We start from the raw sequence: 113548 nt of genomic DNA on the forward strand, positions 1-113548 counted from the left end.
GGTGCCGGAATCGGCGCCGCCATTGCCCGGGCATTCGGGGCGGAGGGCGCGAGGGTCGTGGTCTCCGACATCAACGGTGGCGGAGCACAGGCAGTGGCGGACTCGATCGACGGAGCTATCGCTGTCACCACTGATGTCACCGACGAACAGCAGGTCAAGGATCTCGTCGCCAGAGCGGTCGAAGAGTTCGGCGGACTGAACGTCGTAGTACCCAACGCCGGTATCGCCACCACGACCCCGCTGATCGAGACCTCGTTCGAGGACTGGCGGAAAGTGATGTCGGTCAACCTCGATGGAGTGTTCTTGACAGTGCGTCATTCGCTGCCCGCTCTCGTCGCATCCGGTGGCGGTTCGATCGTGAACATCTCGTCGATCTCGTCGACCACCGGCTCGCCTTTGATCGGCAGCTATGCCGCAGCCAAAGCAGCAGTTCGCAATCTCACCGAAACCCTGTCAGCCGAACTTCGCTTCCACGGAATCCGCGCGAATGCATTGCTGCCCGGATTCATCGATACCGACCTGGTCAAGAGTCACCAGCAGGATTTCGAGAATGCCCTCGGCCTCGAGTCCGGGGGATTCGACGACTTGATGGTCACGAAGCAGACGCGCTATGGCCGGACCGAGGAAGTTGCCGCCGCCGCAGTGTTCTTTGCGAGCGACCAGTCGTCGTGGTGCAACGGCAGCAGCCTGGTTCTCGACGGAGGGTTCACCGCTTCTCTCCTCTGAGCAGCAGAACCCTTTCCGAACGTCACCCGATCACCATTCGTGCGAGGATCCACACCATGACCAACCGCGCCGTGTACGTACTCCCGCCTGGAGGATTGAACAACCTCGAATCGAGGACGATCGAGACCCCGGGCCCGGGTGCGGGTGAGGTGACGATCGCGATCCACGCGAATTCGCTCAACCACCATGACTACCTCGTGGCGACCGGAGAGATAGCAACCGACGGTCCGCGGATCCTGTTGTCCGATGCTGCCGGGGAGGTCGTTGCGGTCGGAGACGGCGTAACGCAGTTCAGCGTCGGAGATCGCGTGATGAGCACCTATTTGCCGCATTGGCGGAGCGGCACACCGGATTTCGACGGATTCGGAAATTCGCCGGGTGACGGTGTCGACGGGTTCGCCCGCGACACCGTCACCGTGCCGGTATCTGCTGTGACAGTGATGCCGCGAAACTACACCTACGAGGAAGCCGCTACCTTGCCCACCGCGGGATTGTCAGCGTGGCGCGCACTATTTGCCGGAGTCCCGATCATCCCAGGGTCGTCGGTGTTGATCCCTGGGACCAGCACGGTAGCGTTGTTTGCCGTCCAGCTGGCCAAAGCTGTTGGAGCCCAGGTGATCGCAACCTCGTCGGCCCCCGACAAGATGGCTCGATTGACCGAACTCGGTGCCGATCACGTGGTCAACTACCGCGAGCGCCCGGACTGGGGATCGGAGGCGATGCGGCTCAGCGGCGGAATCGATCTCGTCCTCGACGTCGGCGGGCCTTCCACGCTCGGTCAATCTCTCGCTGCAGTCCGACCCGGCGGGCGGATCTGTGCGCTGGGAATCATGAACGGCCCGTCGTCGTCGATCGACCTGACTTCGCTACTGACCAAACAGGTCACCATCGAAGGTGTTCTGGTGGGCAGTCGTGCACATCAGGAGGAGATGGTCGCCGGGCTGGAGAGCCTGGCGCTTCGTCCCGTCATAGATTCTTCCTACAGCCTCGACCACCTCGCTGATGCTTTCGAGCAGCAGAAATCCGGGCAGGCCTACGGCAAGATCGTCATCACAAACCCTTGATCGCTTGCCGGTCCCAACGGGGATCGGTGAGGATTTCCGCCGAGTCGCCGACAAATGCACGTGCGGCAGTCTGGTCGCCGCTGAGGGTGAATCTCAGCCACGCGGTGAGGTAGCCCCGGAATCCTTCGCCATCTGCGGCCCAATTGTGGCCGACGCCAAGCAGTCTGCCGCGGACCGCCGGTCCGGCGGTTTTGTCGAAGTACTCAGCTTGCGGATCGGCGGTGGAGACCGGGTCGTCGGCGCCGGTCATGAAGAACGTCGGTCCGGTCAACTGGGCCACGTCGATCACGTCGACAGGTCGCGAGGCCCACCACGGGTCAGGCAAATCGAGTACCGCCGTGGCGGTGATCAGATTCGCGGACTGGGTTGCCGCGTTGATCGCGCCACCGGCGCCCTGGGAGTGTCCGACCGAGGCAATGTTGTCGGTGTCGATCCGCTGGTGAAAAATGCTCTCAGCGTTGGTGTTCTGATCGACGACGTACTGGGCAGCCCCCAAGATCTCCGTCCCGTCGCCGGTGACGCTGCTGTCGGCCACCACAACGACAAAACCCCAAGAAGCGAGATGCTGCAGGAGCGCTTCGTACTCTTCGTAAGTCGCGTAGCTGCCGTTGCCGAAGGTGATGACGGGATGCCGATTGCCATCAGACGACAAGTCGGCTGGGTAGAACAGTTGGTACCCGGGAACTGAATCGGAAGCCACTTCATGCGCACCCTTGGCTGCATACAGATCGCTGATCGATTCCGACGCGATGGATTCGGTGGTCGCGACTTCGGGAGTTGTCGGAACCCCCGCGGTGGCATGAGTGACGGCACCGGAGAGTGCCAGCACACACGCCCCCGCGGTGGCATGAGTGACGGCACCGGAGAGTGCCAGCACACACGATGCAGTCACGACGGCGAACGAGAACTTGGTTCGAGAAGGCATGGGCACAAGTATGTCTTGTACGGTCGCGGTCGGTCAGGCCGAGACGGGTGTGTGCCGTTCTTCGCCGATTCGATCTCGGATGAGGAAGACGGCGATCACCCCGAAGACGACCAAGAGGACGGTCAGTAGAGAGGTGATGGCGGCGGCGCCGCTCACTTCCGTGGTCACCGAAGTGTCCAGCCCGCCGGTCGAGAGAATTGTGGTGGGGTCGGTGAGGCCGTGTAACACGATTGCGGCCCAGATCGTGCCCGTCACGCGCATTGTCAGGTACATGCACATACCGAAACCGAAGGTGTAGACAACGGTGACCAGAACGGTTGACGCCTTCATCCCGGCGATGAGGTTGACGGTGTGCATGAGTGCAAACACCAGTGAAGACACGACGGCGACAAAGCGCTCCCGGTGGCCGGCGTCGCGCAACATCTTCACTGCCAGGCCACGGGTGGCCAATTCCTCGGTCAGGCCGACGCACACACCGAGCACCAGCAGGGCGATTACCTCGCCGGTGGTCCAGGCGCTCCAATCGGTTCCCGCCAGATGCGCAACAATGGCGGCGACCACGATGATCGGACCGATCCACATCCAACCGCGCCCACGAATGGGTTGTGGGCCGAAGATGCCGCGCAGCCAGCCGACCTTTGTCGTGAAAACCAGCAGGGCGATCCCGCCGATCGCGATGGGCAATGCGACGCCGAGGAGGATGCTGGAGGCGCTTGCCACGACGTTGTCCGTGTCGATCTGGTCTGCAAAAACCCGAGAGGTAACCTGCCCGACAGCAAGATAGAACGCCAGGTAGACGACGATCAGCAGGAGCACTTTCCACACGGTGGGGCGACTCCAAAAACCGGACTTTTCGGGAACCGTATTGGTCATTGTCAGATCGTAAAGGGAGCTGCACGAAAACGCGCGGGTACCGTCTATTCGGACAGCAGCGAACACGAAGGCAGGCGCAGAAGAAATGTTGGAAGTCGATTTGAATGCACTGGACACGGCTTTGGCAGCGGGTGAGCCGTTGATCGACGTCCGTGAGGCCGACGAGTTCGCTCAGGTCCGAGTTCCCGGTGCGACGCTCATTCCGCTCAGCGAATTCGTCTCTCGCGTGGGTGAAATTCCGGACGCGGAAACGGTGTACATCATCTGCGCCGTCGGTGGTCGGAGCTTGCAAGCCGCTGAGTATCTGCAGGCTCGCGGCATCAATGCCGTTTCGGTGGCCGGTGGAACGATGGCGTGGTACCAGTCGGGGCGCCAGGTCGAGACCGGCGAATAGTGCGTAACTGTTGGGGCAGCTCCCGTTTACGGAGCTGCCCCAACACGTCACTTCCGCCAGAACAGGTGGTGCGTCACGCCGCTCGGGCTCGGCACAACGTCGAGGTTGAAGCGGTCGAGTAACTCGTCAGGTGTCTCCCACAGTCGTAGACCGGATCCGAATTCGATCGGGGAGACAGCGATGTGCATCGTGTCGACCAGATCGGCGTCGAGGAATTCACGGATAGTGCTGACTCCGCCGCCGAGTCGAACGTCCTTGCCCTGCGCTGCCTCACGTGCCTGCGCGAGGGCCGTCGCGGGGTCGGCGTCGACGAAGTGGAATGTCGTGTCCGATAGCGTGAACGACGGCCGCACGTGGTGGGTCAAGACAAAAACCGGGGTGTGGAACGGTGGCTCGTCGCCCCACCAGCCCTGCCACTCGAGATTCTCCCAAGGGCCGCGGTAGGGTGAGAATTTGTTGCGGCCCATGATTTCGGCGCCGATGTTGTTGGAGAAGTCCCGCGTGAAATAGTCGTCGAGGCCTCGGCTGCCGCCGGGATCGGTGCGATTGGGCCAGCTGGCCGTAGCTCCTGCCCACGCAAACATTTCACCGTGGTCCAGGCCGAACGGGCTCTCGAAGCTCTGGTCCGGACCGCAGGCTATTCCGTCACTCGAAACGCCGAAATTCTGCACTCGCAATAACTGACTCACCGTGTACTCCTGCTCTCGACAATGGTCTACGTGAGTACAGACCGTACGGCGAGCCAAAACTCATCGGTGCGAATTCATGCAGCCGCCGGTAGAACTCCACTGCGGATCGACCGGACGGTCCTGACCGCGACGGTTGCCCAGATGGGGATCAGTACGGTCAGCAGGGCAAGTGCGATTCCCAGGATCAGGGTGGAACCGGTGGCGACTCCGAAGGCATTCGCTCCGACGGCACATGCTCCGATGGGGAAGGTGAAGCTCCACCAGCCGAGCGAGAAGTCCAAGCCGCGGCGCAGTGCGTGGATGGTGACGACGGTGACGGTGACAAACGCGATCACGCCGATGATTCCGACGACGGTTCCGTAGGCGATCCCGAATTCGTGCAGGGTGTCGGCATGCTCGGGGCTGAGTGCATGCCGTGAGGCGGCGGCCAACAGGTTGGATGCCGCGATCGACTGTCCGATCACGCCCAACGGAATCCACAGTGAGGGAATGGCATTGAACGGGATCACGTCGACGCCGGCCGAACGGTTGCGTGCGAACTGCCTGGCGACGGCTACCAGAATGCCGATGGCGGCGGTCAGCGCCAGAGCGAACAGGATGTAGCAGAAAACCAGTACCGCGATGCGTGGAGCGCCTTCGGGCATGTGGGTGCTGACCGCTGCGCCGGTGGTGGCCGAGACCATCGGAGGTACGACGGGCATGAGCCAGAACGGCATTGCCGTCGCCATCCCGGCATCTCGAACGAGTCGAATCATCATCACGACGTAGGTGACCAGGCCGAGTGCCGTGCCGAGTGTCCACAGTGTCAGCGACACGGTGATCGCCACGTCGTGGCCGAGGAAGTCCGGGCCGGTGATGCCGGTTGCGGATCCCACGGTCAGCAGTGCCATTGCGACGGCGCCGTAGAAGGGGAACATCGCGGGGCTGTGCAGGTAGGCGAGGGCCTGACATCGATGTTGTGACCAATGGGTGGCAAATGCTCCGATCAAGGCGCACAGTACGAGAACCGCCAGAACCCAGAAGATCTCGGAGACCAGTTTCAAGCCCTCGATCTCCGGTTCGAGCGAAGCGGCGGCCACCGACACGATTCCCGTTCCCATCGCTGCCGCGAACCAGTTCGGAGTGATGTGGGCGAAGGTGGAACTCGTTGTGGTGGTCATGTATTTCACTGTCGTCTCATCCGGTCCGTACCGGTAGACCGGTTGTTCTTGAATGCCCACAAACTCGCCTTGTGGGTCTAATCTTGGGACTATGTCGTTGTCTCCTCGGGTGCCGGAACTCAGTGCCCTCGACGTCCTCCTTTCCGTAGGGCGTCTGGGCAGCATGGGTGCTGCCGGCCGGGAGCACGGACTCAGTCAGCAGGCGGTCAGCGCCCGGGTGCGTTCGGTCGAACGCCAACTCGGAATCAAGGTGTTCGATCGAGCGGCGACCGGTGTTCGTCCCACCGCCGAGGGCGGTCTGATTCTCGAGTGGGCAAGTCACATCCTCGTCAGTGCCGAGGAAATGGCATCGGGAGTTGCCGCACTTCGCGGTGAACGCGATGCTGCCGTCACGGTTGCCGCCAGCATGACCATCGCCGAGTATCTGGTTCCCGGATGGACGGTCGCGATGCGGCACAAGTTCCCCAACGTCGTGGCGTCGGTGAGCTTGCACAATTCCTCGGACGTCTCTGCTCAAGTTCAGGCCGGCCAGGCCGATATCGGATTTGTCGAAGGGCCGGATGTGCCGTCGGCGCTTGCGTCGTGCGAAGTAGCGCGTGATCACCTCGTCGTGGTTGTGCCGCCGGGACACGACTGGGCGAATGGTGTGCCCGTTCCGGTCGAGGAACTCGCACGCACACCGCTGATTCAGCGAGAATCAGGGTCCGGTACGCGCCTGACGCTCGAGAATGCTGTTCCCGATTGTGTGCCGCCGCTGCTCGAGCTCACCTCGTGTACCGCTGTCAAGGCTGCGGTGGTGGCAGGCAACGCCCCGGCTGTTCTGTCGTCGCTGGCAGTTGCCGCCGACCTGACGGACGGCCGACTGGTCGCGGTCAACGTCGACGGCTTGCGGATGCCGCGTCGACTCCAAGCCGTCTGGGATCCCGATCGCGGATTGCGCGGTGCGGCAAGAGATTTCCTCGACATAGCGCTCGGATCCAACACCGCTGTTCATTCACGCTGACGGCTACGGCCGCTATCGGACGGTGTCGATCCCCGCGAGGATGAGGTTGATGCCTGCCAGAAACTGTTCTCGGTCGTCGTGGTCGCGCAACTGCGCCGTCACCTGATTGAGGAACGGGTACTTCGCAGAGTCGAGTTCTTCCCATCGCGTGGCGACGCCCGCGAGGAAAGCGGACCGATCTGTCTCACGGGGGAGCAGACGGGCGCCCGCGGCGTACTGTCCGGCGAGACCGAGCACGTAGTTCAGGAGCGCGGACGCGCAGTCGAACTGTGCCGATTCGGGAACGCCGAGCGCCTGGAGTTGCTCGCCGAGACTTTCGAAGATCTGCATCGCCGCTGATTGCCACGGTTCACGTGAGAGTTGGGTGCCGACCCAGGGGTGGGCGTCGATCGCGTCGAACACGCCGAGGGTGATGGTCCGGATCGCCTCCCGTGGGGCTGCGCCTTCGGTTGCACCGGTTGTCACGCGGGCGATGACGTCGTCGGTCGCCGCGGCGAGCAGTTCGCTCTTGTTGGCAACGTGCCAGTAAATCGCCCCGCTACCTGTTGTCAGGCGTGCGGAGAGCGCGCGAAATGTCAGCGCGGCTTCGCCCTCGTCGTCGAGGATCTCGATCGCAGCCTCGACGATTCGCTCCTTCGAGAGCGCATCCGTACGTCGTTCGGTCCGCTGATTCCTGGTCGCCATGCGAACCATCTTGACATATCTGGAACGCCGTTCCAAGATGTCATTGGAACGACGTTCCAATCGAAGCCTGAAAGGAAACAACATGAGCAACTCGATAACGATCATCGGGGCGGGCCTCGGCGGTCTGACCCTCGCGCGTGTCCTCCACGTTCATGGAATTCCGTCGAAGATCTACGAGGCGGAACTGTCGGCAGAAGCTCGCACGCAGGGCGGCCAACTCGACATCCACGAACACAACGGTCAGGCCGCGCTCGACGCCGCCGGCCTCACCGACGAGTTCCGCGCGATCATCCACGCGGGCGGCGCCGCGTCGCGCGTACTCGATCAACACGCCGCCGTGCTCCTCGACGAACCCGACGACGGCACGGGAGCACGTCCCGAGGTGCTGCGCGGCGACCTCCGTCGAATCCTGATTGACTCCCTTCCGGACTACACGATCGAATGGGGACGCAAAGTCGACACTGTGCGCTCGCTCGGAGATGATCGCCACGAGTTGACCTTCGTCGACGGTTCGACAGTGACCACCGACTTTCTCGTCGGTGCAGACGGTGCCTGGTCGAAGATCCGGCCGCTGCTCTCCGATGCGAAGCCGGAATACGTCGGCACCACGTTCGTCGAGACCTACCTCTACGACGTCGACGAGAAGCATTCGGCTGCAGCCGAAGCCGTCGGGGACGGGGCGATGTACGCGCCCGCACCAGGAAAAGCGATCGCCGCGCATCGAGAGGCGGGAGACATCGTGCACACCTACGTTCAGCTGAACCGTCCGGCGGAGTGGTTTGCCGGTGTCGATTTCACCGACGCCGCCGCTGCGACAGCGCGGGTCGCCGCCGAGTTCGACGGTTGGGCACCGGAACTCACGGCGCTGATCACCGATGGCGAAACCGCTCCGATTCCGCGCGCGATCCATGCACTTCCCGACGAGCACCGATGGGATCGCGTGCCTGGGGTGACGCTCCTCGGTGACGCGGCGCACCTGATGGCCCCGTCCGGTGAGGGTGCGAACTTGGCCATGTTCGACGGCGCCGAACTGGGAAGGCGATCGCCGCGCACCCCGACGACATCGAAGGGGCACTCGCCGAGTACGAAGAAGCGATGTTCGTGCGCAGCGCATCCGAGGCCGCGGACTCGCACGTGATCCTTGATCTCTGCCTCGGTGAAGGCGCACCGTATTCAATGGTCGATTTCTTCACCGGCGCTGCTTCCATATCCGGATAATGGGCGAATGTCTGTTGATTCCACTCCTTGGTCTGCCGCGATTGCGCACGTGAGCGGTCTCTCGAAGGGCGGCCCGTTGGATCGAAATCACCGGGTGACGTTGCACTTTCATCCGGACCTCCCGTCTGAACGTGGTCTGACATTGGCCTCGATCGCACGTCAAGGCACCTATGTGACCCAGTTCGAGACTCGAACGAGCAACGGCGGACTGACGGCGCATCACGGCGGCGATCGTTGGCGTTGGGAGAGTCGGATATTCGGCGGAGCTTACGACGAGCGAGAGCCCTCGGAACGGCCGAAGTACGGATCGTTGAACTTCTCCGCCGATCCCTACGGGGCATCCCCTCGGTTCGGCTCGTCCTACTTCCGGCTTGCCGAGCACACGCTCGACCGCACCACTTTCTGCTTTCCCGACAGCGTCTTCGAGCCTGATCATTTCGGAACGGCCGAAGCGATGAGCTTGGTCGGCGCCGCACGGGCTGCCGAGCTCGACGATCCGCTCGACCACTACATCGAGGCGCACGTTCACGGCGTCGTCGACATCGGAACGGACGTCGAGGCGCTCGTTCTGGATCCGAGTTACCGGGGCACACTGATCGAAGAGATCGCCCACTCGCTCACGTGCCCGGTGCTGTGGCACGAGGGATACGCGGTCGATGTCGACGAGATAGCCGAACATCCCGAATACCGGGGAGCGGCCGTGATCGACCTTGCCCGAGAAATTGCGCACGGCAGGCGGCTGACGCCTGCCGTACTGGGGCTCGCACGGGGTGCATCCTTCGATCCGCAGGACGTCAAGAAGGTTTGGCACTACATCGCTCGATTCGGCGGCAGAGCGTAGAACTGGGCATTCGCGTACAGCTGCCCGTCGACGACCGCCGGTCCCGGGACCGCACATCGGTCCGAAGGGCGCGGTGAGGAAAGAGTGATTGATACGCAACATCGAGCATGAACTCCCGAAACAACTGCATCCGAAGATAGAAGTCGACCTTGATCCTCGGTCGAAGGGATGCATGAATCGATGGGCGCTCAACTCACCACCACCAGTGTCGACACACTCTGCGCGTACTGCGGGGTCGGCTGTGGTCTTGTCCTCGACATCATCACCGATCCGGAGACGGGACGTCGGAAGGCTGCGAAGTCTTCCGGTCTGAAGACACATCCCACCAACTTCGGGCGTCTGTGTACCAAAGGCACCACGACCGCAGACATGCTCGCAGGCCCGGGGCGCATGGAATCTGCATATCGCCGTCCGCGCCGAGGTGATGCGATCGAAGCGGCGGACATGGCCGCAGTCATCACTGACACCGCCCAGCGCCTGCGGGCAATCATCGACGAGCACGGTCCCGACGCGTTTGCGTTGTACGTGTCCGGGCAGATGTCACTCGAAGCTCAGTACCTGTCGAACAAACTGGCCAAGGGCTTCATCGGGACCAATCAGATCGAATCGAATTCCCGACTGTGCATGGCAAGTGCCGGCACCGGATACAAGCAATCGCTCGGGGCCGACGGACCGCCCGGTTCCTATCAGGACTTCGAACATGCCGACGTGTTCTTCGTGACCGGCGCGAACATGGCGGACTGCCATCCGATCCTCTTCCTTCGAATGCAGGAGCGGGTCAAGGCGGGCGCGAAGTTGATCGTCGTCGATCCTCGACGCACCGCCACCGCCGACAAGGCGAACTTGTTCCTGCAGATCGCTCCCGGCACCGATCTCGCGCTACTCAACGGACTACTCCACCTGCTCGTCGTAAACGGCCACACCGATCCGGACTTCATCGCCGACTTCACCGAAGGCTGGGAGGTCATGCCCAGTTTCCTCGCGGAGTACACGCCTGCGAAGGTCAGCGAGATCACCGGTATCTCCGAAGCCGACATCCACACGGCAGCGCAGTGGATCGGTGAGGCCGCCAACTGGATGAGCTGTTGGACAATGGGTTTGAACCAGAGCACCCACGGCACGTGGAACACCAACGCCATCTGCAACCTTCACCTTGCGACCGGTGCGATCTGCAAGCCCGGCAGCGGTCCGTTCTCGTTGACCGGTCAGCCGAACGCCATGGGTGGGCGTGAAATGGGCTACATGGGGCCAGGTTTGCCCGGCCAGCGCGCCGTGATGGTCGACGCCGATCGCGACTTCGTCGAGGAGCGATGGGGGATCCCGCAGGGCTCGCTGCGCACCGACATCGGCGGTGGCACCATCGACATGTTCTCCCGAATGGCGGCGGGTGACATCAAAGCGTGCTGGATCATCTGCACCAATCCCGTTGCGACGGTAGCCAACCGCAAGACCGTCATCGACGGCTTGGAGAAGGCCCACCTCGTCATCACCCAGGATGCTTTCCTGGGCACCGAGACCAACGAATACGCCGATGTTCTGCTGCCTGCTTCGCTGTGGACAGAGTCCGACGGAGTGATGATCAATTCCGAACGCAACCTGACGCTCTTTCAGCAGGCACTGGATCCGGTTGGGCAGGCGCTGCCTGATTGGCAGATCATCGCCCGGATCGCCTGCGAGATGGGGTACGCCGAAGCGTTCACCTACACCTGTGCCGAAGAGGTGTTCGAAGAGATCAAGCAGTTCTGGAATCCGAAGACCGGCTACGACTTACGCGGCGTCACCTACGAGCGCCTCCGCAAGACATCGATCCAGTGGCCATGCCCGCCAGACAGTGATCAGGACCGTCATCCCATCCGATACGTCAATGACGGTGTCAGTCAAAGGCTCCTGATCCGCGATGACGGCAGCACTCCGCGGCTCGCATTTCCCACCGCTACTGGCCGTGCGATGTTCTTCGCACGGCCGCACATGCTTCCCGCCGAAATGCCCGACGACGACTACCCCTTCCTGCTCAACACCGGTCGTCTCGCGCACCAGTGGCACACCATGACCAAGACCGGCAAGGTGGCCAAGTTGAACAAGCTCAACCCAGGTCCCTTCGTCGAGATCCATCCCGACGACGCCGCCAGGCTCGGCATCGTCGACCAGGATGCGATCGAGGTTGCCTCACGTCGCGGTCGCGCTGTGCTTCCGGCTGTTGTCACCGACCGAGTGCGTCCGGGGAATTGCTTTGCCCCATTTCACTGGAACGACGCCTTCGGTGAATATCTGTCCATCAACGCCGTCACCAACGACGCCATCGACCCTGCCTCGCAGCAACCGGAGTTCAAAGCCTGCGCTGTCACTATGACGAAGGTCGCCGTGAACACACCTGAAACAGTGCTCGCCGAGGCGGCGCTGGTGGCTCCCGCGCCAGCTGATCGGGCTTTGTCGCGAACCGATGTCCTCGCGGGCGTCCTCGGTCAAACAGGAACACCTGCAGTGGTATTCGATCCGCTCCAACAGAGCTACCTGGCCGGCCTTCTCGCTGCGTTGCGTGCGGACGCCGATCGCACTGCCGGGGTACCTACCTTGCCGTCGACGGCACCCTTCGATGCCGAAAAGCGGATGTGGGTCGACGGTGTTCTGGCCGGCCTGTACTCGCGGATCTCACTTCCTGACACCGACGGGCTTGCGTTGTCATCGAGTCCGAGTATTGGATCCGAGCGCGCGCCGATCGTGGTGCTCTGGGCATCCCAGACCGGAAACGCGGAAGAATTCGCTGCTGAGTGCGCCACTCGTCTCGGGGGAATCGGCTTGCCCGTGGTGATGCACGCGATGGACGAGTTCCCCGCCGCCGACCTGGCAACTACCAGAGAGGTCCTGCTGATCACCAGTACCTCCGGTGACGGCGAATCCCCGGACAACGGCAGCGGTTTCTGGGATGCGTTGTCTGCTGACACGGCGCCCCGCATGTCCGAGACACGTTATGCAGTCATCGCTTTCGGCGACTCGAACTATGCCGACTTCTGTGGACACGGACGAAAGCTCGACGCCCGCCTTGCCGAACTGGGAGCCAGTCGTATCGTCGATCGCGCCGACTGCGAGCCCGATTTCGAGGACACCGCTGCTGGATGGCTGGAGGCGGTCACGGCTGAGCTTCGGAGCTCGGTGGCCGGCGAGACGACCGACGTCCTCGTTGCAAAGAAGAATTCTGGGACAACCGTTGCAGCCGCGCCGATTTCACCGGCGATGTCGCCGCCGCTGCGATACAACAAGAAGGCGCCGCTGACCACAGCCTTGACGCGCAATGTCGTGCTCAACCGTCCGGGTTCTTCCAAAGACGTGCGGCAGTTGGGCTTTCACCTTCCAGGTGACACGGTCAGTTACGAAGCCGGCGACGCTCTCGGAGTCTGGCCCCGAAACAGCTCTCCGTTTGTCGACGAGTGGCTCACCCTTACCGGCCTCGACGGTGACGAGACCGTCGAACTGGGGCAGTACGGGGAAATGACGCTGCGTACCGCGCTCACCGAGCGCTTGGAGATCACTCGAATCTCGACCGACATGATTCGATTCGTGCATCAACGAACCCGCGATTCGGACCTGGCCGAGTTGTTGAAGCCGGAGAATGTCTCCACGTTCAAAGACTGGTCGTGGGGACGACAGTCCGTCGACATTCTCGCGCAGTCGCCCGTTCGTGCCTCGACAGACGAATGGCTCTCGCTGCTCAAACCGATTCAGCCGCGGCTGTATTCGATATCTTCCAGTCCGAAGGAGAACCCACGCGAAGTGCAGTTGACGGTGTCCGCGGTGCGATACAACGTTGCGGGTGTCCCACGGCGTGGAGTGTGCTCGACTTACCTCGCCGACCACGCTCACGATGACGACATCGGTATCTACGTGCAGAAGTCGACCCACTTCCGGCCACCTTCCGATCCCGAGACCCCGATGATCATGGTCGGTCCGGGGACCGGCATTGCACCGTTCCGTGCCTTCCTGCATGAGCGGCGGGCATTGGGGCACACGGGCCCGAACTGGCTGTTCTTCGGAGAACAGCACGCCGCGACCGACTTCTACTACCGCGAAGAAATCGAAGAATTGCGGAAAGACGGATTCCTCACCGAACTCGACCTCGCGTTTTCCCGGGATCAAGCCGACAAGGTCTACGTGCAGGACCGGATGCGTGAGCGGGGTGCGCTGCTGTGGGAGTGGTTGCAGAAGGGAGCGCACTTCTACGTCTGCGGCGATGCCAACCGGATGGCCAAGGACGTCGACAGTGCCCTCAACGGGGTGGTCGCTCAACACGGGAAACTGGCTCCTCGCAGTGCCGAGGCATACGTGAAGGCTCTTTCGGCGGAGAAGCGCTATGTCCGGGACGTCTACTGACGTCGATCAGACAGCGCCCTTGAACCCGTGCTGACGCCAGGCCTCGTACGTCACGAGGGCGGCAGCGTTGGACAGGTTGAGGGACCGGCGTCCGGGCAGCATCGGGATACGCAGGCGCTCGGTGACGTGTTCGTCCGCCAATACTTCTTCGGACAGTCCGGTGGGTTCGGGCCCGAACAGCAGGACGTCGCCGGGTTGGTAGGCGATATCGGCATACGACGTGGTCGCGTGCGCGGTGAAGGCGAACACGCGAGCGGGGGTGACGGCTTCCCAGGCAGCGGTCAGGTTTTCGTGGACCGTGACAGTCGCCAGGTCGTGGTAGTCCAAGCCTGCGCGCTTGAGCTTCGGCTCCGACAAGTCGAACCCGAGAGGGCCGACCAGGTGGAGTTCGCAACCGGTGCCCGCGACCATGCGGATCGCGTTTCCGGTGTTGGGTGGGATGCGGGGCTCGTGGAACATCACTCGGAACACTCGAGGAACTGTACCGGGCGGCATATCGGTGCCCGCGTCTGCGAGAAGAGCGGTGGAGAAGTGTGGGCGAATTGGTAACAAACCGGCCAGTCCGTGCGAATCTATTTCCGGCACTCTTCGCAGAACGGACATTTTGATGAACCCTCCCGCCGGTTGGAACCCCGACCCCTTCGACCCCACGATCGACCGTTACTGGGACGGTCAGCAGTGGACCGCGCAGACACGGCCCAAGGGCGTCGACGCACCCACTCAGGCTTTCGGCACTCCCACGCAGGTCTTCGGCGCACCCGGATCGGCGGTGCCGGACACTAACGCCGAGGAAGGCAAGACGCGGCGTAAGTGGCCGTGGATCGCCGGCGCGGCAGTCGTGGGGCTGGTTGCCATCGCCGCGGCGACGGGAGCGGGCAAGTCGGAAGAATCGACGACGCCTGCTGCGACCTCTTCGACGACAGCTGCAGCGACGACAACCAAAAGCACGGTCCCGTCGACGACGAAGACCACGACTTCGTCCCTCTTGCCGACGACGACAACGATCGTGCCGCCACCGACGACAACCACCGTGGCAATAGTGCCGCTGGTTCCGCAGGTCCCGGAGACCACGACTACGCCGTATGTTCCGCCCGCTCCTGCGTACACACCGCCGAAGACAACAGAACCCGCCTACGTCCCCCCGAAACCGTCGGGAGGAACGGTGAATCCGGGATCATTCTGCTCGTCACCTGGAGCGACAGGCGTGACAAAGAAGGGCACTCCCATGGTGTGTGGGATTGGTAGCGACGGACGAGATCGCTGGGTGTCGGCTGGCTGATTGTCCGCCGCCATCAGGGGCGCTGAACCGGTGTCGGTGCGGCGGGGCAGTATGGACGGCATGCTCCCCGAAGAATCCGACGATGTCGTCGGCGAAGACTATTCAGACGCGCGGCTGGCCGGGCAGAAGTGGCGTCAGCGCACTTTCACCAACTGCAATTTCCGAGACGCCGACCTCACCGGACTCACGACGGAGTCGGTGGTGTTCACGGATTGTGATTTCACCGGCACCGATCTGGGGGAGTCCGTGCACACGGGAACTGCGTTCCGCTCGTGCAATTTTGCCCGGACCAGCCTGTGGCACAGCACGTTCCGAAACTGCAGTCTGCTCGGGTCGACGTTCGACGGTTGCCGCATCCGGCCGTTGACGCTCGACGAAGTCGACTTCTCGCTGACCTCACTCGGCGGGGCGGACCTGAGAAAGATCGACTTCACCTCATGCCGCTTCCGTGAAGCGAACCTGGTTCGGGCCGACATGCGGGGCGCGGTGCTGGCGTCGGCGGATCTGTCCGGTGCTCGTACGGGTGGACTCAAACTCGAAGGTGCAGACCTGCGCGGTGCACGGATCGATCCGAGCCTGTGGACGTCCGCGTCCGTCGGAAACGCGCAGATCGAGTTGATGCAGGCGGTGGCGTACGCGTCGGCGCACGGTCTTGTCGTCGACATGAAGTAGCAGCGCCTAGCTCTCCAAGCGCTCCTCGAGGCGCACCGTCACCAGCTCGCCGGTCTCCTTGCCGATGGCTTTGCGAAGATCGGCTTTGACCGGCAGCTTGTGGTTACCGTCTCCCAACGCCATGAACGAACTCTGGAACGGATGTCCGTCGATCGTCCCGCGTACCTTGACCAGGCCGCGGGTGCCGAAGAACTCGGCGGACTCCGGCCAGATCACATAAGTCCACCCTCCCTTGGCGTCGCTCTTCTGCAGGGTGGCCGTGAATTCCTTGTCCAGCAACATGATGTCGGTCCTTTCGAACTCGTACCAGTCGATCAGCGGATGAATTCCCGTGCGAGCAGATCCATCAACAGTCCGTCCTTCCACACACCGTGGCGATCTCGCGAATACTCGCGCATCACCCCGACGTCTTTGAACCCCACCGATCGGTAGCACGCGATGGCGACGGAGTTGTCGACTTCCGGGTCGATGACCAGACGGTGGAATGCGAGGTCGTCGATCAGGTGGGCACACAGCACGCGAATCGATTCGCGACCGAACCCTCGGCCGTGGAAGTCGGGATCGAGGAACAAGTCGAGCCCGGCGTGGCGGAAGTCGGGGTTGTCCTCCGCCTCATACCACTGGATGAAGCCGATCATGTGGTCGCCGTGGAAGATGCTGTAGCGCGTGGTGCCAGCCTCCGGCGCTGCAGGCCAGTCGTCGTCGGGATTTTGCCACCAGTGCACGACGTCCGGGTGCAGGTGAATTGCCCGCAGACGGGCGTGATGATCGGGCGCGACGGGGGAGAGGAGCACCCTCGGGCCGCGTAGTTCCGGAGCCGTTGTCACTCATCGACCCTAACCTGGAACAATGGTCGCCGTGACTGCAACGATCCTCGACGGCAAAGCTACCCGCGACGAAATCTTCGAAGACCTGAAGGTGCGGGTGAGCGCTCTGAAGGCAGAGGGCATCACACCCGGCTTGGGCACCATCCTGGTGGGCGACGACCCCGGATCCGCGGCTTACGTGCGCGGCAAGCACAACGACTGCGCCAAGGTCGGTATCAATTCTTTGCGACGCGACCTGCCTGCCGACATCACGCAGGAGCAGCTCAACGCGACGATCGACGAGCTCAATGCCAATCCCGAGTGCACCGGCTACATCGTGCAGTTGCCGCTTCCCAAGCACCTTGACGAGAACGCAGCCCTCGAGCGCATCGACCCCGACAAGGACGCCGACGGCTTGCACCCGGTCAACCTCGGTCGACTGGTGTTGGGCAAGGAAGCCCCGCTGCCGTGCACCCCGCGTGGAATCCTGCATCTCCTGCGCCGCTACGAGGTCCCTATTGCAGGCGCACACGTGGTGGTAGTCGGACGAGGCGTCACAGTCGGTCGCCCGATCGGATTGCTGCTGACGCGTCGTAGCGAGAACGCGACGGTCACGCTCTGCCACACCGGTACCCGCGATCTCGCGGCCGAGGTTCGCCGCGCCGACATCATCGTCGCTGCCGCAGGCGTTCCCGGCCTCATCACCGCAGACATGGTCAAGCCCGGGGCAGCGGTCCTCGACGTCGGCGTCAGTCGCACCGACGACGGCCTGCGCGGCGACGTCGCAGCCGACGTCAACGAGGTCGCCGGCTTCGTCTCACCCAATCCCGGTGGTGTCGGACCGCTGACCCGCGCGTTCCTGATCACCAACGTGGTCGAGCGCGCCGAGCGGGTTCTGGCCGGAGTCTGAGTCCGATGTCCTCACTGGTCGGCCTCGCGAAGAAGAATCTGCCCATGCTCGCGGTCCTCGCCGTGATTGCGGCGGCCGTGGTTCTCGTGCTGGCCGACCGGTGGCGTCGCGGCGCCCTCGTCTTCGGTGTTGCCGTCATCATCGGAGCTGCCGCTCGGTGGTTCGTTCCCGAGAACCGTGTGGGGTTGCTCGCGGTGCGTGGAAGGGTCTTCGACACTGCGGCGATGGGCGTTATGGGTGTGCTGATCGCGACGCTCGCCCTGACCATCGATCCGCTCGGTACCGACTGAGAAGATCAGCCCCCGTAGAACGAGCGAATATCGATATCACTCAAAGGGATCCACTCCGGTGAATGTGCGGATGCCGACTTCTTTCCGGCCTTGTCCGGTGCACTTCGCAGCGTCACTGCGAGGACCGGTTCCTCGTCGATTCGCCCGGCCAGGGCGTAGATTGCGGCGAGATGGTGAACGCACGGCGAGCGTCGGCCTGAGCAGTCGCAGCTGGCAGTACACTCCGAAAGATCAACGGCTACTGCGATATTTCGAGCCTGCAGTTCGGTGACGACGCTGTCCGGTAGTTCGCCGGTGGAGACGGATCTGTTGGCCTTGCCAGCCGAGCGGAGAAGGCTCTTCACTGCAGCGATTTCGGATTTGGTCCACAGTGGGACACCAATCGTCACCGACGAGGTTTTTGCTTTGGTGCTCACCTCGGCGACGACGGTCCCCGATGAGACCGCGGTGAATTCCACCGACCCGTTGCGTGCGAGGGTTCGAGCTGTCGGCAGGGACGGGTTCGGACCGGATGCCGCTGTCCGCTCCACTGTGCGCAGCCACGCCCGACCCCAAGCGGTGACGCCGAATTCGTTGGCCATCAGATGATCACCGCGCCGTCGAGTTCGAGAAGTTCACGCAGTTCGGTGTCGGGAAGATCTGCCAGGGCGGCCTCGACGTTCCCGGAGACAGCATCGGCCACAGCTCGTTTGGACTCGTGCATCGCTGCGATGTGATCCTCCACGGTACCGCCCGTCACCAAGGTGTGGACGTTGACGGTGCGTTTCTGGCCGATGCGGTGTGCCCGGTCGGTTGCTTGATCCTCGACGGCTGGGTTCCACCACCGGTCGAAGTGCACGACATGACTTGCGCGCGTGAGGTTGAGGCCGAAGCCTGCGGCGCGCAAGCTCAGAATCAGAACCGGTGGTGAATCCGTCTCGTTCTGGAACGCGTCGACCATCGCGTCTCGTTTGTCGGTGCTCAGGCCGCCGTGGAGGAAAGGCACGGCACCGATACCCAGTTCGGCTCCCAGGTGTCGCGAGAGCATCTCGCCCATCGTCCGGTACTGCGTGAATATCAGCGCGTGATCGCCGTCGTCGACGATCTCGGCGATCATTTCCGTTGCGCGGTCGAGCTTTCCGGATCTTCCGTAGAGGTCGTCCGTATCGCCGGTGACCTGCGCCGGGTGATTGCATACCTGCTTGAGAGTGGTCAGAAGCGCAAGGATGTTGCCACGCCGGGCAATTCCCGTGCCCAATCCGGAGTCGAAAGCATCGGCAACTGCCGACCGGTAGATGCGCGCCTGTTCAGACGTCAGAGTGCACGAGACCGTGGAGAACTGCTTGGGCGGAAGATCCTTGGCCACTGTGTCTTTGGTTCTGCGCAGAATGAAGGGATCGATGACCGCGGCAAGCCTGGTCGCCGCGGTGGCCGATCGACCGGATTCGATCGGTACGGCAAAGCGTTGACGAAACCGTGCGCGAGTTCCGAGGACGTCGGGATTGGCGACGCGAAAGAGCGACCACAATTCTTCGAGACGGTTCTCCACCGGCGTGCCGGTCATCGCTACCTTGACGTCCGCCGACAACTGCATTGCTGCTTTCGCGGCGAGGGAAGCGGGGTTCTTGATCTGTTGCGCCTCGTCGAAGACCACTGAACTCCAATGGACCGGGGCCAATTGGGCTGCGTCGGAACGCAAGACGCTGTAGCTGGTCAGAACCGTAGTGCCGGCGGGGATACGAGTGGGAAGTGCACGGGCGGCCCCGTGATGAACGCGCAGTGGCAGATGCGGAGCGAATCGCTCGATCTCGCGGCGCCAGTTTCCTATCACCGAGGTGGGACACACAACCAGATGCGGACCGTCGCCGGCGCGGATCGCGATCATCGAAATCGCTTGCAGTGTCTTACCCAAACCCATCTCGTCGGCCAAGATCCCACCGCCCGAACCCGACAGAGCCGTCAGCCAGGCAACTCCCTGCATTTGATACGGGCGCAGAGTCGCCTGAATCTTTGCTCGGCGAAGACTCTCGATGGCCGCGCGCGCTTCCGTGAACAACCGCACCGTGGACGCGGCGCTTCGGATCTTCGTGTCGTCGCGCTCGATAGCGGCATGCGCTGCGGTCGGAATGTCATGTGCGCCGGTGTCGATGACGCGCTTCCACGCGAGCAGCGACGATCCGAGGTCGCCGCGACCAGCATCGAGGTTGTGGAACGCGTCGATCGCGGTGGTGAGGTCGAGCAGTTGCGCTCCGACGTCGGTTGCTGTGATCGACTCGTCGACCGGGATCGCAAGCCTGCACACGCCCGGCGACCCGGTCGGCATCCCCAGTGCCGACAGCCGCGTTGCCGGGTCTGCGTCACCCCAGAACGCGAAGGACATGTGCTCGGGAATGTACGTAGCCTGCAGGCGCGTCGAGCATGGCTGATTCACGTTCGCCGATGCTAGCCGCGCCGGCTCACGTTCGCCAATGAGAATGTCGGGAAAACACGCAGATCAGCTGTGGTTTTCCCGACATTGACGAATCCTGAAAACGTGGCTCTGTGCCGAATCAGCGAGCCGTACGCGCGAACTCCATCGTTCGGCGAAGCAGTCCGGCGACGGCGTCCGCCTCCGTCAGGAAGCCGTCGTGGCCGTCCTTGGACTTGAGAATCTCGAGGCCGCTGCACGTGGAAATTCCGTCGGCGATCTCCTCCTGCAAGCGAAGGGGATACAGCCGATCCGAGTCGACGCCGCCCACCACGACCGGTGCCGTGATCGATGCCAACGCCGCCGCAACACCGCCGCGTCCACGACCGATGTCGTGCCGGTTCATGGCCTCGGTCAGGAGGACGTACGTGCTCGGGTCGAAGCGGTCGACCAGCTTGTCTGCCTGATGTTCCAGGTAACTCTGTACGGCGTATCGTCCACCGTTCCAAGGATTTTCGTCGTTCTGAGCGGAGTTCTCGAAGCGCGCGTCCAGTTCGGACTCGGTGCGGTACGTCAGGTGCGCGATGCGACGAGCGATGCCGAGCCCGGCGCGAGGTGCCCGCCCCGTTCCGTGGTAGTCACCGCCCTGCCAATCCGGATCGGAGACGATGGCCGCGATCTGCGTCGTCTGGGTGCCGATCTGATCTGCAGTGGCCCGTGAACCGGTTGCGAGAACCAACGCGGAGCGAATGCTGTCCGGGTAGGTAACTGCCCATTCGAGGGTGCGCATGCCCCCCATGGATCCGCCGACTACCGAGGCCAACTGGTCGATCCCGAGGAGATCGACGAGCTTCTTCTCCGCCGCGATCTGATCCCGGATGGAGATCTCCGGGAACCTGCTGCCCCACGGCTTGCCGTCGTCGGCCGGCGAACTGGGACCGGTCGTGCCGCGACAACCACCGAGGACATTGGTTGCGATGACGCACCATTCGCCGGTGTCGATCGGTTCGCCGGGGCCGACCATCCCGTTCCACCAGCCGGGGGAGGGCTGATTCGCGGAGATCGGTCCGGTGACGTGTGAGTCTCCGGTCAGTGCGTGCTCGACGAGTACTACGTTGTCGCGGTTCGGGGAAAGCTCACCCCACCGCTGAACGGCGAGCGAAACCGATGGGAGCACCGCGCCGCTTTCGAGTTCCAAGGCACCGATGTCGACGAACCCCACCTGGCCGTCGGGTGGGGGCAGGAGGTCGATCCTGGGCTCCAATTCGTTCACGGTCACGAGTTTGCCACCGCTGCCAGGCCGACGGTGAGATCGGCGAGGATGTCGTCGATTCCTTCGATGCCGACCGCGAGGCGAACGAGCCCGGGGGTGACACCGGAGGCGAGCTGCTCTTCGGGGGTGAGCTGCGAGTGTGTCGTCGAGGCGGGGTGGATCACGAGTGAGCGAACGTCACCGATGTTGGCGACGTGGCTGTGCAGCGTCAGGGCGTTGACGAACGTCTTGCCCGCATCGATACCGCCGGGCAGCTCGAAGGTGACGATGGCGCCGGTTCCCTTGGGCGTCAGCTGCTTTCCGCGTTCGAACCATGGCGAGGAGGGGAGTCCCGCGTAGGAAACGGAGGCGACCTCGACGTGACCGTCGAGGAATTCGGCGACCTTCTGTGCATTGGATACGTGGCGCTCGATGCGCAGGCTCAAGGTTTCGATACCCTGCGCGATGAGGAACGCGTTGAACGGCGCCACGGCGGAACCGAGATCGCGCAGCAGTTGGACGCGGGCCTTGAGTGCGAACGCCGGCGCGCCGAGGTCCGCGAAGGTGACGCCGTGGTAGCTGGGATCAGGCGTCGTGAAGTTCGTGTGGCGACCCTGCGTCCAGTCGAAAGTGCCACCGTCGACGATGACGCCGGCGATCGCGGTGCCGTGTCCACCAAGGTATTTGGTGGCGGAGTGAACGACGATGTCGGCGCCGTGTTCGAGTGGGCGAAGCAGGTACGGCGTCGCGACTGTGTTGTCCACGATCAACGGAAGACCGTTCTCGTGGGCCAGTGACGAGATACCGGGTAGGTCGAGGATGTGGTTCTTCGGATTGGCGATCGTTTCGCCGTAGAACGCCTTCGTGTTCGGGCGAATGGCTTCGCGCCACTGCTCGAGATTGTCGGGATCCTCGACGAACGTGACTTCGATGCCCAGCTTACGAAGGGTGTAATGCAGGAGGTTGTACGTGCCGCCGTACAGGTACGGGCTGGAGACGATGTGGTCGCCGGCCTCGGCGATGTTGAGGATCGCGATGGTCTCGGCGGCCTGACCCGAGGAGAGGAGGAGTGCGGCGACCCCGCCTTCGAGGGCAGCGATGCGCTGCTCGACGGCGTCCTGTGTGGGATTCATGATCCGCGTGTAGATGTTGCCCGGCTCGGCGAGGCCGAACAGTGCCGCAGCGTGATCGGTGCTGTCGAAGACGTAGCTGGTGGTCTGGTAGATCGGCAGAGCGCGCGCATTTGTGGCGGTGTCCGCTGTTTGTCCGGCGTGCACCTGCTTGGTCTCGAACGACCAGTTCGCGGTCGGATCCGAAGTTGCTGCGGCGTCGGCTGTGTTGTCGGTCATGATTTGTTCACTCCAGTGGTCTGACGGATAGATGTCGGACGGGGGCGAATGATCGCCGCCCCGTGCTGGGGTCTATCTACAAGTGCGACACATACTGAAATACCTCCGTGGGGCTCGGCCCGGTCTGGGGTCCGTCCCTGTCGGACCCGCGCTTGTCACCCGAATTGCGGTGGAACTGCGCGAGCAGATCCACGTCGGGAAACCTGGTCATCACCCGGGGCACCCCACCGCGGTTGGAGGGTTGCCGTCCAGCGAGCCGGGGCTTGACGCTGGCACTCATGACCAAGTCGGATTCTACCGGGAAGTGAGCGCAGTCCTGACACGGGGCGAAATGTGAGCCGCAACCGCACGCGAGGCAGAGCGACGCAGCCCACTAGCAGGCAAAAGTTACTCGCGAGTAGAGACCGATGAGTGGACCTGCCGGTTGCGGCCTCATGGGTTAGCAGTACGCTTGTCTTGTTTGGGACTCATCTCCCGAGATCAGTCCACACCGTCTAGGTTTGATAATCGAACCGTTCGCGGACCCACTCACAAAGTGTGACCGCAACCGTGTAACCAGGGAAACTTCCTAGGAGGACGCGAAGCACCCATGTCCAAAATCAAGGTTGAGGGCACCGTCGTCGAACTCGACGGCGATGAGATGACGCGCATTATCTGGCAGTTCATCAAAGACAAGTTGATCCATCCGTATCTCGATGTGAACCTCGAGTACTACGACCTCGGTATCGAGTACCGCGACGAGACCGACGACCAGGTCACCATCGACGCAGCGCACGCGATCCAGAAGCACGGCGTCGGCGTCAAATGCGCCACGATCACGCCGGACGAGGCACGTGTCGAGGAATTCGGTCTCAAGAAGATGTGGCGTTCCCCGAACGGAACGATCCGCAACATTCTCGGCGGCACGATCTTCCGCGCACCGATCATCATCTCCAACGTTCCGCGACTCGTTCCGGGCTGGACCAAGCCGATCATCATCGGCCGTCACGCATTCGGCGACCAGTACCGCGCCACAGACTTCAAGGTCCCCGGCCCCGGCAAGGTGATGATCACCTACACGCCTGAGGACGGCAGCGCACCGATCGAGCACGAACTGGTCAACTTCCCCGAAGAGGGCGGCGTCGTCCAGGGGCAGTACAACTTCACCACGTCCATCCGTGACTTCGCTCGCGCGTCGCTCACCTACGGACTGCAGCAGAACTACCCGGTGTACCTGTCCACCAAGAACACCATTCTCAAGGCGTACGACGGTGCCTTCAAGGACATCTTCCAGCACGTCTACGAGACCGAGTTCAAGGCTGAGTTCGATGCTGCAGGTCTGACCTACGAGCACCGCCTCATCGACGACATGGTCGCTTCCGCTCTCAAGTGGGAGGGCGGATACGTCTGGGCATGCAAGAACTACGACGGCGACGTCCAGTCCGACACCGTGGCCCAGGGCTTCGGCTCGCTCGGCCTCATGACGTCGGTTCTGCTGACACCGGACGGAAAGACCTGTGAGGCAGAGGCTGCTCACGGCACCGTGACGCGTCACTACCGTCAGCACCAGCAGGGCAAGCCCACCTCGACCAACCCGATCGCGTCCATCTTCGCGTGGACCCGCGGGCTCGAGCATCGTGGCAAGCTCGACAGCACCCCTGAGGTCATCGGCTTCGCGCAGGCGCTCGAAGACGTTGTCATCAAGACCGTCGAAAGCGGCCAGATGACCAAGGACCTCTCGATGCTGGTCGGCGGCGATCAGGGCTACCTGACCACCGAGGAGTTCCTCGGCGCGCTCGACGTGAACCTGCAGAAGGCCATGGCCGCGAAGTAGATTCACCGCTTCACCTGTCAAATGGGACGTCTGGGAAACCGGGCGTCCCATTTGTGTTCGCGGTCTCACGTGAGTGAACTCACCCGCTCTCACTTGGAAGTTCAACCAGGTGTGAGACCACAATTGATCAGTGACTTCGTCTACCCTCTCCCGTTCTGACACCTCGACACCCGGGGTTCGTTCCGCCAGAGGTCCGGCGATGCTCGCTCTCGCTCTCGGCGGTTTCGGTATCGGCACAACCGAGTTCGTCGCCATGGGGTTGCTCCCGGAAATGGCATCCGGACTCGGCGTCTCGGAACCCGTCGCGGGTCACGTGATCTCGGCGTACGCGCTCGGGGTTGTCGTCGGCGCTCCGCTGATCGCTGCACTCACCGCACGAGTACCGCGCCGCACCCTGTTGATCGCACTCATGGTCGCGTTCACCGTCGGCAATGCCGCCTCGGTTTTCGCGCCCTCGTACACGACGCTGATGATGGCCCGCTTCGTCGCCGGATTGCCGCACGGCGCGTATTTCGGAGTCGCCGCACTGGTCGCAGCTCACCTGGCCGAACCGGGAAAACGCGCGAAGGCCGTCGCCATGGTGATGATGGGTCTTTCCGTGGCCAACGTGATCGGTGTGCCGGTCGCGGCCTGGATCGGCCAGGCACTCGGCTGGCGCAGCGCCTTCGCCTTGGTTGCGGTGATCGGAGTGGCAACGGTTGCTTCGCTGTTCGTCTGGATTCCGCGGTTGGACGGTATGCCGGTGACGAATCCGATCACCGAACTCGGGGCACTGGGCCGCGTTCAGGTGTGGATGACCTTGATCGTGGGCATGGTCGGATTCGGCGGGATGTTTTGCCGTCTACACCTACATCAGTACGACTCTCACCGACGTGTCCGGGCTTGGCGCTTCGTTCATTCCCCTCGCACTCATGCTGTACGGACTGGGCATGGTGGCCGGCAACTTCGTCGGTGGATACCTCGCGGATCGCGCACTGATGAAGGGCTTGTTCCTGTCGATGGGATCCCTCGTTGTGATCCTCGCGGTCTTCGTGATCGCCGTGCGCAATCCGTACACGGCACTGATCTTCGTCTTCCTCATCGGGCTCGCCGGGTCGTCGATGGTGCCTGGCCTCCAGACACGGTTGATGGATGTCGCCGAGGATGCTCAGACCTTGGCCGCGTCTCTCAATCACGCCGCACTCAACATCGCCAACGCCTTCGGAGCGTGGATCGGCGGCGTCGTCATCGCAGCCGGTTACGGGTACACCGCGCCGGCAGCGGTGGGGTCGTTGCTGGCCGTCGCGGGTCTCGTCGTGCTGGCGGTAGCGGTGATTCTGCAGCGTAGGGCCGCGCGCTGACCTGGGCGCCCATCCGCGTCGGTGGAATCGGCTACGGTGCTTGCCGTGCCACAAACTGCTGACTCCCACATTCTTGCGCCCCACACCATCACGTCCGTGAACGTCAACGGCGTTCGAGCAGCTGCCCGCAAGGGCATGCTCGACTGGCTGGAGAAGACGTCGGCGGATTTCATCTGCCTTCAGGAAACGCGTGCGTCGGACGATCAGCTTCGCGAGACTCTCGAACCAGCGCTCGGCAACGGATGGTTCCTCGTCTCCGCCGAGCCGTCCGCGAAGGGACGCAACGGAGTCGCGGTGCTCTCACGCACGGAACCTGACGCGGTGCGGATCGGTCACGGGGACGACGAGTTTCTCGACGCCGGTCGATACATCGAAGCCGACTTCGCGGATCTGACCGTCGCGAGCCTGTACCTGCCCTCCGGTGAGGCGCTCACGCCGAAGCAGGAGGAGAAGGAGCGGTTCATGGCGTCCTTCGCAGTTCACCTCGCTACCACCGCTGCGGCGGCCGAGGCTGCCGATCGTCACGTGGTGGTCAGCGGCGATTGGAACATCGCGCACACCGAACTCGACCTCAAGAACTGGAAGACCAACAAGAAGTCTTCGGGATTCCTCCCCGAGGAGCGCGCCTGGATGGATCTGCTGTTCGCCGAAGATTCCGCGTGGGTGGACGTCTTCCGCACCCTCCATCCGGGTGTCGACGGCCCGTACTCGTGGTGGTCGTACCGCGGAAAGGCATTCGACAACGATTCGGGTTGGCGTATCGATTACCAGGTTGCCACTCGCGGATACGCCGAGCGGGCCAAGGTCGCGCTCGTGGAACGCGCTGAGTCCTACGACCTCCGTTGGTCGGATCATGCGCCTGTCACCGTCTCGTACCGATAGAGACGCGTATGTCTGAAGGTCTGAAAATGCCGAGCGCAAAGACGCGCAACGCCATCATCACCGTCGTGGTGGCGGTGGTTGCGCTCGTACTGGCGGTCACCCTTTCTTCACGTGACTCCGACAGTTCGGCGTCGTCGGGTACGAAGTCCTCGAGCGTTCAGTCCTCGAGTGTTCAAGCCAAGCCCGGCGCCACCACCAAGGCTGCGCCGTCGAGTTCCGCGCCCTCGAATTCCGCTGCCAAGCCAACGCAGCAGACAAGCACCGATGCGCCGGCGCGAGTGCTCGCCACGCTGGTCGAGATCGACGCCGGGAGGTGGCCGGATTCCGCCAATGCGCCGGGCACCAAGGGCGGCATCACCTTCCGCAACAGCGAAGGCCGTCTGCCCGCTGTCGGTGCCGGTGGCGGACGTGTCGTCTATCAGGAATGGGACGTCAACGCGAAGAAGAACGGCCAAGGACGCGACGCCGAGCGAATCGTCACCGGCAACGACGGTTCGGCGTGGTACACCCTCGATCACTACGACACGTTTGTGAGGATTCGCTGATGTCCGATTCGTCTACGGTCAGCGTGGCGCAGTGGCTGGATCCGTCTTCGGATGTGGTTTCGGTGGCGCTGCAGAGCGACCCGGCCGTTGCAGATGATCTTGCACGTCAACTCCGTGCCGAGAATTTTATCGTTCGGGTGGTTCGCGGAGAGAACATGCGGACAACGGCGCAGGTCTTCGACGAGTTTGCGGCAGCCTTCCAGTTTCCGTCCCACTTCGGGCGAAACAAAGACGCTTTCGACGATGTCATGCGCGATCTCGACGACGTCCTCGGACTCGGCGCCGGATATGTAGTTGTGGTCCGAGGTGCGGGTTCTCTACTGTCCGAGCAACAGGATCAGTTGGAGTGGTTCCGCGAAACGATGGACTTCTACGCCGAAGAATGGGAACCCGTCGTTTTCCGGACCGTCTACCAGTTCGGTGCGGAGGACCTCACCGCCCACGGTGAAGACCTCGTCGAACTCGACTACCCGGGCACCACGCCACTGCACTGATTTCCACTCGTGAAAAGATCGGAACCATGTCGACCCCTGCAGAACAGAAGCCCACCGCAAAGCCTCGCGTGCTTTCCGGAATCCAGCCGACGTCGGATTCTTTCCACCTCGGCAACTACCTGGGTGCGCTGCAGCAGTGGGTTCCGTTGCAGGACGATTTCGACGCTTTCTACTTCATTCCGGATCTTCACGCCATCACGGTGACGCAGGACCCGAAGGAATTGCGTCGTCGCACCAAGGTTGCGGTGGCTCAGCTCCTTGCGGTGGGGATCGATCCGGATCGGGCGACGCTGTTCGTACAGAGTCAGGTTCCCGAGCACGCACAGTTGGCGTGGGTCCTGAACTGCATCACCGGTTTCGGTGAAGCCAGCCGTATGACGCAGTTCAAGGACAAGTCCGCCAAGCAAGGCAGCGACAACGCCAGTGTCGGTTTGTTCACGTATCCGGTTCTGATGGCCGCGGACATCCTTCTGTACCGCCCGCAGCGCGTCCCCGTGGGTGAGGATCAGCGTCAGCACCTCGAACTCGCACGCGATCTGGCCGGCCGGTTCAACACCCGCTACGGCAAGGCGTTCGTCGTTCCCGAGCCGCAGATCATCAAGGGCACGGCAAAGATCTACGACCTGCAGGATCCGACCGCCAAGATGAGCAAGTCCGCCGCCAGTGCGGCCGGACTGATCAATCTGCTCGACGATCCGAAGGTGTCGGCAAAAAAGATCAAGTCGGCCGTCACCGACAACGAGCGCGAGATTCGTTTCGACCCGCAGGCCAAGCCGGGCGTCAGCAACCTGCTCACCATTCAGTCGGCTCTCTCGGGAGTACCGATCGAGACTCTGGTGGCCGGTTACGAGGGCAAGGGGTACGGCGACCTCAAGACCGATACCGCTGACGTGCTGACCGAGTTCGTCACCCCACTCAAGGCGAAGGTCGACGGTTACCTTGCCGACGAGGCAGAGCTGGATCGCATCATCGCGGCTGGAGCGCACCGCGCCCGTGAGGTGTCTTCACGCACTCTCGCCGCTGTCTATGACAAGGTCGGATTCCTGGCACCGAAGGGCTGACTTACGCGAATTCGGACTCACGACGCCTGACCGAACATGAGGGGGACGGCAATGGCTGACACGGACGACGACGCACCGAGCTTCCTCGAGAAGCAAAGGGCAGCGCGACCCTGGCTCGATCATCTGGTTCGCGCGGCCGGACGGTTTCAAGAGCAAAAAGGCGACTATTACGCTGCTGGTATCACGTACTTCAGCGTTCTCGCGTTGATTCCGATCATGATGGTCGCGTTTGCAGTGGCCGGTTTCGTATTGGCCGGGCATCCCGAGTACCTGGAGTCGATTCAGGAGCAGATCACCAAGAGCATTCCGGGCAGCTTGGGTGACACCATCAACACGCTGATCGATTCGGCCATCGACTCGCGCGCGAGCGTCGGAATCTTCGGCCTCCTGGGTGCTGCGTACGCGGGTCTCGGTTGGATGGCAAACGTTCGAGACGCGCTGACGGCGATGTGGGAGAGCAAGCGCGAGCCGAAGGGTTTCGTACGTACCAAACTTGGTGACGCAGGGGCCCTCGTCGGTCTGGCTCTCGCCATGGTCGTCTCACTGGGAATGTCGGCGCTGAGCAGTGGGCCGGTTGCGACTCAGATCGTGAAATGGCTCAACCTCGAGAACATCACCGGTGTCGGCGTGGGGCTCAGAGTTGCTTCACTGTTGCTCTCACTCCTGGCGACGTGGGCGGTGTTCCTGTGGGTGATCGCCCGGCTGCCGCGCGAGCCTGTCACGCTGCGTAGCGCTGCGCAGGCAGCGGTTATCGCCGCGATTGTGTTCGAGATCTTCAAGCAGGTGGGTGCGATCTACCTCGCTGCCGTCACCAACGGACCAGCGGGCGTGGCATTCGGTCCGATCATCGGTTTGCTCGTGTTCGTGTTCACGGCGTCACGGATGCTGCTGTTCTGCACGGCGTGGGCGGCGACGACCAAGGAAAGTATGGCCCTGGCGTTCGTTCCGCCGCCGGATCCCGCAGTGATCTCGCCGCGAATCGTTGTCAGTGACGGTGCTTCACCGTCTCGCGTGGCTGCGCTGATCGCCACGGGTGCGGTTGCCGGCCTGGGTCTTTCGGGCTTCATGCGTCGTCGGCCGCGCTAGCGCCTCCGACGGTTGAGGGCAACGGCTCCCGCCACCAGCGCGATCACCACTACTCCACCGACAGCACCGATGAGGATGCGGTCAGTGGTGTCGGATTCGGCGTCGGTAGCGGTGGGTGCAGCCGAGATCGAGCCTGGTGCAGCGGCAGACGGTGTGCGAGTGACATCGGGCGAGGCATCGTCGGTGGATCGGTCCGTCAACGAGCCGACGGTTGTGCTCGCGGGGAGTGCATATCCGTAGTCGAGTAGACGGGCAGCTTGTTCCCACGGACGGATCGGCTTGGCTTCGCCGCCCATCAATGTCACCAGTAGTTTCCGGCCGTTACGCTCCGCGCCACCCACATACGTGTGGCGGGCGTCGTCGGTGAAGCCGGTCTTGCCGCCCAGCGCACCGTCGTAGTTGTAGAGCAGCTGATTGTCGTTGGCGAGAGTGAATCCGGGGCGGTCCTGATCGTCGGGAATCGTCGGATCCTTGGGGAAGCCGGGAAATTCGACGGTCTCGGTATGGATCAGACCGGCAAACGTCGGATTCTGCAGGGCGGTATGGAAAATCACGGCCAGGTCGTACGGCGAGCTGCTCATCCCCGGGCCGTCGAGTCCGGATGGAGTTGCCGTGCGGGTGTCGAGGGCGCCGAGTTCGGCCGCGAGCGCGTTCATTTTCGACACGGCTGCAGCGTCACCGCCGAGTTGGCGGGCAAGAGCGTGCGCGGCATCATTTCCCGATGCCATGACCAGGCCCTGCATCAGTTGCCGGTTGGTGTACTTGCCGCCCTTGCCGATGCCGACGGCGCTACCTTCAGCGTCCGCGTCTTCGGCCGTTGCGGTGATTTCGGTGTCGAGATCGAGTTCGTCGAGCGCGACAAGAGCCAAGAGCATCTTGATGGTGCTGGCCGGTCTGTAGCGACCGTGCGGATCTTTCGCGGCGAGGACCTCACCGGTTTCGGCGTCCGCGAGTACCCATCCGGATGCCGCGATATCCGCCGGGAGCGGGGGAGCGCCGTCAGGGAGTACAACACCGCACTCGCCGAGCTTGTCTCCACCGACAGGGCTTTCCGGAATCGGGACAGCAGTCGGGGCCGTAGATCCGGGCGCGGGTGCTTCGGAGAGATCGATCGCCGGTGCCGGGCTACTCGTGAAAGGGCAGCTGTCGGTGTTGGGTGTTGTGAACGGCGCTTCGGTGGTGGTGGGCGGCGGCGGGGCCGGTTGGGCGCCGGCCACTCCCGAGGTCCCGACGACACCGGTAAACGCAATGCTCCCTGAGAGCACTGTTCCGGCAACTGCCACTGCACACTTTCGACGCCACATCATCGATATACGAGGGTATGCGAACGTGAGGGAACGTCCGAATCGCCACGCAAGCAGAGGGATCGAAAACAGGCGATTCGGTTTGTACATCGGTCATAGTGGATGGATGAACTTCGCAGGCACGCGTGGACGCCAGACGCTCGCGGCAATGACGCTCGTTGGAGCATTGACCGCTGTCGTCGGATGTTCCGGCGATTCGGATCCGTCGGCCGAGAGCCAAATCTCTGCGGTCGTCGGTCAGAGTTTCGAATTCATGGCCGAAAGGGACTGGGAGGCAGTGGACAGCACTCAATGCAGTTCGATGCGCAGCGAGAGTCCGCGAGTCGAAGAGTCGCCGTTCGACGACGCACTTGCCAGTCTGAGGCTGGACGGAGTGGAGAACATCGTCGTGAACGGGGATTCGGCGACAGCCAACACCCGCCATTACAGCACCGAGGATCCGTCCGAGATGATGCGCGAAGACATCACGTTGATCAAGGAGAACGGTGCCTGGGTTGTGTGCTGACGTCTTTATGTGGTGACAATCGGAGATCGCCGCCGATGAGTTCCACCACCACGCAGAGTCTGTAACAGTGGGGTAGTCGGCTACTCGAATGGCGCACACGCACTGACGACAGGGGATCGGTATGGGCAAGATCGTGGTGACAGAATTCGTGTCCTTGGACATGGTGATGGAAGCTCCCGGTGGCGAACCGGGTTATGCGCACACTGGATGGGTCTTTCCGTACCAGGAGGGCGATCAGATGAAGTTCAAACTCGACGAAACCCTCGCCGCGGACGTCCTTCTGCTCGGGCGGCGGACCTACGAGAGCTTCGCCGGTGCCTGGCCTGAGCGCGAGGACGACCAAGGCTTTGCGGACAAGATGAACGAGATGCCCAAGTACGTCGTCACGAGTTCGACCGAACCGCTCGAATGGAACAACTCGACGGCGCTCGACGGTCCCATCGAGGAATCTGTCCCGAAGCTCAAGGAGCAGATCGACGGCGAGATCCTGGTCGCGGGAAGTCGGACGCTCGTCCACGCGTTGTTGCTGGCCGGTCTGGTCGACGAGTTGCGCCTGATGGTCTTCCCGGTCATTCTCGGGTCCGGCGGGAGAGTGTTCCCCGAATCGGCCGACAAGATCGTCCTCGAGTTGAAGGACGATCGTCGGTACGAATCCGGAGTTCAAGTACTGACGTACCACCCCACGGTCACGTAGACCTCTCGAAAACATCTGTGGCCGAGACTCTTCGAGAGTCTCGGCCACAGATGTCTTGCCGGCTAACTGTTCTCGGGGAAGCCGAGGTTGATTCCGCCGTGGCTGGGGTCGAGCCAGCGACTGGTGACGGCTTTACCTCGCGTGAAGAAATGAACACCTTCTGTCCCGTGAGCGTGGGTGTCACCGAAGAGGCTGTTCTTCCAGCCGCCGAAGCTGTAGTAGGCCATGGGAACCGGGATGGGGACGTTGATACCGATCATTCCGACCTCCACCTCGTTCTGGAAGCGTCGGGCAGCGCCGCCGTCGTTGGTGAAGATGGCGGTGCCGTTTCCGTACGGGTTGTTGTTGATCAGTTCGAGGGCTTGGTCGTAGGTATCGACACGCACGACGGACAGGACAGGTCCGAAGATTTCGTCGGTGTAGATCGACATGTCGGTGGTGACGTGGTCGATGAGGGTGGGCCCGAGCCAGAAGCCGTCCGGTCCACCATCGGCCTGAACTGTGCGTCCGTCGACCACGATCGTGGCACCGTCCTTCTCGCCGGCATCGACATAGGACGCGACCTTGTCGCGATGGGCCTTGGTGACGAGCGGACCCATGTCGGAGTTCTTGGTGCCGTCACCGGTGACGAGGGGAGTGGTGCGTTCGACGATCTTGGCAACCAGTTCGTCGGCGATGTCGCCGACTGCGACCAGAGCGGAGATCGCCATGCATCGTTCACCCGCGGAGCCGAATCCCGCGTTGACCATTGCGTCGGCGGCGAGGTCGAGGTCGGCGTCCGGCAGAACGATGGCGTGGTTCTTGGCGCCGCCGAGTGCTTGCACGCGTTTGCCGTTGGCGGTGCCGGTGGCATAGACGTATTGGGCGATGGGGGTGGATCCGACAAACGAAATCGCTTTGACTGCTTTGTTTTCCAGGAGTTCGTCGACGGCGAGCTTGTCACCTTGGAGGACGTTGAAGACACCAGGAGGCAGACCGGCTTCGGCCCAGAGTTCGGCGAGCCAGATCGCGGCGGTGGGGTCCTTCTCCGAGGGCTTGAGAATCACGGTGTTCCCGGCGGCAATGGCGACCGGGAAGAACCACATCGGGACCATCGCGGGAAAGTTGAAGGGGGAGATGATGCCTACGGGGCCGAGGGGTTGGCGGATGGAGTAGACGTCGACCTTGGTCGATGCATTCTCGGTGTATCCGCCCTTGAGGAGATGCGGTATTCCGCAGGCGAATTCGACTACTTCCTGCCCGCGGCTGATTTCGCCGAGGGCGTCGGAGAGAACCTTGCCGTGCTCGGCTGTGATGATCTCGGCGAGTTCACCTTTGCGAGCATTGAGGAGTTCGCGGAAGCTGAACAGTACCTGTGTGCGCCGGGCCAGTGAGGTGTCACGCCAGGCGGGGAAGGCCGCCGCAGCCGCGTCGATGACAGCGCGGGCGTCCTCGAGGTTCGCCAGGGCCAGTCGGCCGGTGATCTGTCCGGTGGCGGGGTTGGTGACGGTGGCGGTGTCCTCGGACGTTCCGGCGAACGGCTTGCCGTCCAACCAGTGCGCGATGACACGAGTATCAGTGCTGGTCATGGTATTTCCTAGTGGTCTGGTGACTCAGGAGTTCGGGGAGGTGTACTTGGCGACGTAGTCGTTCATCGTCTCGCGCTGGTACCGGGAAACCTCGTGCGCGTTTTCGTTCTCGGCGAAGACGCTCGACACCATCACGGTGTTCTCACGTTCGTAGAAGCCGAGTTTGCCGAGACCGCCGAAGAATTCGTCCCAGTTGACGTCTCCGTCACCGATTTTGAGATGCTGATGCACTCGAACGGCATTGCCTGGCGGGTTGGTGATGTAGCGCAGTCCGTGGGAACGGTGATGATCCATGGTGTCCGCCACGTGAACGAGTCGGACCATGTCGCCGGCGGCCTCCATGATGGCGGGAAGGTCCCCACCCATGTGGAATTGGTGGCACGCCACGATCACCATGCCGAGGTTCTTGGAGTTCACACCACGGATCGTGCGGATCGCGGCTAGTCCGTCTTCGACAAAATCGTCCGGGTGGGGGTCGATCAGGACGTCGATTCCCTCGCGTTCGATGATCGGAACCAGTTCCTCCATCGAACGATAGAACGCACGCTCGGACTCTTCGGCCTTTTCGGGGCGGCCGGAGAATTCGGTGTTCATGACGTTGACACCGAGATCGACCGTGATCTGGATGGCCCGCTTCCAGTAGCGCACTGCTGCTTCGCGAGCGTCCTCGTCCGGGCCGGACCACCGAAGGACCGGGAGCACCGACGCGATGCCGACTCCCGCACTCGCGCAGGCCTTCCGGAACTCGGCGACGAGCGCGTCGTCGGCTTTCGGGTGATTGAAGAACGGGATCATGTCGACGTGCGGTGTGAGCTGCAGGTACTCGTACCCGAGATCGGCAACAACCTGAGGTAGCTCGAGTAGTGAGTAATCGTGATGGAAAGGTGTGGGGTCGAGTGCGACCTTCATCGCTAAGCTCCGGCCACAGAGTCGCGCGCAACCATGTCCACGACGACGCGCTGACCCGTCTCCAGAGACTTCACACCGGCGGCGCAGACAGCGGCCGCGGCGTACCCGTCCCAGGCACCTGGTCCGTCGATGTAGTTGCCGGTGCCGGCGCCCGTCTTCACTGCCTTGATCCACCGGGCGAACTCGGTGTCGTAGGCCTGCCCGAAGCGTTCGCGGAATCCTGGGGTGATCTGCCCACCCCAGTTGCCGGGCTTGGTCTTTCGGATCAGTCCCACGTCGAGTCCGATCATCGCGCTTCCGAGTTCGCCGACAACTTCGGTGCGCACCTCGTAGGCAACTCCGGTGGTGACAAACACCTCGGCGTCGACGTGTCTACCGGACTCGGTCTCGAATATCGCGATCTGTGGGTCTTGAATGCCCTCGGGAGCAAACGAATTCGCGGCCGGTCGGATGATCTGCACCGAGGTGATCTCTTCGTCGAGCAGGAATCGTGTCACGTCGACCTCATGGACGAGTGAGTCCTTGACGATCATCGCGCTGTCGAAGCCGTTCGGAACCGCAGGATTGCGGTGCGCGCAGTGCACAACGAGAGGGCGACCGAGATCGCCGCTGTCGATCAAATCCTTGAGCTGGGTGTATTCGTGGTCGAACCGGCGCATGAAACCAACCTGGATCAGTCTTTTTCCCAGCGCTGCTTCGGCTTTGACGATCGTGAGCGAACTGTCCGCGTCGGTGGTCAGCGGCTTTTCGCAGAGAACAGGCTTGCCCGCTTCGAGGCAGGCAAGAACCTGCTTCTCATGGGTCGGGCCCGGGGTTGCGAGAACAACGGCGTCGACGTCCTCGGCTGCGATGGCATCGAACGGATCGACGACGACGCGCGCCCCTGGCGTCAGTGCTGCGATTTCCTCGGCGCGGGCGAGAGAGTAGTCGTTGACGACGGTGACGCGGGCACCGCCGATTTTGTTGGTGATGCGGTCGACGTGATCGGCCCCCATGATGCCGACGCCGAGCACTGCGATCCGGAGATCCTGGTTGTCAGACATGCGGTGGTACTCCTCGATTGTGTTGCTCAGTTGAAACGGACGGCGGGGACGCCACAGGTGGACAGGTATTTCTGAGTGCGCGCTGCGATGGGCAGCGGTGTGTCGGGATGGCAGGGATACATGTCCTGCTCGACGATCGCGAACACGTCGATGCCGAGCTTCTCGATGGCCTCCAGAAGCGGCGGCATGTCGGGGATTCCGCGCGGCGGTTCGATCATGGCACCGAGTTTGACGGCCTCACCGAACGGCAGGTCCTCCGCCTCAACCTTGGCGACTATCGCCGGATCCACCTGTTTGAGGTGTAGGTACCCGATGCGCTCCGGATGTTTGTTGATAATTGCGAGATTGTCGCCGCCGCAGTAGCTGATGTGGCCGGTGTCGAGACACAGATTCACGAAACGCTCGTCGGTCCCTTCGAGGAACTTGTAGACGTTGTCTTCGATGTCGACGTGACTGTCGGCATGAGGATGGTACTGCGCCATGACGCCGTACTCCTCGAGCATTGCCTTCCCGAGAGCGTTCATGCCGTCGGTTTTCTTACGCCACTGCTCGGGCGTCAGATTGCGGTCTTCGAGTACCGCTCCGGTGGAAGGGTCGCGCCACATCTCAGGGATGACCACCACGTGCTTGCCGCCGACGGCTGCGGTCAACTTGGCGACGTCCTTGATCTGATTCCAGACGGCATCCCAGGAATCGTCCTGGTGCAGGTGTTCGAAAACGGTACCGGCCGAAAGCTTCAGGCCGCGTGCTCCAAGTTCGTCCGTCAACTTGGCTGGATCGGTCGGAAGGTATCCGAACGGGCCGAGTTCGATCCATTCGTATCCCGACGCGGATACCTCGTCGAGGAATCGTGTGTAAGGGGTCTGCTGTGGATCGTCCGGAAACCACACGCCCCAGGAGTCGGGGGCTGATCCGACGCGAATCGCGCTCATGTCTAGATTCCTTTCGCGGGCAAGCTTTATGGGGTGTGGTTGTGCGGAATTTTCATTCGGATGGACGGAGGTACGGTCGCTGGATCTTCTTCCAGGACTCGTAAGTTGTCCGTGCCTTCTTGGTGGACTCCAGTTCGGAGGTGGCCGATACCGGTACATCCCACCAGGATTCGCTGTCCGGGGCGCCGATCAGCGGATCGGTTTCGACGTGGATGACGGTGCTGGTGTCGCTTGCTTTGGCAACCTTGATCGCGTCGGCGAACTCGGCAGCGGTGTTGGCGCGGATGACGTCGACACCGAGGCTGGCAGCGTTCGCGGCCAGATCGACCGGGAGAACCCCTCCGTCGAGACGTCCGTCATTCGAGCGGTAGCGGTACTGCGTGCCGAAGCGCTGGGAACCCAGCGACTCGGACAGTGAACCGATGGAGGCAAATCCGTGATTCTGCACCAGGACGACGATGACCTTGAGGCGTTCCTGTACGGCGGTGACCAATTCGGTGGCCATCATCAGATAGGAACCGTCTCCGACCATCACGAACACGTCGCGATCGGGGCACGCCATGCGGACGCCTAGACCGCCGGCAACTTCGTATCCCATGCACGAGTACCCGTATTCGACGTGATACCCCTTGGAATCACGGGTTCGCCACAGCTTGTGGAGGTCACCCGGCATGGACCCGGCAGCGCACACCACGACGTCACGTGGATCGGACAGTGTGTTGACCAGGCCGATCACCTGATTCTGATTCAGTGACCCGTCGGCAGCGGGTTCAGCTGGGTTGTAGACGGATTCGACGATCGCATCCCAATCGCGAGCGAGGTCACCGATCCTGGACGCGTATTCGTCGTCCACCCGGTAGTCGTTCAGTGCAAGTGCCAGCGCGTCGAGTGCCTCACGTGCGTCGGCGACAACGCTGACTCCGCCCTGCTTCACGGAGTCCAGTGATGCGACGTTGATGTTGACGAAGCGAACGTCGGGATTGGTGAACGCGGTGCGGGACGCGCTCGTGAAATCGCTGTACCGCGTGCCGATTCCGATGACGACGTCAGCCTCGGTGGCCAGTGCGTTTGCAGCCGTAGTGCCGGTGGACCCCACCGCCCCGACGGATTGTGGATGGTCGAAGACCAATGAACCCTTCCCCGCCTGGCTCTGCCCCACGGGGATTCCGGTTTGCGCACAGAACGCTGATAGAGAGTCGCTGGCCTGGCTGTAGATCACGCCGCCGCCGGCCACGATCAGTGGCTTGCGAGCCGAGCGGATGATCGCGGCGGCGCGTTCGATCACCGATCGTTCGGGGAGCGGGCGGGCCACGTGCCAGACTCGCTCGGCGAAGAAGGACTCGGGCCAGTCGAAAGCCTCGGCCTGCACGTCCTGCGGGATGGCGATGGTGACCGCGCCGGTCTCGACGGGATCAGTGAGAACGCGCATCCCGGCGAGCAGAGCGCTCGGCAACTGCTCCGGGCGCCATACCCGATCGAAGTATCGTGAGACCGGTTTGAAAGCGTCGTTGACTGTGACGTCGCCGCTCGACGGGAGTTCGAGTTCCTGCAAGACGGGGGCACTGGCGCGGGTCGCGAAAGTGTCTGCGGGAAGGAGTAATACAGGTAGACGGTTGATGGTGGCCAGTGCCGCGCCGGTGATCATATTGGTGGCACCGGGGCCGACGCTGGACGAGACTGCCCACGTCTGCAGGCGGTCCTTCATGCGGGCGTGCGCGACAGCCGAGTGCACCATCGCCTGTTCATTGCGGCCGAGCACGTAGGGGAGTGTCGGCTCACGGCCGGCGTCGAGATCCTGGATCTCGGCCTGCAAGAGTGCCTGTCCCAGTCCGGCGACGTTGCCGTGCCCGAAGATTCCGAAGCAGCCGGCGAACAGCTTGGTGCGCTGGCCGTCGCGTTCGGTGTACTGGTTGGCGAGGAAGCGGACGACAGCTTGAGAAACAGTGAGGTATACGGTCGGCTCGTCGCGAGGTGGACGATTGCCGGTTGCGTTGTTGGTGGGTGCCACAGCTTTCACTTCCGTCAGTTGTGGGACTGCAACGGCAGTCGAGGGTCGATGTCCTGGTGATCCCAGCTTCCACGTAGCCAGGTGTGTTGCGGATCGTCACAGATGTTCCACGCCCGGATCTCGCCCGAACCTGCCATGACATTGAGGTAGTACATGTGGTGGCCCGGCGCTGCGATGGACGGGCCGTGATAGCCGTGCGGCACGAGGACGACGTCGCCCGAGCGGACTTCCTCGAGCACCTCGATAGGTCTCTCGGCGGTTCCGTACACGCGGTGGTAGCCGAAACCTTCGGTCCCGGTGGGGCTTCTGTCGATCTCGAAGTAGTAGATCTCTTCCAGGGCCGATTCGACGTCGCTGTTCTCGTCGTGTTTGTGGCTGGGATACGACGACCAGTTCCCGCCGGGGGTGATGACCTCACACGCGATGATGGAGTCGGCCTCGAAAGTGTCTGCGGTGGCGAAGTTGTGAACCTGTCGGCTGCAGTTCCCGGCACCGCGGAGCTCGACCGCAACTCCTGAAGCCGGACCGTAGCGATGGGGGAGCTTTGCGCCGGCGCGCGCTCCGCACAGAGCGAAGCGGCCCCCGTCAGCGCTGCTGACCGAGTAGTCGGCGTCGCGTCCTACGTACGCGAAATCGCTCGGGCCGTCGAAAACCGATGCGCGGCCAGTGAGGGGAATCTCCGTCCCCTCGGCAACAACCACGGCCGAACCCGCAAGTGGAACGACGATGATTTCGTTCTCGCCGGACCGCAGGTGGACGTTCGCACCCGGGGCGAGTTCGAGTATCCACAAGCTGGATTCGGTCCACCCGGCAGACTCCGGCGTGACCACTGTCGTGAAATCACCGTCGGCGGACGATCCGGCGGGGACGTAGTACTTGCTGAACATCTTGCTCCTGCCAGGTCGGTTCTAGTGGACGAGCTTGACTGCGGTGTCGACGGCCGCGGTCACGTCGCCGTCGGGTGGGTATAGCAGCGCGCGTCCGACGATCAGTCCGCGCACGGACGGCAGCTGAAGTGCAGCGTCCCACTTTGCGTACGTTTCTTCCGGCGCGATCTGCGGATCGCCGCCCAACAGGAGCGTCGGGAGGGTGGTCGCATCCATGACGCGTTCCATCTCGTCGACGACCGGCAGTTTCATCCACGTGTACGCCGAGGTGGAGCCGAGACCTTGGGAGATGTGGATGGATTTGATGACGGCGTCGGGGCTGAGATCGTTGACGACCTTGCCGTTCACGCGGCTGGAGAGAAACGGCTCGAGCATCGCGATCAGTCCGGCCGCGGCCAGTTCGTCCACGGCTTCGGCACATGCCGTCATGGTGGGCAGTGTGCCCGCGTCGTCGAGTGCGATGCGTAGCAGCATCTTTCCGCCGTTCATTCCGAACTTCGCGGTGCCCGCCGCGGTGTATCCCGTCATGCGGTCGTCGAGTTCGAAGCTCGCGCCTGCCAGGCCGCCGCGGTTCATCGACGAGAAGACGACCTTGTCGTCGAGGGCGCCGAGGAGGAGCAGATCGTCGAGAATGTCCGCAGTACCGAGAACGCCGTCGACTCCAGGATTGTCGAGAGCAGTGCGCAACCGGTCCAGCAGATCGGTACGACTGTTCATCGCTGTCGGCTTGCCGCCGACAGACAGCGCCCCACGCGCCGGATGATCGGCCGCGACGATCATGAGCCGGCCATTGCCTCGAACAGTGGCGCGAGGAGTTCGCGCTGCCCAGGCCTTTTCGATGATCTGCGGATCGCTCGCACGCAGTTCCGTCACTTCGGCGTAGGTGGTGGCGAGGGGGCGGGCGGCGAGCTTGTCAGACATTGACTGCCTCCGTGGCTGTGGCTTCGGCGAGATCGTGGACTTCTTCGGCGGTCGGCATCGCAGTGGAGCATTCGAGCCGAGATGCGACTATCGCGCCGGCCGCGTTGGCGTACCGCAGTACCTTCTCCAGCGGCCACCCGGCCAACAGTCCGTGGCACAGTGATCCGCCGAAGCTGTCGCCTGCTCCCAGCCCGTTGACCACGTCGACGGCGTTGGGCGGCACGGTGATCGACTGCTTTCGCGTTTTTCCGAGAACGCCCTTCGGGCCCTGCTTCACGATGGCCAGTTCGACGCCGAGGTCGAGAAGTGCGTCGGCCGCCTTGTTCGGGTTGGTCTCACCGACCGCGATCTCGCACTCTTCACGGTTTCCCACGGCCACAGTCACGTGCGCCAGAGCGCGCTGCACCTGATTGGTTGCTTCCTGGGGCGTCGACCAGAACATCGGACGGTAGTCCAGATCCAGAACCGTCAGCGGGCGTCGTTCGCGGGCTTCCCAGGCCGCGAAGTGTGCACTGCGACTCGGTTCTTCGGACAGCCCCGTCACAGTCGACCAGTAGAGGGACGCCGTTCGAACGGCGTCGAGGTCGATGTCTTCCGGGGTGATCCGAAGATCGGGCGCATGCGGCTTGCGGTAGAAGTACAGCGGAAAGTCGTCAGGAGGGAAGATCTCGCAGAACGTCACCGGTGTCGGGTACTCGGAATTGGTGACGACAAACCTGTTGTCGACGCCCAGACGTGCCAACTCGCGTGTGACGAACTTCCCGAAAGGATCGCTGCCTACGCCGGAGATCAGTGCTGCTCGCCGGCCGAGGCGCGCGGCCGCCACCGAGACATTGGCTGCGCTGCCGCCGAGGAACTTGCCGAACGTCTCGACGTCCTCGAGTCCGACACCGGTCTGAAGTGGGTAGATGTCCACACCCGATCGGCCGATGGCAAGCACGTCGAAGGGTGTGTCAGGGATGTGTGACCCGCTCTGGTGAGTGTTGATGCTTGTCAAAACTGACTCCCGAGAGTTCGTGGTGGGTTGCCCACGCAGGGCACCGATGTATGACTGAAACTGTGCGCCGCGACACAGCGATTGTCAATAGTTTGTCTGGACATTATGACTTGCGGTCAAGTGAATGTTAGTGTTCGCATACACTGCCGAGAGAAGTAGCGTCGATACGGCGCCTTCCCAAGACAGATCGGAGTTGGCCGTGGTCGCAGCACTCGCCGTCGAGTTGGACCGCTCGAGCCCGGTGCCGCTGTATTTTCAGCTGGCACAGGCAATCGAGGGCGCTATTCTCGGTGGCGAACTTGCCCCAGGTGATCGCTTCGAGAATGAACTGGCGTTGGCCAAACGGCTCAATCTCTCACGTCCGACCACTCGACGCGCGATCCAGGAACTGGTGGACAAGGGACTACTTGTTCGTAAGCGGGGAGTCGGAACTCAGGTGGTGCAAAGTCCGGTGCACCGCCCGGTCGAGCTCACCAGCCTGTTCGACGACCTTGCGAGGGCCGGCCAGGCGCCGACGACCAAGCTGCTCGAGTTCACGGTGGGAGTTCCCGCCGAGGACGTTGCCGCGGAACTCAACCTCGAACCTGACGCAGAAGTGGCCACCATCAGGCGTCTGCGAAGCACCAACGGCGAACCGCTTGCAGTGATGACCAATTACATTCCGGTGGACATCGCACCCGATCCCGAGGAGTTGGAGACGCAGGGGCTGTACCAAACCTTGCGAACTCGCGGCGTTCACATCCGTGTCGCGCGGCAGCGAATCGGCGCTCGGGCGGCGACTCGCGAAGAAGCAGGATTGCTCGACGAGAAAGTGGGTGCTGCCCTCTTGACCATGAGCCGCACTGCATTTGACGATTCAGGTAGCGCCGTCGAGTACGGCAGCCACTGCTACCGAGCGTCGCGTTACTACTTCGACACCACCGTGGTCGACCGCTAGATCTCGATCCCGGTGACACGAGTACCCGCCTGACCGAGTCAGTGGGGGTGATTTGTGATCCCAGCATTTCTGCGATCCTTCGATCATTTGACCCGAACGGAGCCTCATGACAGGCATTTCAGTAGCAGTTGCCGGATTCGGATGGATGGGCCGCGTCCACACGCAGGCGTATCTGCGTCTGCGGCAGCACTATCCGCAGCTTCCCGTGATCCGCCTGGCCGCCGTCGCCGACGAGGTGCCTGGCAGAGGGGAGGAAGCAGCGGACCAGTTCGGTTTCGAAGCTTTCACCCAGGATTGGCGCGATATCGCAGCCGATCCGGCCATCGACGCGGTGAGCATCACGGCCCCGAACTTCTTGCACCGTGAAATCGGCGTCGCAATGGCAGAGGCCGGCAAACACATCTGGATCGAGAAGCCCGTCGGCTTGTCCACGGAAGACGCCAAAGCTGTTGCCGTAGCAGTCTCGAAGGCCGGTGTGCAGTCGACCGTCGGCTTCAACTACCGAAACGCGCCGGCTGTGGCCCTGGCAAAGAGCCTGATCGACTCAGGGGAGTTGGGCACGATCACGCACTCGCGTTTTCGTTTCCTCAGCGACTATGCGGCCCACCCTGAAGGTGCTTTGAGTTGGCGATACGAGCGGGAGCGCGGCGGCGCCGGCGTCCTGGGCGACTTGGCTTCGCACGGCATCGATCTGATTCGTCATCTTCTCGGTGACGTCGACGCTCTCGTTGCGGATACTGCGATCTTCATCCCGGAGCGTGCGCGTCCGTCCGCCGCTACCAGTGGACATGCGCGGGCCAGCGGTGGGGAGATGGGGGCTGTCGAGAACGAAGACTTCGTCAGCGCACTGCTGCGCCTCGGGTCGGGTGGCCGGTGCACCCTCGAAGCATGCCGCGTCGCCGTGGGAGAGCAGAACAATTACGGATTCGAGATTCACGGCACGAAAGGTGCCGTGTTCTGGGACTACCGCCGGATGGGTGAACTGGGCACCAGCCTCGGCTCGAAGTACCAGGACCAATCCGTCACGACGGTTCTGGTCGGCCCCGAGTCCGGTGAGTTCGGCCGCTTCCAGCCTGGCGCGGCCAACGCGATGGGCTACGACGACCTGAAAGTGATCGAGGCTCGCAATTTCATCGCCTCGATCGTGGACGGAGCGCCGCAGGGCGCGACCATCGCTGATGCAGTCGCGTCCGCACAGGCTCTGGACGCGATGGTCGCCTCGGTGACCTCCGGCAGCTGGATTTCTCTCGGCTGATCGACAGCTCCTCCGAAAGGCTCTGGTGCAGTGACATTTCCCCGCGGACTGGCGCTGCTCGTGGCAGCAGCGCTGTTCATGGAGATGCTGGACGCGACGATTCTCGCAACGGCACTGCCGTCGATCGCCCAATCTTTCGGAGTTGATGCCGTCGACGTCAATGTCGCCGTTTCTTCGTACCTCCTGGTGTTGGCCGTCCTGATCCCGGCGAGCGGATGGATGGCCGACAGATTCGGAACGCGACGTGTCTTCATCTCTGCCATAGCCGTTTTCACGGTGGCGTCGGTGGGATGTGCACTGAGCACCTCCCTCCCGATGCTGGTGGGAATGCGTGCTTTACAAGGGGTAGGCGGCGCCATGATGGTGCCGGTGGGGCGGCTCGCAGTATTGCGGGTGACGTCGAAGGCGGAACTCGTACGGGCTATCGCCTACTTGACGTGGCCGGCGCTCACAGCGCCGGTTCTTGCGCCCGCTGTGGGTGGAGCCATCGTGTCGATCGCTTCGTGGCGCTGGATCTTTCTGATCAACGTTCCGATCGGGATCGTCGGGTTTCTGCTGGCGTTGCGCATGGTGCCCGACATTCGGGAGGCGCAGAAACGGAGCCTCGACTGGCTGGGATTGGTGGTGATCGGAGCAGGCGTCGCAGTGCTTGTCGTGGCGCTCGATAACGTGCACAGTGCCGGAACCGACTGGCTACGAGTGGGCCTCGGGATCGTTGCGGCTCTGATCTTGTTGAGCTTGGCCGTCATTCACCTCGTCCGGTCGGATCATCCGCTCATCGCGCTCGGCGTCCTCCGACTTCGATCGTTTCGGCTCGTCGCGTCGAGCGGCTCGCTGTACCGGCTCGTGATCATGGGCGTGCCGTTTGTGCTGCCGTTGTTGTTCCAAGTGGGATTCGAAATGTCGGCGTTCAAGGCCGGTCTGCTGGTGATGGCTCTGTTCGCGGGGAATATCGCGATCAAACCGCTCACCACTCCGCTCATGCGCAGGTTCGGGATCAGACTAGTTCTGGTGGGAAACGGAGTTCTGTCGGTGGTGTGCTTCGGTGCGCTGGTACTGATCTCGTCGACGACACCGGACGTCGTAATCGCTGTCGCACTGTTTGTCAGTGGCGCGTTGCGATCCATCGGGTTCACCGCGTACAACAGCTTGGCGTTCGCCGACGTCGACTCGGGTGAGCTGACCGATGCCAATACTCTGCATGCAACGCTGCAAGAGTTGGCGTCCGGTCTGGGTATTGCACTGTCCGCTTTGGTGATCACGCTCTGTACACCGTTGGCGGAGTCGGAGGATCTGAGCGGCGGAGTGCCGTTTTCTCTGACGCTGGGTGTTCTCGGGGCCATGCTGGTGCCGACGGTGATCGAGAGTTGGCGGCTCCCACGCGATACGGGTGCTGTGGTGTTGGTGCGCTGATGAAGCGTCTTCCGCCACTTTCATCATAACGCGGGACCCGGGGCTTGCGGCAAGGCCCCGGTGATGGTGCACACTCGTCTGCTGCGAGCAAGCAAAAGCCTTGCCCGAAGGAGGGGATCGCATGAGTGATGTCATCATTGTCGGTGCTGGACCAACTGGATTGATGCTGGCAGGTGAGCTCCGGCTGCAGGGCGTCGATGTCGTCGTCGTGGACAAGGACGAGGAGCCGACTCAGTTCGTCCGTGCCCTCGGTATCCATGTGCGCAGCATCGAAATCATGGAGCAGCGCGGGTTGCTGGACAAGTTCCTCGCGCACGGCCGCAAATATCCGCTCGGTGGATTCTTCGCGGGGATCAGCAAACCGGCACCGGCGCACCTCGATACTGCGCACGGGTACGTACTGGGCATTCCTCAGCCCGAGATCGACAGGATTCTTGCCGAACATGCCACCGAAGTCGGTGCGGACATTCAGCGAGGAAAGCGCGTCGTCGCGATCCGTCAAGATACCGATAGCGTCACAGCGGAATTGTCCGACGGCACAACACTTCACGCGCGTTATCTCGTGGGCTGCGACGGCGGCCGCAGCACTGTTCGGAAGCTGATCGACGTCGGGTTTCCCGGCGAGCCGTCGAGCGCCGACACGTTGATCGGCGAAATGGACGTGACCATGCCGGCTGATGAACTGGCCGCCGTTGTCGCCGAAATCCGGGAAACGCACAAACGATTCGGAGTCGGTCCCGCCGGCAATGGTGCTTTTCGCGTCGTGGTACCCGCGGCCGAAGTTGCCGACGGTCGCGCGGTTCCCACCACCCTCGACGACATCAAGCAACAGCTACTGGCCATTGCGGGCACCGACTTCGGTGTGCACTCACCGCGGTGGCTCTCGCGCTTCGGTGACGCCACCCGTCTGGCGGAGCACTACCGGCGTGACCGGGTGTTCCTCGCCGGCGATGCCGCACACATCCACCCACCGATGGGCGGACAAGGCCTCAATCTCGGTGTCCAAGATGCCTTCAACCTCGGCTGGAAGCTCGCCGCAGAGATTAACGGTTGGGCGCCGGAGAGCCTGCTCGACACGTACGAATCGGAACGGCGTCCGGTGGCTGCCGACGTTCTCGACAACACGCGCGCGCAGGCGGAGCTGATCTCCACCGCAGCCGGTCCACAAGCTGTGCGACGCTTGATCTCCGAGTTGATGGACTTCGAAGACGTCAAGCGTTATCTGACCGAGAAGATCACTGCGATCTCGATTCGCTACGACTTCGGCGAAGGTGACGACCTACTCGGTCGGAGGCTGCGGAACATCGCGTTGACGCGCGGCAACCTGTACGACCTGATGCGATCCGGCCGCGGACTTCTTCTCGACCAGGGTGGCCAACTGTCCGTCGATGGTTGGAGCGATCGCGCCGACCACATCGTTGACACAAGCACTGAATTGAACGCTCCGGCTGTCCTGCTTCGGCCGGACGGTCATGTGGCATGGGTCGGGGATTCGCAGGCGGAGTTGGATACTCAGCTGTCCATGTGGTTCGGCCGGCCAACGGCGTAGGGCTATCTGGTTCCACCTCTAAGCCGACTGGTCGCTTGACACGCCGGCCAATGGGCTGTGTATTGGTCCGATACTTCGTCGTGGTCGCGATAGAGCTGTTTGCGTTTGCGCGTTGGAAGTCGGTCGCCGAAGACAATGCCGTTGATGTGGTCAGTCTCGTGTTGGAAGCAGCGCCCGAGGGTGCCACCTGCAGTGATTTCGATCGAGTTGCCGTATTGATCGTTTCCGCGACAGGTGGAGAAGTCGGGTCGTGCGAGGTCAGTGTATGAACCGGGAAGGGACAGACAGCCTTCGCCGTAGTCGACTAGCTGCCGGTGGACTCCTTCAGGAAGGTCGACGACCGGATTGCAGACGACGCCGGTGCGTTGCGTCCCTACTTCGTCGGTGCAGTCGTAGATGAACACCGCGAGGTCGACGCCGATCTGTTGAGCTGCGAGTCCTGCGCCGTGTGCGGCGGTGTTGGTAGCGAACATGTCTGCCAGCAGATCTTGGAGATCGCTGCCGAATTCAGTCACTGGCCGAGCAGGCGCATGAAGGACAGGGGTGCCCCAGCGAATGATCGGTTGCGCGGTACCTAGGCGGAGAAGTTCGGAGACAGGCATGAGGTTCATGTTCCGCTCTGCTCCTGCCCAACGCAACGAGAGTGTTCGCGTTCGACCGTTGTGTTTCTCACTGCAGTACATTGCCGATTTACTCTCGGGCGTCGCGGACCGCTGTCTGAACATTGGATCTGGTGCAACTTTCACTCAGCTCGCTTGGCGGTCCCTTCGCCTCCACGCTGTCGAGCCTGACCTGGGTTGATGTGGAGTCGAACACCCTCGTAGGTGACTGTGTACGGCACGTCGTCGTCCGGGTCGCCGGAGTCCGCAGGGTCCGGTAGTTCCGCGATCTGTTCGATGACGGTCTGGGCTCGCGCAGCGCCGGGATCGAACATCTCCTGAAACGGCCCGACGAACGATCCGCCGAGTCCGCGGCGCTTCGCCCGGACAGCCGCCCACCCGAATACGGCCAACGGGCCGATCATGGCGAACAGCACTAACAAGTCCCACCCCATGCTTCGAGCGTACCGACCGACCGCCTTCAAACGGCATTTCGGCCATTCCGGACGGCGCATGGCCCAACATCAGTGCGAAAAACGCGCGGCTATTCGACACAGGGACTCCTTCGCTGTGGTCAGGCCGTCCTGCCAAGTCTCCTCAGCTCATTCGTCTCTCGGACTGTGCCTTCAGTAGATCGGCCAGTCGATCAGGTGAGATCCGCTCGCGAACCGCCTCCGTCACGAGTTCGGCCTGCGTCTGAGGCGCGAGGCCGTCGATCGGTTGGTCTCGGTCCAGATTGGTCGGGAAGGCGTAGCCCTCGGCCGAGGCGGCGACGGCGCACCGAACTGCCTCGTCGGACCCCGCCTCGCTGAGAGCGAGCAGTGCAGGATAGATCGCGTTGACGAGTGCCTCCCGGTCGATGGTTCCGAGGGCTCGACCGAAGGCCGACGACACCTGGAGAAGATTTGCCATACGCAGGACGTCCGCGGACTTGTTGTGGCCGGCGGCGTGGAATAGTGCTGGGTTGAAGAAGACGGCATCTCCCTTCTTCAAAGGTAATTGGACGTAGTTGGCTTCGAAGAACTCCTTGAACTCGGGACGCTCGAACGCGAGGTATCCGGATTCGTATTGCTGGGAGTACGGCAGATACTTCGTCGGGCCCGTTTCGGCAGGCATATCCACGTGGGCGACGGCACCTTGCAGGGTGAGGGCCGGGGTCAATCGGTGAACATGCGCCCGAAACTTTGCGGCTACGTCGCTCGACATGAAGCCGAGGTGGTAGTCGCGATGTGGATTCTGTGCGGCGCCACCGGGATTGACGACGTTGACGTCTGACGTCACCTGATACATGGGGCCGAGCCAGGCTTCCGAAGCTAAAGCGACAATGCTGTTTGCGTAGTAGTCGACGTAAGCCTTGGGATCTTCGAGCGCCAACTTCAGTTGTGCTCCCCAGATCCGGTCATTGGCTCCGGGTTTGGCGAAGTGATCCCCGGACGTCGCGCCGGATTCGTGTTGGCGCGCAATGAGTTCACGGAAGACCGCACTGGCGCGATCCAATACCTCCGCGTCGAACGCGCCTTGGAAGACCGTGATGCCTGGACCGGTGAGTAACGCGCGGGCGATCTCGTCCTGAATCTCCGCCCGGATTTCAGGATTCGACAATTTGTCGACCAGAGCATCCGAGCGGTAGAGAAGAACGCCGTCGGCCACCGAATGGGCGTACGGGTAATCGGCGGGGTCTGTCTCGTGTGCGACCAGAGCGGCGAAGTCTTCGATGTTGCAATCTTCTCGGTGCAACCTACCCGCGGACGGCACGGCGTTGTCGGTCAGTGCTCGAGTCATTCGGGGACCTTTCCTGCAGTGTTCAAGATGCGCTGTACCTCAAAGACTGCCAAGGAGAAGCCATCGAAACTACCCCCGAAATCCATCAAAAAGACCTCAGAATTCTTCGCTCAATAGCTTGATCCGGTTCCAATTTAGCTGGACAACATAATGTCCTTACATATTCGAGATTCGACTCTACAGTTCGAGGCATGACAACTTCTACTGTTCTGGAACTTCCTCGCACCCGGGTTGCCGATCCGATCGACGCCCCGACTTTGTGCTGGGGGATCCTCGGTCCCGGCTGGATTGCACAGCGCTTCGTGGAATCCCTGCAGACCGATACAGCTCAAGAGGTGGAGGCAGTTGCTTCGCGCGGACTGGCCCGAGCTCAGGCCTTCGCGGACCAATGGGGGATCCGATGCGCTCACGGTAGCTACGGCGCTTTGCTTGCGTCCGAGGAGGTGGACGTCGTCTATGTTGCAACGCCGCACACAGCCCATTTCGATTGTGCGATGGCTGCATTGGATCACGGCAAGCATGTCGTGATCGAAAAACCGCTTGCCTTGAACGGTGCACAGGGGCGTGCCATTCGAGAGAGGGCAACGGCGCTCGGACTGTTCTGTATGGAAGCGATGTGGACGTCGTTCTTGCCCAAGTTCGACGTGATCGACCAGATCATCGAGGCTGGATTTCTGGGAACCATACGTACGGTTCTGGCAGATCACGGTGAACGGTTCGAGACCGATCACCGTATTTACGATCCGGCGCTCGCGGGCGGGCCGCTTCTCGACCTCGGGACCTATCCGGTCAGTCTTGCGCATCGCGTACTAGGTGTTCCGAGTTCGGTTCTCGCTCTCGGCCAACCGGCCAACCACCAAGTGAACGGCCAGATTTCCGCGGTGCTCTCGTGGTCCGGTGTAGCTCAGGCCAGTCTGAGCACCACCATCCTCGCTGACACGCCCAACACCGCGTCGATCTGCGGTGACAAGGGGATGATCATTCTGGACTCGACGTTCTACCGCCCCGGGTCCTTTACGGTCCGGCTCGGAGACGGAAGATCTGCGCGCTACGACGACCCGGTCGACGGATACGTCGGAGGTCTCGCGTTCGAGGCGGCCGAGGCGGCGCGGCGGATCACCGCCGGGGATATCGAGTCGCCGGTCCATCCGCTCGACGCGGCCATTGCGACGCTCGACATCCTCGACGAGATCCGCCGTCAGGTAGGGATCACGTTCCCGGGGGAGGCCTAGAGTGTGAAGGCGTTCCGGAAAGCAGTGAGTGCGGTGTCACTGTCTCCGGATGCCCAGCCCTCCAATCCGATCGTGCCGGTGTAACCCTGCTCGGCGAGAACGCGTGCGATGGCTGGGTAGTTGATCTCGCCGGTTCCGGGTTCGCATCGGCCGGGTACGTCGGCCACCTGAATCTCGCCGATGTTGTCACCACAACGCCGCACGAGTTCGATGAGGTTTCCTTCGCCGATCTGTGCGTGGTAGAGGTCGAGCATCATCTTGAGGTTGGGGTGTGAGACGGATTCCACCAGTGCCAGAGTGTCTTTGGCTCTGGCCATCGGTACGCCAGGGTGATCGACGATCGTATTGAGATTCTCGAGGCAGAAGACGACTCCGGCGTCTTCACCCAGTCGCGCGATCTTCTCGAGAGCGCGTTGGGCCGTCAGCCACATCGCTCCCGTAGTTCGATACTGCGGGCGCGCGGCCTGTCCGTCGATCAGCTCGCCGGTATGGAAGTTCAGCCGAGGAACGCCGAGTTTCGCTGCCGGCGTGAGGCATAGCGCCGCTGTACGTACGAGTTCGGCGCTGCCCGCTTCGTCGAACAAATCGCCGTGAAGATAGCCGGTCATCGAGGAGAACCGAGCCCCGGTGGCGACCAGAGCATCGAGGTCCTTGTCTTGCCAACTCCAGATCTCGGCTGCGAACCCCGCCTCCGAGATCCGCCGAATGCGTTCGACGACAGGGAGTTCGGTGAACGTCATCTCGGCAGAGACTGCCAAATCGAAGGGGCTCACTGCGGCACCGACAGCAGCGATACGGGCAGTCCGGTTTCCACGGATTCTTTTGCAGCCAGTGCGATTTCCAGGGCGTTGCGAGCATCGAGACCGTCGACCGACGGCGCGCTGCCGGAGCGGATGCAGTCTGCGAAGTGCGCTAGCTGGGCAACATAGGCGTCGTGAAACAGTTCGATGTTCACCCGAGGTGTGTCGGCCCGAACGCCCGGTGAGCTGTAATGACGCATCGCGGTCCGCGTGACCTCGCCTGCACTCACCATTCCACCGGAACCGAAAACCTCGCCGCGAACGTCGTAACCGTAGGTGGCCTGGAAGTTGGCCTCGGCCGACGCGAAGGCGCCGTTGTCGAACCGCAACTGAACCATCGACGTATCGAGGTACCCCTGCTCCTTGTACTGCGGATGGACGAGAGCATCGGCCTGCGCGAACACCTCGACGACGCGTGCCCCCGGGTTGAGCCAGAGCAGGGCGTCGAAGTCGTGAATCAGTGTCTCGTTGAAGATCGTCCACGGCTTGACTCGAGAGGCGACGTCGGCGGTGATTCCCGGATCGCGAGTCAGAGAGCGAAGTAGCTGCGGTGTCCCGATCCCACCGGAGGTGATCACGTCGTGTGCCGCGGCGAAGTCGGCGGCGAAGCGCCGGTTGAAACCGACCTGCAGCGCAACATTGTTCGCGGCGCATGCGCCGATTGCGCGATCGGCGTCCTCGAGTGTCAAAGCCATCGGCTTTTCGCAGAAGACATGCTTGCCGGCCTCCGCTGCTGCTACCACGAGATCGGTGTGAGTTGATGCGGGCGTACTGATGAGCACCGCTTCGACGGTCGGATCGGTAATCAGCTCAAGGGCGTCGGTGTACGCGCGGGCGTCGGGACTGACACGTTCGATCAACGACGCCGCAGCGCCGGGCGCAGGATCGGCGACGGCGACGAGACGGGTGCCGGGGATACGCAGCGCGACGGACTCGCCGTGGAAACGGCCGATCCATCCAGCGCCGATCAGACCGACTGCAACAGAGGCAGACATGGGGGCTCCGTTCGGAGTGAGGATGAGGAACTAGATCGTTCTAGTCGTGTCAGTAAAGCGCTGGTTGCCTCGTGCGTCAACGTTTCGGCGTGTATTCGCTGGAACGATCTAGTCTGTGGAGGTGAACAGTCGACGCCCCACCTTGCAAGACGTAGCAGACCTGGCCGGTGTGTCACGCGCACTGGTGTCCATCGTCATTCGTGATGTCCCGGGTGCCAGCGATGCGACGCGGGTACGGGTCAAGGCGGCCGCGGACGAACTCGGCTATCGACCCGACAACGCGGCGCGACTGCTGCGCCAGCATCGCAGCCGCCTGATCGGTGTCAGTTATGTTGCCGCGCAAACCTTTCACGCGGAGCTGCTCGACGAGATCTACGACGCAGCCGAACGCTTGCGCTACGACGTCGTTCTCAGTGCCGTCTCGGACCGCAGGCCTGGCTCGCGCGCCGTGCGCACCCTGCTCGACGACCGATGCGAGGCGATCTTGCTGTTGGGTTCGCAGGCGCCGGAATCGGAGATCGTCGACCTGGCGGCCAAGGTTCCCGTCGTCGTGCTCGCCCGGAAGATGCCCTCAGCACAGGTGGACGTTGTCCGCACGGACGACGAGGCGGGCGCCGTGATGGCCGTGAATCATCTCGTCGGACTCGGGCACCGCTCGATTGTCCATGTCGACGGCGGACGCGGTCCGGGCGCCCAGGAGAGGCGTCAGGGCTACCGGAAGGCCATGCGGGCGGCCGGACTGGAATCGCGGATACTTCCCGGCGGCCTCACGGAGGAGTTCGGCGCGGACGCCGCGCGGTCGATGGTCGAACAAGGGATTCCCGGTGCGGTCTTCGCTTTCAATGATCGTTGCGCGCTAGGAGTCCTGGACGTCTTCTTGCGTGCGGGAGTCTCGGTGCCCGGCGACGTCTCCGTGATCGGATTCGACAACAGTGCATTGGCAGGTTTGGCGCACATCGATCTGACCAGTGTCGGGCAGGACACGGCGTTTCTGGGTGGCGCCGCGGTGGAGCGAATCTCCGAACGCCTCGACGGCGGAAGTGGACTCTTGGGCAGGGACATAGTCGCGCAACCACAACTTGTAGTTCGAGGTTCAACTGGACTCGTAGGGCGTTGACCTGGTTTTTCGACCTAAACTCGTTTGTCCGGTCTTTGATAAGCAGTCCTAATGTCAGAACAAACTATTGACATTCGACTGTGACGGGTATTACATCTTTCACATACAACCGAGCACCATCCGTTCGCGGGCCGTTGGTTGATGTCGAGAGGGAGTTCACATGTCGTTTCTCACGGGACGCAAGAGCGTTGCCGTACTGGCCGGAGCCTCAGTCGTGGTCTTGGGTCTGGCCGCCTGTTCCAGCACCGGCGGTAAGCCGGATTCTTCCGGATCCGGAATGGGCGCGGGTACGGCGGACACGCCCCGCGCCACCATTGCGATGATCACCCACGAAGTTCCCGGTGACACGTTCTGGGATCTGGTGCGCAAGGGCGCCGAAACCGCAGCGGCCAAGGACAACATCGAACTTCGGTACTCCGCCGATCCCGAGGCGCCGAATCAGGCCAACTTGGTTCAGAGTGCGATCGACAGCAAGGTCGACGGGATCGCCGTCACCCTCGCGAAGCCCGACGCCATGGTTGCCGCGGTCCAAAGTGCCACCGCCGCGGGCATTCCGGTGGTCGCCCTCAACTCGGGCCTCGAAACCTGGAAGGACATGGGCGTCAAGGAGTACTTCGGTCAGGACGAGTCGATTGCCGGTGAAGCTGCCGGCGAGCGACTCAACACCGAAGGTGCCACCAAGGTGCTGTGCGTGATTCAGGAGCAGGGCAACGTGAGCCTCGAATCACGGTGCGCCGGTGTGAAGAAGTCGTTCAAGGGAACGACGGAGATTCTCAACGTCAACGGCAAGGACATGCCGTCGGTGGAGTCGACCATCACCGCGAAACTTCAACAGGACCCGGCAATCGATCGAGTTCTCGCGCTCGGTGCGCCGTTCGCATTGACGTCCGTGACGTCGGTCGGCAATGCGGGCAGCAAGGCGAAGGTCGTCACCTTCGACACCAACGCGGCGCTCGTCGACGCCATCAAATCCGGTGACGTGCAGTGGGCAGTGGACCAGCAACCCTTCCTGCAGGGCTACCTCGCCATCGATTCGCTGTGGCTTTACCTCAACAACGGCAACGTGATCGGTGGTGGCTTGCCCACCCTGACCGGACCCGCGTTCATCGACAACACCAACATCGACTCGGTCGCCGAGTACGCCAAGAACGGAACTCGCTGATCCGGGCGCACGGAGGGCTGAGAGTCCGCCCTCCGTGCGCCTGTCCAGCACGGAAGGGAAATCATGTCCACTCAGGCAGATCTCGACCTTGCCGCCCATAAAGTCGTGACCGATGAACGGGTGAAGGAGCAAAAGCGCATTCAGCGTCTGCTGCTCCGCCCGGAGATGGGTTCACTTGTCGGCGCCATCGCCATCTTCATCTTCTTCTGTATCGTCGCGGCACCGTTCCGTACGCCGGAAGCGCTTGCGACAGTGCTCTACTCCAGCTCCACGATCGGCATCATGGCTTGCGCGGTCGCCCTGCTCATGATCGGCGGCGAGTTCGACCTCTCCGCCGGCGTCGCAGTCACCACGTCCTCGCTCGCCGCGTCGATGATCGCCTACAACCTGCACCTCAACCTGTGGGTGGGCGCGATTCTGGCGCTGGTCGTCTCGCTCGCCGTCGGATTCTTCAACGGCTACCTCGTCATGAAGACGAAGATTCCCAGCTTTCTCATCACCTTGAGTTCTTTCCTGATGTTGACCGGTATCAACCTGGCCGTCACCAAGCTCGTGAGTGGTCAGGTGGCCACACCCAGCGTCTCCGACATGGCTGGATTCGATTCCGCCAAAAAGGTATTCGCGTCGTCGTTCTCGGTCTTCGGGGTGTCCGTCAAGATCACGGTCGTGTGGTGGCTGCTGTTCACCGCGATTGCAACATTTGTTTTGTTCAAGACCAAGATCGGCAACTGGATCTTCGCGGTCGGCGGCAATCAGGACAGTGCCCGCGCGATCGGTGTGCCCGTGACCGCAGTCAAGATCGGCTTGTTCATGACCGTCGGCTTTGCTGCCTGGTTCGTGGGCATGCATCTGCTGTTCTCGTTCAACACCGTTCAGTCCGGTCAGGGTGTCGGTAACGAGTTCCTGTACATCATCGCCGCAGTCATCGGCGGTTGCCTGCTCACCGGTGGTTACGGAACCGCGATCGGCGCTGCGATCGGTGCATTCATCTTCGGTATGACCAACCAGGGCATCGTCTACGCAGGCTGGAACCCGGACTGGTTCAAGTTCTTCCTCGGCGCCATGCTGCTCTTCGCGGTCATCGCCAACAACGCATTCCGCAACTACGCTGCGAAAAGGTGACACATGAGTACCACAGCTGAAGTTCCCGCTCTCTCGAACTCGGGCGGCAACGTGCCACTGATCGAGCTCAAGGACGTCGGTAAGCAATACGGAAACATCATCGCGCTCAAGGGAATCAACCTGCGCGTCGGTGCGGGTGAAGTAACAGGCGTGCTCGGTGACAACGGCGCAGGCAAGTCCACGCTGATCAAGATCATCGCCGGTCTGCACCAACAGAGCGAAGGTGAACTACTCGTCGACGGTGAACCGACAACATTCCACTCGCCGAAAGAAGCTCTCGGCAAAGGCATCGCGACGGTCTATCAGGACCTCGCCGTCGTTGCGTTGATGCCGGTGTGGCGCAACTTCTTCCTCGGGCAGGAACTGCGCAAGGGCGGTCTGATCAAGTCGCTCGACGCCAACGCCATGCGCGCGACGACTCTTTCGGAACTGTCGAAGATGGGCATCGAACTACCTGACGTCGACGCACCGATCGGTAGTCTCTCGGGCGGTCAGCGTCAGTGTGTTGCCATCGCCCGCGCCATCTTCTTCGGCGCGCGCGTGCTGATTCTCGACGAGCCGACAGCAGCGCTCGGCGTCAAGCAGTCGGGAATGGTGTTGCGCTACATCACCGCTGCCAAGGAACAGGGATTCGGCGTCATCTTCATCACGCACAATCCGCACCACGCGTACATGGTCGGCGATCACTTCGTGCTCCTCAACCGAGGCAGGCAGAAGCTCGACGCCAAGTACGACGACATCTCACTCGAAGAACTGACCAAGGAGATGGCGGGCGGTGACGAGCTCGAGACGCTGACCCACGAGCTTCGCCGCTAGATCAAAACCTCGCGACTACAGCCTCGGTTCGAATCGAACCGAGGCTGTAGTCGTTTCGTCACAGGATGGTCGTCGGCCGAACCCCGAGGCCGGAATGCATGTACGCCTCGTCGATCATCGTCATGTTGGCTACCGCGTCGCCCGGCCCGATCGGCAGCGCCGAGACCCCGGACAGATGATCGGCGAACGCTTCGAGTTGATAGGTGTACGACGACTTCGTGCCCAGATGCTCGACGCTCGTGCGCCCACCGGCCGTGACGGAGACACGGTCGTCGATGTCCGGCTGCAGGAAGTTGTGTACCAGGACGTCTCCTTCAGTGCCGAATACTCGGAAGGTGAAGTGATACCGCTCGTCCAACATCGTGGTCACCACGGATGCCGTGGCGCCGCTGGGGTATTCGAGTTCGATGTCGAACCACGAATCAACCCTCGGAGCATATTCCTCGTGGCGGGTCTCGGTCACCACTGGCGCACCACCACAGACGTCACTCAGCGTCCGGGAAGCATGTAACCCGTAGCAGCCCAGGTCCATCAGTGACCCGCCTGCCAAGGCGAGCTCCCACCGCGGGTCGTTCTCGGATGGTGTGGGCATCCGCAGTACGGTTTCCACCCGAGTGACCGCGCCGACGGCGCCGCTTCGAACCAGATCCAGCAGGCGCCGGTTCACCGGATGAAAGAGGTAGTGGAACCCCTCGAGCAGCGTCACGCCGCTCACGCGTGCTGCCTCGGCTACAGCACGCGCTTCCACCGCGTTGCTCGAAAACGGTTTCTCCGTCAGCACGTGCTTGCCGGCCTGAACGGCGGCGAGATTCCACGGTCCGTGCAGGCTGTTGGGCAGCGCGTTGTAGACGACATCCACCTCCGGATCCGAGATCAGCTCGGCGTACGAACCGACCACCCGTTCGATCCCATGCTGGGCCGCATAGGCTCTGGCCCGCTCGGGGTCGCGTGCGGCAACGGCCACCAGGCGGTGCCCGGTGGCCGTTGCAGGTTTGATCATCGCGTTCTCGGCGATGCGTGAGGCTCCCAGAATGCCTATCCGCAGCGGGGTAGGAGGTGTCACAGAACCGACCGCAGATACTCGACGCTCGCTCGCACATCGCGCACCGGTCCCTCGTCCGACGGCGCTTCGGCCAGAATGGTGTCCTGCTCGAGCACGTACCACCCGTCGAAACCGTGGCGCTGCAATATGGCTGTGACACCGGCGATGTCGACGTCGCCGCCACCGAGTGGACGGTACATTCCCGCCTTCACGCCGTCGGTGTAGGTGAGCTCACCTCTGCGAACGCGTGATGCGAGGGCATCGTCGACGTCCTTGAGATGCACGTGGGTGATGCGCTCGGGAGCTTGACGCGCCAGGTCGACCGGATCGGTGCCGCCGATCAACAGGTGGCCGGTGTCCAGGCACAGGGGGATGGCCGAGCCGTCGAGCACTCGCAGGACCTCGTCGCGCTGCTCGATCATCGTTCCGACGTGAGGGTGGACAACTGCCCTGATTCCGCGCTCGGCCGCGGCGTCGGTGAGGCGATCGAGATTGTGCAGCAGGGTTTTCCAACTCTGCTCGTCCAGTTCCGGGCGTGAATCGTAGCCGTCGGAACCCGTCGCGGCGGCCAGGACCAAAACTTCGGCACCCGAGGCGACGAAACCATCGAGGATGGGGGAGATGCCGGGAACCGGATCATGATCGCGATCATGCAGCAGTACCGGTGCGAACCCGCCGACTGCGCTCAGATCGTGATCCGCGAGCACCTTGGCCATTTCGGCGGGTGCAGTCGGCAGAAAGCCCTCCGGTCCGATTTCCGTTGCCGCCAGACCGACTTCGCGCATTTCCCGGAGGACTTGCGCAGGGTCGAGCTGGTAGCCCCAGCCCGGGACTTCGCACACGCCCCAGGAGATCGGTGCGCCGGCGATGCGAGGAGTGCTCATGTGTGTGCCTCATTCTTGTCGTGAAGGAACAGATCTTTGACTTCGGTGATCGTGACGGGCCGACCCTCGCGCAGAGAGTGCGTTGCAGCTTCGGAGATCCAGGCCGACTCGACCGCATCTGCGGGCGTGCACGGTGATTCCCGACGCCCGGCGACAACGCCGAGGAATGCTTCGAGTTCCGCACGGTAGGCGGACGTGAAGCGGTCCATGAAGAACGTGTACGGCTCCTTCGAGGGGAACGATGTTTCGGGGTCGAGAGAGCGGAGTGGCAAGCGGTCGTCCAGCCCGGCAACGACGGAGTCCGCCGAGCCGAGTACCTCGAGTCGGCAGTCGTAGCCGCGGCCGTTGTAGCGGGTATTCGACACGACCGCGATGGTTCCGCCTTCGAAAGTGAGAACCGTTGCGGCGGTGTCGACGTCACCGGCATCGGCGATCCCGCGATCACCCTGATTCGAGCCGGTGGCAAAAACAGTGGTGACTTCGCGGCCGCTGATCCACCGGACGATGTCGAAGTCGTGGATCGAGCAGTCGCGGAAGATGCCGCCGGAGTGTTCGATGTACGAGATCGGCGGGGGAGCGGGGTCGAGGGTGGTCGATCGGAGAGTGTGGATCCAACCGAGTTCTCCAGATCGAACCGCGTCGTACGCCGCCACAAATGACGGGTCGAATCGGCGCTGAAATCCGATCTGGACTGGCACCGACGTCTGCTCGGCAGTCGCGAGTACACGAACGGAGGATTCGATGGAGTCTGCTACCGGCTTTTCGCAGAACGTCGGGATGTCTCGGCGGACAGCGGCTTCGATCAAATCGGCATGTGAACTCGACGACGCGGCGATCAGAACGCCGTCGATGCCCGACGCTAGAAGCGCGTCGGGATCGGCAGCGGACTCCACGTCGAGTTCGCTTGCCACGTCCGAGGTTCGACGTGCGTCGACATCGGTGACAACCAGCGCGTCGACGCCGTTTAGCGTCAGCAGGTTTCGGGCGTGGTAGCTGCCGATTCGTCCGAGGCCGACGACTCCGATACGAGCGCCCATCAGTCCAGCCCTCCGAAGACGTTCTGGTCCCAGTCGATGATCGAACCCGTCACGACTCCGCTGCGATCGGAGAGCAGGAAGACGACGAAGTCGGCGATTTCGTCGACCTGTCCGAGCTTGCCCATGGGGAGGGTGCTGCCCGCACGTTCCTGCCAGTCGTCACCAGCGTCGTGAAAAGCTCTCTGCGTGAGGTCTTCACCCTCGGTCTGTGTCCACCCGATGTCGAGACCGTTGATCCGGATACGATCCCAGCGATGCGCATGGGCGGCGTTGCGGGTCAGCCCCGCCAGCCCGGCCTTCGCTGCCACGTACGGCGCGAGATACGGCTGCCCGCCGAGTTCGGACGTGGAGATGATGTTGACGATGGACCCGGGGACCGCACGCTCGCGCATGTCTTTGACTGCTGCCTGCATCGTGAAGAACGGACCGCGAAGGTTCACCGCGATGTGCTGGTCGAAGAGTTCTTCGGTGGTGTCGAGCAGCGTTCCGCGTGAAGTGAGCCCGGCGGAATTGACCAGAGCATCCACGCGGCCGAAGTGAGAGATCGTCTCGGACACGCTGTCGAGCGCGGAATCCGTTTGTGCCACATCGGCTTCGATGAAGTGAGTTCCCGGAAGTTCTGTCTCGAGAGCCTTTCCGACGTCCGGGCGTCGGCCGGTGAAAGCCACCTGAGCGCCCTCACGGACTGCGGCGCGTACGATTCCGGCGCCGACGCCTTGCGAGCCGCCACTGACCAGTAAGACGGTGTCGGCCAGGAGTGCGGGCCTGGTTACGCCCGGCGTAGAAGTCATGGGTTTAGTCTGGCTGTGACGAAGACCTCGAGCAACAGCAAAAAACCATCAAATATCCATCATCGTGAGGTAGTTGTGGCGCATCGATTCAAAGTACGGGAGATCGCTCAGCAGTCGGGCCTGAGTGAGGCCACCGTCGACCGGGTGCTCAACGACCGTCCTGGAGTTCGCGACGGCACACGATTGGAGGTTCGCCAGGCGATCACGGACCTGGAACGTCAACGCTCGCAACTGAAACTGGTCGGTCGCACGTTCATCGTCGACGTCGTGTTGCAAACTCCTGCAAGGTTTTCCGACGCCGTCCGTGACGCGCTCGAGGCCGAACTGCCCACCCTTGCACCCGCTGTAGTTCGTTCCAGGTTTCACTTTCGTGAAACCGGTTCGGTAGAAGCGATGACGTCGACGCTCGACAAGATTCGCCGGCGTGGCTCCCACGGAGTCATCGTCAAGGCTCCCGACACTCCGGAAGTCGTGGCGGCGATCGACCGGTTGGTGGCGGCAAGGATTCCGGTCGTCACGTTGGTGACCGACGTTGCCGGCAGCAGGCGAGCCGCCTACATCGGCATCGACAACCGAGCCGCTGGAGCCACCGCCGCGTACTTGATAGATCAGTGGCTGGGGGATCGGGAAGGCAACGTGCTGGTCAGCATGAGCAGTGGGTTCTTCCGCGGGGAGGAAGAACGGGAGATGGGATTTCGCTCCGCCATGCGAGTCTCGGCTCCGCATCGACGGTTGATCGACATTCCGAACAGTGACGGTCTGGATCAGACGAGTAGGAAATTGGTGCGAGCGGCACTCGAATCCGATCCGCAGATCCGTGCCGTGTATTCGATCGGTGGTGGCAACCTGGCCACGGTCGACGCGTTCGAAGAATTGAACCGGGAGTGCAGTGTCTTCATCGCCCACGATCTCGACGGTGACAATCGAAAGTTGCTGGGGGAGAAGCGAATATCGGCGGTGCTCCACCACGATCTGCGTGCGGATGTTCGCACTGCCTGTCAGGTGGTCATGAAGGAACACGGCGCCATGGGCGCTCACTTCGGCTTTACGACGTCACCGGTCCAAGTCGTGACACCGCTCAACATGCCCCCGACATAGCTGTGCGCGGTCAAGGAGTCCGGAGACTCCCTAACCGCGCACAGGGCCGAAGGCCTGACTATCGAGCGAAGAGCAGTGCTCGCTTGACTTCCTGAATAGCCTTTGTCACCTGGATGCCGCGGGGGCACGCGTCGGTGCAGTTGAACGTGGTGCGGCAACGCCACACGCCGTCCTTGTCGTTCAGGATGTCGAGACGCTCGGAAGCGGCCTCGTCACGGCTGTCGAAGATGAACCGGTGTGCGTTCACGATGGCAGCGGGACCGAAGTAGCTGCCGTCGCTCCAGTACACGGGGCACGACGTGGTGCAGCATGCGCAGAGGATGCACTTGGTGGTGTCGTCGAAACGAGCACGGTCGTGCTGGCTCTGGATGCGCTCACGAGTGGGCTCGTTGCCACTGGTGATGAGGAACGGCTTCACGGCGCGGAATGCGTCGAAGAAGGGCTCCATGTCGACAACCAGGTCCTTCTCGACGGGCAGGCCCTTGATGGGCTCGACCGTGATGGTGACCGGCTTGCCGTCCTTGGGCAGCATGTCCTTCATCAGCAGCTTGCAGGCCAGACGGTTCACACCGTTGATCCGCATCGCGTCCGATCCACAGACTCCGTGTGCGCAGCTGCGACGGAACGTGAGGGTGCCGTCGAGGTAACCCTTTACGTACAGCAGCAGGTTGAGCAGACGGTCGGTGGGCAGTGCCGGGACCTGGAAACTGTCCCAGTGCTGGCCCTCGCCCGATTCGGGATTCATCCGCGCGATCTTGAGAGTGACCATGACGGCCCCCTCGGGAACAGCGGGGAGTTTGGGTGCATCTACAGCAGGCGCAGACATCAGTACTTACGCTCCATCGGCTCGTAGCGGGTCTGGATCACCGGCTTGTAGTCCAGACGGATGTCGGAGAGCAGGCCGTCACCCTCCTTGTACGCCATCGTGTGCTTCATGTACTCGGCGTCGTTGCGATCCGGGAAGTCCTCGCGAGCGTGGCCGCCGCGCGATTCCTTGCGGTTGAGGGCGCCGACGACGGTGACCTCTGCCATTTCGAGGAGGAAGCCCAGCTCGATGGCCTCGAGCAGGTCGCTGTTGTAGCGCTTGCCCTTGTCCTGGACCGTGATGTGGTTGTAGCGCTCCTTGAGAGCACGCACATCCTTGAGTGCCTGGGTGAGGCGCTCTTCGGTGCGGAAGACGGAGGCGTTGTTGTCCATCGACTGCTGCAGCTCGGTGCGGATGTCCGCAACGCGCTCGTGGCCGTGATCGGACAGGATGACGCCGACCCAGTCTTCGACCATGGCGGCCGGGGTTTCCGGCATGTCGACGAACTCGGTGGAGTTCGCGTACTCGGCGGCAGCGATGCCGGCGCGGCGGCCGAACACGTTGATGTCGAGGAGCGAGTTGGTACCGAGACGGTTTGCGCCGTGTACGGAGACACAGGCGCATTCGCCGGCCGCGTACAGACCCTTGACGATCTCGTCGTTGTTGCGCAGCACCTCACCGTTGATCTTGGTGGGGATACCGCCCATGACGTAGTGACACGTCGGGTAGACGGGCACGGGCTCCTTGACGGGGTCCACGCCGAGGTAGGTGCGCGAGAACTCCATGATGTCGGGGAGCTTCTCGTCGAGAACTTCCTCGGGGATGTGCGTCACGTCGATGTAGACGTAGTCCTTGTTCGGGCCGGCGCCGCGGCCTTCGAGAACCTCGAGGACCATCGAACGAGCCACGATGTCACGCGGAGCGAGGTCCTTGATGGTGGGTGCGTAACGCTCCATGAAGCGTTCACCGTCGGCATTACGGAGAATGCCACCTTCACCGCGGACGGCTTCCGAGATCAGGATGCCGAGACCGGCGAGTCCTGTCGGGTGGAACTGGTGGAACTCCATGTCCTCGAGGGGCAGGCCCTTGCGGAAGATGATGCCCATGCCGTCACCGGTGAGGGTGTGCGCGTTGGACGTCGTCTTGTACATGCGTCCCGAGCCGCCGGTCGCGAAGACGATCGACTTGGCGTGGAAGATGTGCAGCTCGCCGGTCGAGAGCTCGTAGCAGATGACACCGGTGGCAACCGGGCCGTCCTCGGTCTCGGTGATGGCGATGTCGAGCGCGTAGAACTCGTTGAAGAACTCGACGTCGTGCTTGACGCAGTTCTGGTAGAGCGTCTGCAGGATCATGTGACCGGTGCGGTCGGCGGCGTAACACGCACGGCGGACGGGTGCCTTGCCGTGGTCGCGTGTGTGGCCACCGAATCGACGCTGGTCGATCTTGCCTTCGGGCGTGCGGTTGAACGGCAGACCCATCTTCTCGAGGTCGAGCACCGCATCGATGGCCTCCTTGGCCATGATCTCGACGGCGTCCTGGTCGGCGAGGTAGTCGCCGCCCTTGACGGTGTCGAAGGTGTGCCACTCCCAGTTGTCTTCCTCCACGTTCGCCAGTGCGGCACACATGCCGCCCTGGGCCGCGCCGGTGTGGCTGCGGGTGGGGTAGAGCTTGGTCAGTACGGCCGTGCGGGCACGGGGGCCAGCTTCGATTGCCGCACGCATGCCTGCGCCACCGGCGCCGACGATGACCACGTCATAACGATGTTCCTGCATGAAGTCTGTGCTCCCCTAGCTCGCCGAGATATTGGGGTCGAAGGTGAAGATGACGTACGTGCCCAGGCCCATGATCAGGATCATCGAGAGAACGAGGATCGTGGTCAGCCAGAAGCGCGTGGAGTCCTTGCGGGAGTAGTCCGCGATGACCGTGCGCAGACCGTTACCGCCGTGCAGCTGTGCCAGCCACAACATCGTCAGATCCCAGAACTGCCAGAACGGGCTGGACCAGCGACCTGCGACGAACGCGAAGTTCAAACGGTGAACGCCACCGTCGAGCATCAGCATGATGAACATGTGGCCCAGGACCAGAACGATCAGGGCGACGCCGGAGAAGCGCATGAAGAGCCATGCGTACAACTCGAAGTTGTTCCGAGCCTTCGCGCGCGGGGACCGCGGGTTGTCCAGGCTTGCGGGACGGTCGTATGAGGTGCCCAGGCTCTTGGCTTCGGGTCCGTGAGTAGTCGCCATGTCAGTGCTCCGCAAACATGTTGATGAGGATGCGTCCGGCGCCTGGGATCATCACCAGGAACCAGATCGTCAGAATGGTCCAGAGCATGACGCGCTGGTACTTCGGGCCCTTCGACCAGAAGTCCACCAACATCACGCGCACGCCGTTGAGGGCGTGGTAGAGGACTACGCCGACGAGGCCGATCTCCATGAGGCCGACGAGGGGGTTCTTGTACGTGTCGATGACGGCGTCGTACGTATCGGGATTGACCCGAACGAGTGCCGTATCGAGAACGTGTACGAATAGGAAGAAGAAAGTAGCGACGCCTGTGATCCGGTGTAGAACCCAGGACCACATTCCGGGGTCGCCCCGGTAAAGCGACCTCGTGCGCTCCTTCTGAGGAGCGGCTTCAGTCGTAGTACTCATCGAGTGCTGTGCCTCCAACGTCATTGGTGGACGCGTCGAGCCTGCAGAGAGCTTCGATGTACCTCAGCCCGGGCTCGACGGGATCCTGAACCGACTTGACTCAGACTCTAAACCTATGTGAAACCGGGAACTAATCAGATGCGGGATTCGTACGCGTACCAAACTCTTTGTAAGGTTTGCCTTTCCAATCTCGCCGAGACGGTTTCGGCGTGGTTTCTGCATCCATTCAGTCGGCGTGATTGGATAACGAACCATGGGTGACATCGACTGGAAGTTGTTGCGGCACAACGCGCAAGTGGTCATGCGGCAGGCTTATGCACCGTACTCGGGCTATGCAGTGGGTGCAGCTGCCCTGGTAGACGATGGTCGGATCGTCTCAGGATGCAATGTGGAAAATGTCTCATACGGTTTGAGCCTGTGTGCCGAATGTGGACTCGTCGGTAACTTGGCCGCCACCGGGGGCGGGCGGCTGATTGCCTTCACGTGCTGCGACGCGAAGGGCTCGATTCTGATGCCGTGCGGCCGGTGCAGACAGCTTCTTCTCGAGCACGGCGGGGGTGAGATGCTTGTCGACACGAGCAGTGGGTTCAAGCCGCTGAGCGAGCTGTTGCCTGATGCTTTCGGGCCGGAACAAGCAGAGGGGCTCCGCCATGTTTGACGCAGTTTCCATCATCGGCGCCAAGCGTGACGGCCGCGAGCTGTCGGGAACCGAGATCGACTGGATAGTTCAGGCGTTCACACAGGGGATCGTCGGTGACGAGCAGATGTCGGCGCTCGCGATGGCGATCTACTTCCGCGGAATGTCGCGAGCAGAGACCGGTCGATGGACCGAGGCGATGATCGAATCCGGCGGGAGGATGGACTTTTCGGACTTGCCGCTGCCCACCGTCGACAAGCATTCGACCGGTGGAGTGGGGGACAAGATCACCCTTCCGCTTGCACCCCTCGTCGCTGCCTGTGGTCTTGCAGTCCCGCAGTTGTCGGGCCGCGGACTCGGCCACACCGGTGGAACTCTCGACAAGCTCGAGGCCATTCCAGGTTGGCGAGCCGAGCTCACGGCGACGGAGATGGTCGACATTCTCTCGGATCCGAAAATCGGCGCGGTGATCTGCGCTGCCGGAGCGAATCTGGCCCCCGCGGACAAGAAGCTCTACGCGCTGCGCGACGTGACCGGAACGGTGGAATCCATTCCGCTGATCGCAAGTTCGATCATGAGCAAGAAGATTGCCGAGGGAACCGGCGCCCTGGTGCTCGACGTCAAGGTCGGTTCCGGAGCGTTCATGAAGGACCTCGGCGACGCGCGAGAGTTGGCACGCACGATGGTCGAGCTTGGCAACGACGCCGGCGTGCGTACAAGCGCTCTCATCACCGGGATGGACACCCCGCTCGGATTGACGGCGGGCAACGCCCTCGAGGTACGTGAATCCGTCGAGGTGCTGGCAGGCGGCGGGCCGTCGGACGTCGTCGAGCTGACCCTGGTCCTGGCTCGGGAGATGCTGTCAGCGGCCGGGATCGACGGTATCGACCCCGCCGACAAACTGGCCGACGGCACGGCAATGGACCGGTGGCGCGCGATGATCGCCGCACAAGGTGGGGACCCACACGCGACGCTGCCTATGGCCCGGCACAGCGACGTCGTCACCGCGGACCGAGACGGCGTACTGACCCGACTCGACGCCATGGCGGTGGGCATCGCGGCCTGGAAACTGGGAGCCGGACGCGAACGGCAGGGCGAAGCCGTTCAGGCCGGTGCCGGCATCGAGATGCATGCAAAGCCTGGCGACGTGGTCCGTGCCGGGCAGACGCTGATGACATTGCACACCGACACTCCCGAGAGATTTGATGCAGCGCGACGAAGCCTCGGCGGTGGATGGTCGATCGGGACCGATTCCGACACCGTTTCGCGACCGTTGCTCATCGAGCGAATTGTGGGTGATTCGCGTTAGCGTTGGCGAATGAACGCACCGGAGTTGACCACGATCCGCAGCGCACCCAAAGTTCTTCTCCACGATCACCTCGACGGGGGACTCCGACCCGAGACTGTCCTCGAACTGGCCGAGCAGTGTGGCTACGACGAGCTGCCGGCGAATACGGCATCCGAACTGGCGCAATGGTTCCGAACTGCCGCTGACAGTGGATCGCTCGAGCTCTACCTCGAAACGTTCGCGCACACAGTCGCCGTGATGCAGACCCCCGAAGGGCTTGCACGGGTGGCACGTGAGTGTGCCGAGGATCTGGCCGACGACAACGTCGTCTATGCCGAGGTCCGTTTTGCGCCCGAGCAGCACCTGGAACAAGGCCTGAGTTTGGACGAGGTCGTCGAGCACGTTCTCGAAGGTTTCCGGGCCGGCGAATCCGCTGCCAGGGTCGCGGGACGGGAGATCCGCATCGGCTGTCTCCTGACGGCGATGAGGCATGCCGCCCGGTCGCGGGAGATCGCCGAACTCGCGGTGCGATTCCGGGACCGCGGAGTGGTCGGGTTCGACATCGCCGGCGCCGAGGCCGGAAACCCACCGAGCCGGCACCTCGACGCGTTCGAGTACATGCGTGACGCGAACGCCCACTTCACGATTCACGCGGGTGAGGCTTTCGGGTTGCCGTCGATCCACGAAGCCATCGCCTTCTGCGGAGCGGATCGGTTGGGCCACGGCGTGCGGATTGTGGACGACATCGACGTAGGCGTGCAAGGTGGGGCAGAGTTGGGTCGGCTCGCGAACTACGTCCGTGACATGCGCATTCCCCTGGAACTGTGCCCGAGTTCGAACGTGCAGACCGGAGCCGTAGCCGCCCTGGCGGACCATCCGTTCGGACTCTTGGCGGACTTGCGCTTCCGAGTGACCGTCAACACCGACAACAGGCTGATGAGCGACACCACCATGAGCCGGGAAATGGCCGCGTTGGTCGAGACCTTCGGTTACGGATGGACCGATCTCGAACGCTTCACCATCAACGCGATGAAGTCGGCCTTCATCCCGTTCGACGAGCGCCTCGCGTTGATCGACGACGTCATCAAGCCGGGCTACGCCGTGCTCATCGGCTAGATGACGTGCGCCCGACTACTCAGATCGAAGCCGGGCCTCGAACTCGCGCTCGAGTTCGCGCCAGGCCTCGGATTCCTTGGTGAACGGCGCACTCGGAGCCATCCGCGACGGATCGGGGTTGAGGAGGTACGAGACGTACCAACCCAGCTCGTTCGACGCGGACAGAGCCTCCTCGGTGGAGTCGTCGTCGGCGAAATCTGCTGCATCGGTGAACAATTCGACTGCGAGTTCCAGCTGCTCGGCATCTACGACGTCCGGGCCCTGGGCGAGGTCGTCGGCGATGCCGGGCAGAACGTAGACGTTCTCGTCCGTGACCTCGATTTCGAGTGAACCGTCGACGGCCGCATTCTGAATTTCGCCGTACGTACTGACCTGCGAGAGATCGTGTTCGTGGTTGTCGGCGAGGTAGCGAGCGAGTGCGCGCTCGCTACGGAAGACGGTGATCAGTCCGTCCTTGCCGAGGAAGATCGCCTGATCTCCCATGTAGCAGCGCAGAGTGTAGAACGTCTCGGCCGAGGTGATGATGCGGATCGGGTCGACACCGACCTCACCCCAGAAGGTCTCGACTTCGTCTTCGTCCTCTTCGAGGTCGTCTTCGTCGAATTCCTCGTCCTCGCCCTCCTCGGCGACATCGTCGGCGTCGACGGTGTTCTCGGCGGCAGCGAGCAGTTCAGCTTCGGCGACCGCCACAGCAGCTGCATCGACCTTCGGGGAGGTGACCACCTTGTCGATGGCGTCGAGAACGGCGTCCCAGTCCTTGACGATCGCAGCGCCGACCTGGTCCCACAGCTCCAGGCCTTCGCGGCCTTCGAAGGTGCCGGCGCCGGTGGCAAGCGCGCCGAGTACCGGATGGCCGCTGAAGAAGCGGATGACCGCGTCGAGTTCGCACACCTCACCGATGTTGCGAGCCATGTTCAGGGTGTCTTCGAGTTCCGAGACCACCAGTGCCTCAGGGTCACCTGCGGCCAGTTCCGGCACGCCGACGAAGTCGAACGTGAAGTTCTCTTCCGGTTCCAACTCGGCTGCCGACAGTCCGGAGACGACGGCCCACGCCGGATGCTCGACCAGGTCGTTGTCGGAGTCCGTTCGGATGAAGGCCGCGAGTTCCGCGACGGAGGAGAACCCGTAGAGGTCTTCCTCATGGCCGAGAAACGCTTCCCACTCGTCGTCGCCCTCGCGCCAGCGGGGTGCCCACAAAGTGACGAGGTCTCCGTCGGTGAGTCCGATTTCGATAGGGACGATGTCTCCAGCCATGGGCGGAAGCCTATCCACCGCAGAGCGAAAGGCATAGCGGGGGTTCGTCACGTTTGTTTCAGTGCCACTCGGAGCTCACTGACCAGTCGCTCTCGTTCGTCGTTGGACTGTTGAACTGCCTGGTGAATTGTTGCCACCGTCAATGCGGCCACCGTGCGAGAATTCATCGCGGTGATTGCGTCGGTAATCCGTAGGTCGACCAGAGCGCCCAGCCCGTCGACAGTCGCCGTGACTATCCCGCCCTCGCTCGAGACGACTGCCCGCAGAGCGCCGACCCCGTCGACGGCTTCCTGCAAGAGTCCGGTCCGGTGTTTCGCCAGCTCCATGATTCGATCAATCTCGCTCATATCGAACGCATCCAGCTCGACGGAAGGTTCTGGCCCTCGGCGGCGTCGACATCGGCCAGTTCGTCTCGGGTCGGTAGACCGAGCCGATCGAGGATCGCTGCCGGGACTCCGGTCTCCTCGAGCTCCACACGATGGCGGGCGCCGGCCTCGATTGCTGCATTTGAGCACAGCGTGAGTATCTGCTGCGCTAACCGCTGCCCGCCGTACCGCAGTTCGTCCTGGCTGATCCTCAGGTCCACGGGCACGGCGTGCTCCGTGGCGCGGACCGCGATGGTTCCGTTGCGGTTGACGGCTACGGCTGTGGTGATCGGCGGTGATTCGCGCTTGTTCTCGGGCATGATTCCCTGTCATTCCGTCGGACGGTAGAAGCCGTGAAAGCCCATGCCGCTGTTCGTGGTTCGGATGGCGCTGATTTCGACTGGGTCGCCGGCTTCGATCATCTGGCCGCCGCCGATCACCATCGCGACGTGGCCGTCCCAGACCGCGAGGTCGCCCGGCATCAGATTGTTCTGATCGACCTGGTTCCCGATTCCCTGTTCCTGAGCCAACCTCGGAATGTCGACTCCGGCGTGGCCGTACGCCCATTGAGTCAGCCCGCTGCAGTCCAGACCGACTCCCGGCGTAGTGCCTCCCCAGGCGTACGGGACACCCTGTTGAGTGAGCGCGTTGCGTACGGCAGCAGCGGCCTCGGCGTTCGGTGCGGTGGCAATCGAGCCGTCGGGAAGTTCGACCTCAACGCCACCGACGGAACCGGAACCACTTGCGGAACCGGAACCACCCGCCGACTCGGAGACTCCAGGTGCGGGATCCGGTATCGGGACGGACGGGACGAGTGCGGACATCTTGTCGGTCGACCCGGCCAGCTCACCGCGTACCCGCTCGATAACCGATACCGCGCGTCCGAGGTGCTCCAACGCGGCCGACAACAACATCAATTGGCCCGTCGGTGTCATCAGCGTCGGCCCGGCCTTGATCGCGAGTGTCAGAAAGGACTGGAGAATCTCACCGAGTTCGGTCATTCCCGCGTACACGGACGTTGTCGCTTCGTCCACGACGCCGGCGATGTCGTTTCCGCGATCGGCGAGGTTTCGCGTCGACGTCTGCGTCTGCTCGGTTTTGGTCACCGCAGCGGTGAGTGCCGTGGACGAACTCTGAGAGGACGCCAGTTCGCTCAGAGCAGCGCTTCCCAGTTGGTAGGCGATCTCGAGGGCGTCCGTGGCGATTCGGATGCCGACGTCGGGTCCACTTGCGCTGGGGACACCAGTCCCGACAGTGTCGACCAGGTCGATGATCGGTCGTGCGAGTGCGTCGACGTCGATCATGAGCGTGCGGCTTCAGCGAGAGTCCTTCGTACCGATTCCTCGGAGTCGAGATAGACGGCATGAGCGTCGAGGGCGGCCGACCGGATACTGGAAATTACAGTGGACAGTCGATCGATGTCGTCGATGTGCGCTTGCTGTGCTCGGCTCGCGACATCGACGAAGTCGCCGCCGATCAGCCCCAGCACAGTGGACAGAGCCAAGTGATCGCCACCCGCCGCGTCCTGTCGAGCTTGCGCGACGTTGTCGGCAACAGTGCCCAACCGCGTGGCGAACTCCGCGATGCTTTCAGTGTCCAGATCCAGATTTGTCAACTTGTCTTCCCCCCGTTGCGCTTACTCCTTCTTGGACGCCGCGCGGGGTGCTCCGGTTCCCGAGGAACTATTCTGATGGTCATGCAAACGCACGTAGTCGACCATCCGCTCGCGGCGGCCCTCTTGACGACAATGCGTGACGCACGCAGTGAGAACGCGACTTTTCGTTCCGCACTTCGCAGGCTCACGCACATGCTGGTCTACGAGGCCATGCGTGACGCGGAGGTCGAGGAATTTCCGGTCGACACCCCGGTAGCAGCGACGACGGGCATCCGGCTCGCGAAGCCGCCGTTGTTGGTACCGGTGCTGCGGGCCGGTCTGGGCATGGTCGAACAGGCGAGTGCGCTGATTCCGTCGGCCGGCGTCGGCTTTGTCGGAATGGCACGTGACGAAGAGACTCATCAGCCGGTTCCGTACCTCGAATCCCTGCCGGCGGATCTGTCCGGGATCCCGGTGTTCGTGCTCGATCCGATGCTCGCCACCGGTGGTTCGATGGTGCACACCATCGACTTGCTGGTTGCGCGTGGCGCGACGGATGTCACGGCAGTGTGCGTCGTGGCCGCTCCGGCCGGCGTCGACGCGCTGGCAGCGTCCGGCCACCCGGTTCGTCTGGTCATCGCGAGCATCGACGACGGACTCGACGAGAACGCTTTCATCGTCCCCGGTCTCGGTGACGCCGGCGATCGGCAGTTCGGACCCCGCTAGAGCGAAAAGGCGAAGGTTCGGAGTTCGGCCAGCCGGGCCTTCGCCTGCTCTACTGCGTTCGCGAGGTCGGCGCGGTTCGCCACCGGGACGACAACTTCGAGATAACACTTGAGCTTGGGCTCGGTGCCGGACGGTCGCACCACCACGCGGATCGACGGTCCGTCGAATATCACTGCGTCCGTGCGCATACCAGCGCGAACCTCGGCCAAGTCCTCGACGGTGACCGGCTCGCCCGCGAGTTGGCTTGGCGGATCGGCGCGTAGTCGTTTCATCATTTCGGCGATGTCGCTCGAATCCTCGACGCGGCGGGATACTTGGTCCCCACGATGCAGTCCGAATTCGACGGCATAGTCGCCTAGAACGTCCAACAGGGTTCTGTTGCTGCCCGCGAGGGTGGCAGCCAAGTCGGCCACCAGCACGGCAGCCGAGATTCCGTCCTTGTCCCGCACCACATCCGGATCGACGCAGTGCCCGATCGCTTCCTCGTAGGCGTAGACGAGTCCGTCGCCGGCACGCGTGAGCCACTTGAAACCGGTGAGTGTCTGCGCAAACCTGGCTCCGCGGGCTCTCGCCAACTTCGAGAGCAGGGTCGAGGAGACGATCGTCGTCGCCACCAACGAATCTTCGGGCGCCGTGCTCAGTACGTGGTCGGCCAGGAGCACCCCGGTTTCGTCGCCGCGCAACATGCGCCACTGATCACCGTCGCGAACTCCGACGGCGCAGCGGTCGGCATCCGGGTCGAGTGCGATCGCCAGATCCGCGTCGACACGTCGGGCAAGGGCGAGCAGGCGGTCTGCGGCGCCGGGCTCTTCGGGATTGGGGAACTCGACGGTCGGAAACGTGGGGTCGGGATCGAACTGCTCCGCCACGACGTGCAGGTCCTCGAATCCTGCTGCTCGCAGAGCCGCGGTCGCAGTCTCGCCGCCGACGCCGTGCATTGCCGTGAGCGCAATCCGGATCGAGCGGGCGTCGCCGTGCGGGAGGGTCGCGATGCGGGCGATGTACTCCTCGACCAGAGAATCGTCGGCCGGAATCACCGATGCCCGCGCGATGTCGGCGGCACCACCGATGCGGGCGATCTCGCTCTCGATTTCACGATCGGCGGGGGAGACGAGTTGCGCTCCGCCCGAGAGATACACCTTGTAACCGTTGTCGGCGGCAGGATTGTGGGAGGCGGTGATCTGGATACCTGCCGCTGCCCCGAGCCTGCGCACCGCGAACGCCACCAGCGGTGTCGGCAGTGGGCGGGGGAGCAGGGTCACCTCGAACCCAGCCGCTGCCATGACCTCGGCGGCGGCGAGAGCAAATGCCTCTGAACCGAGCCGGGCGTCGCGGCCGACCACAACGCGGGACCCGCCCTGGCAGCGAGCTGTCAGCCAGGCCGCCAGACCGGCCGTGGTCCGGATGACGACCGCGAGGTTCATGCCGTTGGGTCCGCCGCGTACCGGCCCGCGAAGCCCAGCAGTGCCGAACGTCAGCGGTGAGGAAAAGCGTTCGGCCAGTTCATGTTCGGAAAGGGCGGCTAATTCTGCGCGGGTAACCGGGTCCGGATCGGCGTCGATCCACTCGTTGACGTTCAGCGGTGTCACAGCTGCTCGACCAGTTGGCGCAGCAGCACTCCCATCCGGGCCGCCGAAGCTTTGCCTGCCGCCAGCACCTCCTGATGGTCCAGTGGGGCGCCCGTGATTCCGGCGGCCAGATTGGTGACCATGGAGATGCCGAGAACGCGGGCGCCGAGCGCGCGGGCCGCGATGGTCTCGTGAACCGTCGACATGCCGACCAGATCGGCGCCGAGTGTACGAAGCATTCGAATCTCGGCCGGAGTCTCGTAATGCGGACCGGGAAGCCCGGCGTAAACACCCTCGGCAAGGTCCGGGTCGATCGAGCGAGCCAGCGCACGCAGTTCCGGCGAGTAGGCGTCGACCAGGTCGACGAACTCTGCGCCGACGAGGGGAGAGCGGGCCGTCAGGTTCAGGTGGTCACTGATCAGCACTGGTTGTCCCACTGCGTAGTCCTCGCGGATACCGCCGGCCGCATTGGTGAGGATGACGGTGTCGGCGCCGGCAGCAATGGCTGTCCGGACCGGGTGGACGACGGTACCGAGATCGTGGCCCTCGTATGCGTGCGCGCGCCCGAGCAGCAGCAGGACTTCGGTGTTTCCGACGCGCACCGAACGAATGGTGCCCGCATGGCCGAGGGCGGACGGTGGGGCGAAGCCAGGAAGATCCGCCATCGAGACTTCGGCTGTCACGTCCGCACCGGCGTCGCCGAACACGTCTGCGGCATCGGTCCACCCCGACCCGAGCACGATGGCGACTGACGGTGACGAAGAGCCAGTCATGGCGGACAGAGCAGCGGCGGCGGCCTCGGCGATCGTTCCCATGTGAGCAACCCTACTGAGGAGTCGGGTCGGTTCGCCGGGTGAGTTGGCGGGCGTTACTCTCCCATCCATGCCTTATCTCGAACGCGACGGCGACGTATTCATCCTGTACCTCGGCAACGAGGGCGAAACGGACAACGAGAACCGCTTCGGCCCCGAGTGGATCGACGCTGTTCACAGCAAGTTGGACGAGGTCGAAGCGCACGAGGGTCCCGCAGCCGTGGTGACGACGGCGACGGGCAAGTTCTACACGAACGGCCTGGACACGACGTGGATCTTCGGCAATCTCGACGGTCTGCCCGGCTACCTGGACAAGGTCCACACCATCTACAGCCGTTTGCTGACCTTCCCGATGGCCACGGTCGCGGCCGTGCAGGGGCACGCGTTCGGCGCCGGCGCCATGCTCGCGTCCTCGCACGATTTCCAGATCATGCGCGCGGACCGCGGCTTCTACTGCCTCCCCGAGGTCGGACTGAACATGCCGTTCACTGTCGGCATGTCAGCACTGTTGAACAGTCGTCTGCCCAAGCAGACGGCAGTCGATGCCATGACGACGGGGCGTCGCTTCGGCGGCGCCGACGCACTCGCTGCCGGCATCGTGCAGGAAACGGTCGACGGCGACGGAGTACTCGCCGCTGCTGTGGCCAAGGCGTCGGCACTGACGTCGACTCACGGCAAGAACTTGGCGGGAATCAAGGCAGGCATCCACCGCGATGCTCTTGCAGACCTCGCTCAGGTGACTGACAAGAGCAACTTCTCCTTCGGGTGAGACAATGATCGCGTGAACCAGAATGTCGACAGCGCAGTCAGGTCCGTAGAGGCCGATCTGATTGCGCTGTCGCATTCGATTCACAGCGACCCGGAACTCGCCTTCGAGGAGTTCCGCAGCGCTGCCAAAGTGTCGGACCTGCTGGCGCAGCACGGTTTCGCGGTCACTCACGGGATCGTCGATCTGCCGACGGCCTTCGATGCCACCTACGGCAGCGGAGAGTTGGTCATCGCGATCTGCGCCGAGTACGACGCGTTGCCCGAGATCGGTCATGCCTGTGGGCACAACATCATTGCCGCCGCCGCGGTCGGGGCCGGCATCGCGTTGGCTACCGTGGCCGACGAACTGGGTATCACAGTCCGAGTGATCGGTACTCCCGCGGAGGAAACCGGAGGCGGCAAGGTCCTGATGCTCGAGCGTGGTGCCTTCGACGGCGTCGGCGCTGCCATGATGGTTCATCCAGGGCCGATCGACATCATCGGTGCGACCTCGCTGGCCTTGGCGGACATCGCCGTGAGTTATCACGGTCGCGAGGCGCATGCGTCTGCTGCGCCGGAATTCGGTCGTAACGCCGCCGACGCAGCGACGCTCGCGCAGGTGGCGGTCGGACTGTTGCGTCAGCACCTGCAGCCAGGTCAGCAGATTCACGGAATCGTCAGTGACGGCGGCACGGCTCCCAACATCGTTCCGGCTCGGTCCGAATTGCTCTACTACCTGCGTGCCGAAACAGCCGCGTCGTTGGCCAATCTGTCCGAGCGTGCCGAGGCCTGCTTCACCTCGGGTGCACTCGGCACCGGGTGCACCCACGAAATCCGCACGGTATCGCCTACTTACACCGAGCTGACCCCCGATCCGTGGCTGGCGGCGGCGTACCGTGAACAGATCGTCGATCTCGGACGGGTGCCACTGGCAGCGGAATGGGAGCGCTCCCGTCCACTGGGTAGTACGGATATGGGTAATGTGACCAATGTGATTCCGGGAATTCACCCGGTCATAGGCTTGGATTCATCGGGGGCAGTGACACATCAGCCGGAGTTCGCGGCTGCGTGTATCACCACCTCCGCAGATCGAGCGGTAGTCGACGGTGCAATTGCGTTGGCCCGCACTGCTGTCCGGGTAGCGTCCGATCCAGAACAACGCGCCCGTCTGTTGGAAGGGGTAGATCGCCGGTGAACGCGGCAATCGACACGTGGATTCACGCGCACACCGACGACCTCGTCGCGTGGCGTCGACACATCCATGCCAACCCGGAGTTGGCTCGCCGCGAATACGCGACCACCGAATTCGTCGCCACCCGCCTCACTGCCGCTGGATTGTCGCCGAAGATCCTTCCCGGTGGCACCGGTCTCACGTGCGATATCGGACCGGAGGGTCCACGAATCGCACTGCGCGCCGACATGGACGCTTTGCCGATGCAGGAGGCGACCGGAGCGACGTACTCGTCCACAGTCCCCGGTGTGTCCCATGCGTGCGGCCACGACGCCCACACCACCATCTTGCTCGGCGCCGGACTGGCTCTGGCCACGCTGCCCGAACTTCCCGTCGGGGTTCGGCTGATATTCCAGCCCGCCGAGGAAGTCATGCCTGGCGGAGCACTCGACGTCATCGCCGCGGGCGCGCTCGACGGTGTGTCCAGAATCTTTGCTCTGCACTGCGATCCGCGACTCGAGGCAGGCCAGGTGGGAATGCGCCTGGGTGCGATCACCTCTGCTGCCGACACGATCGAGGTCGTCCTCGACTCTCCGGGTGGGCACACGTCGCGGCCGCATTTGACCACGGATCTGATCTACGCGCTCGGCACCGTCGTGACCGGGCTGCCGGGAATGCTCAGCCGTCGTATCGATCCGCGTACCGGAACCGTCATGGTGTGGGGCGCGGTCAGCGCAGGTCAGGCGCCCAACGCGATTCCGCAGACCGGCATGATGACGGGCACGGTACGTACCGGCGATCACGACACCTGGGAGTTGCTCGAACCGCTCGTGGAAGAAATCGTCCACGGACTGCTCGCACCCACCGGAGTTCGCTACCAACTCAACTATCGTCGCGGAGTGCCTCCGGTCGTCAACGACGAGGTGTCCACTCGGATGTTCGAGGACGCCATCGCGACCGTCGGACAAGATGCTTTGGCGGACACCCCGCAATCCGGTGGTGGCGAAGACTTTTCGTGGTACCTCGAAACGGTGCCGGGGGCCATGGCGCGGCTCGGCGTGTGGTCGGGTGAAGGCGATCAGCTCGACATCCACCAACCCACTTTCGATCTCGACGAGCGAGCACTCGGCGTCGGTGTGAAGGTTCTGACGAGCCTGGTTCTGGGATAGTTCCGGTTCCCGTCGGGGGTACCGTTTTTCGTGTCGTTCGAGTGAAGGTACGGGCATGTCCATAGGTGTGGGAGTGCGAATCGGCACATTGGTGTCGACGGCTGTCGTTGCGTCGAACGATCCGGGTTCGGCCGATCCGGTGGTATTGGTTCGGGACACGATCCTCAATCAACGCAAGGACGGAACGACGGTGCTCGGTGGCACCGAGCAACTGGGTGCCGGCCGTGAGTTCGCCGAGAGCTGGTCGGGCTTTGTCGGTCGCGTCGGGGACCCGAGTGGCGTCGCGGGAACTGCCGATACTCGTTACCGCGCCGAGGATTTGGTGGCGACCTCGATTCGCTGTCTGTTGCAGGAATGCGAGCCGCTGCCCGATCGTGGTGGTCGAAGCGGGGGAGCGCCCGACATCGTCGCGACCTACCCGTCACGCTGGGACTCGTCGACAGCGGCCCTCATGCAGGATTCGCTGGTCTACGCGGGCCTCGAACGAGTCACACTCGTCTCGGATGCCGAGGCCGTGTCGGCGTGGTTCGAGTCGGAAATCGCGGCACTCGCCGGCACGCTCATCGGCATCTATCACGTGGACGACACCGGGGCAGCGGTCACCCTCGTGCGTTCTGGTGTCGCGGCCGGCCGTGCATTCGGCTTTGCCGGCGACGGGAGTTCGCCGAGTTCACGCCTCGCGACGGCTCTGGGTGCGTTCGGTTGGATGCCGGAGAACCTGGACGCCGTAGTCGTCACCGGTGACGGCGAACCGGCGACAGACAAAGCGGCCATGATGTCCATAGCGGCCGGGATTGCCGAAAAGCTCGGTGTCAGATGTGAACTCGGTCCCGGACCTGAGCAGTCGGCTGCGCTGGGAGCCGCAATTCTGGCTGCCGGATTCACCTCGACGTCGCACACTATCGTGCCGATCGGATTGCCGCCTTCACACGACGTGACCGAGGTGTTCGACACCCTGGGACGCGAGAAGGTGGCGGCAGAAACCGCTGCCGGGGTGGCGACCGCCGAGCCGGAAACTGCAGTTGTCGCAGGCGAATCGGAGTCGCGCGGTTCCAAGCGTGTGCTCATCGGCGTGACGGTTGTGGTGGTGCTCGCAGCACTGGCAGTGCTCGCGTATTTCCTGCTGCTTTGAGCAGGACAGCTATCTAATCGGTAACACCGTTACCCGGACCGACATTGCGGCTGTTTCTCGTCCGCAACTCTCGTACGTACTCGGCCGGCGCTCCGGCAATCTCGGCGGCGTCGGCCATCACGCCGATGTAGCGGGCAGACGGCAGTCCGCCTTCGTACGCATCCATGACGTAGAGCCACGCAAGTACCGCGTCGCCGGCGGTGTCGACCCGCACGCGGATCTTGCGGTGCAGACCCAGTTCGGCACCTTCCCAGCGGTCCAGACTCACTTCGTCCTCTTCCGGGACGTCGTAGAGCACCACGAAAACACTGGAATCGGGATCTTCGACCACGGTGGCGAGGGCACCCTCCCAGCCGAGGTCCTCGCCGCTGAAGGTCAGGCGCCAGCCTCGCAGCCACCCTGTCCCGGACATGGGGGAGTGTGGGCAGCGCAACAACATCTGCTCGGGATGCATGTTGGAACCGTAGGCGGCATAAATCGACACGGGCGCAAGCCTAAACCGTGGTCCGAGGGTGTGGCGAAGCGGACCACCGGACGCAAGTAATCTGGTACAAGCACTGCGTGACACGTGGTGCTCGAATAGCGTGACACTGGTCGACGGGAGACCCCTGCCGGCCACGCGAGGACTTGGAGGACACATGACCCGGATCGTGATCATCGGTGGCGGACCCGCCGGCTACGAGGCGGCACTGGTAGCCGCGCAGCACGGGGCCACGGTCACCCTGGTCGATTCGGACGGCGTCGGCGGTGCGTGTGTGCTGTTCGACTGTGTCCCGTCGAAGACGTTCATCGCGTCCACCGGAATCCGCACCGACATGCGTCGTGCATCCGACCTCGGCATCACTCTGGATCCGGAGCAGGCTTCGGTGTCACTGCCGAAGATCCACTCCCGAGTCAAGAGTCTCGCGTTGTCCCAGTCCTCGGACATTCGCGCACGGTTGCAGACGGTAGGCGTCGAGGTTCTCTCCGGCACCGCCGAACTGACCGATCCGCTCCTCGGCATGGCAGCACACCAGGTTCGCGCGACGCTCGGAAGCGGCGAGCAGAAGACCATCGACGCAGACGTCGTGTTGATCGCCACCGGCGCCAGCCCCCGCATCATCCCGGGAGCCGAGCCCGACGGTGAGCGAATCATGACGTGGCGCCAGCTCTACGACTTGGACGAGCTTCCCGAGCACCTGGTCGTGGTCGGTTCCGGTGTCACCGGTGCCGAGTTCGTCTCCGCGTACACCGAGATGGGCGTCAAGGTCACGCTCGTGTCCAGTCGCGACCGTGTTCTGCCCGGCGAGGATGCCGATGCGGCGCTCGTGCTCGAGGACGCCCTCGCCGAGCGCGGTGTCACCCTCGTCAAGCACGCCCGCGCGGACGCCGTCGAGCGCACCGAGAAGGGCATCGTCGTCAAGCTCTCCGACGGCCGCACGGTCGAAGGAAGCCACGCTCTGATGACCGTCGGTTCCGTCCCCAACACCAACGGTCTCGGCCTGGAGCGGGTCGGCATCGAGTTGGACAAGGGTGGATACCTGCGTGTCGACCGGGTCTCGCGCACCACGGTTTCCGGTATCTACGCTGCCGGTGACTGCACCGGACTGCTCCCGCTCGCGTCGGTGGCTGCGATGCAGGGACGTATCGCGATGTACCACGCACTGGGTGAAGGCGTCAGCCCGATCAAGTTGAAGACCGTCGCGTCGGCCGTCTTCACACGCCCCGAAATTGCAACGGTGGGTGTTTCGCAGGCAGCGATCGACAACGGAGAGGTGCCTGCGCGCACCGTCATGTTGCCGCTCAACACCAACCCGCGCGCCAAGATGTCCGGTTTGCGTCGCGGATTCGTGAAGATTTTCTGCCGCCCGGCTACCGGCGTGGTCATCGGCGGTGTTGTGGTCGCACCCACTGCTTCGGAATTGATCCTGCCGATCGCGATCGCCGTACAGAACAACCTGACGGTCAACGACCTGGCGCAGACGTTCTCGGTGTACCCGTCGCTGACCGGATCGATCACCGAGGCTGCTCGTCAGCTCATGCGTCACGACGACCTGGACTGACAACCGAACAGAGTCTTCTTACAATGTGGGAACTCTGTTTCACATACTGAAGTATTGGTGGGATAGTCGAGATACCGACCGAATCAAGGGTCGGTATCTCGGCGCTCTCCCGCCCCGTTGACCCAGGACGGCTCAGGGTGTTTTTCCTCTGACCTTCATTCTGCGTGCCTGGGAGCTTCATATGACACACGCCGCGCTGTCCGCTCGCATGGACGGACTCCGTAGTTCTGCAATTCGCGATCTGCTCACCCTGACTGCCCGGCCCGACGTCATCAGCTTGGCCGGCGGACTGCCCGATCCCGATTTCATTCCGCGGGAGCGAATCTCGAAGGCAGCCCACGACGCACTCGGTGACCCCTCGTCCGTTCAGTACGGCGAGACCTCCGGCCTGCTGCGCCTCCGTGAGGTGATCGCCGAGCGCGAATCCTCCAAGATCGGGCGGACACTCGACGTGTCCGAAGTTGTGATCACACACGGTTCTCAGCAAGGTTTGAGCCTGCTCGCGCAGGTCCTCCTCGACGCCGGTGACGTCGTGGTCGTGGAGGAACCGGCGTATACCGGTGCGCTGCAGGTCTTTCGGACGGCGCAGGCTCGTCTCGTTCCCGTCCAGTTGGACGAGGACGGAATGGACACCGACGCGCTCGAAGCGAAACTCGACGCCGGTCTTCGGCCCAAAGTTGTTCACACCGTAAGCAATTTCCATAACCCGCGCGGCGCGGTGCTTTCGGCGCAGCGGCGAGCGCACTTGGCGGCACTGGCGGACCGATACGGGTTCTGGGTTCTCGAGGACGACCCGTACGGCGAACTGTACTTCGGCGAGAAACCGCCAGCACCGCTGGCGGCGTTGTCGGACAGGGTGATTCGGCTGTCCAGTGCGTCCAAGGTGCTGGCACCGGCGCTGCGCGTCGGCTGGCTGCACGGCGACCGAAAGGTCTGCGAGGCGGTCGAACTGATCAAGCAAGGCGCTGACCTGTGCGGGTCTTCGCTCACCCAGCAGATCGCCGCAGACCTCTTCTCCGACGTCGAATGGTTCGACGCGCATCTCGACGTGCTTCGAGCGGGGTACGGCGCGAGGGCGAAGGCGTTGGTCACGGCCGCCGAGACGGAATTGAGTGGGCGTGCGCGCTTTTCCGAGGTCCGCGGCGGGATGTTCTGTTGGATGGATTTCCTCGACGACGTCGACACCACCGAACTCCTGGGTGCCGCGCTCGCGCATGGCGTGGCATTTGTCCCAGGTTCGGCCTTCGCGGTCGAAGCGGACCTTGGTCGAAGCGCTCGACTGTGTTTCGCGACGTATCCCGAAGCCGTGCTGGTCGACGCCGTCGGCAGGCTCCGGGACAGTGTCACCGCAGGTACAGCCTGACTTTGTCGATAGTGTTGCGGAGCAGATCGATCTCCGTACCGGACGGCGGGGTGGTGACGGTGACGTGGTCGGCGACGGCCAGATCCCATCCCGTCGCCTCTCGCACCTGATCGACCGAGATGCCTTCGTGGACACTGGTCAGCTCCAACTCGCCGCCGGGGCCCTGGTGTGTCAGGACACCGAGGTTGGTGAACACCTTTGTCACCCCTGCACCTGCCGGCATGATGCCCTTTCCGCTGGCGTGGGCGCGGGCGGGGCTGGGTGAGGTGCAGAAGTCGAGCTCGGCCGGAAAGGAACTGAGGTCGTGGCGACGCATCACGACGAAGATCTCGGCGGCGTTCGCGATGATCTCGACGGCCCCGCCTGCGCCGGGCAGTCTGACCGTCGGGTTCTTCCAGTCACCGATGAAACTTGTGTTCAGGCTTCCCGTTCGATCGATTTGAGCGGCCCCGAGAAATCCGACGTCGACGTTGCCACCTTGCAGGACATAACCGAAGAGCGCGGCCATACTGAGCACGGATTCGGCACCGGAGACCACGACGGAGTCGGCGATACCTTCGGCCATCGCCGACGGATGCGCGCCGCACACTCCGGATTCGTAGATCAGTTCTAAGTCCGGATTCGACGTGTGGCGCGCGAGATCGACTGCGAGCGTGGGGAGCCCGACTCCGGCGAAAACACGGCGCTTACCCGCCAACTCGCGTGCCGCGACGGCGACGATCGTTTCGGTGGAGGTGGTGTTACCGCTGACAATCGTGGTGGTCACAGTCTGCTCCCGTAGTCGACAGGTGTGGAGAGTTTTGATTCGACCTCGAGATCCGACCAGTAGTCAGCTCCGAGCTTGGCGAGATATTCGTCGTGATCGCCGAGTGTGTACACCCATTCGTCGAGCCAATTTCTCAGCAACGAAGGGTCTTTGGAAATCTCGGTCCAGCGTCGGTAGAAGCCGCAATCGCGGTCGTAGTATCCCTGTGCGTACGACGGGTGCGCGCCGCGCGGGCAGACGACAACCGCGTCGACTGCATGCGAGGGAATCAGAGTTCGGCTCGGATCTGACCTGATGACCTCGTCGTCGACCAGCTCTTCCACAACGACGATCGCCTTCTTCGCGGCGTAAACGGCTTCTTGCTGCACCCCGGCGATGCCCCAGATCTGTGCGTTCCCGGACGTGTCCGCTCGCTGTGCGCCGATGATCGTCACATCCGGATTCAACGGCGGCACAACGTAGACGCTCCCGCCGCCGTACGGATCCTCGACGAGTCTCAGTTGTGGGTTGAGTGCGGGTAGATCACTACCGGCGTACGACCGCAGCGGGAAGAAGGGAAGCCTGGCCGCTCCCGCCTGATACCGGCACACCATGCCGTAATGACTGTATTCCTCGACTTCGAGGGGGAGCGGGTCCTGGTTCTCGATGCGTCTGCGTAACTCGTACAGAGAACCTGCGGAGCCGCTGGCGAAGAACGAGGCAACCAGCTTTCGGACGCAGCCGGCGGCGACGAGTTGATCGGAAACGATGTCCGGCGTCATCCGGCAGAGCGTGAGGTCCTTTCTGCCCTGCCGGATGATCTCGTGTGCCGCGGCAAAAGGAATGAGATGCGAAAATCCCTCCAGCGCAACGGTCATCCCGTCTTCGACGTATCGGCCGACGGCCTCTTTCATCGAGAGGGTCTTGTCCACGTGTGTACCTCTTCTTGTTCTTTCGCGCACTCGGTCGGTTTCGGAACTTGACATGTTCGGCCGGTGTGGCGCAACAATGTCGGGTGGAAATTCATCAGATCAACGCATTTCTCGCGGTGGCTGAGGAGCTACATTTCGGCCGTGCGGCGCAGCGGCTTCGGATTGCGCAACCGCCGCTGAGTCGAACGATCAGGCAATTCGAGAAACAGCTCGGTTCGCCGTTGTTCGATCGGAGCACTCGAACTGTGCGGCTCACTGCTGCCGGTGAAGCGCTGCTGCTTCCGGCGCGCGAGATTCTGGACGCGTGCCGGATGGCCGAGATCGCGGTGTCTGCGGCAGGCAAGGGAACGACAGGTCGCGTTCGCCTGGGTTTCGCGGGGACTTCTTCGCATCTGCTCGTCGGGAGGTGGGCGAAATTGGTGAGAAAGACCAATCCCGGTATCGAATTCGTGCTCGACAGTTCTGCTTTCGCGAACGAGGCGTTGTTGATGCTGCTCGATCGACGACTCGACATCGGGATGGTGCGGTGGACCGTACCGCCGCTCGGGATCACGTCGAGATTGATCGCCGAGGAGAACTTTCTGGTGGCCATGTCCAAAGACCACCCGTTGGCGTCGAGGGACTCGGTTCGGTTGATCGAATTGGAGTCCGAGAATTGGGTGACGCTTCCGGCGGAGCCAGGTTCGATTCTGCGGGAGTCTCTGCTCACTGCCTCGAAGAACGCAGGGTTCCTGGCTCGCATCGTGCAGACGGCACCGGATTCGATGTCGTTGATCGCGCTGGTGTCCGCGGAAATCGGATGCTCGTTGACCATCTCCTCGGTGGCCCAGAGCATCGTGAATCCTGATGTTGTCTTTGTTCCGGTCATGGACCCACCTCCTCCTCTTCAACTGCGTATCGCCTGGCGAGAGGGAGACGACAGACCTGCTCTTCTCGAAGTGTTGAAATTGTCCGAGCAGGCGCTGCCGTCCCTGGCCTAGACGGTTGCCCGACCGGTAGGAATCTCACCCGCTTCGGACTTCGGTGAGTTCGCAGTATCGACAAGAGTGTTTTCGAGTTCGAGTTCGTCGTAGTCCGCTTGTTCGGCCGTCGAGAGTTCGCCCGCGTTGTAGCCGGTACGTCGGAGCAGGAGCAGGGTGCAGATCAGCGAGACAAGGGCGTACAGCCCGGATACGATCGCGACCCCGACGATATTGCCTGACGTGTTGAGCATCCACTGCGCCAGTACGGGAGTTCCGCCGCCGACGACAAGGGAACACAATTGGTACGCCGTCGACAGACCGGTATAACGGATGTTGGCGGGGAAGGCCCGAGCGAGAACGCCGGCGATGGCGCCGTAGAACATCGAGTGCGGGATCGTGGCCAGACACATCGCGACGACTGCGATGGTGAAGTTCCCGGTTCGGATCGCGAAGAACATGGCGGGCATGAGGACGAACTCCGGTATCACCATCAGGCACATGGCTTTTCGCATGTCGATCTTGGAGACCAGGACGGCACCGAAAGGTTGGACGATGAACTGCACGACGAGCGCGATCGCGATGGCGGCCAGGAAGGTTCCTCGATCGTATCCGAGTTCTTTTGTAGCCCAGGACAATGCGAAGGTGTTCTTGAAATAGGTGACCTGGGCGAGGGGAAGTGCGCCGGCGCCGAGGAGAACCAGTACCCAATGCTTGCGCAAGACTTCGGCGAGCGGAAGCTTGACGACCTTCTTGCGTGCGAGAACGGCCTTCATCTCGTCCGACTCTTCGAGTTTGAGGCGAATGATCATCCCGAGAATGACCAGCACCGCCGAGATGATGAACGGGATGCGCCATCCGTACAGGAGGAACGACGGCGTCGGCATCGAGGACAGAAGGAAGAACGCGATGGTGGCCAACAGATTTCCGGCGGGTGAGCCCTGTTGGGCGAACGCGGAGTAGAGGATGCTCTTGCCCTTCGGTGCATTTTCGCTGGCAATGAGCACTGCGCCGCCCCACTCGCCACCGACCGCGACTCCTTGGATGACGCGAAGGGTGACCAGACCGATCGGCGCCCAGATCCCGACCTGTGCGTAGGTGGGGAGGAGTCCGATGCCGACCGTGGCGACACCCATCATCATCAAGGTGATGACGAGAGTGTTCTTGCGTCCGATCCGGTCGCCGAGGTGTCCGAAGATGATCCCGCCGATCGGCCTGGCGAGGAAGCCTGCCCAGAGCGTGATGAAGGCGAGGAGAGTTCCGACTCCGTTCGGGAGAGTGTCGGAGAAGAAGATGTCGCCGAATACCAGGGCAGCGGCAGTGCCGTAGATGTAGAAGTCGTACCACTCGATAGTGGTTCCGATGAACGAAGCGATACCGGCTCTTCGCGCCTTGGCGTTGATCTCCTCGGAACTGCGAGTGGGTGAACTCATGCGTGGCGACCTTTCTCTGCAACATTCGCGGCGCCGAAACGTGGCGTGCCTGAATGAGATTCGCAGAGTGGTGTAGGTCACGTCCAATACCAACTTGGTCGCCTATTGATACCTCAGGAGTATCAATAGGCGACCATGATCAGCTCTTCCGGTATGGAAGGATCGGGGTGATTACTCGGACCAGTTGTACGTCCGCTCGACGGCCTTGTTCCACTCCGCGTACAGCCGTGACCTTTCGGACTCGTCCATCGCCGGTTCCCACGTCTTGCCGACGGCCCAGTTGTTGCGGATGTCTTCGGTATCGGCCCAATAACCGATGGCGAGGCCCGCTGCGTATGCAGCACCGAGAGCTGTCGTTTCGTTGACCACCGGACGGATGACGGGAACTCCGAGGATGTCCGACTGGAACTGCATCAGGGTTTCGTTGACCACCATGCCGCCGTCGACCTTCAGTGCGGACAGTTCGACTCCCGAATCCGCTCGCATGGCGTCGATGACCTCGCGGGTCTGGTATGCCGTCGCCTCGAGCGCTGCGCGGGCCAGGTGTCCCTTGTTGACGAAGCGCGTCAGGCCGACGATGACACCCCGGGCATCCGGTCGCCACCGAGGTGCGAACAGCCCGGAGAACGCGGGCACGAAGTAGGCGCCGCCGTTGTCATCGACACTTGCGGCGAGCGGCTCGATGTCCTTGGCGTTCTGAATGATTCCGAGATTGTCTCGAAGCCACTGGACCAAGGAACCCGTCACGGCGACGGAACCTTCGAGTGCGTACACGGCAGGGGCTTCGCCGAGTTTGTAGCAGACGGTCGTCAGTAGTCCGTGCTTGCTGTGCACCGGCTTCGTGCCCGTATTGAGAAGCATGAAATTGCCGGTGCCGTAGGTGTTCTTGGCTTCACCCTCGGAGAGGCAGGCCTGGCCGAATGTGGCTGCCTGCTGGTCACCGAGGATTCCGGCGACCGGCACACCGGCGAGATTGCCGCGTGGACGTCCTGTGCCGTAGACCTCTGAGGAACTACGGATTTCCGGGAGCATCGACATCGGGATTCCGAAATCCGCACAGATCGATTCGTCCCACTGGAGGGTCTCGAGATCCATCAGCATCGTGCGTGACGCATTGGTGACATCTGTCACGTGGACGCCCTCGGTCAGGTTCCACACGATCCACGTGTCGACAGTGCCGAAGCACAATTCGCCGGCCTCCGCTTTTGCTTTCGCACCGTCGACGTTGTCGAGAATCCAGCGGATCTTCGGCCCGGCGAAGTAGGTCGAGAGTGGTAGTCCGGTCTTGTCTCGATACTTGTCCGGACCCTCGTCGCCGCCCAGTTCGACACACAGTTGATCCGTGCGCGTGTCCTGCCACACGATCGCGTTGTAGATCGGCTTACCCGTCGAACGTTCCCAAACGACGGTTGTCTCACGCTGATTCGTGATTCCGACGGCAGCGATGTCGGCCCGCGTGAGATCGACCTTCGCGAGAGCGCCGGCCACCACCTCCCGAGTGTTGATCCACAGCGCCACCGGATCGTGCTCGACCCAACCTGCTCGCGGGAAAATCTGCTCGTGTTCTTTCTGCGCAACGCTCACCACGGCGCCGTCGTGATCGAAGATCATGCAGCGGCTCGACGTCGTGCCTTGGTCGATGGCGGCGATGTATTGATTCACTGTGCTCCTAGGTTCGGGCGTGTTCGCAGTAATCCGTGCGCTGTCGCAGTATGTGGATCAAGCTACTAGCCTGTATACGGATTCGTCGTCGACTTACAGGAGACCGGGTTGAGTAAGCAGCAAGGTGCGCAGTTTCTCGGCCCGCAGCAGCGCGAAGCTGCTTGGGAACAACTTCAGACCGAGCAATTCGACGTCGTCGTGGTGGGCGGTGGTGTCGTCGGTGTCGGAGCGGCCCTCGATGCGGCCACCCGCGGGCTGAAGGTTGCGTTGGTCGAGGCCCGTGACTACGCATCCGGTACGTCCAGTCGCTCGTCGAAGATGTTCCACGGCGGTCTCCGCTATCTCGAGCAACTAGAATTCGGCCTCGTTCGTGAGGCGTTGCGTGAGCGCGAACTCTCGCTGACCACGCTCGCTCCGCACCTGGTCAAGCCGCTGAAGTTCTTGTTCCCTCTGGCTCACCGCGTGTGGGAGCGCCCGTACATGGCCGCGGGAATCTTCCTCTACGACCGGATGGGCGGCGCCAAATCGGTCCCCTCCCAGAAGCACTTGACGCGGGCGGGCGCACTGCGCATGTCGCCGAGCCTCAAGCGCAGTTCACTGACCGGTGGCATCCAGTACTACGACACCGTCGTCGACGACGCTCGGCACACCATGACCGTTGCACGGACCGCCGCCCACTACGGCGCGGTCGTCCGAACGTCGACGCAGGTCGTGGGATTTCTGCGTGAAGCGGACCGGGTCTCGGGAGTTCGTGTTCGCGACTGCGAAGACGGCCGTACCGCGGAGGTCAAGGGTCACGTCGTCATCAATGCAACCGGTGTCTGGACGGACGAAATCCAGGCCCTCTCACGTCAGCGCGGACGGTTCCGGGTGCGAGCGTCGAAGGGCGTACACATCGTCGTCCCACGCGATCGCATCGTCAGTGAAGCCGCCATCATCCTGCGTACCGAGAAGTCGGTGCTGTTCGTCATTCCGTGGGGCAGTCACTGGATAATCGGCACCACCGACACCGACTGGAACTTGGATCTCGCACATCCAGCGGCAACCAAAGCAGATATCGACTACATCCTCGGTCACGTGAACTCCGTCCTGGTCACGCCGCTGACGCACGCCGACATCGACGGTGTGTACGCCGGCCTGCGTCCGCTGCTTGCCGGTGAGAGCGACGAGACGTCGAAGCTCTCGCGCGAGCACGCCGTTGCCCGTGTGGCTCCAGGCCTGGTCGCCATCGCCGGCGGAAAGTACACGACGTATCGGGTCATGGCGGAAGACGCCGTCGACGTCGCAGCAGAAGACATTCCGGCGCGAGTGGCATCGTCGATCACGGAGAAGGTGCCGCTCGTCGGCGCCGACGGATACTTCGCGTTGATCAATCAGACTGTGCAACTGGGCGAGCAGTACGGCTTGCATCCGTATCGCGTCAAGCACTTGCTCGACCGCTACGGTTCACTCATCACGGAGGTCCTCGAACTCGGCCGACAGACGCCGGAGTTGTTGCAGCCCATCACAGATGCCCCCGATTACCTTCAGGTCGAGGCTGTGTACGCCGCCGCGGCCGAGGGTGCATTGCACCTCGACGACATCCTGGCTCGCCGCATGCGCATCGCAATCGAGTACCCGCATCGTGGTGTCAACTGTGCGCAACAGGTTGCCGGATTGGTTGCCCCGATTCTCGGTTGGGATGCCGCCACCGTCGAGCGCGAGGTCGACACGTACCGAGCGCGCGTCGAAGCGGAGATCGAGTCGCAGACCCAGCCGGACGACGAGTCGGCCGACGCCTTGCGCGCCGCAGCGCCGGAGTCTCGGGCCGAGATCCTCGAACCCGTCGTCGTGGTGCCGGATCGGGTCTGAGTCGCCCGTCGTTTGTTCTCGGTCTGTCGCGGGTAGGCGGATGTCGAATCACCACCCGTGTCAGCACAGACCGGTCGAGCGTCGCCCAGGAGGATCCCAATGTTCGGTAGTCGGTCGAGATCTGCTGAGGAACACATAGCCACTGCTTATCTGGTCACTCACCTGTGCGGAGCGATGGTAGGGCTGCAACTCTCGCGGTCACTCTCGGACTCGTACGGCGCGTGGGCCGACGGTGAGCTGGACTCGTTGCCGGGTGAGCTCGAGTACGAGATCGAGCAGCTGCTGCAACTGATCGAGGACACCCAGGGCATATCTCTGCCGCGGTACTCCAAGATCGACGCGACGGTCAATCGGATCAGGCGCCTCGTCCATGTCGACGCCATCTGGCGCAACCGTCTCGTGAAGCTGGCAACTCTTGAGATCATGCGGACGGCTCTGTGCGGCAAGAGTGCGATGTGGGAGGTCCTGAGAGACATTCCGGCCGGGGAGACGGAGGAGCAGTACCGCGAGCTCAACGACCTGGTGTCCAAGCAGATCACCACCGTCACGGCTCTGCATCACCGCGCGGCTACGGAAGCTTTTCAGGGGACGGACGGGCGGGAATCGGCGAGCGGCGGCGACCCCATCCGCTCGAGTAAGTAAGGTTTGTACCGTTCGGTGAAGAATTCGATGAACGGTAGACCCCGAGGTGTATGGAGATGGCTGAGCGCGACCAAGCACTGACAGAACCCACGGCAGTGTTCGCGGCGTTGGCGGAGATCCTCTACTCCGCCGCAGACAGCGCCGAGGTGTACTCCGCGATCTGTTCGGCGGCTGTCGAGTTGATTCCCGGTTGCGATCACGCAAGCCTGATGCTGCGACGGGGAAACACCAACGTCACGGTAGCGGCAAGCGACGAGATCGCCGAGTATGCAGACGATCTCGAACGTGCGACTGGCGAGGGGCCGTGCATCGACGCCCTCGACACGGAGGCGCCGCAGCTCGAGTCAGATCTTCGCACTCCGAATCAGTGGCCCGAGTTCGCTCGGAAAGTAGTGGCAGAGACACCCATTCGTGGCTCGATGGGGTTCCGACTGATGGTCGATCGTCAGAAGTTCGGTGCCCTCAACCTCTTCTCCGACACTCCGGGAGCATTCACGGAAACTGTTGCCGACCACGCGATCATGTTGGCATCGTTTGCATCCGTGGCCGTCACCGCACTGAACCGAGGAGAGGATGCCGACTCGCTGCGGCGAGGCCTGGCGAGCAGTCGCGAAATCGGTCAGGCCGTCGGTCTGCTGATGGCATTGCATCGGGTGTCCGACGACGAGGCCTTCGACATTCTGGTGCGAACCTCGCAGAACATGAACGTCAAGATCGCCGAGTTGGCGCGCAAGGTCATCGTCCAGCATCGTTCGACTCTGGACTGAGCGCTTCGTTCGCCCCGGGAGAGCCGAGGAGTTGAGATCGCTTGCGATCCACCGTCTCTCGAAGAGCTGTCACCACCGCTGCGACTTCCGGGCGGCGCAAGGATTCAGAACGAGCCACCAACCAGTACGAAAGTCTGACTTCGATGTGAGCGGGCAGCACGCGAATCAGATCGTCGTGCTGCTCAGCCATGAAGCAGGGGAGCAGGCCGATGCCGGCACCCGCGCGCGTTGCCTCGATGTGGACGAACACGTTGGTGGACGTGACGGCCTCGCGCATGGAAACCGTGAGCTTGCGGGCCAGATCGAGTTCGTCGACCTGCAGCATCGAGTCGATGAAATACACGAGCGAGTGTTCGGCCAGATCTTCGGCACTTTCGGGAACTGCATTCTGACGTAGATACTCTCGGGAGGCGTACAAACCCAGCGCGTAGTCGGCCAGATGGACGGCCTCGGCGCGGTGAACTTGAGGTTTGCCGACAACAACCTCGATGTCGAGCCCCGAGCGTATCTGCGACGCCTTTCTGGTCGCGACGACTATCTCCACGCTCACGCGAGGATGGCGTCTGCGAACCGCTGCGCCGGCGGGGGCCGCGATGTATGCGCTGAAGCCGTCGGTGGCCGAGACCCGCACGACGCCGTCGAGTTGCTGCTGACCGGTGGAGTCGAGTGCCAGTTCGTTCACCGCGGCCTCGATGCGCTCGGCCGCGCTGAGGGCTTGTCTGCCCAGGTCGGTCAACTCCCAGCCGCCGGACGAGCGGACCAGTACACGGCCGCCGAGGCTCTTCTCGAGCGAGGCGATGCGGCGCGAAATGGTGGTGTGGTTGAGGCCCAGGTCGTCGGCGGCGGTGTTGAAGCGGCCGGTGCGACCGACCGCGAGAAGCACCAGTAGGTCGTCCGGGCTCAGTCCGAGTGTCATATCTGCATTTTTGCACCTGTATGGTGCGAGATTTGTCATTGTCGTGCTAAGAATCTGCACCGATACTCATCGAGTCACAAAAAATGTGCGAGCGGTCACATTCCTGATCGTGAAGAGCAGGCGAATCGCGAACTGAAGACGAGGGAGTCCACGATGAGCGTCGACAACATGCCGAAACCCGAGAGCCAAGCCCCACCATCGGGGCTGAAGAAGGTGGTCGGCGCCTCGATGGCGGGCACCGTGGTCGAGTGGTACGAGTTCTTTCTGTACGGCACGGCGGCCACGCTGGTCTTCAGCAAAGTCTTCTTTCCTGGCGGCGGCAACGAGCTGGATGCGATCATCGCGGCTTTCATCACCTACGCCGTCGGATTCGCCGCCCGGCCACTCGGCGGAATCGTCTTCGGATATTTCGGAGACAAGTTCGGCCGGAAGCAGTTGTTGCAGTTCAGTTTGCTGCTGGTCGGTGCCGCGACCTTCCTGATGGGCTGCCTACCGACCTACGGTCAGATCGGCTACTGGGCGCCGGCACTGCTGGTCACGCTGCGCTTCATCCAAGGATTTGCTGTCGGCGGCGAATGGGGTGGGGCGGTACTCCTTGTCGCCGAGCACAGCCCGAATCGATCTCGCGGGTTCTGGTCGTCCTGGCCTCAGGCCGGCGTGCCGATGGGCAACCTGGTGGCCACTGTCGTGCTGTTGATCCTGACGTCGACGCTCTCGGACGAATCCTTCATGAGTTGGGGCTGGCGCGTTGCCTTCTGGCTCTCCGCGGTGATCGTTCTGGTCGGGTACTACGTTCGGACCAAGGTCACCGACGCTCCCATTTTCATTGCGGCGCAGAAGGAAGCAGAACTGGTCAAGGCAACCTCGTACAGCGTTTTCGAGGTGGTCAAGCGTTACCCGCGCGGAGTGTTGACCGCGATGGGCCTGCGTTTCGCCGAAAACGTCATGTACTACCTCGTGGTGACCTTCTCGATCACCTACCTCAAGGTCGTCGTTCATACGGACACGGCGCACATCCTCTGGTGGATGCTGATGGCACATGCCGTGCACTTCGCAGTGATTCCGTTGGTGGGCAAACTGTCCGACACGATCGGTCGACGCCCGGTGTACATGATCGGCGCCGTCACCGCTGGAACATGGGGATTTTTCGCCTTTCCGATGATGAACAGCGGGCACAATGCAGTCATCTTGTCGGCAATCATCATCGGGCTTGTGTTCCACGCGTTCATGTACGCCGGCCAACCCGCGATCATGGCCGAGATGTTCCCGACCCGGATGCGCTATTCCGGTGTCTCCCTGGGATATCAGGTCACGTCGATCGTGGCAGGTTCACTGGCTCCGATCATCGCGACCGGACTGCTGAGCAAGTTCGACTCCTCGGTTCCTATCGCGATCTATCTCCTGTTGGCATCCCTGGTCACCATCGTCGCAGTCGTTTTCGCGCGGGAGACCAAGGGAATCTCGCTCGAGTCCGTCGATGCTGCCGACGCACGAGTGCTCGCCGACGAGCGGGCCGGTGTTTCCGCATGACGCTCTCCGGCAAAACGGCACTGGTCACCGGTGGTGCCAGCGGTATCGGCGAGGCGTGTGCTCGACTCCTTGCCGCCCGCGGCGCCCACGTCACCGTCGCTGATCTCGACGACGTCGCCGCGAAGGCGCTGGCCGACGAGATCGACGGCACTGCGTGGGCCGTCGATCTCCGCGACACCGACCAACTCGTGGATCTGGCACTCGAGACGGACGTACTTGTCAACAACGCCGGCATTCAACGGGTCAGTCCCATCGAGGATTTCGACGTCGAGGACTTCCGGAAGATTCAACGCCTCATGGTCGAAGCGCCGTTCCTCCTGGTCAGAGCGGCCCTGCCGTACATGTACCGCAAAGGATTCGGGCGCATCGTCAACATTTCCTCGGTCCACGGGCTCCGCGCTTCGGCATTCAAGAGTGCGTACGTCACGGCAAAGCACGGACTCGAAGGCCTGTCGAAAGTTGTTGCGCTCGAGGGTGCCCCACACGGTGTCACCAGTAACTGTGTCAATCCGGGCTACGTCCTGACACCACTCGTGCGATCCCAGATCTCCGACCAGGCAAAGGTTCACGGAATCAGTGAATCCGAGGTTGTCGAGAAGGTGATGCTCACTGAGAGCGCGATCAAACGGATGGTCGAGCCCGCGGAAGTGGCATCGCTGGTGGGGTGGCTGGCATCGACCGAGGCGTCGATGGTGACGGGGGCTTCGTACACCATCGACGGCGGGTGGAGCGCCAGCTAGACCACTGGGGCTGCTGTGTTGTTCAAGCTGCCGGGTTCAGGCTTCGGGAATCTCGATTCCGAACTTCTCGCGGGTGATGACCTCGGGTTCGGGACCGCCGCGAACTCCGGTGTCGAGTGCGTCGATTGCGGAGAGTTCTTCGGCGGTGAGTTCGAAGTCGAACACGTCGAAGTTCTCCGCGATCCGCGAGGGAGTCACCGACTTGGGGATCACCTGGCGGCCCTGCTGGAGGTGCCAGCGCAGCATCACCTGTGCAGGCGACTTGCCGTGAGCGGTCGCGATGGCGCCGATGGTGGCGTCCTCGAGGGTCGAGCCGTGGGAGCCGTCGCGGTAGAACGTGATTCCGCCGATCGGTGACCATGCCTGAGACAGAATCCCGTGATCGGCGTCGGCCTCGAGCAAAGTCGACTGCCTGAAGTACGGATGAACCTCGATCTGGTTGACCGCCGGCACCACGGACGTTGCGTCCAGGAGTCGGGTGAGGTGATCCGGCATGAAGTTACTGACTCCGATGGCGCGGACCTTGCCGTCGGCCAGAAGCGTTTCCAATGCCCTGTACGCGTCGATCGTGCGCTCGAACTCGCTCGGCAACGCCTGATGGAGGATCAGGAGGTCGAGTTGTTCGACACCGAGTTTGCCTGCGCTCTTGTCGAAGGCATGCAGAGTCTCGTCGTATCCGTAGTCGGTGATCCAGACCTTCGACTCGACGAAGATGTCCGCGCGATCGAGTCCGGATCGCCGGATCGCCTCACCGACGCCCTTCTCGTTGCCGTAGGCCGCGGCAGTGTCGATATGGCGATAACCCGTCGACAGCGCAGACTCGACGGCGGCGAGTGTTTCGTCCGGCGGCGTCTGGTACACGCCGAAGCCAAGCGCGGGGATGTCGACGCCGTTGTTCAGTTTCAGGCTCGGGATGCTCATGTCGTCCACGGTAGCGGCGGCCGGGGGTTCGGCGGGAGTGACTGCTCAGCCGGGTAACGGCAGTACCTCCCTCGACCGGCAGTACTTCAGCTCGGTTGGCAGGTGCCGCCGATGGGTAAAGCCTGCGCTCGTTCGCCTACCCAGCGGCCGATGTCGCTGAGCATCGCAGTACCGTCGGCGAAAGTGCCCGAGTCCGGCTTGGCTGCGATGGCGACAGCGAGTTGTCCGGTGCCGCTGCTGATGATCCCGAATTGGCGGACCAGATAGCCGCCGTCGTCGTCCGGCCCCCACCCACCTTTGAATCGAGCGGCTGGGATCACTCCCAGGCCCCACTGTTGGTCGGGGCTGATGCTGCCCATGAGCCCGAAGACTTCGGTGGCGTCGCTCCGGCATGGCAGGGTGGCGGCGAATTGCGCTTGGACGGCAAGTGGCCATTGTGTTTGACCGAACGAGCTGAATTCTGGTCGTAGCGTGCGTGATTCCACGGTGGTGGACATATCGCCGGAGGCCACGAGGACTGACTCGACCTTCGCTGCGGCAGTGGTCGGATCGCCGAGGCCTCGCCACAGTTCTTCGGCTGATTCGTTGTCGGAGGTGGTGATCGCCTGCTTGACCGTTGTGAGTTCTGTGTTGTCGGGTTCGTGGAGGGCTGCGATGGACAGTGGGACTTTGATGGTGGACCAGGCGACTCCGTTCTGCCACTCGCCGGCAACGAGTGACTGACCTCCGCCGACGGGCACGAGTGCGATACCCACGGCGCCGCCGAGGGTGTTGCCCAGGGCCTCGAATCCGGCGAGCGGGCCGACACCGTTGCCCGGGGCGGCAGGAGTCTCTGTCGGCTCCGGTGGAACGACGACGATTTCGGTGATCGTCTCGACCTTCTCCGACGACTCGTCTCGCGTCGGAATCGTGCAGCCCGCGAGGGCTGCTGCAGAAGCAGTGGCGAGTGCAACCGCCAGGAGTCGTCGGCGCGTCCCGCTACGAGCCTCGACGCACTGCTCAATAGACATAGACCACCGCGTTGTTTCCGCCGGTACACGTGACGACTTTGTTGCCGGCGCAGTTCATCGAGTACCGAGTTCCCGTGACCGGACTGACCGCGCTGATGGAGACCGGGCCGCCGCGTCGACCCTGGCTCACGTACTGGTAGCGCACTTCTTCGGCGAACTCACAGGACGTCACGCTGGTGCCGACGGCGGACGTCGTGAATTCGTTGTTCGAGAACACCGATCCACAACGCGCTGCGCTGCCAGGGACCGACTCGTTGGGCGCGGGTGTGACGACGCCGTTCTGCGGCGCGGCCGCAGGCGAGGTGATCACCACGGTTTCCGTGCTTGCGGTGTTCTCGTCGGAATTGTCGTTCAAGACGAGAGGGAGAACCCATACGTAGACCACGACGGCGACGAGTGCGACTGTGACAACTCCCAGTAGGACCCACAGCCATGCATACGATTTCGGCGGGCGGGGAGGCATCGGCGAATATCCAGTGCCTTGACCGTATGGGGGCCGGGGCGGGGTGTAAGCAGGCTGATGTCCCGAGTACGGAGCCTGACCGGGTGTGATGCCCGGCGGCGGAGGAGGGGGCGGAGGGAGAGGTGTCGTGTGGTTGGGGTCGTTGTTCCAGGGATACGGCGACTGTGGTGTTGTCATTGCGGGCTGCTCCTCTGCCTACTTGATAGAAGTGGGCAGAGTTAGTCGTCGATCACCGCACATCGAAATTACCGATTGTCAGGTTTCTGCGAATTGCCCGTCTTAGTTATATACGACCGGTCTGACTTCTTTTGCACTTGTGGCTCGTCAATGAGTGAGCACTATCTTCAAGCCGACTATGAGGGTGGCGACGGCAGCGAGGCCGAAGGCTGCCAGATGTGTGTTCGTACTGACTTTCTCGCCGTGCAGTCGGCTGATCACGTAACTGGTGGAACCGATCCGCAGGATCAAGACGATTTCCGCGATCAACTGCGCCGTCCGTGGTTCCAGGAAGTTGAACCACGCCGTCGCGAGAATGACGACAGGAACAACCGCAGAGGTGAGGATCGGGACGGAATCGCGAAGCGAGTCGATTCTCTCCGCGGTCGTCAGTCGGCGATCGTTGCGAATGCTCTCGCCGACTCCCTCGGCAAATGTGTGGGCGATGTATGTCGACAATGCCGTGCCGACCACAATCGCGGCGCCGAGCGATTCCTGAGATTTCGTCACCGGTATGAGTGCGGCGAGGACAAGAATGTTGCCGTAGATGTACGCGGTGGTCCTCGCCGCCACACGTTCTTGTCCCAGCGGCGCACCGTGAGACGTGATCGGACGGTTCAGCAGGGTTCGCAGGTCCCACTCCATGTTCAGAGCATGGCAGATCAGACCCTGGGGCTGTAGTGCATCGGGTTATCTCGCTGCTCGAGCGGGGGCAGGTTGCGCGCCGGTGTGTGGACCAGTGGTGCATCGGCGGGGATTCGGCCGTCAGCTCGATCCCATCCCGCGCGAGCACGTGGCTGATACCGGTATCGCCACGGCACCAGACGGAAGACGGCGTTGACGGTGCGGCCGACAGCGTTGTGAATTTTCTGATCGCGACTGGTCCACGAGTAGCCGAGTAGGTCTCGAACCGGTTGGTCGTACATTCCGACCGTCAGCCACACGAATCCGCGGGCGAGGGGGATTCGGGCGAGCCGCCACAACGGATCGGGTAGCCACGTCATGTACGGGGGCTTGCCGAGTCCCGACAGGTCGAGGACGTCGCGGGTCGCCTTGTTGTCTTCGAGTACGTTGCGGCACATGTGGTCCCAGTACTCCTGAAATGCTTCCCAGGTCTCGGGAACAGGGCGCATGCTCATCCCGTACAGGCGGTACCACTGAATGTGCTCGGTGAAGAGCTGACGTTTCTGGGCCTCGGTCAAGCCACCGGAGAAGTTCTCGGCAGTGACGATGGTGCCCATGAAGAACGTTGCGTGCGCCCAGTAGAAAGTGTCGGGATCGAGTGCGTGATACCGACGCCCCAACTTGTCGACGCCCTTGATTCGTGTGTGATAGCCGCGGACTTCTTCGGCTGTCTGCTGCGCGCGATCGCCGTCGAAGACCACGCCTGCAATGGGATACAGCGAGCGGTACAGCCGTTCCCACCGCTCGTCGAAGAATTGCGAATGCTCCTCGACTCCGGCGCCGAGGCCGGGGTGCATGTTCTGCATCGAACCGGCCCAGACGCCTTGCAGCATCCCCCGCCAGTCGCCGAAATACTTCCACGTCAGGGAATCCGGACCGAGGGGAAGCGGGGTGCTGCTGTCGTCAAGTTGACTACGCATGTTGTCAGATTAGGATCGACAACAGCGGTAGTCAAGGATCGAATACCGGGTGCATTGAAGATCAAGTGTCGGCGAAGTGGGGAAGTTGTGAGCATCGAAGAACGCAGGGCCACTCGAAAGGCGACGTTGTTCGACGTCGGAGTGACACTGCTCGGTGCGGTCGACGGTCCGGCCGTCAACGTGCGTGCGGTCTGCAAGGCCGCCGGTCTGACCGAGCGGTACTTCTACGAAAGCTTCACCGATCGCGATCAGTACGTTGTCGCGGTCCACACGTTTGTCGCCGAGCGCGCGCAGTCGGCGCTTGCGTCGGCAGTGGAGTCGGAGACGACATCCGAGGCCGTCGCCACCGCTGCGGTCGACGCTTTCGTCAAGCTCATGGTCGACGATCCGGCGATGGGGAGAGTGCTCCTGATCGCCCCGCTCTCGGAACCCGTCCTGAGCGGCCGCGGTATCGAATCGATGCCGGCGTTCGTGGACCTCGTGTACGACCAGTTGTCCGAGATCGCTGATCCCGTGGACAAGCAACTGGTGGCAGTCGGACTGGTCGGGGCGTTGTTCACACTGTTCATCGGTTATCTGGACGGCACGATCGTCGTGGACCGTGATCGATTTGTCCGCCACTGCGTCAGGCTGCTGATCAACGCTAACCAGGCGTGAAGAGCTGGCAGGCCGGGCAGAAGAAGATATTTCGCTCGGTGAGCTGATCCGGTCCGAGGGTGTCTTCTCTGACGCGAGTTCCGCAACGGCGGCACGGTTTTCCGCGTCTGCCGTACACCCATGTCTGCCGACCGGGGCGGGTGTCACCGGTGGTGACCCGGATGCGACGTGACTTGTTGACGTTGATGGTGCGAAAAGACAGATCCACTATCGCGTCGAGATTCCCCGCGAGATGTGTCGGCGTTTTCGGGTGAATACCTCGTAGGAAGCAGATCTCGTTTCGGTACACGTTGCCCAGTCCGGCCATCACCCGCTGATCCAGGAGCGCGATTCCGATCGGCACGGAGTCGGCGGCCCGAAGATTTCGGGCGGCCACGGAACTGTCCCAATCGGTCCCGAGCAGATCCGGTCCGAGATGTCCGACGGCCTCCTGTTCCTGCCCGAGTTCGAGGATCTCGGTGATTCCCAGTGAAAAGCCAACTGCTACAGAGTCTTCGGTGGCCAAGATGATGCGCGCTTGATGGGCGGGTCGGCGCCAGCGCTCGCCGGGGCGATAAATCTGCCACTGACCTTCCATCTTCAGATGCGTGTGAATGGACGCTTCGCCCACTCGGATCAGGAGATGTTTTCCGCGGCTGGCGACGGAATCCACGCGGTGGCCCGAGAGATCAACCGTGGCGTAACGAGGAACGCGGACGTCACAGGTGGTGAGTACCTTCTCGGCCAGGGCAGCGCGCAGTTCATTGGCGGCCCGCCACACGGTATCGCCCTCAGGCATGGTCGCCGCACCCACACTTCAGGATCTCAACTTCCACGATCTCAATCATCATGACCCCAATCCTCATGACCGCAACCGGAATCCGCGAGGGGTGGCCGCGAAGCCGGCTTCGACCAGGACCGGAGCAAAATCGTTGCCGTGGATGGTCTCTCCGTCGACCTTCTCCACTACCAACTTGTCGATGGCGCGAGAAGTCACCTTCTGAGCAAGTGACAGTGCTGCCAGGCGCAACGTTCCGCCGTCGTCGGTGAATGTCAGGATCGTGCGACCGCCGCGCTCGACGAACAGAACCAACTCACCCTCCACCAGAACTACCAGTGCGCCGGCTTTTCGTCCGGGTCGGTGTCCTGGTGACTCTTCGCCCCCCGACGCCGGCCACGGCAGCGCCGCGCCGTACGGGTTTGCCGGGTCGCACGCCGCGAGAGTGACTGCAGCCGAGGAGGTGTGGCGCCCCTCGATGGAATCACCGAACGTCCGCAAGCGGTCCACCACGGGAGGCGTGGAGAATTGAGCGCCGCCCAGGGTGTCCACGAAGTATCCGCGTCGAGCGCGCCCGTTGTCCTCGAACGTGCTCAGTACCTTGTAGATCAACGCGAAACCGCCCGGCACGTTCTCGCTCATCACCGAACCGCGGGTGACGACGCCGTATCGTTCGAGCAGCAGATCAGCCGTGGCGTGCGCCCGGATAGTGGGGTCAGGTTCGATACCTGGCAGCTGGAACCACCGACCGGAGGCAGTTGCCGGTCCCGTGCGCGCGGGCGTGGAAGCGCGGGCCATTCCGCGGTACGGACGGGCCCGCGGAACACGGCGAGGTGATCGGTGACTGGTTGTTGTTCTGGTGGTGTCGGAGAGAAGTGCGCGCAGCGGTGCAACGGTGTCGTTACCGATGTGTCCGAGCCACACCAACTCCCACAGTGCCGTCGTCACCGCACTGTCGACCGTGTCCGCAGCCGACTCCGTAGTTCGCAACGCGTCGACCAACTGGCGGAAGAAGTAGGCACCGCCGCCGGACAGCAGGTCGAGGATGCGCTTCTGCAATTCCGAGACGTCGGTGTCGGCGGGCGAATTGAGCGTGATCGGTGCCAGGTCGGCGGGGTGCAGCACTACCCACCCGTCTTTGCCCGAGATAGCTCCCGATCCGGACCACAGGACTTCACCCGTCGACGTGAGTTCGTCCAACATCGCGGGAGAGTAGTCGGCAACTCGGCTCGGCAGGATCAACGATTCGAGAGCGGACGCCGGAATCGGAACGCCGGCAAGTTGATCGACCACCGTTGCAACACCGTCGATTCCTCGCAGCGTGCCGCCCACGTGCTGCCAACTGGGAAGGAATCGCCCGAGCGTCGCGGTGCTGACCGGCTCGACCTCCTGCCGTGCCGCGGCGAGCGAGCGTCGCCGTAAGCGACGCAGGACCTCGGCGTCGCACCATTCGCTCCCGGTTGCAGACGGGCGGAATTCACCTTCCAAGACCCGCTTTTCGAGCGCGAGCCGACCGAGAACGTCACGCGCGACTGATACTCCGAGACCGAAGCGTGCAGCCGCGTCGGCGAGAGTGAAGGGACCGTGGGTGCGGGCGTACCGGCTCAGGAGGTCGTCGAGTGGTTGATCGACCGGCTCGATGAACGCGGCCGGAACGCCGATGGGTAGGGGAACGCCGAGTCCATCGCGAAGCCGCGCTGCATCTTCGACGACGGTCCACCAGCTCTCGCCCGCATACGAGACGTGGAGGGCGCGTTTGTCCGTAACCAACTTCTCGAGCCATGAGACCGGGTCCTCGAGACAGCGTTCGGTGACTTCTTCGGTGGTCAGCGGGCCGAGCATGCGGAGGAGATCGGCAACACCCTCGAGGTCCTTGGCCTTTCGGTCAGGGACGAGCCGTTGCAGTTCACGTTCGGCCTGCTCGATCACTCCGGCGTCGAGGAGCTCGCGCAGTTCGACGCGGCCGAGGAGTTCGGCCAACAGCGTGGAGTCCAAGGACAAAGCGGCGGCGCGTCGCTCGGCGAGGGGGCTGTCGCCCTCGTACATGAACGCACCCACGTAGTTGAACAGGAGCGCACTGGCGAACGGAGACGGAGAGGCCGTCTCCACCTCGACGATTCGAATCTGCCTTTTCTCGATCTTGCCGAACAATTCCTTCAGTGCAGGCAGGTCGTAAACGTCCTGCAAGCACTCGCGTACGGTCTCGAGCAGGATCGGGAAGGTCGGGAACTTGCGGGCGACGTCCAGCAGTTGCGCCGACCGCTGACGCTGCTGCCACAGCGGTGCACGTTTTCCGGGATTGCGGCGGGGGAGAAGCAGTGCGCGGGCGGCACATTCGCGGAATCGGGAAGCGAAGAGCGCGGAGCCGCCCACCTCCTGGGTGACCAGATCTTCGATGTCCTCGACGTCGAAGGTGAACAGTTCGGCGCCGGGAGGTTCGTTCTCGGTGTCGGGGAGTCGGATGATGATGCCGTCGTCGGAGGCCGTCGGGCTGGAATCGACGCCGTATCGTTCCTGCAGGCGCGCCCCGATGGCGAGGGCCCACGGTGCGTGAACCCGTTGGCCGTACGGGGAATGCAGCACCAGACGCCAGTCACCGAGTTCGTCGCGGAAGCGTTCGACCACCAGGGTTCGATCCGACGGCACCTGCCCGGTGGCATTTTTCTGCTCACCGACGAGTTGGATCAGATTGGTTGTGGCGTTGTGATCGAGCCCGCCCACGCGACAACGCTCGACGACGTCGGCTTCGTTACCCAGCGCGGTCTCTCGAACGAATTGTCCCAACGCCTGTCCGAGTTCGGCGGGGCGACCGAGTCCGTCGCCGTGCCAGAAGGGTAAACGACCCGGCATGCCGTAGGCGGGGCTGACCAGAACCCGATCGAAGGTGATCTCCTCGATCCGCCAACTGGTGGCGCCGAGCGCAAAGACGTCGCCGACCCGGGATTCGTAGACCATTTCCTCGTCGAGTTCGCCGACGCGGGACGCTTTCTCGCCAACCATGTAGACGGTGAAGAGGCCGCGGTCGGGGATTGCGCCGCCGGAAGTGACGGCCAAACGCTGCGAACCCGGGCGGCCCGTGAGCGTGTTGGACTCACGATCCCAGACAAGGCGAGGACGTAATTCGGCGAACTCGTCCGAGGGGTACCGCCCCGCCAGCAAGTCCAGAGTCGATTCGTACGCCGAACGGGGAAGCGTTGCAAAGGAACCGCTTCGGCGCACCGTCTCGAACCAGTCGTCGACGTCGATCGGTTCGAGAGCGGTGGCCGCAACAGTTTGCTGAGCGAGGATGTCGAGGGGATTGGCCGGAACGGCCATCGCTTCGATCTTGCCTTCGACCATGCGCTCGACCGTCACCGCGCAATGAATAAGGTCGGTGCGATGCTTGGGGAAGACGACGCCTCGCGATATCTCACCGACCTGGTGGCCGGCGCGGCCGACACGTTGCAGGCCGCTGGCAACCGAAGGCGGTGCCTCCACCTGGATGACCAAGTCGACGGCGCCCATGTCGATTCCGAGTTCGAGGCTGCTGGTGGCGACGACGCATCGCAATCGACCCGATTTGAGGTCGTCTTCGATGAGGGCTCGCTGGTCTTTGCTGACCGATCCGTGGTGGGCGCGAGCAAGGAGGGGTTCTGCGCCGTAGTTGACCTCGGTGGGAGCCCCGATCTGCGCGGGCGGGCGAGATGTTTTCTCGACGGCCAGACCGATGCGTTCTGCATGAATCTCGTTGAGCCTGGCTGTCAATCGTTCCGCGAGGCGGCGAGAGTTGGCGAACACGATGGACGATCGGTGGTCGAGAACGAGGTCGACGATCTGTTCCTCGACGTGGGGCCAGATCGAACCGGCTTGCGGGGTGGGAGATTCGGAACCGTCGTCCGGCGTCGCGATCCCCAGTTCGGTCATGTCCTCGACGGGAACACGGACCGTGAGGTCGAAGGTCTTGGCGGCAGGCGGTGCCACGATCCGGATGGGTGCCGAACCGGCGAGGAACCGCCCGATCTCCTCGTGCGGACGGACAGTGGCCGACAATCCGATGCGTTGCGCCGGACGCTCGAGCAAGCCGTCCAGGCGTTCCAGTGAGAGCGCGAGGTGAGAGCCGCGCTTGGTGCCCGCCACCGCGTGAACCTCGTCGACGATCACGGTGTCGACACCGACCAGTGTTTCCCGGGCAGCGGAGGTGAGCATCAGGAACAACGACTCAGGCGTGGTGATCAGGATGTCCGGGGGTCGTTTGATCAACGAGCGCCGATCGGCCTGGGACGTATCACCGGAACGGACACCGACGGTGATCTCGGGCGGAGTGAGGCCTAGACGCTTCGCCGTCTGCGTGATGCCGACCAGCGGCGCGCGAAGGTTCCGCTCGACGTCCACACCCAGCGCTTTGAGCGGCGATATGTAGAGGACTTTGGTGGCGCGTTCGCCTTCGTCCTTGGCGGCGAGTTGATCGAGGGCCCACAGGAACGCCGACAATGTCTTGCCGGAGCCGGTGGGTGCGACGACAAGTGTGTGAGAGCCACTCGCGATGGATTCCCAGGCGCCGAGCTGCGCAGCAGTCGGAGCGCTGAAAGCGCCGCCGAACCACTCGCGTGTGGCGGGTGAGAACCTACCGAGGACGTTGGTCACGACCACCATATTGCACCTTCCCACCGACAGCGTGTTCGTGCCTGCAGCCGAAGTGCAGAGCATACTATTTGCCCTGTTATAGCGATTCTCTTGTTATCGAGAAGGCGAGTGCCTGATGGAAGCAGTCAAGATTGTCCTCGAGCTGGCGGTAGTGCTCGGGGCGATTGTCATGGGTACCAGATCGAGCGGTGTCGCTCTAGGTCTGTGGGGCGGCGCAGGTGTTGCCGTCCTCGTGTTCGTCTTCGGAGAGGATGTCGGCAGTCCGCCGGTCGACGCTCTCCTCATCGTCCTGTCCGTCGTCCTCGCGTCGTCGATGATGCAGGCGGCCGGTGGTATCGACTGGATGGTCACCATCGCGGCCAAGTTGATCGAATCTCGCCCGAAACAGATCACGCTGATCGCGCCGTTGGTGTCATTCCTGTTCTCGGTCGGTGCCGGCACGTCCAACATCCTCTACCCGCTGCTCCCCGTCATCTACGACGTCTCGTACAAGAACGGTGTGCGGCCGTCACGACCGCTGTCGCTGTCAGTTGTCTCGACCGGTGTGGCGCTGGCGTGTAGTCCGGTGTCCGCGGCAATGGCGGCAATGGTCACGCTGACCGACGTGCCGCCCTACGATTTCGAACTCATCGACATCATCAAGATCACCTTCCCGGCTGCTGTTGTCGGCATCGTCCTTTCCTCAATCGCGGTCAACCGACTCGGCAAAGATCTCGACGACGACCCGGAGATACAGGCGAAGATGAAGTCGGGCGAATTGGCCGGACCTGGTGCAGCCTCCAAGACCGAACTCGTCTCGACGAAGACCGGACGAAACGCGGCACTGATCTTCCTGGCCGGCGTCCTGGCTATCGTGATCTTCGGCCTGTTCAAGGGGATTCGTCCCGAAGCTGCCGACGGTACTCCGATGGGGATGACACCGATCATCGAAATGCTGATGTTCGTCGTGGGTACGTTGATCCTGCTGGTGTGCCGCCCGAATGTCGCCGACGTGCCGTCGTCGACGGTGTTCCGTGCCGGTATGGTCTCGGCCATCGCGCTGTTCGGTCTGGCATGGCTGACGGACACGTTCATCAGCGCCCATTCCGAGCTGATCACGAGCACCGTCGGCGACTGGGTCAACGCCGCGCCGTGGATCTTCGCGCTCGGTGTCTTCCTGGTCTGTGTACTGACGACCAGTCAGTCGACCGCTACGAGGACCATCGTGCCGATCGGTCTCGCTGCCGGGATTGCACCCGGTCTGGTGAGCGGAATGTGGGCCGGAGCGTTTGCCGGCGTCTATCTGTTGCCGACAAACGGTTCGCAGATCGCGGCTGCGAACTTCGACCTCTCGGGCAGCACGAAGCTCGGTTCCAAGCTCGTCGACCACTCGTTCTTCCTGCCGACCATCATCTTGGCCGTCACGACGATTGCGGCCGGCGCGTTGTTCGGAGTGGTGCTCGGTTGAGTATTGCGGCTGAGTCAGCCCTGAGTGACAGCGCTGAGTCAGCTGTTGCGGTAGTGGTCCCAGCTCGCCTTGCACGCGTGGGCGAGCTGGTCCACCCGTTCGGCGTCGGGTGTAGGCCAGTCGACGCCGGGTTCCATGATGTAGGCGGCCAGCTCGTCTCCCAATAGGAATTCTCGTTTGAATTCGGCCTGAACCGCGCTCAACGTGATCCCGGCTTCGGCGGCGCGGGCGCTCAATTCGGCGAATCTGGCTCCGGCTCGAATGATTTCGAAACTGCCGAGGTACGGCTGATTGAGAGCGACGGCATCCGGATCGTCGACCTGAAATCCCTTGCGATGTGAGATCGCAAGTGTGCGTATGAGCTCCGGATCCATCGTCACGGGATTGTCGCCGCGTCGATTGCCGTCGTGGTCGCCACGATTGGAGAGTGCGACGACGTCGGGGAGCCGATCTGCTTCCGGCCGTTCGACATTGACGGCGCCGTCCTGCCGGGTGGTGTGGTTCATCGTGTCGTGGAACGACAAGGTCGTGAACGATCGACCGAGTTCGAAGCTCTTCGCCACCATGGCTTCGATCAGTGCGTCGCGAGTTCTCTCGTAGACGCCCAAACCGTGTTCAGCTGTCTCGGTGAAGGTCTCGGCGAGGTCCTTCCAACCCGCGTCGTCGGTAGGCTCGAGCAGCAGGGGGTAGAACGAGAAGGTGACAGGGCGAACTGCGTCGACACCGGCGAGGTCCGCTTTGTTGCCGGCACCGGCCTCGTGGACGCGGGCGAAGGCCTCGCGCAGTGACGCTTCCAGGTTTTCGGGCTTCGCACGGTTGGGATCGCGAATCATGCGAGGGTGCGGATTCTCGACGTACACGATGCGCGAATCGATTTCGGCCCAACGGCGCACGATGGGACTGGTGGACATGTCGGTGAAGTCGAACTGCAGCCGCTGTGTGAACTCGGGTGCGAGAAAGCGTGAGAGTTCTGCTGGAATCGCGGAACCCGAGTGTGGGCAACTGACAAGAAGGTCGGCGTCGGCGATGGCGTCGTCGAGACTGCGGGAGTCACGATCGGCATAGAACGTCAGGTCCTCCGCCGTGAACACGGTTCCGGCCGGGATGAGTACTGGTTCTCCACTGGTCATGAATCCCAGCGTAATCGAGTACAACCGTGCGTACTCAGTATCCGGTGAGTCGTTCCACGAGAGCCGTTTTGATCTCCGGGCGACCAGCCGCGACAAGAGTGAAGGTGGCTTCACGCATGAGCCGCTCGGGGGTGTTGCTGCCGACCAGAGCGCGGCTTCCGGTCGCAGTCACGAGTGCGGCCGACGCGCGTATCGCAAGTTCCGACGCTCGGGCGCGGGCGGCCGACATGTCGCCGCCGTCGCGCAGTGCTGCATCGAGATCGGCGCGCGCCCGGGTGGCTTGTTCCTCGAACGCGTCGGTGTCGACTCCCAGATCCGCGAGTTCGGTGACAGCACGGCGGGTGATGCCCATGGCCATCGCGCCGTTGAGCCACAAGCCGGGGAGTTGGGTGCTCTGGAATTGTTCGTCGCTGACGACAGCACAGACGTCGGTATCGGGAATTTCGAAAGCGTCGAACACGATTCGGACGGTGTTGCTTCCGCGCGCCGCGATCAGTGGAAGCTCCTCGATCGTCAGACCCGGGGCCTCGCCCACCGGTACGACGGAATGAACGATGGAATTGTCGAACTCGTCGCGCGCCGACACCAAGAGAACGTCGACGATGCCCCAACCGGTGACGAAGGGTGCGATCCCGTCGAGGACGTAGCCGTCGTTCACCCGCTTCGCCCACAGGAGCGGTGGGCGGGGGATGGCGCCGGCATAGGCAACCCCACCGCGAATCGTGCCGGAAACCAGACCGTCCCAGTATTGTTCGCGCAGAGACGTATTGGTACTCGCTGCCAGGGCTCCGACGACGCCGTGATGCTGCATCCAGGTGAACGTCGTCGCGAGGCAACCGCCGCACAAGGTTTCGAGGACCTCGACCAGTTCTTCGCTGCGGGGGCCGCCGTCACCGAGGGCGGCGATGCCGTAGAAGCCGTCGGCGGCGAGCGCGTCGAAATGGCTGCTGGGGATTTCTCCGTCGGCGTCGACGCTGTCGGCGACGGGAAACAGAACGGTATCGGCGATCTCACGCGCAAGTTCCGGCCACTTGGTCACGCTGTCAGGGTAAGCCGTGAGCGGGGGTTGTGGTGTGGAACCGAAACCGAGCATCTAGAACGAGGGCGGCGAACTCACGATGAGGAATCTCGCCACCGAGTCGGTGCGATTGAACCACCGGTGCGGGATGGTCGAGGTGTAGAGGAGGGTGTCGCCTACGTGAAGAACGTGATGCTCGTCCAGTCCCACCTCGACCTCGACAGATCCTTCGAGAACATGAATGAACTCTTCGCCGGCGTGCTCGGTGTGCTCACCTGCCTCGGAATGAGGTGCTGCCGTGATCTCGTTGGGTTCCATGGTCCGTGAGCCGGTGGAGCAGAATCGAATCACCGAATCGTGTGCCAGTTCGAAGGTTCGCCCCTCGCCGGCGCGGACGAGGCTGGACGGAGTTCGCTCACCCTGTGCCAAGAGTGCGTGCGCCGTGGTGCCGAGCGATTGCGCGAGGCGATGAAGGTTCATGACACTGGGTACTGCGTGGCCGTTTTCGGTCTGGCTCAGGAAGGGCTGCGACAAGCCCGACTTCACGGCAACCTCGCGCAACGTCAGTCCGGCTTCTTTTCGCGCCGTCCGCACGGCAGCCCCGATTGCGGTCGCTATCGCCTTCTGGTCGTCGTCCATGTGCCGAAGATAGCAGTGCTCTGGTGAAAGTTTTGATTACACAGACGAAACAAATTCGACCACGGTAAGAAATTATCGACGTGCTGAATAGTCCCGTACACGAAACACTTCCAGCTTCGGACGGAGATCGGCGCATGGCCATCCATCCTGTCGACCAGCGGCTCCCATTTGCCCGCCAGTCTGCTTTTGCTCTTCAGCACGTCCTCATCATGTACACCGGCTGCATCACGGTTCCGCTGGTTTTCGGTGCCGCCGTAGGGCTGGACCGCAGCACAGTCGCGATGCTGATCAGCGCGGACTTGCTCGTTGCAGGCATCATCACGATCATTCAGAGCCTGGGCGTCGGGAAGGTCGCCGGTGTCCGGCTGCCGATCGTCTGCGGGGCGACCTTCGCCGGCCTGACGCCGATGATTCTGATCGCCAAGGAGTACGGCCTGCAGGCGGTGTACGGGTCCATGCTGGTCGGTGGCGTAGTCGGCATTGCCTTGGCCGTGCCGTTCGCCAAGATCGTCCGATACTTCCCACCCCTGGTTACCGGCGTCGTCCTCACAGTCATCGGCATCTCGTTGATCGGTGTCGCAGGAGGACTGATCGTCGGAAACGACCCCACCTCCCCGTCGTTCGCCGACCCGAAGAATCTGGCGCTGGCTGCCGCAGTCGTTGTGGTCGCGGTGGCCTTCATCTGCCTCGGCCGCGGGATGTGGACGCAGCTCGGTGTACTGATGGCGCTGGTGATCGGCACCGTGATCGCCATCCCGATGGGCCTGATCGATCTGAGTGGCGTCGGCGGCTCGGCCTGGGTGGGCTTCCCGATGCCGTTCCACTTCGGCGCTCCGGAGTTTCCCGTCACCGCCGTGGTGGCGATGAGTATCGTCATGGCAGTCGTCTTCGCAGAATCGACGGCGAGCATGCTGGCAGTCAGCGAGATCACCGGAAAGCCTTTGAAGAAAGCAGATCTCGCACGAGGGCTGGTGGCCGACGGGATGTCGGGAGTTCTGGGCGGAATCTTCAATGCCTTTGTCGACACCGTTTTCTCGCAGAATGTCGGCGCCGTTGCCACGACCCGGGTGTACAGCCGGTACGTGACCGCTACCAGCGGTGCCATTCTGATCGTCCTCGGCCTCATCCCGCGAATGGGTGAAGTGGTTGCAGCCCTGCCTGATCCGGTGGTCGGCGGTGTCGGAATCATCTTGTTCTCCACTGTCGCCGTGGTCGGAATCAACACGCTGCGCAAGGTCGATCTCAGTGACCCGATCAACACCACGATCGCCGCTGTATCGGTGGGGATCGGTATTCTTCCGGAATTTGCGGAGGGGATGTTCGAGCGATTCCCCTCCTCGGCTCAGATCCTCCTCGGTAGCGGCATCACCTTGGCTGCGGCCTCGGCCTTTTCGCTCAATCTGCTGTTCAATCACACCCGACTCGGTGAACTCGCGAGGCGATCGCGAGAGAGCCTCCATGCCACTGCAAAATCTGAACCCGCCACCAGCTCTGCAGGAGACGCCAGTGTCACAGTCCCAGTCTGATCCCTTCGAAGTGCCCGTCGTCGACATCTCGCCTTACGTGCTCGGTGGTGCCGACCAGGACAAGGCGCGAGTGGCGGCCGAAGTCGACCATGCTTGTCGGACTGTAGGTTTCATGCAGATTCGGGGCCACGGTGTTCCGGCCGCTGTTTCTTCCGGCCTCGCCGAAGCGATGGACGACTTCTTCGGGCTGCCGATGGAGGCGAAGTCGGGCTACCGAATCGAGGGCGCGAATCGTGGGTACAGCCCACCCAAGAGCGAGTCGCTGAGCCTGAGCCTCGGCGTCGAATCCGCGACCAGAATGAACGACTTTTTCGAGGCCTTCAACGTCGGAACCGAAGCCCGATCATTCACCGAACTCGAACTGTCGGAGGACGATTACGGAATCAACCTGTGGCCCGCAGTGTCCGGTTTCACGGAGCGGGTGGAGAATTACTACGCCCATGGCGAGCGGGTGGCACGCACACTGACCGCCATTTTCGAAGATGCGCTCGGGCTGACCCCAGGATTCTTCGAGTCGATCACCGACCACTCCATCGACGTACTGCGGATGAACAACTACGCGTTACCCGAAGGGACGGTGACGTTGGACGGTGAGTTGAAGGGGATGGGTGAACATACCGATTTCGGGCTGGTCACCGTGCTGTGGGCGGATCAGGTCGAAGGTTTGCAAGTGCTCGGGACCGACCGACGCTGGCACGATGTCTGGCCGCACGACGGCGCGCTACTGGTCAACCTCGGGGATCTCACCGCGCGACTGACCAACGACAGGTGGATGTCCACGCTGCACCGAGTTGCGCCTCCGGTGGTGAACGGCACCATCAAGCGCCGGCGATCGGCGGCCTTCTTCCATGATGGAAACGTCGACGCGGTGATTGCGACCTTGCCGAGTTTTCAGGACGACTCCGGCTTGGAGTACGAACCCATTACCGTTCGCGATCACATCAAGGCCAAATTGGCCGGGTCGAGGCAGGGGAAGTCCAACGCCGCCGCAGGTCGTGAGGCGGCTCGGGTACTTTTGGCTGCGGAGCTCGAGGTCAAGCAGTGAGTGCACGGAACATCGTCCTGATCCACGGAGCGTGGGCCGGCGGTTGGGTCTGGGATCGTGTGTGTGGCCCACTGAAATCGGCCGGCTTAAATCCTGTTGTGGTGGAGCTTCCCGGCTCGGGAAGTTGGAACCCAGACGACGTGATCGATCTCGATGTCGTTGCCGAACATGTTGTGGCAGTTGTCGAGTCCTTGGACGGGCAGTGCGCCCTCGTCGGTCACTCCGGCGGTGGCATCGTGGCCTCACAGGTGGCTGAGTTGCTGCCTTCGCGGGTAACGGGTCTTGTGTACGTCGCAGGGATGATGCTTCCATCGCAGACGGACTTCGGGATGCTCTGCGTCGAACTCGGTCTGGAAAGTCCGGTCGGGATCTCACGTTGGTTGGTCCCCGCCGACGACGGGGATGCGACGGCTGTTCCGCCCGAAGCCGGTGCCGCTGTGTTCTTCCACGAAGCGCCGGTGGCTGATGCGATCTTCGCCGCGCGCATGCTCGTTCCACAACTGGAGTCAGCCCGCCTGATGGCACCGGTCTGGACGGAAGAGCGATTCGGAACCGTGCCGAGGTTGTATGTCGAATGCACGCTGGATCGAACCGTGCCGATCGAGGCTCAACGCGCCATGCAGAGACTTGTCCCCGGTGCCCAGGTGGTCAGCCTGGGCACCGACCATGCACCGCAGTTGTCGGCGCTCCCGGAGTTGATCGACGCGATCACCGATTTCGCCCGGCAGGTGTTCAGCCGAACTCGACCCCTTGAGCCAGCGGAAGCTGGTCCGAGTAATTGACGGTATTGGTGGCTCGGCGCATGTATGCCTTCCACGAATCCGAACCCGATTCGCGTCCGCCGCCAGTCTCCTTCTCCCCGCCGAATGCGCCGCCGATCTCCGCACCGGACGTTCCGATGTTCACGTTCGCGATGCCGCAATCGGAGCCGTCGGCGGCGAGGAAGCGCTCTGCTTCTCGCTGATCGAGTGTGAAGATCGAGGACGAAAGTCCTTGAGGCACGCCGTTGTGCAGCGCAATGGCGTCGTCGAAGTCGGTGTATGTCAAGACGTAGAGGATGGGTGCAAAAGTCTCCGCCCGCACCACCTCGGTCTGTGCGGGCATACGAACGAGAGCGGGCGTCACGTAGAACCCGGAATCGCCGACGCGGTCGCCGCCGCACACCACGGTGCCGCCGTCGGCGCGCGCGGCCGAGAGGGACTTCTGCATCGCTTCGAATGCAGCCTCGTTGATCAGCGGCCCGACCAGAACACCGGAATCGAAGGGGCTACCGACCTGGAGTTGCGCGTACGCGGACGCAACGCGGTCGACGACGTGATCGGCGATCGACTCGTGAACGATGAGCCGGCGCAGTGAGGTGCACCGCTGCCCCGCAGTTCCGGCGGCGGAGAACACGATTCCGCGTACGGCAAGCTCGAGATCCGCCGACGGCGTGACGACTGCGGCGTTGTTTCCACCCAGCTCCAGGAGACTTCGTCCGAAGCGCTCGGCGACCCGCGGAGCCACGGCGCGGCCCATCCTCACGGAACCGGTGGCGCTGACCAAGGCCACGAGTGGGTTGTCCACGAGAGCCTCACCGACGCCACGTCCGCCGACGACCAACTGGTGAACGTCGATCGGTGCATCACAGTCGGCGAGGGCGCGTCGGAGGAGGGCGTCACATGCCAGTGCAGTCAGCGGCGTGGTCTCCGAAGGCTTCCAGACGACGGCGTCGCCGCACACGAGAGCGATGGCGGTATTCCACGACCACACCGCGACGGGAAAGTTGAACGCGGAGATGACCCCGACAACGCCGAGAGGGTGCCACGTTTCCGTCAACCGGTGTCCGGGACGCTCGGACGGCATGGTGCGTCCGTAGAGCTGCCGGGAGAGACCGACGGCGAACTCGCAGATGTCGATCATCTCCTGTACCTCGCCGAGAGCCTCCGAGGTGACCTTCCCGGCCTCCAACGTCACGATTTCCGCGAGGTCATCCTTGTGCTCGGTCAGTAAGCTGCCCAGCCGGCGTACGACCGCGCCGCGCGCCGGAGCGGGAACGGTTCGCCAGGTGAGGAACGCACGATGAGCCGCCTCGACGGCGTCGTCGACCTCTCGGCCGGAGTGCTGCCGAACGGTACGCAGTTGTGTACCGGTGATGGGGGTTCGTGCGCTCAGGTCGCCGGCGGGCCACTCGACACCGCACGCGGCAAGGGCGCTTTCGGCGCGATCGGCGAGGCTCGAAGAATCAGGCAGGTTCACTGGGGAGTCCTCTGTTGTTGTGGGCGGGAGGCAGCACCGCACGTGACGCCTCTTGTTGTGCGCGGTACAGCTCGAACGGATCTTCGATGGTGCGGTCGACGGCGCCCTCCAATCGATCCTGCCCGTATTCGGC

Annotated in this window: 108 protein-coding genes, 3 pseudogenes and 1 riboswitch (2 of these 112 running past the window's edge); of the genes and pseudogenes, 51 read left to right on the forward strand and 60 right to left on the reverse strand. The window is 62.8% G+C overall.

Features of this window, described 5'->3' with window-relative positions; genetic code table 11:
• Positions 1 to 726 carry the 3' portion of a glucose 1-dehydrogenase gene (locus A0W34_RS09930; protein WP_030535097.1) on the forward strand. 45 nt of this gene lie to the left of the window's left edge, so the window shows 726 of its 771 coding nt (coding positions 46–771); its start codon lies beyond the left edge, outside the window; its stop codon occupies positions 724 to 726.
• A gap of 56 nt (positions 727 to 782) precedes the next feature.
• Positions 783 to 1790 (forward strand): zinc-dependent alcohol dehydrogenase family protein, encoded by a 1008-nt coding sequence (locus A0W34_RS09935; RefSeq protein WP_003940989.1) that lies wholly within the window; start codon positions 783 to 785, stop codon positions 1788 to 1790.
• Here the strand turns inward: A0W34_RS09935 and A0W34_RS09940 are convergent.
• Both A0W34_RS09940 and A0W34_RS09945 read right to left on the reverse strand, forming a co-directional pair.
• On the reverse strand, positions 1777 to 2715 hold the full coding sequence (locus A0W34_RS09940; protein WP_081557632.1) for a poly(ethylene terephthalate) hydrolase family protein: 939 nt from the start codon (positions 2713 to 2715) through the stop codon (positions 1777 to 1779). The genes A0W34_RS09935 and A0W34_RS09940 overlap by 14 nt on opposite strands.
• A gap of 33 nt (positions 2716 to 2748) precedes the next feature.
• The gene (locus tag A0W34_RS09945) at positions 2749 to 3588 is read right to left on the reverse strand and encodes a CPBP family intramembrane glutamic endopeptidase (protein WP_081558780.1); all 840 of its coding nucleotides are present in this window, start codon (positions 3586 to 3588) and stop codon (positions 2749 to 2751) included.
• Positions 3589 to 3673: 85 nt separating this feature from the next.
• Between A0W34_RS09945 and A0W34_RS09950 the strand changes: the two genes are divergently transcribed.
• Positions 3674 to 3982 (forward strand): rhodanese-like domain-containing protein, encoded by a 309-nt coding sequence (locus A0W34_RS09950; RefSeq protein ID WP_003940684.1) that lies wholly within the window; start codon positions 3674 to 3676, stop codon positions 3980 to 3982.
• A 47-nt stretch (positions 3983 to 4029) separates the two neighbouring features.
• Here A0W34_RS09950 and A0W34_RS09955 read toward each other — a convergent pair whose 3' ends face one another.
• Together A0W34_RS09955 and A0W34_RS09960 are read right to left on the reverse strand one after the other, a co-directional pair.
• Positions 4030 to 4671 (reverse strand): dihydrofolate reductase family protein, encoded by a 642-nt coding sequence (locus A0W34_RS09955; protein WP_003940771.1) that lies wholly within the window; start codon positions 4669 to 4671, stop codon positions 4030 to 4032.
• A 74-nt stretch (positions 4672 to 4745) separates the two neighbouring features.
• Positions 4746 to 5831: a TDT family transporter gene (locus A0W34_RS09960; protein ID WP_042449826.1), complete on the reverse strand. Its 1086-nt coding sequence runs from the start codon at positions 5829 to 5831 to the stop codon at positions 4746 to 4748.
• Positions 5832 to 5922: 91 nt separating this feature from the next.
• On the opposite strand from A0W34_RS09960, the gene A0W34_RS09965 reads away from it, so the two are divergent.
• On the forward strand, positions 5923 to 6834 hold the full coding sequence (locus A0W34_RS09965) for a LysR family transcriptional regulator (RefSeq protein ID WP_030535095.1): 912 nt from the start codon (positions 5923 to 5925) through the stop codon (positions 6832 to 6834).
• A gap of 12 nt (positions 6835 to 6846) precedes the next feature.
• On the opposite strand, the gene A0W34_RS09970 is transcribed toward A0W34_RS09965, so the two are convergent.
• On the reverse strand, positions 6847 to 7527 hold the full coding sequence (locus A0W34_RS09970) for a TetR/AcrR family transcriptional regulator (RefSeq protein ID WP_081558781.1): 681 nt from the start codon (positions 7525 to 7527) through the stop codon (positions 6847 to 6849).
• Positions 7528 to 7600: 73 nt separating this feature from the next.
• Between A0W34_RS09970 and A0W34_RS09975 the strand changes: the two are divergent.
• The 3 genes and pseudogenes from A0W34_RS09975 to A0W34_RS09985 all read left to right on the forward strand — a co-directional run bounded on the left by A0W34_RS09975 (position 7601) and on the right by A0W34_RS09985 (position 13942).
• Positions 7601 to 8736, forward strand: a pseudogene (locus A0W34_RS09975) (FAD-dependent oxidoreductase).
• 7 nt (positions 8737 to 8743) lie between these two features.
• Positions 8744 to 9577, forward strand: a complete 834-nt coding sequence (locus A0W34_RS09980; protein ID WP_081557633.1) for a DUF3626 domain-containing protein — start codon at positions 8744 to 8746, stop codon at positions 9575 to 9577.
• A 180-nt stretch (positions 9578 to 9757) separates the two neighbouring features.
• Positions 9758 to 13942, forward strand: a complete 4185-nt coding sequence (locus tag A0W34_RS09985) for a bifunctional nitrate reductase/sulfite reductase flavoprotein subunit alpha (RefSeq protein ID WP_081558782.1) — start codon at positions 9758 to 9760, stop codon at positions 13940 to 13942.
• A gap of 6 nt (positions 13943 to 13948) precedes the next feature.
• On the opposite strand, the gene A0W34_RS09990 is transcribed toward A0W34_RS09985, so the two are convergent.
• Positions 13949 to 14413: a tRNA (cytidine(34)-2'-O)-methyltransferase gene (locus tag A0W34_RS09990; protein WP_007727408.1), complete on the reverse strand. Its 465-nt coding sequence runs from the start codon at positions 14411 to 14413 to the stop codon at positions 13949 to 13951.
• Positions 14414 to 14549: 136 nt separating this feature from the next.
• On the opposite strand from A0W34_RS09990, the pseudogene A0W34_RS33395 reads away from it, so the two are divergent.
• Positions 14550 to 14645: pseudogene (locus A0W34_RS33395) on the forward strand (DUF2510 domain-containing protein); the annotation flags it as partial.
• A gap of 17 nt (positions 14646 to 14662) precedes the next feature.
• On the opposite strand, the gene A0W34_RS33400 reads toward A0W34_RS33395, so the two are convergent.
• Positions 14663 to 15049, reverse strand: coding sequence for a hypothetical protein (locus A0W34_RS33400; RefSeq protein ID WP_232330070.1), 387 nt, complete (start codon positions 15047 to 15049; stop codon positions 14663 to 14665).
• 223 nt (positions 15050 to 15272) lie between these two features.
• Here A0W34_RS33400 and A0W34_RS10000 point away from each other — a divergent pair, with 223 nt between their 5' ends.
• Positions 15273 to 15893 carry a pentapeptide repeat-containing protein gene (locus A0W34_RS10000; protein ID WP_003940770.1) on the forward strand — a complete coding sequence of 207 codons (621 nt, stop codon included), beginning with the start codon at positions 15273 to 15275 and terminating at the stop codon, positions 15891 to 15893.
• 6 nt (positions 15894 to 15899) lie between these two features.
• On the opposite strand, the gene A0W34_RS10005 is transcribed toward A0W34_RS10000, so the two are convergent.
• Positions 15900 to 16175, reverse strand: a complete 276-nt coding sequence (locus A0W34_RS10005) for a DUF1905 domain-containing protein (RefSeq protein WP_007727403.1) — start codon at positions 16173 to 16175, stop codon at positions 15900 to 15902.
• A 32-nt stretch (positions 16176 to 16207) separates the two neighbouring features.
• The gene (locus A0W34_RS10010; RefSeq protein ID WP_230587437.1) at positions 16208 to 16720 is read right to left on the reverse strand and encodes a GNAT family N-acetyltransferase; all 513 of its coding nucleotides are present in this window, start codon (positions 16718 to 16720) and stop codon (positions 16208 to 16210) included.
• Between the two features lie 31 nt (positions 16721 to 16751).
• Between A0W34_RS10010 and A0W34_RS10015 the strand changes: the two genes are divergently transcribed.
• Positions 16752 to 17609, forward strand: coding sequence for a bifunctional methylenetetrahydrofolate dehydrogenase/methenyltetrahydrofolate cyclohydrolase (locus A0W34_RS10015; RefSeq protein ID WP_007727401.1), 858 nt, complete (start codon positions 16752 to 16754; stop codon positions 17607 to 17609).
• A gap of 5 nt (positions 17610 to 17614) precedes the next feature.
• Positions 17615 to 17899 carry a DUF3017 domain-containing protein gene (locus tag A0W34_RS10020; protein ID WP_003940740.1) on the forward strand — a complete coding sequence of 95 codons (285 nt, stop codon included), beginning with the start codon at positions 17615 to 17617 and terminating at the stop codon, positions 17897 to 17899.
• Positions 17900 to 17904: 5 nt separating this feature from the next.
• Here the strand turns inward: A0W34_RS10020 and A0W34_RS10025 are convergent, their stop codons facing one another.
• The 4 genes from A0W34_RS10025 to A0W34_RS10040 all read right to left on the reverse strand — a co-directional run bounded on the left by A0W34_RS10025 (position 17905) and on the right by A0W34_RS10040 (position 22886).
• Entirely contained in the window at positions 17905 to 18480 is a 576-nt protein-coding gene (locus A0W34_RS10025) for a hypothetical protein (RefSeq protein ID WP_081557634.1), read from the reverse strand.
• On the reverse strand, positions 18480 to 20309 hold the full coding sequence (locus tag A0W34_RS10030) for a DEAD/DEAH box helicase (protein WP_232330012.1): 1830 nt from the start codon (positions 20307 to 20309) through the stop codon (positions 18480 to 18482). The genes A0W34_RS10025 and A0W34_RS10030 overlap by 1 nt, the downstream gene beginning before the upstream one ends.
• Before the next feature lie 118 nt (positions 20310 to 20427).
• Positions 20428 to 21564 carry a homoserine O-acetyltransferase MetX gene (metX, locus tag A0W34_RS10035; RefSeq protein ID WP_003940997.1) on the reverse strand — a complete coding sequence of 379 codons (1137 nt, stop codon included), beginning with the start codon at positions 21562 to 21564 and terminating at the stop codon, positions 20428 to 20430.
• Complete coding sequence (locus tag A0W34_RS10040; protein WP_007727392.1) at positions 21561 to 22886, reverse strand: bifunctional o-acetylhomoserine/o-acetylserine sulfhydrylase; 1326 nt, start codon at positions 22884 to 22886, stop codon at positions 21561 to 21563. Before A0W34_RS10040 ends, metX begins: the two co-directional genes overlap by 4 nt.
• 143 nt (positions 22887 to 23029) lie before the next feature.
• Positions 23030 to 23170: riboswitch (SAM riboswitch) on the reverse strand.
• A gap of 305 nt (positions 23171 to 23475) precedes the next feature.
• Here A0W34_RS10040 and A0W34_RS10045 point away from each other — a divergent pair.
• The 7 genes and pseudogenes from A0W34_RS10045 (at position 23476) to yhjD (ending at position 30107) form a co-directional block, all read left to right on the forward strand.
• Positions 23476 to 24699 carry an NADP-dependent isocitrate dehydrogenase gene (locus tag A0W34_RS10045; RefSeq protein WP_003940772.1) on the forward strand — a complete coding sequence of 408 codons (1224 nt, stop codon included), beginning with the start codon at positions 23476 to 23478 and terminating at the stop codon, positions 24697 to 24699.
• Positions 24700 to 24829: 130 nt separating this feature from the next.
• Positions 24830 to 26039, forward strand: a pseudogene (locus tag A0W34_RS10050) (MFS transporter).
• A gap of 36 nt (positions 26040 to 26075) precedes the next feature.
• Positions 26076 to 26921, forward strand: a complete 846-nt coding sequence (locus A0W34_RS10055) for an exodeoxyribonuclease III (protein WP_080726638.1) — start codon at positions 26076 to 26078, stop codon at positions 26919 to 26921.
• A gap of 26 nt (positions 26922 to 26947) precedes the next feature.
• On the forward strand, positions 26948 to 27466 hold the full coding sequence (locus tag A0W34_RS10060; RefSeq protein WP_081558783.1) for a ribonuclease domain-containing protein: 519 nt from the start codon (positions 26948 to 26950) through the stop codon (positions 27464 to 27466).
• Entirely contained in the window at positions 27466 to 27960 is a 495-nt protein-coding gene (locus A0W34_RS10065; RefSeq protein WP_047271784.1) for a barstar family protein, read from the forward strand. Before A0W34_RS10060 ends, A0W34_RS10065 begins: the two co-directional genes overlap by 1 nt.
• A 26-nt stretch (positions 27961 to 27986) precedes the next feature.
• Complete coding sequence (trpS, locus tag A0W34_RS10070; RefSeq protein ID WP_003941025.1) at positions 27987 to 29021, forward strand: tryptophan--tRNA ligase; 1035 nt, start codon at positions 27987 to 27989, stop codon at positions 29019 to 29021.
• A gap of 51 nt (positions 29022 to 29072) precedes the next feature.
• A complete protein-coding gene (gene yhjD, locus A0W34_RS10075) occupies positions 29073 to 30107 on the forward strand; it encodes an inner membrane protein YhjD (protein ID WP_042449663.1) in 1035 nt (344 codons plus the stop codon).
• Here yhjD and A0W34_RS10080 read toward each other — a convergent pair.
• On the reverse strand, positions 30104 to 31414 hold the full coding sequence (locus tag A0W34_RS10080; protein WP_030535079.1) for a D-alanyl-D-alanine carboxypeptidase family protein: 1311 nt from the start codon (positions 31412 to 31414) through the stop codon (positions 30104 to 30106). The two genes, yhjD and A0W34_RS10080, sit on opposite strands and share 4 nt — an antisense overlap.
• 103 nt (positions 31415 to 31517) lie before the next feature.
• Here A0W34_RS10080 and A0W34_RS10085 point away from each other — a divergent pair, with 103 nt between their 5' ends.
• Positions 31518 to 31916, forward strand: coding sequence for an Rv0361 family membrane protein (locus A0W34_RS10085; RefSeq protein WP_054188145.1), 399 nt, complete (start codon positions 31518 to 31520; stop codon positions 31914 to 31916).
• 121 nt (positions 31917 to 32037) lie between these two features.
• Positions 32038 to 32610: a dihydrofolate reductase family protein gene (locus A0W34_RS10090; protein WP_003940686.1), complete on the forward strand. Its 573-nt coding sequence runs from the start codon at positions 32038 to 32040 to the stop codon at positions 32608 to 32610.
• A 62-nt stretch (positions 32611 to 32672) separates the two neighbouring features.
• Here the strand turns inward: A0W34_RS10090 and A0W34_RS10095 are convergent, their stop codons facing one another.
• Genes A0W34_RS10095 through iolC form a run of 8 tightly spaced genes read right to left on the reverse strand, consistent with a single transcriptional unit; the run spans position 32673 to position 41875 of the window.
• Complete coding sequence (locus A0W34_RS10095; protein WP_003941032.1) at positions 32673 to 34178, reverse strand: CoA-acylating methylmalonate-semialdehyde dehydrogenase; 1506 nt, start codon at positions 34176 to 34178, stop codon at positions 32673 to 32675.
• Between the two features lie 24 nt (positions 34179 to 34202).
• Entirely contained in the window at positions 34203 to 35087 is an 885-nt protein-coding gene (locus A0W34_RS10100) for a sugar phosphate isomerase/epimerase family protein (protein ID WP_081557636.1), read from the reverse strand.
• Positions 35088 to 35089: 2 nt separating this feature from the next.
• Positions 35090 to 36130: a Gfo/Idh/MocA family protein gene (locus A0W34_RS10105; protein ID WP_042449660.1), complete on the reverse strand. Its 1041-nt coding sequence runs from the start codon at positions 36128 to 36130 to the stop codon at positions 35090 to 35092.
• 26 nt (positions 36131 to 36156) lie between these two features.
• On the reverse strand, positions 36157 to 37062 hold the full coding sequence (locus A0W34_RS10110) for a sugar phosphate isomerase/epimerase family protein (protein WP_007727370.1): 906 nt from the start codon (positions 37060 to 37062) through the stop codon (positions 36157 to 36159).
• Positions 37063 to 37114: 52 nt separating this feature from the next.
• The gene (gene iolD / locus A0W34_RS10115; protein WP_081558784.1) at positions 37115 to 39070 is read right to left on the reverse strand and encodes a 3D-(3,5/4)-trihydroxycyclohexane-1,2-dione acylhydrolase (decyclizing); all 1956 of its coding nucleotides are present in this window, start codon (positions 39068 to 39070) and stop codon (positions 37115 to 37117) included.
• A gap of 14 nt (positions 39071 to 39084) precedes the next feature.
• Entirely contained in the window at positions 39085 to 39957 is an 873-nt protein-coding gene (iolB, locus tag A0W34_RS10120) for a 5-deoxy-glucuronate isomerase (RefSeq protein WP_042449658.1), read from the reverse strand.
• Between the two features lie 21 nt (positions 39958 to 39978).
• Positions 39979 to 40878 carry a Cgl0159 family (beta/alpha)8-fold protein gene (locus A0W34_RS10125; protein WP_021332504.1) on the reverse strand — a complete coding sequence of 300 codons (900 nt, stop codon included), beginning with the start codon at positions 40876 to 40878 and terminating at the stop codon, positions 39979 to 39981.
• Positions 40871 to 41875 carry a 5-dehydro-2-deoxygluconokinase gene (gene iolC, locus A0W34_RS10130; protein ID WP_021332505.1) on the reverse strand — a complete coding sequence of 335 codons (1005 nt, stop codon included), beginning with the start codon at positions 41873 to 41875 and terminating at the stop codon, positions 40871 to 40873. Before iolC ends, A0W34_RS10125 begins: the two co-directional genes overlap by 8 nt.
• Before the next feature lie 199 nt (positions 41876 to 42074).
• On the opposite strand from iolC, the gene A0W34_RS10135 reads away from it, so the two are divergent.
• The 4 genes from A0W34_RS10135 (at position 42075) to iri (ending at position 47029) form a co-directional block, all read left to right on the forward strand.
• On the forward strand, positions 42075 to 42812 hold the full coding sequence (locus A0W34_RS10135) for a GntR family transcriptional regulator (RefSeq protein ID WP_003941006.1): 738 nt from the start codon (positions 42075 to 42077) through the stop codon (positions 42810 to 42812).
• Positions 42813 to 42918: 106 nt separating this feature from the next.
• Positions 42919 to 44067, forward strand: a complete 1149-nt coding sequence (locus A0W34_RS10140) for a Gfo/Idh/MocA family protein (protein WP_021332507.1) — start codon at positions 42919 to 42921, stop codon at positions 44065 to 44067.
• 30 nt (positions 44068 to 44097) lie between these two features.
• Entirely contained in the window at positions 44098 to 45480 is a 1383-nt protein-coding gene (locus A0W34_RS10145) for an MFS transporter (RefSeq protein ID WP_081305327.1), read from the forward strand.
• Positions 45481 to 45601: 121 nt separating this feature from the next.
• Positions 45602 to 47029 carry a rifampin monooxygenase Iri gene (iri, locus tag A0W34_RS10150; protein ID WP_050654865.1) on the forward strand — a complete coding sequence of 476 codons (1428 nt, stop codon included), beginning with the start codon at positions 45602 to 45604 and terminating at the stop codon, positions 47027 to 47029.
• Between the two features lie 2 nt (positions 47030 to 47031).
• Here the strand turns inward: iri and def are convergent, their stop codons facing one another.
• From def to A0W34_RS10165, 3 genes are all read right to left on the reverse strand, one after another.
• Positions 47032 to 47640, reverse strand: coding sequence for a peptide deformylase (gene def / locus A0W34_RS10155; protein ID WP_228232563.1), 609 nt, complete (start codon positions 47638 to 47640; stop codon positions 47032 to 47034).
• A 131-nt stretch (positions 47641 to 47771) separates the two neighbouring features.
• Positions 47772 to 48083 carry a hypothetical protein gene (locus A0W34_RS10160; protein ID WP_050654913.1) on the reverse strand — a complete coding sequence of 104 codons (312 nt, stop codon included), beginning with the start codon at positions 48081 to 48083 and terminating at the stop codon, positions 47772 to 47774.
• A gap of 142 nt (positions 48084 to 48225) precedes the next feature.
• Complete coding sequence (locus A0W34_RS10165) at positions 48226 to 49410, reverse strand: phytanoyl-CoA dioxygenase family protein (protein WP_073512460.1); 1185 nt, start codon at positions 49408 to 49410, stop codon at positions 48226 to 48228.
• A 191-nt stretch (positions 49411 to 49601) separates the two neighbouring features.
• Here A0W34_RS10165 and A0W34_RS10170 point away from each other — a divergent pair, with 191 nt between their 5' ends.
• A complete protein-coding gene (locus tag A0W34_RS10170) occupies positions 49602 to 50642 on the forward strand; it encodes a Gfo/Idh/MocA family protein (RefSeq protein WP_054188151.1) in 1041 nt (346 codons plus the stop codon).
• Here the strand turns inward: A0W34_RS10170 and A0W34_RS10175 are convergent.
• A complete protein-coding gene (locus A0W34_RS10175) occupies positions 50639 to 51415 on the reverse strand; it encodes a TIM barrel protein (RefSeq protein ID WP_080726629.1) in 777 nt (258 codons plus the stop codon). The two genes, A0W34_RS10170 and A0W34_RS10175, sit on opposite strands and share 4 nt — an antisense overlap.
• The gene (locus A0W34_RS10180) at positions 51412 to 52437 is read right to left on the reverse strand and encodes a Gfo/Idh/MocA family oxidoreductase (protein ID WP_042449651.1); all 1026 of its coding nucleotides are present in this window, start codon (positions 52435 to 52437) and stop codon (positions 51412 to 51414) included. The genes A0W34_RS10175 and A0W34_RS10180 overlap by 4 nt, the downstream gene beginning before the upstream one ends.
• Before the next feature lie 115 nt (positions 52438 to 52552).
• Here A0W34_RS10180 and A0W34_RS10185 point away from each other — a divergent pair, with 115 nt between their 5' ends.
• From A0W34_RS10185 to A0W34_RS10200, 4 genes are all read left to right on the forward strand, one after another.
• Positions 52553 to 53554 (forward strand): LacI family DNA-binding transcriptional regulator, encoded by a 1002-nt coding sequence (locus A0W34_RS10185; RefSeq protein ID WP_030535068.1) that lies wholly within the window; start codon positions 52553 to 52555, stop codon positions 53552 to 53554.
• A gap of 160 nt (positions 53555 to 53714) precedes the next feature.
• Positions 53715 to 54716 carry a substrate-binding domain-containing protein gene (locus A0W34_RS10190; protein WP_007727338.1) on the forward strand — a complete coding sequence of 334 codons (1002 nt, stop codon included), beginning with the start codon at positions 53715 to 53717 and terminating at the stop codon, positions 54714 to 54716.
• A gap of 63 nt (positions 54717 to 54779) precedes the next feature.
• Complete coding sequence (locus tag A0W34_RS10195; protein WP_003940759.1) at positions 54780 to 55838, forward strand: ABC transporter permease; 1059 nt, start codon at positions 54780 to 54782, stop codon at positions 55836 to 55838.
• A gap of 3 nt (positions 55839 to 55841) precedes the next feature.
• Positions 55842 to 56654: an ATP-binding cassette domain-containing protein gene (locus A0W34_RS10200; protein WP_007727336.1), complete on the forward strand. Its 813-nt coding sequence runs from the start codon at positions 55842 to 55844 to the stop codon at positions 56652 to 56654.
• A 58-nt stretch (positions 56655 to 56712) separates the two neighbouring features.
• On the opposite strand, the gene A0W34_RS10205 is transcribed toward A0W34_RS10200, so the two are convergent.
• The 4 genes from A0W34_RS10205 to A0W34_RS10220 are packed head-to-tail and all read right to left on the reverse strand — an operon-like array spanning position 56713 to position 60408.
• Positions 56713 to 57717 (reverse strand): Gfo/Idh/MocA family protein, encoded by a 1005-nt coding sequence (locus A0W34_RS10205; RefSeq protein ID WP_030535067.1) that lies wholly within the window; start codon positions 57715 to 57717, stop codon positions 56713 to 56715.
• A complete protein-coding gene (locus A0W34_RS10210; protein ID WP_007727332.1) occupies positions 57714 to 58580 on the reverse strand; it encodes a TIM barrel protein in 867 nt (288 codons plus the stop codon). Before A0W34_RS10210 ends, A0W34_RS10205 begins: the two co-directional genes overlap by 4 nt.
• Positions 58577 to 59617: a Gfo/Idh/MocA family protein gene (locus A0W34_RS10215; RefSeq protein WP_030535066.1), complete on the reverse strand. Its 1041-nt coding sequence runs from the start codon at positions 59615 to 59617 to the stop codon at positions 58577 to 58579. Before A0W34_RS10215 ends, A0W34_RS10210 begins: the two co-directional genes overlap by 4 nt.
• Complete coding sequence (locus A0W34_RS10220) at positions 59617 to 60408, reverse strand: SDR family oxidoreductase (protein ID WP_073512463.1); 792 nt, start codon at positions 60406 to 60408, stop codon at positions 59617 to 59619. Before A0W34_RS10220 ends, A0W34_RS10215 begins: the two co-directional genes overlap by 1 nt.
• Positions 60409 to 60483: 75 nt before the next feature.
• Here A0W34_RS10220 and A0W34_RS10225 point away from each other — a divergent pair, with 75 nt between their 5' ends.
• The gene (locus tag A0W34_RS10225; protein WP_073512464.1) at positions 60484 to 61506 is read left to right on the forward strand and encodes a LacI family DNA-binding transcriptional regulator; all 1023 of its coding nucleotides are present in this window, start codon (positions 60484 to 60486) and stop codon (positions 61504 to 61506) included.
• Between the two features lie 58 nt (positions 61507 to 61564).
• On the opposite strand, the gene A0W34_RS10230 is transcribed toward A0W34_RS10225, so the two are convergent.
• Genes A0W34_RS10230 through sdhC form a run of 4 tightly spaced genes read right to left on the reverse strand, consistent with a single transcriptional unit; the run spans position 61565 to position 64960 of the window.
• On the reverse strand, positions 61565 to 62332 hold the full coding sequence (locus tag A0W34_RS10230; protein ID WP_003940925.1) for a succinate dehydrogenase iron-sulfur subunit: 768 nt from the start codon (positions 62330 to 62332) through the stop codon (positions 61565 to 61567).
• Positions 62332 to 64083: a succinate dehydrogenase flavoprotein subunit gene (gene sdhA / locus A0W34_RS10235; RefSeq protein ID WP_003941011.1), complete on the reverse strand. Its 1752-nt coding sequence runs from the start codon at positions 64081 to 64083 to the stop codon at positions 62332 to 62334. The genes A0W34_RS10230 and sdhA overlap by 1 nt, the downstream gene beginning before the upstream one ends.
• A gap of 15 nt (positions 64084 to 64098) precedes the next feature.
• Complete coding sequence (locus tag A0W34_RS10240) at positions 64099 to 64554, reverse strand: succinate dehydrogenase hydrophobic membrane anchor subunit (protein WP_003940699.1); 456 nt, start codon at positions 64552 to 64554, stop codon at positions 64099 to 64101.
• 1 nt (position 64555) lies between these two features.
• The gene (sdhC, locus tag A0W34_RS10245; protein ID WP_020969155.1) at positions 64556 to 64960 is read right to left on the reverse strand and encodes a succinate dehydrogenase, cytochrome b556 subunit; all 405 of its coding nucleotides are present in this window, start codon (positions 64958 to 64960) and stop codon (positions 64556 to 64558) included.
• A gap of 253 nt (positions 64961 to 65213) precedes the next feature.
• Here sdhC and A0W34_RS10250 point away from each other — a divergent pair, with 253 nt between their 5' ends.
• Genes A0W34_RS10250 through A0W34_RS10260 form a run of 3 tightly spaced genes read left to right on the forward strand, consistent with a single transcriptional unit; the run spans position 65214 to position 68001 of the window.
• Positions 65214 to 65618 carry a cytidine deaminase gene (locus A0W34_RS10250; protein ID WP_042449639.1) on the forward strand — a complete coding sequence of 135 codons (405 nt, stop codon included), beginning with the start codon at positions 65214 to 65216 and terminating at the stop codon, positions 65616 to 65618.
• Positions 65611 to 66906, forward strand: coding sequence for a thymidine phosphorylase (locus A0W34_RS10255; RefSeq protein ID WP_073512465.1), 1296 nt, complete (start codon positions 65611 to 65613; stop codon positions 66904 to 66906). Before A0W34_RS10250 ends, A0W34_RS10255 begins: the two co-directional genes overlap by 8 nt.
• 9 nt (positions 66907 to 66915) lie before the next feature.
• Positions 66916 to 68001, forward strand: a complete 1086-nt coding sequence (locus A0W34_RS10260; RefSeq protein ID WP_050654872.1) for an adenosine deaminase — start codon at positions 66916 to 66918, stop codon at positions 67999 to 68001.
• A gap of 15 nt (positions 68002 to 68016) precedes the next feature.
• Here A0W34_RS10260 and A0W34_RS10265 read toward each other — a convergent pair whose 3' ends face one another.
• Genes A0W34_RS10265 through A0W34_RS10285 form a run of 5 tightly spaced genes read right to left on the reverse strand, consistent with a single transcriptional unit; the run spans position 68017 to position 71235 of the window.
• On the reverse strand, positions 68017 to 69255 hold the full coding sequence (locus A0W34_RS10265; protein ID WP_003940713.1) for a hypothetical protein: 1239 nt from the start codon (positions 69253 to 69255) through the stop codon (positions 68017 to 68019).
• Positions 69256 to 69302: 47 nt separating this feature from the next.
• Entirely contained in the window at positions 69303 to 69602 is a 300-nt protein-coding gene (locus tag A0W34_RS10270; protein WP_037129075.1) for a YbaB/EbfC family nucleoid-associated protein, read from the reverse strand.
• Complete coding sequence (locus A0W34_RS10275; protein ID WP_007727323.1) at positions 69599 to 69940, reverse strand: hypothetical protein; 342 nt, start codon at positions 69938 to 69940, stop codon at positions 69599 to 69601. The genes A0W34_RS10270 and A0W34_RS10275 overlap by 4 nt, the downstream gene beginning before the upstream one ends.
• A 9-nt stretch (positions 69941 to 69949) precedes the next feature.
• On the reverse strand, positions 69950 to 70924 hold the full coding sequence (locus A0W34_RS10280) for a C40 family peptidase (RefSeq protein ID WP_081557637.1): 975 nt from the start codon (positions 70922 to 70924) through the stop codon (positions 69950 to 69952).
• A complete protein-coding gene (locus A0W34_RS10285) occupies positions 70921 to 71235 on the reverse strand; it encodes a type VII secretion target (protein WP_070162735.1) in 315 nt (104 codons plus the stop codon). The genes A0W34_RS10280 and A0W34_RS10285 overlap by 4 nt, the downstream gene beginning before the upstream one ends.
• 81 nt (positions 71236 to 71316) lie before the next feature.
• Between A0W34_RS10285 and upp the strand changes: the two genes are divergently transcribed.
• A complete protein-coding gene (upp, locus tag A0W34_RS10290) occupies positions 71317 to 71940 on the forward strand; it encodes a uracil phosphoribosyltransferase (protein WP_007727319.1) in 624 nt (207 codons plus the stop codon).
• Here upp and A0W34_RS10295 read toward each other — a convergent pair.
• Positions 71937 to 73529, reverse strand: coding sequence for a phospho-sugar mutase (locus A0W34_RS10295; protein WP_070162733.1), 1593 nt, complete (start codon positions 73527 to 73529; stop codon positions 71937 to 71939). The two genes, upp and A0W34_RS10295, sit on opposite strands and share 4 nt — an antisense overlap.
• The gene (locus A0W34_RS10300; protein WP_007727315.1) at positions 73526 to 74323 is read right to left on the reverse strand and encodes a purine-nucleoside phosphorylase; all 798 of its coding nucleotides are present in this window, start codon (positions 74321 to 74323) and stop codon (positions 73526 to 73528) included. The genes A0W34_RS10295 and A0W34_RS10300 overlap by 4 nt, the downstream gene beginning before the upstream one ends.
• 67 nt (positions 74324 to 74390) lie before the next feature.
• Here A0W34_RS10300 and A0W34_RS10305 point away from each other — a divergent pair, with 67 nt between their 5' ends.
• Genes A0W34_RS10305 through A0W34_RS10320 form a run of 4 tightly spaced genes read left to right on the forward strand, consistent with a single transcriptional unit; the run spans position 74391 to position 78539 of the window.
• On the forward strand, positions 74391 to 75089 hold the full coding sequence (locus A0W34_RS10305) for an enoyl-CoA hydratase/isomerase family protein (protein ID WP_007727314.1): 699 nt from the start codon (positions 74391 to 74393) through the stop codon (positions 75087 to 75089).
• Positions 75090 to 75101: 12 nt separating this feature from the next.
• Entirely contained in the window at positions 75102 to 76262 is a 1161-nt protein-coding gene (locus A0W34_RS10310) for a M20 family metallopeptidase (protein ID WP_007727311.1), read from the forward strand.
• Complete coding sequence (locus tag A0W34_RS10315; RefSeq protein ID WP_003940741.1) at positions 76259 to 77407, forward strand: M20 family metallopeptidase; 1149 nt, start codon at positions 76259 to 76261, stop codon at positions 77405 to 77407. The genes A0W34_RS10310 and A0W34_RS10315 overlap by 4 nt, the downstream gene beginning before the upstream one ends.
• 55 nt (positions 77408 to 77462) lie before the next feature.
• Positions 77463 to 78539 (forward strand): hypothetical protein, encoded by a 1077-nt coding sequence (locus tag A0W34_RS10320; RefSeq protein ID WP_030535059.1) that lies wholly within the window; start codon positions 77463 to 77465, stop codon positions 78537 to 78539.
• A gap of 13 nt (positions 78540 to 78552) precedes the next feature.
• Here A0W34_RS10320 and A0W34_RS10325 read toward each other — a convergent pair whose 3' ends face one another.
• Entirely contained in the window at positions 78553 to 79023 is a 471-nt protein-coding gene (locus tag A0W34_RS10325) for a gamma-glutamylcyclotransferase (RefSeq protein WP_003940753.1), read from the reverse strand.
• A 154-nt stretch (positions 79024 to 79177) separates the two neighbouring features.
• Between A0W34_RS10325 and A0W34_RS10330 the strand changes: the two genes are divergently transcribed.
• On the forward strand, positions 79178 to 80581 hold the full coding sequence (locus A0W34_RS10330; protein ID WP_003940987.1) for an NAD(P)H-quinone dehydrogenase: 1404 nt from the start codon (positions 79178 to 79180) through the stop codon (positions 80579 to 80581).
• A 181-nt stretch (positions 80582 to 80762) separates the two neighbouring features.
• Complete coding sequence (locus A0W34_RS10335; protein WP_007727308.1) at positions 80763 to 81944, forward strand: aminotransferase-like domain-containing protein; 1182 nt, start codon at positions 80763 to 80765, stop codon at positions 81942 to 81944.
• On the opposite strand, the gene A0W34_RS10340 is transcribed toward A0W34_RS10335, so the two are convergent.
• Together A0W34_RS10340 and A0W34_RS10345 are read right to left on the reverse strand one after the other, a co-directional pair.
• Complete coding sequence (locus A0W34_RS10340) at positions 81925 to 82710, reverse strand: CoA-transferase subunit beta (protein ID WP_007727306.1); 786 nt, start codon at positions 82708 to 82710, stop codon at positions 81925 to 81927. The genes A0W34_RS10335 and A0W34_RS10340 overlap by 20 nt on opposite strands.
• Positions 82707 to 83621: a CoA transferase subunit A gene (locus tag A0W34_RS10345; protein WP_007727305.1), complete on the reverse strand. Its 915-nt coding sequence runs from the start codon at positions 83619 to 83621 to the stop codon at positions 82707 to 82709. The genes A0W34_RS10340 and A0W34_RS10345 overlap by 4 nt, the downstream gene beginning before the upstream one ends.
• Before the next feature lie 83 nt (positions 83622 to 83704).
• Here A0W34_RS10345 and A0W34_RS10350 point away from each other — a divergent pair, with 83 nt between their 5' ends.
• Positions 83705 to 84601 (forward strand): LysR substrate-binding domain-containing protein, encoded by an 897-nt coding sequence (locus A0W34_RS10350; RefSeq protein WP_030535055.1) that lies wholly within the window; start codon positions 83705 to 83707, stop codon positions 84599 to 84601.
• On the opposite strand, the gene A0W34_RS10355 is transcribed toward A0W34_RS10350, so the two are convergent.
• Positions 84598 to 86013: an MFS transporter gene (locus tag A0W34_RS10355; RefSeq protein ID WP_007727299.1), complete on the reverse strand. Its 1416-nt coding sequence runs from the start codon at positions 86011 to 86013 to the stop codon at positions 84598 to 84600. The genes A0W34_RS10350 and A0W34_RS10355 overlap by 4 nt on opposite strands.
• A 171-nt stretch (positions 86014 to 86184) precedes the next feature.
• The gene (glpK, locus tag A0W34_RS10360; protein WP_007727296.1) at positions 86185 to 87675 is read right to left on the reverse strand and encodes a glycerol kinase GlpK; all 1491 of its coding nucleotides are present in this window, start codon (positions 87673 to 87675) and stop codon (positions 86185 to 86187) included.
• Between the two features lie 108 nt (positions 87676 to 87783).
• Here glpK and A0W34_RS10365 point away from each other — a divergent pair, with 108 nt between their 5' ends.
• From A0W34_RS10365 to A0W34_RS10375, 3 genes are all read left to right on the forward strand, one after another.
• The gene (locus A0W34_RS10365; RefSeq protein WP_003940825.1) at positions 87784 to 89526 is read left to right on the forward strand and encodes a glycerol-3-phosphate dehydrogenase/oxidase; all 1743 of its coding nucleotides are present in this window, start codon (positions 87784 to 87786) and stop codon (positions 89524 to 89526) included.
• Between the two features lie 174 nt (positions 89527 to 89700).
• Entirely contained in the window at positions 89701 to 90168 is a 468-nt protein-coding gene (locus A0W34_RS10370; RefSeq protein WP_228232568.1) for a hypothetical protein, read from the forward strand.
• A 50-nt stretch (positions 90169 to 90218) separates the two neighbouring features.
• Complete coding sequence (locus tag A0W34_RS10375) at positions 90219 to 90935, forward strand: GAF and ANTAR domain-containing protein (RefSeq protein ID WP_030535052.1); 717 nt, start codon at positions 90219 to 90221, stop codon at positions 90933 to 90935.
• On the opposite strand, the gene A0W34_RS10380 is transcribed toward A0W34_RS10375, so the two are convergent.
• Positions 90904 to 91851, reverse strand: a complete 948-nt coding sequence (locus tag A0W34_RS10380; protein WP_050654883.1) for a LysR family transcriptional regulator — start codon at positions 91849 to 91851, stop codon at positions 90904 to 90906. The two genes, A0W34_RS10375 and A0W34_RS10380, sit on opposite strands and share 32 nt — an antisense overlap.
• Positions 91852 to 92004: 153 nt before the next feature.
• On the opposite strand from A0W34_RS10380, the gene A0W34_RS10385 reads away from it, so the two are divergent.
• Together A0W34_RS10385 and A0W34_RS10390 are read left to right on the forward strand one after the other, a co-directional pair.
• Positions 92005 to 93381 carry an MFS transporter gene (locus A0W34_RS10385; RefSeq protein WP_081557638.1) on the forward strand — a complete coding sequence of 459 codons (1377 nt, stop codon included), beginning with the start codon at positions 92005 to 92007 and terminating at the stop codon, positions 93379 to 93381.
• Positions 93378 to 94121: a 3-hydroxybutyrate dehydrogenase gene (locus tag A0W34_RS10390; protein ID WP_081557639.1), complete on the forward strand. Its 744-nt coding sequence runs from the start codon at positions 93378 to 93380 to the stop codon at positions 94119 to 94121. Before A0W34_RS10385 ends, A0W34_RS10390 begins: the two co-directional genes overlap by 4 nt.
• A gap of 36 nt (positions 94122 to 94157) precedes the next feature.
• Here the strand turns inward: A0W34_RS10390 and A0W34_RS10395 are convergent, their stop codons facing one another.
• The 5 genes from A0W34_RS10395 to A0W34_RS10415 all read right to left on the reverse strand — a co-directional run bounded on the left by A0W34_RS10395 (position 94158) and on the right by A0W34_RS10415 (position 98335).
• Complete coding sequence (locus A0W34_RS10395; RefSeq protein ID WP_058226546.1) at positions 94158 to 95042, reverse strand: aldo/keto reductase; 885 nt, start codon at positions 95040 to 95042, stop codon at positions 94158 to 94160.
• 86 nt (positions 95043 to 95128) lie between these two features.
• The gene (locus tag A0W34_RS10400) at positions 95129 to 96052 is read right to left on the reverse strand and encodes a hypothetical protein (RefSeq protein ID WP_030535049.1); all 924 of its coding nucleotides are present in this window, start codon (positions 96050 to 96052) and stop codon (positions 95129 to 95131) included.
• Positions 96042 to 96515 carry a serine/threonine protein kinase gene (locus A0W34_RS10405; RefSeq protein ID WP_081557640.1) on the reverse strand — a complete coding sequence of 158 codons (474 nt, stop codon included), beginning with the start codon at positions 96513 to 96515 and terminating at the stop codon, positions 96042 to 96044. The genes A0W34_RS10400 and A0W34_RS10405 overlap by 11 nt, the downstream gene beginning before the upstream one ends.
• A gap of 324 nt (positions 96516 to 96839) precedes the next feature.
• Entirely contained in the window at positions 96840 to 97376 is a 537-nt protein-coding gene (locus A0W34_RS10410; RefSeq protein ID WP_003940745.1) for a hypothetical protein, read from the reverse strand.
• 17 nt (positions 97377 to 97393) lie between these two features.
• Positions 97394 to 98335: an oxygenase MpaB family protein gene (locus A0W34_RS10415; protein WP_081557641.1), complete on the reverse strand. Its 942-nt coding sequence runs from the start codon at positions 98333 to 98335 to the stop codon at positions 97394 to 97396.
• An 87-nt stretch (positions 98336 to 98422) separates the two neighbouring features.
• On the opposite strand from A0W34_RS10415, the gene A0W34_RS10420 reads away from it, so the two are divergent.
• Positions 98423 to 98992 carry a TetR/AcrR family transcriptional regulator gene (locus tag A0W34_RS10420; RefSeq protein ID WP_007727263.1) on the forward strand — a complete coding sequence of 190 codons (570 nt, stop codon included), beginning with the start codon at positions 98423 to 98425 and terminating at the stop codon, positions 98990 to 98992.
• Here the strand turns inward: A0W34_RS10420 and A0W34_RS10425 are convergent.
• Entirely contained in the window at positions 98979 to 99770 is a 792-nt protein-coding gene (locus A0W34_RS10425; protein WP_081558785.1) for a DNA-formamidopyrimidine glycosylase family protein, read from the reverse strand. The genes A0W34_RS10420 and A0W34_RS10425 overlap by 14 nt on opposite strands.
• 63 nt (positions 99771 to 99833) lie before the next feature.
• The gene (locus tag A0W34_RS10430) at positions 99834 to 104381 is read right to left on the reverse strand and encodes an ATP-dependent helicase (RefSeq protein ID WP_042449813.1); all 4548 of its coding nucleotides are present in this window, start codon (positions 104379 to 104381) and stop codon (positions 99834 to 99836) included.
• A 106-nt stretch (positions 104382 to 104487) separates the two neighbouring features.
• Between A0W34_RS10430 and A0W34_RS10435 the strand changes: the two genes are divergently transcribed.
• Positions 104488 to 105819: an anaerobic C4-dicarboxylate transporter family protein gene (locus A0W34_RS10435; RefSeq protein ID WP_003940851.1), complete on the forward strand. Its 1332-nt coding sequence runs from the start codon at positions 104488 to 104490 to the stop codon at positions 105817 to 105819.
• Between the two features lie 38 nt (positions 105820 to 105857).
• Here A0W34_RS10435 and A0W34_RS10440 read toward each other — a convergent pair whose 3' ends face one another.
• Genes A0W34_RS10440 through A0W34_RS10450 form a run of 3 tightly spaced genes read right to left on the reverse strand, consistent with a single transcriptional unit; the run spans position 105858 to position 108606 of the window.
• Positions 105858 to 106949, reverse strand: coding sequence for an N-formylglutamate amidohydrolase (locus A0W34_RS10440; RefSeq protein ID WP_047271740.1), 1092 nt, complete (start codon positions 106947 to 106949; stop codon positions 105858 to 105860).
• 34 nt (positions 106950 to 106983) lie between these two features.
• Positions 106984 to 107988 carry an acyl-CoA dehydrogenase family protein gene (locus tag A0W34_RS10445; protein ID WP_081558786.1) on the reverse strand — a complete coding sequence of 335 codons (1005 nt, stop codon included), beginning with the start codon at positions 107986 to 107988 and terminating at the stop codon, positions 106984 to 106986.
• Positions 107989 to 108042: 54 nt separating this feature from the next.
• Positions 108043 to 108606 (reverse strand): helix-turn-helix domain-containing protein, encoded by a 564-nt coding sequence (locus A0W34_RS10450; RefSeq protein WP_081557642.1) that lies wholly within the window; start codon positions 108604 to 108606, stop codon positions 108043 to 108045.
• A 134-nt stretch (positions 108607 to 108740) separates the two neighbouring features.
• On the opposite strand from A0W34_RS10450, the gene A0W34_RS10455 reads away from it, so the two are divergent.
• The 3 genes from A0W34_RS10455 to A0W34_RS10465 are packed head-to-tail and all read left to right on the forward strand — an operon-like array spanning position 108741 to position 111959.
• Entirely contained in the window at positions 108741 to 110132 is a 1392-nt protein-coding gene (locus A0W34_RS10455) for a uracil-xanthine permease family protein (RefSeq protein ID WP_007727244.1), read from the forward strand.
• Complete coding sequence (locus A0W34_RS10460; protein ID WP_081557643.1) at positions 110113 to 111177, forward strand: isopenicillin N synthase family dioxygenase; 1065 nt, start codon at positions 110113 to 110115, stop codon at positions 111175 to 111177. Before A0W34_RS10455 ends, A0W34_RS10460 begins: the two co-directional genes overlap by 20 nt.
• Positions 111174 to 111959: an alpha/beta fold hydrolase gene (locus A0W34_RS10465; RefSeq protein WP_081557644.1), complete on the forward strand. Its 786-nt coding sequence runs from the start codon at positions 111174 to 111176 to the stop codon at positions 111957 to 111959. Before A0W34_RS10460 ends, A0W34_RS10465 begins: the two co-directional genes overlap by 4 nt.
• Here A0W34_RS10465 and amaB read toward each other — a convergent pair.
• Together amaB and hglS are read right to left on the reverse strand one after the other, a co-directional pair.
• Positions 111910 to 113415 (reverse strand): L-piperidine-6-carboxylate dehydrogenase, encoded by a 1506-nt coding sequence (amaB, locus tag A0W34_RS10470; RefSeq protein WP_081557645.1) that lies wholly within the window; start codon positions 113413 to 113415, stop codon positions 111910 to 111912. The two genes, A0W34_RS10465 and amaB, sit on opposite strands and share 50 nt — an antisense overlap.
• On the reverse strand, positions 113402 to 113548 hold the 3' portion of the coding sequence (gene hglS, locus A0W34_RS10475) for a 2-oxoadipate dioxygenase/decarboxylase (RefSeq protein WP_081557646.1). The gene runs 1149 nt beyond the window's last position; 147 of the gene's 1296 nt are visible here — the last part of the coding sequence; the start codon falls outside the window, past its right edge; the stop codon is at positions 113402 to 113404. Before hglS ends, amaB begins: the two co-directional genes overlap by 14 nt.

Source organism: Rhodococcus sp. BH4, assembly GCF_002079265.1.
Lineage (GTDB): Bacteria > Actinomycetota > Actinomycetes > Mycobacteriales > Mycobacteriaceae > Rhodococcus_F > Rhodococcus_F qingshengii.

Bases quoted from the DNA above. Each gene is read 5' to 3' on its own strand.
- A0W34_RS10110 (WP_007727370.1), bottom strand. From the start codon at position 37,062: ATGAGCGCGATTCGCGTCGGATCAGCCCCCGACTCCTGGGGCGTGTGG.
- A0W34_RS10080 (WP_030535079.1), bottom strand. From the start codon at position 31,414: ATGATGTGGCGTCGAAAGTGTGCAGTGGCAGTTGCCGGAACAGTGCTC.
- A0W34_RS10425 (WP_081558785.1), bottom strand. From the start codon at position 99,770: ATGCCTGAGGGCGATACCGTGTGGCGGGCCGCCAATGAACTGCGCGCT.
- iri (WP_050654865.1), top strand. From the start codon at position 45,602: ATGAGTGATGTCATCATTGTCGGTGCTGGACCAACTGGATTGATGCTG.
- A0W34_RS10020 (WP_003940740.1), top strand. From the start codon at position 17,615: ATGTCCTCACTGGTCGGCCTCGCGAAGAAGAATCTGCCCATGCTCGCG.
- A0W34_RS10220 (WP_073512463.1), bottom strand. From the start codon at position 60,408: ATGACTTCTACGCCGGGCGTAACCAGGCCCGCACTCCTGGCCGACACC.
- A0W34_RS10025 (WP_081557634.1), bottom strand. From the start codon at position 18,480: ATGGCCAACGAATTCGGCGTCACCGCTTGGGGTCGGGCGTGGCTGCGC.
- A0W34_RS10165 (WP_073512460.1), bottom strand. From the start codon at position 49,410: ATGACTCGAGCACTGACCGACAACGCCGTGCCGTCCGCGGGTAGGTTG.
- A0W34_RS09950 (WP_003940684.1), top strand. From the start codon at position 3,674: ATGTTGGAAGTCGATTTGAATGCACTGGACACGGCTTTGGCAGCGGGT.
- trpS (WP_003941025.1), top strand. From the start codon at position 27,987: ATGTCGACCCCTGCAGAACAGAAGCCCACCGCAAAGCCTCGCGTGCTT.
- def (WP_228232563.1), bottom strand. From the start codon at position 47,640: ATGAACCTCATGCCTGTCTCCGAACTTCTCCGCCTAGGTACCGCGCAA.
- A0W34_RS10210 (WP_007727332.1), bottom strand. From the start codon at position 58,580: ATGAGCACTCCTCGCATCGCCGGCGCACCGATCTCCTGGGGCGTGTGC.
- A0W34_RS10250 (WP_042449639.1), top strand. From the start codon at position 65,214: ATGGGTGACATCGACTGGAAGTTGTTGCGGCACAACGCGCAAGTGGTC.
- A0W34_RS10195 (WP_003940759.1), top strand. From the start codon at position 54,780: ATGTCCACTCAGGCAGATCTCGACCTTGCCGCCCATAAAGTCGTGACC.
- A0W34_RS10435 (WP_003940851.1), top strand. From the start codon at position 104,488: ATGGAAGCAGTCAAGATTGTCCTCGAGCTGGCGGTAGTGCTCGGGGCG.
- A0W34_RS10430 (WP_042449813.1), bottom strand. From the start codon at position 104,381: ATGGTGGTCGTGACCAACGTCCTCGGTAGGTTCTCACCCGCCACACGC.
- A0W34_RS10180 (WP_042449651.1), bottom strand. From the start codon at position 52,437: ATGTCTGCCTCTGTTGCAGTCGGTCTGATCGGCGCTGGATGGATCGGC.
- A0W34_RS10275 (WP_007727323.1), bottom strand. From the start codon at position 69,940: ATGCCCGAGAACAAGCGCGAATCACCGCCGATCACCACAGCCGTAGCC.
- sdhA (WP_003941011.1), bottom strand. From the start codon at position 64,083: ATGCAGGAACATCGTTATGACGTGGTCATCGTCGGCGCCGGTGGCGCA.
- A0W34_RS10270 (WP_037129075.1), bottom strand. From the start codon at position 69,602: ATGAGCGAGATTGATCGAATCATGGAGCTGGCGAAACACCGGACCGGA.
- A0W34_RS10375 (WP_030535052.1), top strand. From the start codon at position 90,219: ATGGAGATGGCTGAGCGCGACCAAGCACTGACAGAACCCACGGCAGTG.
- A0W34_RS10105 (WP_042449660.1), bottom strand. From the start codon at position 36,130: ATGTCTGACAACCAGGATCTCCGGATCGCAGTGCTCGGCGTCGGCATC.
- A0W34_RS10415 (WP_081557641.1), bottom strand. From the start codon at position 98,335: ATGCGTAGTCAACTTGACGACAGCAGCACCCCGCTTCCCCTCGGTCCG.
- A0W34_RS09970 (WP_081558781.1), bottom strand. From the start codon at position 7,527: ATGGTTCGCATGGCGACCAGGAATCAGCGGACCGAACGACGTACGGAT.
- A0W34_RS10455 (WP_007727244.1), top strand. From the start codon at position 108,741: ATGGCCATCCATCCTGTCGACCAGCGGCTCCCATTTGCCCGCCAGTCT.
- A0W34_RS10160 (WP_050654913.1), bottom strand. From the start codon at position 48,083: ATGGGGTGGGACTTGTTAGTGCTGTTCGCCATGATCGGCCCGTTGGCC.
- upp (WP_007727319.1), top strand. From the start codon at position 71,317: ATGCAAACGCACGTAGTCGACCATCCGCTCGCGGCGGCCCTCTTGACG.
- A0W34_RS09985 (WP_081558782.1), top strand. From the start codon at position 9,758: ATGGGCGCTCAACTCACCACCACCAGTGTCGACACACTCTGCGCGTAC.
- A0W34_RS10230 (WP_003940925.1), bottom strand. From the start codon at position 62,332: ATGTCTGCGCCTGCTGTAGATGCACCCAAACTCCCCGCTGTTCCCGAG.
- A0W34_RS10200 (WP_007727336.1), top strand. From the start codon at position 55,842: ATGAGTACCACAGCTGAAGTTCCCGCTCTCTCGAACTCGGGCGGCAAC.
- A0W34_RS10450 (WP_081557642.1), bottom strand. From the start codon at position 108,606: ATGGACGACGACCAGAAGGCGATAGCGACCGCAATCGGGGCTGCCGTG.
- A0W34_RS10040 (WP_007727392.1), bottom strand. From the start codon at position 22,886: ATGACCGACAACACAGCCGACGCCGCAGCAACTTCGGATCCGACCGCG.
- A0W34_RS10260 (WP_050654872.1), top strand. From the start codon at position 66,916: ATGAACGCACCGGAGTTGACCACGATCCGCAGCGCACCCAAAGTTCTT.
- A0W34_RS10390 (WP_081557639.1), top strand. From the start codon at position 93,378: ATGACGCTCTCCGGCAAAACGGCACTGGTCACCGGTGGTGCCAGCGGT.
- A0W34_RS10100 (WP_081557636.1), bottom strand. From the start codon at position 35,087: ATGAAGGTCGCACTCGACCCCACACCTTTCCATCACGATTACTCACTA.
- A0W34_RS10190 (WP_007727338.1), top strand. From the start codon at position 53,715: ATGTCGTTTCTCACGGGACGCAAGAGCGTTGCCGTACTGGCCGGAGCC.
- A0W34_RS10060 (WP_081558783.1), top strand. From the start codon at position 26,948: ATGCCGAGCGCAAAGACGCGCAACGCCATCATCACCGTCGTGGTGGCG.
- A0W34_RS10000 (WP_003940770.1), top strand. From the start codon at position 15,273: ATGGACGGCATGCTCCCCGAAGAATCCGACGATGTCGTCGGCGAAGAC.
- A0W34_RS10140 (WP_021332507.1), top strand. From the start codon at position 42,919: ATGACAGGCATTTCAGTAGCAGTTGCCGGATTCGGATGGATGGGCCGC.
- A0W34_RS10005 (WP_007727403.1), bottom strand. From the start codon at position 16,175: ATGTTGCTGGACAAGGAATTCACGGCCACCCTGCAGAAGAGCGACGCC.
- A0W34_RS09935 (WP_003940989.1), top strand. From the start codon at position 783: ATGACCAACCGCGCCGTGTACGTACTCCCGCCTGGAGGATTGAACAAC.
- A0W34_RS10095 (WP_003941032.1), bottom strand. From the start codon at position 34,178: ATGACCAGCACTGATACTCGTGTCATCGCGCACTGGTTGGACGGCAAG.
- A0W34_RS10330 (WP_003940987.1), top strand. From the start codon at position 79,178: ATGACCCGGATCGTGATCATCGGTGGCGGACCCGCCGGCTACGAGGCG.
- A0W34_RS10065 (WP_047271784.1), top strand. From the start codon at position 27,466: ATGTCCGATTCGTCTACGGTCAGCGTGGCGCAGTGGCTGGATCCGTCT.
- A0W34_RS10380 (WP_050654883.1), bottom strand. From the start codon at position 91,851: ATGACACTCGGACTGAGCCCGGACGACCTACTGGTGCTTCTCGCGGTC.
- A0W34_RS09980 (WP_081557633.1), top strand. From the start codon at position 8,744: ATGTCTGTTGATTCCACTCCTTGGTCTGCCGCGATTGCGCACGTGAGC.
- A0W34_RS10385 (WP_081557638.1), top strand. From the start codon at position 92,005: ATGAGCGTCGACAACATGCCGAAACCCGAGAGCCAAGCCCCACCATCG.
- A0W34_RS10440 (WP_047271740.1), bottom strand. From the start codon at position 106,949: ATGACCAGTGGAGAACCAGTACTCATCCCGGCCGGAACCGTGTTCACG.
- A0W34_RS10125 (WP_021332504.1), bottom strand. From the start codon at position 40,878: ATGTCTGACAAGCTCGCCGCCCGCCCCCTCGCCACCACCTACGCCGAA.
- A0W34_RS10265 (WP_003940713.1), bottom strand. From the start codon at position 69,255: ATGGCTGGAGACATCGTCCCTATCGAAATCGGACTCACCGACGGAGAC.
- A0W34_RS10045 (WP_003940772.1), top strand. From the start codon at position 23,476: ATGTCCAAAATCAAGGTTGAGGGCACCGTCGTCGAACTCGACGGCGAT.
- A0W34_RS10335 (WP_007727308.1), top strand. From the start codon at position 80,763: ATGACACACGCCGCGCTGTCCGCTCGCATGGACGGACTCCGTAGTTCT.
- A0W34_RS10400 (WP_030535049.1), bottom strand. From the start codon at position 96,052: ATGTCTATTGAGCAGTGCGTCGAGGCTCGTAGCGGGACGCGCCGACGA.
- A0W34_RS09965 (WP_030535095.1), top strand. From the start codon at position 5,923: ATGTCGTTGTCTCCTCGGGTGCCGGAACTCAGTGCCCTCGACGTCCTC.
- A0W34_RS10405 (WP_081557640.1), bottom strand. From the start codon at position 96,515: ATGCCTCCCCGCCCGCCGAAATCGTATGCATGGCTGTGGGTCCTACTG.
- A0W34_RS10255 (WP_073512465.1), top strand. From the start codon at position 65,611: ATGTTTGACGCAGTTTCCATCATCGGCGCCAAGCGTGACGGCCGCGAG.
- A0W34_RS10090 (WP_003940686.1), top strand. From the start codon at position 32,038: ATGGGCAAGATCGTGGTGACAGAATTCGTGTCCTTGGACATGGTGATG.
- A0W34_RS10215 (WP_030535066.1), bottom strand. From the start codon at position 59,617: ATGGGCGCTCGTATCGGAGTCGTCGGCCTCGGACGAATCGGCAGCTAC.
- A0W34_RS10280 (WP_081557637.1), bottom strand. From the start codon at position 70,924: ATGATCGACGTCGACGCACTCGCACGACCGATCATCGACCTGGTCGAC.
- sdhC (WP_020969155.1), bottom strand. From the start codon at position 64,960: ATGAGTACTACGACTGAAGCCGCTCCTCAGAAGGAGCGCACGAGGTCG.
- A0W34_RS09945 (WP_081558780.1), bottom strand. From the start codon at position 3,588: ATGACCAATACGGTTCCCGAAAAGTCCGGTTTTTGGAGTCGCCCCACC.
- A0W34_RS10320 (WP_030535059.1), top strand. From the start codon at position 77,463: ATGTCCATAGGTGTGGGAGTGCGAATCGGCACATTGGTGTCGACGGCT.
- A0W34_RS09940 (WP_081557632.1), bottom strand. From the start codon at position 2,715: ATGCCTTCTCGAACCAAGTTCTCGTTCGCCGTCGTGACTGCATCGTGT.
- A0W34_RS10240 (WP_003940699.1), bottom strand. From the start codon at position 64,554: ATGGCGACTACTCACGGACCCGAAGCCAAGAGCCTGGGCACCTCATAC.
- A0W34_RS10170 (WP_054188151.1), top strand. From the start codon at position 49,602: ATGACAACTTCTACTGTTCTGGAACTTCCTCGCACCCGGGTTGCCGAT.
- yhjD (WP_042449663.1), top strand. From the start codon at position 29,073: ATGGCTGACACGGACGACGACGCACCGAGCTTCCTCGAGAAGCAAAGG.
- A0W34_RS10370 (WP_228232568.1), top strand. From the start codon at position 89,701: ATGGTAGGGCTGCAACTCTCGCGGTCACTCTCGGACTCGTACGGCGCG.
- A0W34_RS10395 (WP_058226546.1), bottom strand. From the start codon at position 95,042: ATGAGCATCCCGAGCCTGAAACTGAACAACGGCGTCGACATCCCCGCG.
- A0W34_RS10085 (WP_054188145.1), top strand. From the start codon at position 31,518: ATGAACTTCGCAGGCACGCGTGGACGCCAGACGCTCGCGGCAATGACG.
- A0W34_RS09960 (WP_042449826.1), bottom strand. From the start codon at position 5,831: ATGACCACCACAACGAGTTCCACCTTCGCCCACATCACTCCGAACTGG.
- iolB (WP_042449658.1), bottom strand. From the start codon at position 39,957: ATGTTCAGCAAGTACTACGTCCCCGCCGGATCGTCCGCCGACGGTGAT.
- A0W34_RS10355 (WP_007727299.1), bottom strand. From the start codon at position 86,013: ATGAGTTCACCCACTCGCAGTTCCGAGGAGATCAACGCCAAGGCGCGA.
- A0W34_RS10300 (WP_007727315.1), bottom strand. From the start codon at position 74,323: ATGGGAACGATCGCCGAGGCCGCCGCCGCTGCTCTGTCCGCCATGACT.
- A0W34_RS10305 (WP_007727314.1), top strand. From the start codon at position 74,391: ATGCCTTATCTCGAACGCGACGGCGACGTATTCATCCTGTACCTCGGC.
- A0W34_RS10410 (WP_003940745.1), bottom strand. From the start codon at position 97,376: ATGGAGTGGGACCTGCGAACCCTGCTGAACCGTCCGATCACGTCTCAC.